Raw genomic sequence first — 113,729 nt, forward strand, 5'->3', positions numbered from 1 at the left:
GGCGCGGTGCTGGTGGCGAGCGCGTCGCGCATGACGCCGTCCGCGACGTGGCTGAGGTCGACCAGCATGCCGACGCGGTTCATCTCGCGGACGACCTCGTGGCCGAAGGCGGAGAGGCCGCCGAGGCGCGGCAGGTCCGTCGCGCTGTCGGCCCAGTCGATGTTGTCGTTGTGGGTGAGCGTCATGTAGCGGACGCCCAGCTCGTACAGGGCGCGCAGGGTGCCCAGCGAGTTGTTGATGGAGTGGCCGCCCTCGGCGCCCATCAGGGAGGCGATGCGTCCCTCGGCGCGGGCCTTCTCCAGGTCGTCGGCGGTGAGCGCCCGCCGCAGGTGCGTCGGATAGCGGGCGATCAGCTCGCCGACGACGTCGATCTGCTCCAGGGTGGCGCTGACGGCCGCGTCGCCGGTCAGGTCGGTGCGGACGTACACCGACCAGAACTGGCCGCCGACCCCGCCGGCCCGCAGCCGGTTCAGGTCGGTGTGGAGCAGGCCGCGCTGGTCGGCGGCGATGTCCCGGGCGTCGAGGTCGTAGCCGACCTGTTCGCGCAGGGCCCAGGGGAGGTCGTTGTGGCCGTCGACGACGGGGTGGGCGGCGAGGAGCTCGCGGGCCCGCTCCAGGTGGTTCATGGGGAGCCCCTACTTTCCGAAGCCGAAGGAGTCCGCGCCCTGGACCTTGGCGCGCAGACGTTTGCCCTTCTCGGTGGCCTGGTCGTTCAGCTCCTGCTGGAACTCCCGCATCCGGTCCTGGAGCGCCGGGTCGTGCGCGGCGAGGATCCGTGCGGCCAGCAGGCCCGCGTTGCGCGCGCCACCGACGGAGACGGTGGCGACGGGGACCCCGGCGGGCATCTGGACGATGGAGAGCAGGCTGTCCATGCCGTCCAGGTACTTCAGCGGCACCGGCACGCCGATGACCGGCAGCGGGGTGACCGAGGCCAGCATGCCGGGCAGGTGGGCAGCCCCGCCCGCGCCCGCGACGATCGCCTTCAGACCGCGGCCCGCCGCCCGCTCGCCGTACGCGATCATCTCGTGCGGCATGCGGTGGGCGGAGACGACGTCGACCTCGTACGGGATCTCGAACTCGTCCAGAGCCTTGGCGGCGGCCTCCATGACGGGCCAGTCGGAGTCCGAGCCCATCACGATGCCGACGAGGGGGGCGGTGCCGGGGGAAGTCATTCGGTGATCGTTCCTCGCAGGTAGTCGGCCGCGTGCCGGGCGCGCTCCCGCACGTCCGCCAGGTCATCGCCGTAGGTGTTGACGTGGCCGACCTTGCGGCCGGGCTTCACGTCCTTGCCGTACATGTGGATCTTGAGCTGCGGGTCGCGGGCCATGCAGTGCAGATACGCCTGGTACATGTCCGGGTAGTCGCCGCCCAGGACGTTGCACATGACCGTCCAGGGGGCGCGGGGGCGCGGGTCGCCGAGGGGCAGGTCGAGGACCGCCCGTACGTGGTTGGCGAACTGGGAGGTGATCGCGCCGTCCATGGTCCAGTGGCCCGAGTTGTGCGGGCGCATGGCCAGCTCGTTGACCAGGATGCCGGGCTTCCCGTCGGGTCCACGGGTCTCGAACAGCTCCACCGCGAGGTGTCCGACGACACCCAGCTCGGAAGCGATGCGCAGCGCGAGCTGCTGGGCCTCGCCGGCCAGTGCCTCGTCCAGGTCGGGGGCGGGGGCGATCACCGTGTCGCAGACGCCGTCGACCTGGATGGACTCGACGACCGGGTAGGCGACGGCCTGGCCGTGCGGCGAGCGGACGATGTTCGCCGCCAGCTCCCGTACGAAGTCGACCTTCTCCTCCGCGAGGACCGGGACCCCGGCGCGGAACGGGTCGGCGGCGTCCGCCTCGGAGCGGACCACCCACACGCCCTTGCCGTCGTACCCGCCGCGCACGGTCTTGAGGATGACGGGGAAGCCCCCGACCTCCTCGGCGAACGCGGCGGCGTCGGCCGGGTCGCTCACGATGCGGTGGCGGGGGCAGGGTGCGCCGATCTCCAGGAGCTTGGCGCGCATCACCCCCTTGTCCTGGGCGTGGACCAGGGCATCGGGGCCGGGGCGCACGGGGATGCCGTCCGCCTCCAGGGCCCGCAGATGCTCGGTCGGCACGTGCTCGTGATCGAAGGTGATCACGTCGCAGCCGCGCGCGAAGGCGCGCAGCGTGTCCAGGTCGCGATAGTCGCCGATGACGACCTCGCTCACCACCTGGGCCGCCGAGTCCTGGGGAGTGTCACTGAGCAGCTTGAATTTCAGGCCGAGGGGGATACCCGCCTCGTGGGTCATGCGGGCGAGCTGACCGCCGCCGACCATGCCGACTACCGGGAACGTCACGTCTTCAGGATATCCGCCATGCCGGTGCTTCCCGGACGGCCGTACGGATGCCGGGCGGCCACGACCCCTGCGGACCCACGGGCGTCACACGAGTGGGCTGGATAGCATGGCGGAGTTGACGTGCTTGCGTCGACACGTCTTACAGACGCCTTCCGACGGACGGGGCCAGCGATCACCATGAGCGAACGGGGCGCACTGCGGACCCGGCTTGAGCTGCTGGCCCGGGAGGTCGCCAAGTTCGGCGCGGTCGGGGCTTTCGGCCTGCTGGTCAATATCGCGGTCTTCAACCTGCTGCGGCACACAACGGACCTCCAGGTGGTCCGGGCGAGCGTGGTGGCGACGTTCGTCGCGATCCTCTTCAACTACGTGGGCTTCCGCTACTGGACCTACCGGGACCGCGACAAGACCGGCCGGACCCGCGAGCTGGCCCTCTTCCTGCTGTTCAGCGCGGCGGGAGCGGTGATCGAGACGGGCGTGCTGTACCTGGCGACGTACGGCTTCGGCTGGAACACCCCGGTCCAGAGCAATGTCTTCAAGATCGTCGGCATCGGTGTCGCCACCCTGTTCCGCTTCTGGTCCTACCGGACCTGGGTCTTCAAGACCCTGCCCGCGAAGGAGGCCGTGCTGAACCCGGAACGGTTTCTGGAGCAGCGCAGGCCGGCGGAGGATCAAGTAGCGCCCGACCCCGTACGGAACTGACCCGCCGCGCCCGTCGTTGTTCAGCGCACCGGGCGCTCAGGGGTCCTGCGGTCTGTCGGGACCTGGCTGAGGAAGAGCGCGAAGACCGCCGGGTGCTGCTGGAGCAGTTCCAGCCGTCCGCCGTCCGCCTCCGCGAGATCGCGGGCCACGGCGAGGCCGATGCCGGTGGAGTTGCGGCCGCTGATGGTCCGCTCGAAGATCCGCGCCCCCAGTTCGGCGGGGACGCCGGGGCCCTCGTCGGTGACCTCGATGACCGCCTGGTTGCCGGTGACGCGGGTGCGCAGGGCGACGGTGCCGCCGCCGTGCATGAGGGAGTTCTCGATCAGCGCCGCCAGGACCTGGGCGACCGCGCCCGGGGTGCCGACGGCCCGCAGCCCATGCTTGCCGGAGCAGACCAGTGCGCGGCCGGCGCTGCGGTAGGCGGGCCGCCACTCCTCGATCTGCTGCTTGACGATCTCGTCGAGGTCGAAGACGACGGCGGAGCCGGTGCGCGGGTCGCGGGAGTTCGTCAGGAGCCGTTCGACGACGTCGGTGAGGCGCTCGACCTGTGTGAGAGCGATGTTCGCCTCCTCCTTCACCGTGTCGGGGTCGTCGGTGACGGAGATCTCCTCGATCCGCATGGAGAGGGCGGTCAGCGGCGTCCGCAGCTGGTGCGAGGCGTCCGCGGCGAGCCGGCGTTCGGCGGTCAGCATCCGGGCGATCCGCTCGGCCGAGGAGTCCAGGACGTCGGCGACCCGGTCCAGCTCGGGCACCCCGTACCGCTTGTGGCGCGGGCGGGGGTCCCCGGAGCCGAGGCGTTCGGCGGTCTCGGCGAGGTCGGTGAGCGGGGAGGCCAGCCGGTTCGCCTGGCGTACGGCGAGCAGCACGGCCGAGACGATCGCCAGGAGCGCCACCGCACCGATGATCAGGAGGGTGCGCCCGACCTCGCGGGTGACGGCCGAGCGGGACTCCTCGACGGTGACGGTCTCGCCCTGCTCCCCGGTCTCGACGGCGCGCAGGACGCTGCCGACGGGGCGTTCGCCGACGGCGATGGGCTCGCGGCCGGGGATCTCGACCAGCGCGTACCGCTTGGGGTCGATCTGCTCGGCCAGCACCCCGGGGTTGATCCGCTCCGCGCCCAGCAGCCGGCTGTCGACCACGCTGATCAGCCGGAGCGCCTCGGACTCGACGCTCTCCTGGGCGCTGGCGCTGATGGTGCGCGTCTCGACGATCACCAGCGAGACGCCGAAGACGGCGATGACGACGAGCACCACGGCCAGCGTGGAGTTGATCAGCCGGCGGCGCATACCGGCCTCAGGGGGCCGCGGGGGCCGTTCTCAGGGTGCATGGGTGCTTCGTACGTCAGCTTTTCTCGAACCGGAAGCCGACGCCCCGGACGGTGGCGATGTAGCGCGGATTGGCCGCGTCGTCGCCGAGCTTCTTGCGCAGCCAGGAGATGTGCATGTCGAGGGTCTTGGTGGAGGACCACCAGGTGGTGTCCCAGACCTCGCGCATCAGCTGGTCGCGGGTGACGACCCGGCCGGCGTCCCGGACCAGGACCCGCAGCAGGTCGAACTCCTTGGCGGTGAGCTGGAGTTCCTCCTCGCCCATCCAGGCCCGGTGCGACTCGACGTCGATCCTGACCCCGTGGGTGGCGGGCTGCGGGACGGGCTCGGAGGCCCCGCGGCGCAGCAGGGCGCGGACCCGGGCGAGCAGCTCGGCGAGCCGGAACGGCTTGGTGACGTAGTCGTCGGCGCCCGCGTCCAGGCCGACGACCGTGTCGACCTCGTCGGCGCGGGCCGTCAGCACCAGGATCGGGATGGTGTGGCCGCCGGCCCGGAGCCTGCGGGCGACTTCGAGACCGTCCATCCCGGGCAGCCCCAGGTCGAGGACGACCAGGTCGATGCCGCCCTGGAGTCCGGCGTCGAGCGCGGTCGGACCGTCCTGGCGGACCTCGACCTCGTAACCCTCCCGACGCAGTGCGCGGGCCAGTGGCTCCGAGATGGATGCGTCGTCCTCGGCGAGCAGTACACGGGTCATGGACTGATGGTAGTCCGGACGGGGGGTCCGAAGTGAGGCCCACGACGTCACCTGCGGGTCAGCTCCACAAAGCGGACGGGGACCTTTGAATATGGGAGTGTGGTTCCACCGGGACCTGTGATCCATGTCTCAAGTCCTTTCATATCCCTCCGTGTCGTGTCGTATGGTGTCCCGACGCCTGTTGCACTACTCAAGGACCTTTGGGCAGCCATGAGCGCCAAGGGTCCCTTTTGTGTGCGGGGCCGGTTCCCGCCGGCCCCTTTGAGTGAATGACCTGTGAGCCGGGCCCGGAGCGCGAGGACGCGCGACGGGCGTGGATCCCGACGCGGTTCTTCCCCGCTCCGCCGCATCTCCGTCAGGAGCCCGGCCGTACGGAGCACGTCCCCCTCAGGCGTGGGGATGGGGTACGCCGCGCCGGTGCCGGCTGCCCCCCACCGGGCGCGTACAGCTCACGAGGCGGCGCGTCCCGACCAGCAAGGATCGACCATGGCGTCCAGCCTGACGAAGGACTCGCCCAGTTCCGGCGAGAAGACCTTCTTCGGCCACCCCCGCGGCCTGGCCACTCTCTTCATGACCGAGATGTGGGAGCGCTTCAGCTACTACGGCATGCGGGCACTGCTCCCGCTCTATCTGATCGCGCCCGGCGGCCTCGACATGAAGCCCGCCACGGCGACCGCGATCTACTCGGTCTACCTGTCGCTGGTGTACCTGCTCGCCATGCCCGGCGGCTGGTTCGGCGACCGGGTCTGGGGTCCGCGCAAGACCGTCGCCATCGCCGGCGGGGTCATCATGCTCGGCCACCTGGTCCTGGCCCTGCCCTCCGAGGGCACGTTCTTCGCCGGCCTCGGCCTCGTGGCCATAGGCTCCGGGCTGCTGAAGTCCAACATCTCGACGATGGTCGGCCACCTCTACGACGGCCCGGACGACCCGCGCCGCGACGGTGGCTTCACGATCTTCTACATGGGCATCAACATGGGCGCCTTCGCGGCTCCCCTGGTGATCGGCACCATCGGCGAGAACGTCAACTGGCACCTCGGCTTCGCCCTCGCCGCCCTCGGCATGGGCATCGGCGTGCTCCAGTTCCTGCTCGGCACCCGCCACCTGAACGAGCGCAGCCTCGTCGTCCCGAAGCCGCTCTCCAAGGACGAGCGCTCCGCCACGCTGCGCAAGTCGATGATCTGGCTCGGCGTCGCGGCCGTCTTCTACATCGGCACGGTCGTCACCGGCGTCTACACGCTGAACTGGCTGCTGGTCCCGATCACCCTGGCGGGTCTCGTCATCCCGGTGATGGTCCTGGTGCGCATCAAGCGCGACAAGGAGCTCAGCGCCACCGAGCAGTCGAAGATGTCCGGCTACATCTGGTTCTTCGTGGCCGCCGCCATCTTCTGGATGATCTACGACCAGGGCGGCTCGACGCTCGCGATCTTCGCCGAGTCCTCGGCCGAGAACAGCGTCTTCGGCTGGGACTTCCCGGTCTCCTGGTACCAGTCGGTCAACCCGGTCCTGATCATGGCGCTCGCCCCGGTCTTCGCCGCCTTCTGGCTGGCGCTGAACCGGCGCGGCAAGGAACCGAGCACGATCGTCAAGTTCAGCTCCGGCCTCGTGCTGGTCGGCGCCTCGTTCTTCGTCTTCCTGATGCCGCTGACCATCGCGGGTGACGGCCACAAGGCCGCCGCGATGTGGCTGGTCGCGATCTACTTCATCCAGACCGTCGCCGAGCTGACGCTCTCGCCGGTCGGCCTCTCCGTCACGACGAAGATGGCTCCGGCGAAGTACGCGAGCCAGATGATGGGTGTCTGGTTCCTCGCCGTCACCGCAGGCGACTGCACCACCGGCCTGCTCTCGCTGGCCGGTGTGGAGCTGAACGGCACCGGGGTGGTCGCCCTGGAGGCGACGCTCGCCGTGGCGGCCGGTATCGCGATCTTCATGTACCGGGGCAAGGTCAAGCAGCTCATGGGCAACGTCCGCTGACGGACGCCCCGTAGCTCAGCACGACGTACGTACGGCCAGGGGCCGCCGCACCGGAGTCCGGTGCGGCGGCCCTTCGTCGTGCCGTGACTGCCGGTGCCTTGCGGGACCCGCTCGGGCCCGGGGTGGTCAGCGTGTGCCGCGCAGCCTCCGCCACGGGGTGAACGTGAACACCGCGCCGCCCAGCAGGATCGCCGTGCCGGCGACCAGGCCGAGCGCCCTCAGCGCACCGTCGTCCTCGGCCCCGGTGGCGGCCAGGCCGCCGCCGGAGTCCGTGCCGCCGCCGGACGCCGAGGCTCCGCCGGAGTCCGCCGCGCCGCCGCTCCCGCTGCCGCCGGACGCGCCGCCCGGCTGGGCGGAGGTGTCCAGCTCCAGGGAGACGGCCACGCCCGCGGGCGGGGTGCAGGTGGTCGTCGTACCGGCGGCCATCACCGTCAGGACACCGGGGCTGAGCGTGGACTTACCGCTCGCGCCGGGCTTGTACGTGCCGGTGAGGTCGGGGATCTCGATCGGTGCGCCGGTCTTGATGACCTCCTTGTTCACCGGCCCCTCGACCTTGACCGTGCCCTTGTCCGCCCCGCCGAGCTTGACGTCCATGGACGGCTTCACCTGGCCGGCCGGGATGTCGATCGGACTGTCCATCACGGACTTGCTGAACTCCACCGTCAGGTCGTAGTCGCCGCCGCTCTTCTTGGCGCTGATCCGGACCGGTGAGGTGGCGTTCTTGTCCCCGATCGGGGTCTTGCACGCGTAGGCGACGGACACCTCCTTGCCGGGGAAGTCGGTCTCCCCGCCACCGCCGCCGGTGCTTCCGCCGGAAGCGGTGCCCCCGGTGTCCGTGCCGCCCGACGCCGTACCGCCGGAATCCGTGCCGCCGGACGTGGTTCCTCCGGTGTCGGCGCCACCGGACGTGGTCCCTCCGGCGTCCGTGCCACCGCTGTCCGTACCGCCGGAAGTCGTGCCTCCCGTGGTGGAGCCGCCGCCCTCGGTGACCTTGATCGTGGCGCCCGCCTCCACCTCTTCCTTCGGCGCGCACTTGGTGTCCGTGGAGATCGGCTTGGACACGTTGATGTTGTACGCGCCCGGCGTCAGGGTGATCTCCCCGGCCTTCTCCAGCTTCAGCGTGCCCTTCATGTCGGGCAGCACCATCGGGCTGTTCTTGGGAATCGGCGGGTTCTGCCGCGGGCCCTCCAGCTTCAGTTCGCCGCTCGCCGCACCGCCCAGGGTGACGGTCCCGGTCGGCTTGACCGTGTCCGCTCCCAGGTCCAGCACGTCCGGGTTCTTGGACGCGGCCGCGACCGTCTTCCAGACGACCTCGATCTCGTCGCCCACCTTCGCCTCGGCCGGGGCGGTCAGCTCCACCTTGGTGGTGCCCTGCACCGCGGGCAGTCCCGAGATCGGCGGCGGAACGCACTCCGTCGCGTAACTGACCTCGGCGGCCTGGGCCGGACTCGCGGCCATCAGGATGCCCGCGCCGCCGAGCATCAGCGCGACTCCGGCCGCGCTCATCCTCCGTTGCGTGCTCACGCTTGTCCCTTCGTCGTGGGTCGGGGTCGGTTCTCTGACGGTGCGGAATCCGGGGTGAACCACGGCAGCACGGCCGTGGTCGCGTTTGTGGTCGTGGCGGCGTTCGCGGTCGCTTCCTTGATCGCGCCCGGGGCCGTGGTCGCGTCCCGGTCCGCGCCCGTGCCGGTGCGCCCGCGCCGCTTCGGCCTCCGCCGCGTGGCCGGCGTACGCGTACGGTGCGAGCCGGCGGGACGCGGCCGGACCTTGTCCACGACCGCCATGCCGATACGGAAGACGGCCGCCGGGACGACCAGGCAGAGCAGGACCCAGAAGAGCGTGACGCCCCAGGGACGGCCGACCCCCCACGGCTGCTCGGCCAGCACCTTCTGCCCGTACCGCAGGGAGACCTGGTAGTCGCCGTGCGCGCCCGCCGACAGTTCGACCGGCAGCTTGATCTGCGCCTTGGCGCCGGGGGCGACCGTGCCCCGCCACTGGCGCTCCTCCCACTGCGGGGCGTAGACGCCGTGCGCGGTGCCGATCTCGAAGACGGGGTCCTTGACGGGCGCGGACCCGAGATTGCCCACGGTGAAGACGAGCCGGCGGGCCGGCGGGGCCCCGAACCAGGTGAGCAGGGAGCTGTCGCCCTCCAGACGGGTGGTGGCCAGCACCGCGAGCTTCCCGTCGCCGGTCTGTTCCGGCAGGTCAGCCGTGGGGTGGCCCGCCACCGTGAACACCGCGTCGGCCAGCGCCTGTTCACCGGTCACCGTGGCGACGTGCACCACACAGGGGCACGGCTTCGGCGGCTCGGTGACCGGCAGCTTCTTGCTGAAGGCGCCCTTCTTGTCGGTCGTGACGGCACGACCGTCGGCGTTGGCGCAGGAGTTGGTGCCGCCGACCACGCCCCGTTCCGGCGTGGACTGACCGCAGATCAGCAGCATCAGCAACGCCTCGGCGCGCCAGCCGCTGCCGCTGACGGTGATCTCTCCGCCCTTGCCCGCCTCCTTCTTGGACAGGCTGACGGTGGGGTCGCCGTCGGCCGCCCGTGCGCCGGGCGCGGACAGGACGGACAGGGCGGGCAGGAGGGCCAGGATGGCGGCCAGGAACAGGAGGACGGGCGACGCGGTGCGCCGGGGGGCTCGGGGGCCGGGGTGCCGCGTCACGATTCCGCTCCCGCCTTCACCAGGGGTCCCGCCTTCACCAAGGGCCTCGTCTCTGTGGTCGGTTGCCTGTCGTCGGCCGATTCCGCGCCCGGCGGTTCCGGGTCGCCCCGCCGGGTGCGCCGCCGCCGGTACGCGCCGGAGCCGAGCAGGGCCAGGCCGCCGAGGACCAGCAGCCCGCCGCCGACGGCCGGGGCCACCGGGAGGTACGTCGCCGAGGCCTCCGCCTCGTCCCGGGCGCCCCCCGGGGCGGTGACCCGCAGCCGTACGGTGACCGCGTCCAGGGCCGGGGCGTCGGGCCAGGGTTCGGTCCGCTCGACTCGCCGGCCGGGGGCCAGCTCCAGCGGCAGGGGGCGTTCCGGGCGGTCCAGAAGCGTGCCGAACATCCCGTCGGCGCGTACCGCGAGCCGGGGCTCCAGCGTCGCGTTGCCCCGGTTGACCAGGGCGTACCGGATGGTGCCGCCGGATATCTCGACGTCCTCGACGGTGAGCGCCGCCAGCGTCGGACCGCCGATCCGGACCCGGACCGGTACGCGGATCTCCTCGTCCCCGTCGTCGGCCACGACCTCCCCGGAGGCGTCTCCGGGCACCGCGTCGGGCGGCACCGTGAGGGCGAGCGGCACCTCGGCCCGGGTCCGGGCCGGGACGGTGACGGTGTCCGCGGCGAACCCGATCCAGGCCCCGGCCCGCCCGTCGCCCCGTAGCCGTACGGTCAGCGGGGCGCGGCCGGAGTTGGTCACCGCGAGACGGTCCTGGAGGGCCGTACCGGGGGTGCCCTCCAGATAGACGTACGGCCTCGCGTCCCGGTCAGCGCCTCCGCCGGCGGGCCGGGCCGTCCAGTCCGCCGGGCCACCGTCACCGGCGGCCCGCGCGGTGTCGGCCCGGGCAGTGCCGGCCGGGCCGTCCGCGGCGGCCGGGAGCGGCGCGAGCGCGCACAGCAGCGCGGCGAGCGCCGTCGTGAGGACGAGCAGCGCCCGGCGGAGGCGCGGGGTGGGTGGCGACATGGGCGGCTCCTCTGCCTTCCGGCGGCGATGCTGCGCTGGGCCGTGCCGGTCTCAGCCCGCGGAGCGCTGTCCGCGCCGGGTCAGCCAGAGCACTCCGGCCGCCCCGGTCAGCAGCACGGTGCCGCCGAGCGTGCCGAGCGCCGCCGCCGAGTCCAGCGGGCCGGTGCGGGGCAGTTCCCCGCCTCCCGAGGCGCCGCCGGTCGAACCGCCGGTGGACGCGCCGCCCGTGGAACCGCCGTCGGCGGAGCCTCCGCCCGATGAACCGCCCGCCCCCTGGACGTCGAGTTCGAGGGAGGGGCCGGGGCTGTTCTTGGGCGTACAGGTGGTGGTCGTACCGAGGGCCTTGATGGTGAGGACCCCGGCGGTGAAGGTGACCTTGCCGCTCTTCTTCGGGGTGTACGTCCCCGACAGGTCACTGATCTTGATGGGGGTGTTGGCCGGAATCGCCTCACTGTTCGCCGGCCCGGTGACCTGGACCTTCCCCTGCTCCGCGCCGCCCAGCTCGATCACGGCGCTCGGGTTCATGGCCCCTTTGCCCAGCTCGACCGGGCTGGAGGAGACGCCCTTCTGGAAGGACATGGTGAGCTTGTAGCCGTCGCCGCTCTTGACGCCCTTGATATCGATGGGCGAGACCGCCCCTTTGGGCCCGATGGGCGTCACGCACTGGTAGTTGACGTCCACGACCTCGGCGTGCGCGGCGGGCGCGCCCGCCACCACGATCGAGCCTGCCAGCGCAGCCGCCAGCGCGAGAGTTGTCCGCTTCTGGTTCGACACCTCGTGTTCCCCTCATGCCGGACGCCGCCGCGCGCCACGACCCGTACGGGCGCACATTACTGACGGCACATCAGATTTGGCGCTCAAGGTACGCCCGGGGCCTGATGGAGGGAAGACAAAGAGCGCGCCGATCCGGCGCGCTCTTGTCGGTGCAGGTGAGAGGTACGGCCGAGGCGTACCGGTGAGGTGTACGGGCGGAGGACGCGGGCGAGGGGGCGGCTAGGCGGGGGCGGCGAGCTCCGCCCAGACGGTCTTGCCGGGGGCGTCCGGAGTGCGCAGGACGCCCCAGTCGAGGCAGAGGCGCTGCACGATGAACATGCCGTGCCCCCCGGGCCGGCCGGCGCGGTGGGGCGTACGGGGCGCGGGCTGACCTGCTCCCCGGTCGACGACCTCCACCCGCAGCACCTTGGACGTGTGGCCGATCCGGAGCTCCTCGGGGCCCTCCGCGTGCAGACAGGCGTTGGTCACCAGCTCGGAGACGACCAGCAGGACGTCCTCGGCGGCGGCCCTGCGGTCCGCGGTGGACGCCGGGAGCCAGCCCCAGTCGTGCAGCGCCTGTCGGGCGAAGTCACGAGCCGTCGGGACAATGCCGCTGGCCTGCGCGAGTGAGAGGGTGCGCCACTGCCGCTCGGCCGGTCCGGGCGAGGCTGCGCCCGCTCCGTCCGGCTCGCGACCGAGGTCGCCCGGCGGATGCTGCCGGGTGGTGCTCATCAGCGCTTCACCTCACCGATTCGCCATGTCGCCATGTCGCCGTTCAACAGATAGTGATCAGTTACCGAGTGTGCCGGAGCCCTTGCGGGGCGCCGCCGGGGTGTCTCCTGCCCTGCCGTGCCGCAACAACACCCACTTGAGGCACACGATCGCGTGACACAGCCGACATCGGGGACGTCCGCGGTCGCACGCTCGTACCGGGTCAGGTGGCCAGGGCCTCTTCGAGCGTGGCATGGACGGTGAAGACCGCCTCCGCGCCGGTGATCTCGAACACCCTCGCCACGACGGGCAGCATTCCGGCCAGGTGAACCCCGCCGCCGGCCGCCTCCGCCTTGAGGCGGGCGCCGAGCAGCACGTTCAGCCCGGTGGAATCGCAGAATTCCAGGCGAGAACAGTCGACCACCAGGCGTGACCGCCCCTGCTCGACCGCACTCTCCAAAGGCTCGCGCAGCAGATCGGCGGTGTGGTGGTCGAGCTCACCCACCGGCGTCACGACCTCGCTGATCCCCTCGGTCCGGGCCTCGACCTGAAGTCGCCCCCGGTTCGCACTGCCGACCGTCCCGCGGTCCATGCCTGTCCCTCTTCGCCGTTCGTCACTGTGCGCGTCACTGCCTGTGCGGCTGTATGCGTAGCTGCCGCCGACGTGCGTAAAACAGTACGCGTTCCGTTCGCCACGCGGTAGTCGGAGACCTCAACAAAGCGGACATATAGCGGTATTTGGCGCTTGTCACTGCTGGCCAGGACCGGGTATGGGTAGAGGGACACCCGAACACGACCGGCTTTGGAGGCGCCGCTTCACCGCAGGAACACGTATGGGCATCGGCAGCCATATGCCGAGAACGATGGAGGAGACCCATGTCACCCCGGCTCGACGAAGCGCGTACCCACAACGCGTCGTCGGCATGTCCTCAGGGACCGACCAATTCCGACTCCCCCGCCGCGAGCGCCGTTCCCGGCCCGCGCGCCAGCACCACCAGCACCACCGACCCCACCTCGGACTTCTCCGGCGCGGCCGGCGAGGGACTCGAAGGACTTCCCGAGATCCCGCCCTACGCCGAAGTCGGCGCTCTGGACGCCAGGGCCCTGTCGAAGACGCTCTTCGAGCGGCTGGAGTCCCTCGAAGAGGGAACCCACGAGTACAGCTACGTCCGCAACACCCTCGTCGAGCTCAACCTCGCGCTGGTCAAGTTCGCCGCCTCCCGGTTCCGCTCCCGCAGCGAGCCGATGGAGGACATCGTCCAGGTCGGCACCATCGGCCTGATCAAGGCGATCGACCGGTTCGAGCTGAGCCGCGGGGTGGAGTTCCCCACCTTCGCGATGCCGACGATCGTCGGCGAGATCAAGCGCTTCTTCCGTGACACCAGCTGGTCCGTGCGCGTACCGCGCCGGCTCCAGGAGCTGCGGCTCGACCTGGCGAAGGCGGGCGACGAACTCTCCCAGCGGCTGGACCGCGCGCCCACCGTGGCGGAGCTGGCCGAGCGCCTGGGCATCACCCCCGACGAGGTCGTCGAAGGCATGTCCGCGAGCAACGCGTACACCGCGAGCTCGCTGGACGCCAAGCCCGAGGAGGACGACAACGAGGGCGCCCTCGCGGACCGCATCGGCTACGAGGACCACGGTCTCGAAGGCATCGAGTACGTCGAGTCGCTGAAGCCGCTGATCGCCGCGCTGCCCTCCAGGGACCGGATGATCCTCTCGCTCCGCTTCGTCAGCAACATGACGCAGTCGGAGATCGGCGAGGAGCTGAACATCTCGCAGATGCATGTGTCCCGGCTGCTCTCCCGGACACTGACCAAGCTCCGCAAGGGTCTGACCCTGGAGGAGTGACCCCGCCGCGGCCCGCTGTCCCGCCACGGGGCTCCACGGGCCGTTCGAGCAGCACCGCGGAAGGACCCGCCCCGGATCGCCGGGAGCGGGTCCTTCCGCGTGTACGGGGCCTCGGTGCGGGTCCGGGCGACAGGCCCTAGGCCACCCGCTGTCCGCTCCGCCAGACCGCGCTGACCAGCGGGACGCCCGGGCGGTAGGCGAGGTGGACGTGGCTCGGGGCGTCGAGGAGGACCAGGTCGGCGCGGGCGCCGGGGGTGATCCGGCCGATGTCGGTACGCCGCAGGGCGGCGGCCCCTCCGGCGGTGGCCGACCAGATCGCCTCGTCCGGGGTCATCCCCATGTCGCGCACGGCCAGCGCGATACAGAACGGCACCGACGAGGTGAACGACGAGCCGGGGTTGCAGTCCGTGGACAGCGCGACGGTGGCCCCCGCGTCGAGGAGGCGGCGGGCGTCGGGCCAGGTGGCGCGGGTGGAGAACTCCGCGCCCGGTAGCAGCGTGGCCACCGTGTTGCCCTGGCCCAGCGCGTCGACGTCCGCGTCGGTGAGGTGGGTGCAGTGGTCGGCCGACGCGGCGTCGAGCTCGACGGCGAGCTGGACGCCGGGGCCGTACGTCAGCTGGTTGGCGTGGATCCGGGGGTGCAGCCCCTTGGAGCGGCCCGCCGTGAGGATGGCGCGGGCCTGGTCGCCGTCGAAGGCGCCCTGCTCGCAGAACACGTCGATCCAGCGGGCGTGCGGGGCGCAGGCCTCCAGCATCGGGCCGGTGACCAGGTCGACGTACCCGGCGGGGTCGTCGGCGTAGTCGGGGGACACGATGTGGGCGCCGAGGTAGGTGACCTCGTCGGTGTGGCGGGACGCGATCCGCAGGGCGCGGGCCTCGTCCTCGACGGTGAGGCCGTAGCCGGACTTGGTCTCGAAGGTGGTGGTGCCCTGGCGCAGGGCCTCGGCGAGGTAGCGGGCGACGTTGGCGGAGAGCTCCTCGTCGGAGGCGGCACGGGTCGCGGCGACGGTGGTGCGGATGCCGCCGGCGCGGTAGGGCTGCCCGGACATGCGGGCGTTGAACTCCTGGGTGCGGTCGCCCGCGAAGACCAGGTGGGAGTGGGAGTCGACGAAGCCCGGGATCACCGCGCGGCCGGCCGCGTCGAGGACGTTGTCAGTGGCGGGTGCTTTGCTGGATTCACCGGTCCAGACGATGCGGTCGCCGTCGATGACGACGGCCGCGTCCTGGATCAGGCCCAGGGGGGTCCCGTTGCCGAGGGAGGGGTCATTGGTGACCAGGCTGGCGATGTGGGTGACGGCGGTGGTCGTCATCTGGAGAGTGTTCTCCTTGCGTTCCGGAGGGTCCGGTTCTGCGGGCGGGGTCCCGGGTGGGTCCGGTTCTGCGGGCGGGGTCCGGACCGGGGTTCCGGGCGGGACCGAGGTGTCCGGCGGGTCTGAGATCTCCGGCGGGTCCGGGGTGTCGGGCGGATCCGGGGTCAGTGGTGCAGGGCGGCCACGGCCTCGGCGAGCGCCCGGGGCACGTCCTCGATCCGCGTGTGACGGCCGTCCCGGACGATGTGCCGGCCCGCCACGACCGTGTGCCGCACATCAGCGGCGGAGGCGGCGAATACGGCGGTCTCCGCTGCCATTCGGGGCACCGGTCCCGCCGTTCTGACGGAGTCCAGGGCGACGGTGGTCAGGTCGGCGGGGGCGCCCGGCTCCAGCACGCCCGCGTCGGGGCGGCCGAGTGCGGCGTGCCCGTCGGCGGAGGCGGCCCGGAGCAGGGCGGCGGCCGTCCAGTGGCCCCGGATGTGCGTGCGCAGCCGCTCGTTGAGCTCCATCGCGCGCGCCTCCTCGAAGAGGTCGATCACAGCGTGGCTGTCGCTGCCCAGCGAGAGCGGCGAGCCCGCCTTCTGCAGGGCGGCGGCGGGGCCGATGCCGTCGGCCAGGTCGCGTTCGGTGGTCGGGCACATGCAGGTGCCGGTGGCCGAGGAGCCGAGCAGCTCGATGTCCGCCTCGGTCAGGTGCGTGTTGTGGATGCCGGTGGTGCGCGGGCCGAGGACTCCGTGGTCGGCCAGCAGCCGGGTGGGGGTGCGGCCGTGGGCGGCGTGGCAGGCGTCGTTCTCCGCGGTCTGCTCGGAGAGGTGGACGTGGAGCGGGGCGTTCCGCTCCTCGGCCCACTGCGCGACGGTGGCCAGCTGGCCGGCCGGGACCGCCCGGACGGAGTGGACGGCCGCGCCGATGAGGGTGTGGTCGTCGCCCTTGAGGAGGGAGGCCCGCTCCGCCCAGGCCTCGGCGGTGGTGTCGGAGAAGCGCAGCTGGTGCCGGTTGGGCTTCTCGCCGAATCCGGCGGCGAGATAGGCGGTGTCCAGCAGGGTGATCCGGATCCCGGCCTCGGCGGCGGCCGCGATCAGCGCTTCGCCCATGGCGTTCGGGTTGGCGTAGGGGGTGCCGCCGGGGGCGTGGTGCAGATAGTGGAATTCGCCGACGGAGGTGATGCCGGCCAGGGCCATCTCTGCGTACGTGGCGCGGGCCAGGTCGAAGTAGGTGTCCGGGGTGAGCCGGGAGGCCGTCCGGTACATCAGCTCGCGCCAGGTCCAGAAGGTGCCCGAGCCGACCTGGACGGTGGCGCGCAGGGCCCGGTGGAAGGCGTGGGAGTGGGTGTTGGCGAGGCCGGGGAGGGTCAGGCCGCGCAGCACGGTCGCGCCGGGCGGCGGTGTCTCGACCCCGGTCCTGATCCCGGCGATGCGGCCGTCCGCGACGTCCAGGGTGACGCCCGGCTCGACGTGGGTGCCGAGCCAGGCGTGGTCCATCCAGTACGTCGCGGTGACGGGTGCGCCCGTCGTCCGGTGTGTCAGCTGCACGCGAGACCTTCCAGTACGTCGGCGAGTGCCCCGACCCCGGCCGTGCAGTCGTCCTCGGTGGCGTGCTCGGCGGGTGAGTGCGAGATGCCGGTGGGGTTCCGTACGAAGAGCATGGCGGTGGGCGCCGAGGCGGACAAAATACCCGCATCGTGGCCCGCGCCGGTGCCGAGGACGGGCACGGGCCGCCCCGTGTCGCCGGCCCCCTCCAGGATCTTGCCGAGCTCGTCGCGCAGGGCGTGCTCGAATGCGACGACGGGCGTGAACGACTCGCGGACGACGTCGACGTCGATCCCGGCCCGCTCGGCGTACTCCCGGGCGGCGCGCTCGATTCCGTTGACGACGGCGTCGAGGGTGGCCTGGTCGGCGGCGCGGGAGTCGAGCCAGCCGCGCACGAGGGAGGGGATGGCGTTGACCCCGTTGGGCTCGACCGCGATCTTGCCGAAGGTGGCGAGAGCGCCGGTCAGTTCGGCTTCGCGGCGGGCGGCGAGCACCGTCTCGGCATACGTGAGCATCGGGTCGCGGCGGTCGGCGAGACGGGTGGTGCCCGCGTGGTTGGCCTCGCCCCGGAAGTCGAACCGCCAGCGGCCGTGCGGCCAGATGGCGGAGGCGATGCCGACGGGGTCGCCGGTCAGGTCGAGGGCGCGGCCCTGCTCGACGTGGAGTTCGACGAACGCGCCGATCCGGGCGAGCCGTTCCGGGTCGGGGCCGATGGTCCCGGGGTCGTATCCGGCTCCCTCCATGGCGGCGGGCAGGGTGATCCCGTCCCCGTCGCGCAGCCGGTGGGCGTCGGCGACGGCGAGCTGTCCGGCGGCGAGCCGGGACCCGACGCAGGCCAGGCCGAAGCGGGCGCCCTCCTCGTCACCGAAGTTGGTGATCGCCAACGGCCGGGTGAACTCCACTCCCCTGCGGTGGAGTTCGTCGAGCGCGGCGAAGGAGGACACCACGCCGAGCGGGCCGTCGAAGGCGCCGCCGTCCGGGACGGAGTCCAGGTGGGATCCGGTGACGACGGCGTCCCCGGCCAGGGGGTCGCCGAGCCAGGCCCACTGGTTGCCGTTGCGGTCGGTCTCGTAGGCGAGACCGCGCGCCTGGGCCTGCGCGCGGAACCAGGCCCGGCAGTCGAGGTCCACCGGCGACCAGGCGTAGCGCCGGTAGCCGCCGCTGTCGGAGTGGCGCCCGACGGTGGCCAGCTCCCGCCACATCGAGAGGAAGGAGTCCCCCGCGCGCCACTGCTCCCGGGTGCCGGACGAGGCGCCGGAAGAGGTGTCGGGCTCGCCCCCGGACAGGCCGGACGGCATCAGTTGCCCTCCGTCATGGGGACGCGTACGCCCTGGTCGGCGGCGACGTTCTCGGCGATGTCGTACCCGGCGTCCACGTGGCGGATGACGCCCATGCCCGGGTCGTTCGTCAGGACGCGGCGGATCTTCTCGCCCGCGAGCTTCGTGCCGTCCGCGACGGAGACCTGGCCCGCGTGGATGGAGCGGCCCATGCCGACGCCGCCGCCGTGGTGGAGGGAGACCCAGGAGGCGCCGGAGGCGACGTTGACCATGGCGTTGAGCAGCGGCCAGTCGGCGATGGCGTCGGAGCCGTCGAGCATGGCCTCGGTCTCGCGGTACGGGGAGGCGACCGAGCCGCAGTCCAGGTGGTCGCGGCCGATGGCCAGCGGGGCGGCCAGCTCGCCGCTCGCGACCATGTCGTTGAAGCGCTCGCCGGCCTTGTCGCGCTCGCCGTAGCCGAGCCAGCAGATGCGGGCGGGCAGGCCCTGGAAGTGGACGCGCTCGCCGGCCATCTTGATCCAGCGGTGCAGCGACTCGTTCTCCGGGAACAGCTCCAGCATCGCCTTGTCGGTCTTGTGGATGTCGGAGGCCTCGCCGGAGAGCGCGGCCCAGCGGAAGGGGCCCTTGCCCTCGCAGAAGAGGGGGCGGATGTAGGCGGGGACGAAGCCGGGGAAGTCGAAGGCGCGGTCGTACCCGGCGAGCTGGGCCTCGCCTCGGATGGAGTTGCCGTAGTCGAAGACCTCGGCGCCGGCGTCCATGAAGCCGACCATGGCCTCGACGTGGCGGGCCATCGACTCGCGGGCGCGCTGGGTGAAGTCGGCGGGCTTGTCGGCCGCGAGGTCGGCCATGTCGTCGAAGTCGACGCCGAGCGGCAGGTAGGCCAGCGGGTCGTGGGCGCTGGTCTGGTCGGTGACGATGTCGATGGGCGCGCTCTCGGCGAGCATCCGGGGCAGCAGTTCGGCGGCGTTGCCGAGGAGGCCGATGGAGAGCGGCCGGCGGGCGTCGCGGGCCTCGACGGCGAGCTGGAGGGCGTGCTCCAGGTTGTCCGCCTTCACGTCCAGGAAGCGGTGCTCGATCCGGCGCTCGATGGCGCGCGGGTCGCAGTCGATGCAGATGGCGACGCCGTCGTTCATGGTGACGGCGAGCGGCTGGGCGCCGCCCATGCCGCCGAGCCCGGCGGTCAGGGTGATCGTCCCGGCCAGCGTCCCGCCGAACTTCTTCGCGGCGACGGCGGCGAAGGTCTCGTAGGTGCCCTGGAGGATGCCCTGGGTGCCGATGTAGATCCAGGACCCGGCGGTCATCTGGCCGTACATGGTGAGTCCGAGCGCTTCCAGGCGGCGGAACTCCTCCCAGTTGGCCCAGTCGCCGACCAGGTTGGAGTTGGCGATGAGCACGCGCGGCGCCCACTCGTGGGTCTGCATGACGCCGACCGGCCGCCCGGACTGGACGAGCATCGTCTCGTCCTGCTTGAGCGTCTCCAGGGTGCGGACCATCGCGTCGAACGAGCGCCAGTCGCGGGCGGCCTTCCCGGTGCCGCCGTAGACGACGAGCTTGTCGGGGTGCTCGGCGACCTCGGGGTCGAGGTTGTTCTGCAGCATCCGCAGGGCGGCCTCCTGCTGCCATCCCAGGGCGGTCAGTGCGCTGCCGCGCGGTGCCCGTACGGGGCGGGGTCCTGACATGGCGGTGCCTCCTCGCGACGGTGAAAATCTATTCACATCCTGATGCTCTGAATAGTCGTAGTCAACAGGTGCGGATCGCGCCTAGGCCGGGAACAGGTTCTGCCTAGCCACGCGGAAGCAGCATCGGAGGCATGGATGAGCACTCCCGCCACACCCGCACCGACGGAACCCGAGGGCCGCGGCGCCCGGGAGAAGCCCGGAGGATCACCGCCGCTCAAGCGCGCGCTCGGCACCAAACTGCTGATCCTCTTCGTCATCGGCGACATCCTGGGCACCGGCATCTACGCGACCACCGGGAACGTGGCGGGCAAGGTCGGCGGCGCGCTGTGGCTGCCGTTCGCGATCGGTTTCGCCGTCGCCCTGCTGACGGCCGCCTCGTACGTGGAACTCGTCGGCAAGTACCCGAAGGCCGCCGGCGCCGCGCTCTACACCCAGAAGGCGTTCAAGGTCCCGTTCCTGACCTTCGTCGTCGCCTTCATGGTGATGTGCTCGGGCCTCTCCTCGGCGAGCGCGGCGGCACGGGCGTTCAGCGGCGACTACCTGGGGGAGTTCACCGACGCGGTGCCGCCGACCCTGATCGCGATCCTGTTCGTCCTCGCCCTCGCCGCGATCAACCTCCGCGGGGTCGCCGAGTCGGTGAAGGCGAACGTCGTCCTGACCCTGGTCGAGGTCAGCGGACTCGCGGTGATCCTCGCGATCGGCGCGTACGCCGTGTTCAGCGGCGAGGGCGAGCCCTCGCGGCTGACCCAGATCGAGACCGGCGGCACCGGGTACGCCCTGCTCACCGGAGTGCTCGGCGCCACCGCGCTGGGCTTCTTCGCGTTCGTCGGCTTCGAGGACTCGGTCAACATGGCCGAGGAGACCAAGAACCCCGCCCGCGCCTTCCCCCGCGCGATCTTCATCGGGGTGGGGATCACCGGCACCGTCTACGTCCTGGTCGCCCTGGTCTCCTCGCTCCTGGTCGACTCCCGCACCCTGGCGGAGTCCAGCGGCCCGCTGCTGGAGGTGGTGAAGGCCGGTGGCGTCGATTTCCCGCCGAAACTCTTCGCGCTGATCGCCCTGTTCGCCGTCACCAACTCGGCGCTGATCAACATCATGATGGCCTCGCGGCTCTGCTACGGCATGGCCAACGAGCGCATCCTGCCGCCCGCGATGGGCAAGGTGCTGGCCGGCCGCCGCACCCCCTGGGTCGGGATCGTCTTCGTCTCCCTCCTGGCCATCGGCCTGGTCTCCACCGGCGAGATCGAGGGGCTCGGCGACACCACCTCGTTCCTGCTGCTCTGCGTCTTCGCCGTCGTCAACATCGCCGTGCTGGTGCTCCGCAAGGACCGGGTGGACCACCACCACTTCCGTACGCCCACGGCACTTCCGGTGCTCGGCGCGCTCACCTCGCTGATCCTGGCGAGCCCGCTCGCCGACCGGGGCTCCGACGTGTACGTCCGGGCCGGGATCCTGCTGCTGATCGGGATCGGGCTGTGGGCGCTCAACAAGGCGGTGATGACGGCGCGCGAGAAGTCGGGCGAGAAGTCGGGCGCCCCGGGCGCCTGACGGGACGACGCCGAGGCCCCGCCACCGCGTTCCGGCCGCTCCTTTACACCGCGAGCCGCATGTACCAAAGGAAAATGCCAGAACCTCCACCCGCCGTGAGCACGTTGCGTAGCCTCTGCGTTACAGCCGTACGCCACGTCGGGAGGGGAAATCCGCGTGCCCGGAATCGACGAGTGCCTGCTCGAAGTCATGAGGCTGCCCGGTGCCCGGGGCGCCTCGGTGGTCGACTGGACGAGCGGTCTCGCCCTCGGCACCATCGGGGAATCCCCCAACGGCGACCACGAGGCGACCGCCGCGGAGACGGCGGAGGTCGCCCGGATGACCGCCGAGCAGCCGGCCTTCGCCCACCTCGCCGCGGACAGCGGCGCACAGCACCCCGGACAAGCGCCGAGCACCCCCGTCGAGGACGTCATCGTCACCACCCACGACGGGTATCACATGCTCCGGTTCGTCGAGACGGCTTTCGACAGCAGCGTCTTCCTGCATCTGTGGCTGGACCGCTCCGAGGGCAATCTCGCGCTCGCCAGAATGCGCCTCGGCGAGCTGGCCGAGCGCCTGGTGCTGGCATGAGCGCGATAGCCGCCGACCCCGACGCCCCCGGCACGGACCGGCTCCCGGTGCTCTCCCCGATGCTCCGGCGTCTCGCCGCCGAGCGCGCCACCGGCGCCCTGATGCGCGACCGGGGCACGCTCTACCTCGCCGACGGCCAGGTGGTGCACGCCGAGAGCCCCGCCACCCCCGGCATCGACGTCCTGCTCACCACCGGCGGAACCCTGCGGCACGAGGGCTGGTGGGACGCCGTGGCGCAGGCCGGGGCACACCGACAGGTCGGCCGCTATCTCGTGGACAGCGGTCATGTACCGGGCGGCGCACTGGAGTTGTGCCATCTCGGCGCGCTGTACGACGCCGCGTTCTTCGCGCTCGCCCCGACCGGGACGCCCGCCCGCTTCCGCTACGGGGTGGCGCACTGGATCGGCCCGGTGCGGCCCGTCCCGGTGGCCGCCGTGGAGCGCGAGACGCTGCGCAGACGGGAGTTCCTGGACCGGATCTGGCCCGACCCCGCCTGCGACGGCGCCCCGCTGCTGCGGACGGCCGCGCACCGGACCGACGCTCCGGTCCCGGCCCGGCAGCGCCGGCTCCTGGAGCTGGCCGACGGGGTCCGCACGGCCTCGGACATCGCGCAGGCGCTGGGCCGTTCGGCCTTCCACATCCTGGTCGACCTGCGGCGCCTCGCGGCGGCCGGCCTGGTGGAGGCGGTCCGCGCCCAGCCCCTGCCGGCCTCGTCCGCATCCGGCCGGATCACGCTCCCCGAGGTGACGGCCGACCCCGATATCGCCCTGCTGCGCCGGCTCCGAGACGCATTGGAGGCCCTGTGATACGCGCGCTCAGACAGCGTGCCGGGAGGAGACAGCTGATGGTGCCCGAGGCCGAAGTGCGTGATGTCCTCGACGAGCTCCAGCGGTTACGCGCCCGGGTCCCGCTGCTCTCCGGGGCGCTGGCCGCCTCCACCGACGGACTGGTCCTGGCCCACGACACCCCGGGCGTCGAGGCGGAGGGCGTCGCCGCCCTCACCGCGGCCGCCCTCGGCGTCTCCATCCGGATGACCGACGCCACCGGCCGGGGCGGCTTCCGCGAACTGCTGGTCCGCGGCGGCAGCGGCTACATCGCCACCTACGCCGCAGGCTCCTCCGCCGTCCTGACCCTGCTGGCCGAGGACCGCATCAACGTCGGCCGGCTCCATCTGGAGGGCCGCCGCGCGGGCGCCCGCATCGGCGAACTCGTCGACGCCGCGCTGGAACGCACCGGGCGCCCCGCCACCGCCGCACCTCCGCGCCCCGCCGCCGCGCCCGGCCGCACCCTGCCGCAACGCCCCACGTAGGCGGCCCGATCCCCCCACCCGCAGCGTCACCACCACCACCACCACCGGGACTCACGCCATCACGCAGAAGCCCGCGCACCGGCCCGCACAGCAGCCACCACAGAAACGGACCCGGTCACCGCGACCGGCCAGGGAAAGGAAACGAGCCTCCATGGCGAACACCGAAGCGACACTGAAGGAAGCGATGAGCTCGATCGAGGGCGCCACGGGTGTCGCCCTCGTCGACTACACGAGCGGGATGGCCCTGGGCACGCTCGGCGGCGGCAAGGACTTCAACCTGGAGGTCGCCGCCGCGGGCAACACCGACGTGGTCCGCGCCAAGCTCCGCACCATGGAGCACCTGGGCATCAAGGACGAGATCGAGGACATCCTGATCACGCTCGGCACCCAGTACCACCTGATCCGGCTGCTCAAGACCCGTGGCAACAACGGCCTGTTCCTCTACCTGGTGCTGGACGCGAGCCGGGCGAACCTGGCGATGGCCCGCCACCAGCTGAAGAAGATCGAGGCGGGCCTGGAGGTCTGACCCCGGCCAGGGCGTGTCCGGCGGATCAGGACCCGGTCGAGATCCGCCGGACACGCCCTTAGCTTCTGGTCTCACCGGCGGCGACGCCGCGCCCCGCCCGGTGCGGCGTCCCCCGCCTCCGGACCCGTCGTCCGGTGCGCCTTCACCCGCTTGCCGACCGGGCCCCCGCGTCCGGTCCAGTCGGTGCGCACCCAGTACAGGACGTCCTCGCGGCGCTCCCGCTGTCCGATGCGTACGGCCTTCAGCCACAGCCCCGCACCCGCGCCGGCGAGCAGCAGCCCGCCGGTCCCCGGCAGCGCGAACGAGGACGCCACCGCGACGACGAACGCCCCCAGCAGCCACCATCTGCGCCCGCGCCGCCATCCCCGTACGGTCACGGCCCGGTCCTGGAGGAAGTCGCCCCGCCCGGCGCGGGAGGCGCTCCGGGCCAGTTCCGCGTACCGCTTGCCACGTGCCAGGGTCACGACGGCCGCGGTGACGATGAAGAGCGCCGCCCCGGCCAGCAGCCCGATCCGACGCCCGGTCAGGCCCGGAACGAACGCCCCCGCCGCCGCGGCCACCAGACCCGCCCACCACAGCGGCGCCGCCCCGGCCCGTACCGTCACGGCCACTCTCGCCAGCGACTGCCCTCCGCGTCCCACGTCCATGCCCCTCTCTCTCCACGACGCCGCGTCGCCGCGGTGCTTCTGGCCGCGGAGGTTAACGGCCGCAGATGAGCGACGCCTGAGAATCCACGAAGGGCCGGACGCGGGGCCCTCACTCCACGAACAGACCGCGCGCCGCCGCCCGGGCGTCGAACTCCTCCAACCGGGCCTGGGCGTCGGGCAGTCCGTCGCACATCGCTTCCAGCAGCACCCGGCCGAGCAGCATCGGCGCACAGACGGTGTCGAAGGAGAGCCCGGAGCCGATCGCCGCCGGGAGCAGCAGATCGCTGTGCTTGGCGACCGGCGCGAAGGCGGAATCGGCGACCGTCACCACGGTCAGTCCCTGGTCACGGGCGTACGCGAGCGCGTCCACGCTCTCCTTGGGGTGGCGCGGCAGCGCGAAGCACATCAGGGCGGTGGCCCCGGCCCGGCGGGCGGAGTCGATCCGGTCGGGCAGCATGCTGCCGCCCTCGTCGAGGACCCGGACGTCGGGGTGCACCTTGGCGGCGAAGTAGCCGAAGCCGCGCGCCTGCGAGGAGGCGGCGCGCAGCCCCAGCACCGGCAACGGCCGGGAGCCGGCGAGCAGCCGGCCGGCCCGCTCGACGGGCGCGGGGTCGGCGAGCACGTCGGAGAGGTGCTGGAGGTTCTCGATCTCGGCGCGGACGGCCTGCTGGTACTCGTTGTACGTCTCCCCCGCGTCCTCCTGCTCCGTGTCGGCGGGCGCGACCTCGCGCAGGTGCCTGCGCAGCGCCGGATAGCCGTCGAAGCCGAGGGCGACGGCGAAGCGGGTGACGGAGGGCTGACTGACCCCGGCCAGCTCGGCCAGCTCGACACTGGAGAGGAACGGAGCGTCGGCGGCCCGCCGGACCATGCAATGCGCGATGCGCCGCTGGGTGGGCGTGAGCCGGTGGCCCTCGAAGAGCCGCTGCAACCGTGCGGCGGGGCTGCTCCCACTCATGCTGTCCCCTTGCTGGATCCGTCGCGCCACGACCGGCGCCGACCGTTCTATTCAGCCAGGAAGGTCGCTGTATGTCCATATGCAGGGGGTGGGCGGGGGGCGGTGCGGGGAGGGGAGGGGAGGGGAGGGGAGGGGAGGGCCGTTCCGGGTTTGCGCGTACAGCGCCGTACGTCTAGCCGCATGCGCCCGTGCCTGGGCAGGCAGGCAGTACCCGGTTGACCGGGTCGCGTTGGCCCGGTCACCCCTGGGAGAGATGAGGCCCCTGCTCCCGGTCAGGAGCAGGGGCCCTTTTCACCTGCGGCGGAGACACCCTTGGAAACCTGGTTCAGCAAGTCCCCGTCCGGCAGGTGGTGCCCCTTGCCTGAGGCGGCGGTGTACTGCTGGGTCCGGCATGCCGATGCGTCCCGTCCTCGACACACCCCGGTCGTCGAGGACAACCGCAGTGAACTTGGTGACCGGTTGCATGCGTCAGTCCGGACGAGCCTGCACCGACGTACGCCCGCCGCCCTTCACTCCAGATTCTCGATCAACGACACAATCGATCAAGAATATGTGTCATCGCGGATGACACCTGACCAGCCACCACTAACGCCATTCCACTGGAATGCGGGACAACTGCTCAAGTATGTCCCAGTCCTGAGGCTTGAAGGAGGGGGAGTGCCATCCCGCACCGTTCCCCGTCCAGTAGCCACGGTAGTTGCGGACCCCCATGAGGCTGGTGTCGGACACATCTGACTCGTTTCCGCAGCACACACAGATCAGCGCTGTGGGCCATCCGTCCTCCCAGAAGAGGTCACCGTCGTCGTGTCCGCACACCCGACAGGCAGATTCCTCCTCCGGACCGGGGGAATCGAGGTCTTCTGGCGGCATGGAGTCACCTTTCATCCCTGTCAGCGTTCTCGCTGGCCTTGCGCCTTAAGGTAGTCCTCCAGCGTAGGCCACCTGCCGGGGTCGAAGCCGCGCGGGTTGTCAGGGCTCTTAGGAGCTGGCCGATTCATCGTCTTAGGCACGCCACCGCTGTCATAGGAGACGAGAGTGTTGGACTTCTTCTCATAGACGACGTAACCGTTGAGGTTGCCGCTCTTGTCGAGACGGTCCCAGACGCGATACCCGGCAGGAGGCTTGGGGCTATTTGCCGCCTGACGGTAAAAGTGGGCCATTTCCACGTACTGCTTAGCGTTCTGCAGCTCGGGAAATTCACCGCGGTGGCTCTTAAAGTGTTCCAGAGCGTTCTTGACGCTAGGAAATTTCTTACTGCTCGCCCAGATGTGGGCCACGGATCCGCTGGCCCGTTCGGCCTTCATGAAAGCTTCCGCGCCGCGGAACATGTTCTTGCCCCACTTGGCGCCGGTGGCCCCCCAGCCGACGAACGGGATCGCTGAGGCCGCGGAGAGGGAAGCGTTGAGCGCGTCGCCTTCGAGTCCGTACCATCCCGCGTTTGCCAGGTCGGCGATCTCTCCGACGCCCGGGACCAGCCCGGCAACGTCCAGCACCGTGTGTCCGACGCCGGACAGCACGTCCCAGACGCTGATGTCATCGTCGGCCGCCGCATCGGCGAGGGCTTCCTCCATCTCCTGCAGCGCCGCGAGGTTGGTGCGGTTCTCTTCCTTCCGTGCGACCTCGGCCTCTTCACGGGTCTTCGTCACCCACGCGGCGAGCGCGTCCTTCGCGGCCTTGTCGGCCGCGTCGGAGTCCTTGCCGGCCGCGATCGCGGACTGCTTGGCCTCATTGGCGTACGACCAGGCCGCGTCGGCCGAACCGCGCGCGGCGGTCGCGGACGACTCTGCAAGGGCAGCGGAGTGGCCGGCCTCGCGAGCGGACTGCCTGGCCTGTGCCTCGGCCTCGGTAGCCTTCTTCGCCGACTCGGCCGCGCGGTCGGCGGACTCGGTGGCCTGCTTGGCCGACTCGGCCGCCTGCTCGGCGTAACCCTGGGCCTTGCTCTTCGATGCCTCGGCCTGCTTGCGGTACTTGTCGGCATCAGCGGCAGCCTTGCGGGCGTCGGCTGCGACAGCTTGGGCCCGGTCGGCGTTTTCCTGCGCCGTCGCGGCGACCTTGGAAGCGTCCTGGATCAGCTTGCGGATCTGCAGGTCATGAGTGGCCGCAAGCAGGTCCTTGCGCTTGGCCTTGAACTGGCCGGAGACGGAGAACTCGTACAGAGCCTGCGCCGGGGCCTTGAGAGCGATGCAGGCGGCAACCGTCACTTCGCTGACGGAGCACTTGTCGGGTGCTGTGGAGCCCCCGTCCGCGAGACCCGCGGCGATGAGGCGGTCGTCGTCGTACTGCGCGGTGAACTGCCCGGTGACGAGGAACTGACGGTACGTGTCCTCCGATCCCGAGTTCAGGGCAGCGCGACCGCTCTCCTGGACGTTGGGTCCGCCGTTGCTGATGATCTGTGCGATCTGCACGCGGAAGTCGTCGGACGCGGCCGCGTACTGGCCCGTCTCCAGGAAGGAGGTGATCTTGGCGGCATCACCGGAGAGCGCGGTCACCGCCTGGGCCCGGACCGGCTCGATCTCCGAGAGGAGGGCGAGGTTCTCGACGCGGGCGCGATCGTCCTGCTGGGCTGCCTGCGTCCATCCGGTACGGATGTAGTCGGTGAGGTCCTTGTCCGTGCCCGCGAGGGCCACTTCGGCTGCCGTACGGCTCCAGGGGCCCCGGACCTTCATCGCGCTGATGGCGATCTTGCGGGCCTTGAGGGCGACGTCCTTGGGGTCGGCGCCGGGCGCGTTCGCCTCCGCGGCCAGCTTTTGGGCCTCGGCCTCCAGGTCCTGTGCCTCCTTGGCCGCGCCCTCACGCGCCTGATCGAAGGCGGCGGTGGAGTCGGCCAGGGCGATGGCCTTCTCCATGCCGATGTTCGCGCGTTCGGTGCGGCCCTCCTTCTCGATCTGCAGCGCCAGCTCATGGGTCTTGACCGCCTTGGCGACCGCGGCGGACGCGCGGGTGGCGGCTTCCTGCGCGGCCTTGGCATGAGCGGTGGACTGTGCGGCAGCTGTGGCGGCCTCACCGGCGTGGTCTGCCGCCTCGTCCGCCGCCTTGGCGGCGTTGCGGGCGTGCGTGGCCGCCGACCGGGCGTCATCACGCGCATCCCGGGCTGCCTGGGCCGACTTGCGGGCCAGGTTCCTGGCCTCCTGGGCAGCCCGGGAGGCCTCCTTGGCCTGGCGCTCGGCGCGAGCAGCGGCGTTCCGGGCCGTCTGAGAGTGCACACCGGCCTGGTCTGCGAAGTCGCTGGCGCTCCTGGCAGAGCTCGCCGCACTCAGTGCGTCGGCACCGGCCTTGCTTGCGGAGTCGGCGGCGTCCGCGGCGCGATCCGCGGCGATGCCGGCCTGGTTGGATGCCTCGGCCGCCTTGTCGGCGCCCTCGGCCGCGGCGCGCGCGTTCTCCGCAGCGGCACGTGCCTTGGAGGCGTCGCCCGCGTTGACCGCGGCAGAGGCCGCCGCACCACGTGCGGCGGAGGCGGCGTTGGCGGCGCCCGCGGCTGCCGAGGCAGCCTGGGCCGAGGCGTTGGCGGCGATGCGGGCGGAGTTGTTGGCTGCCCGTGCGGCGCTGATGGCCTGCTGGGCCGCGGAGGCTGCCTGGTCGGCGGCCTTGGCCGCGCGGCCGGCCGCAGCTGCGGCGCTGAGCGCGTCGTCGCGCGCGAGGTCGGTCTCCCTGGCCGCCTTCTCGGCTGCCGTCTTGGCCAGTGCCGCAGCCGTGATGGCGCGCTTGGAGGTCACCTCGGCGGCCTTGGTCTCCACCAATGCCTGGCGTCCAGCCTCGACGGCCTGCTCGGAAAGTTCAGCGATCGTGGCGTGTTCCCGGTCCCGGTCGCGGGCGATGTGCTGGCCCACTTCCAGGAACTCTCGGATGTCGGCCGGGCTGCCGTTCATGGCGATCTTGCCGGCGGCCCGTATGTTCGGACCGCCCGTGCTCAGAATCTGAGCCAGTTGTAGCCGTTCGTCATCCTCGCGCGCCGTGTGCTGCCCCTTGTTGAGGAACGCCTGGACGTCGGTGGCGGACCCGTTGAGCGCTGCCTTGCCGGCTTCCTGGACTCCGAAGCCTCCGGCGTCCATCACCTGGGCGACTCGGAGCCTCTGGTCCTCCTCGAGCGGATGCTTCCATCCGTCCTTGAGGAACGCCTGCAGATCCGCGTCAGGTGCCGACAGCGCCGTGCGAGCCGCTTCCTGGACATTTACGCCGCCCACCGTGGCGATCTGCGCCACAGAGACGCGGTCGTCGTCGGCTCGGAGGCCGGGGGCCACCTTGTCCAGGAAGTTCTTCACCTCGGCATCGCTGCCGGTGAGGGCGACCTCGGCCGCAGCCTTGACGCCAGGCCCGCCTTCCTTCCAGAGCTCGACAACCTTGCCGCGGTCGGTGGCAGGTATCGCGCTGACCGGGCTCTCATCGTCGTCGAAGCCGTCGTCGGCAAAAGCCGGGGCGGAGCCCAGCAGCCCCACGGCCAGCGCAACCGGCAGCAGGCTCACCAACAGCGCCCGCAGGGTGCGCAACACCCTTCTCGCGTGCCGAGGTGCACGCAGTTTTCGCCTCAAGATCGCTCATCTCATCGTCGGCGACATGCCATCGCCGGAATCCGGATCGAGGGAGCGGCTGAAAAACCCGAAAAGTCCAAATACTCGCGTTCAGAACGTCGAACGCGATCCGCCCCCCGCTCGGCGTGTGCGGCGTGAGGCGCCAGAACCGATCGTCACAGAAGGCGACAGGTTGCACACATTCCGAGTTCGTTCGCATATTACTTCGCCCTGACCAGGGCTCATGATCCGGGATGCGGTGATCCACTTCACTTTATTCCACCTTGACAGGCATTGTGAGCGAGCTGTTTCTTTACAACTGAGGTTCGCTGCTTAGTGCCTGACTCCGCGTGTGGCGCTGCGAGTTTCCTGACCGCTCGATTCGCGGCTGACCGTAGCCGCTTTCCGGAAGGACGCCACCAGGTGTTCACGCATGCCCACAAGCTGATTGCCGGCGCCGCCCTTGCTGGTGCTGCCGCCTTGGCCGTCGCCGTGCCCGCCCTGGCCTCGTCGCCCAGCACCGAATCGTCCGTCGCCGACGCGTCGGTGCCGAACATAGTCGAGACCTACGACTACCCCGGTGCCGCGCGGATCCTCGAAGAGAAGTCGATCAAGTTGGTCCGCGGCGACGGCCACATCGTCCTCGCCGACTGCGACAGCTCCGACAAGTCTCAGATCAAGGTCCAGGTCACCCGCGGCCCCGACGAACAGAACAAGCCCAAGCTCTTCTGTTTCCGGGCCACCGCCAAGTCCGGCTTCCTCGCCCTCGAAGTGCCACGGGTGTTCTACATCGAGACCGCCGACCACCCGGTGTCGGCGAAGCTGACCACGGACGCCGGCGACTCCGAGACGGTCAACGTCGACAAGGGCGACTTCAAGACCGTCGGCCAGGGGCTCGGCAAGCCTATGACGACCTTGGTCGAGCTGCGCGTCACCGGCTGACCTTCGGCCGCCGGGTCGGTGGACCCTTCAGCGGCTCCTTGTGCCAACGCCTTCGTCGTTCCACGCCACGGCCGACGCGACGGTTCCCGGCCGTAGAACTCACCGCGCCTCAGAGGGGGGTTAGCCCCACGAAATCCGGGGGCTAGCCCCACTGTCAGCGCGCCTCGGCCTCCGTACCGTGGTCGGTATGGAAGCCCGTGACCACGAGCTCAAGAAGGAGCTCGCCGCCACCCTCCAGGCCCGGGGCGAGCTGGGCGAGGAGTACGAGACCGCGCTCATCGACTCGTTCCTGGAGAAGGTCGAGCAGCGGCTCGACACGACGCTCGACCGCCGGGTCCGCCGTCAGCTCGCCGAGCAGCAGATGTCCGTCGCCCGGGGGGCGCGTCCGGCGGAGACGTGGAGCTTCGGGGAGCGGCACGGTCTGGGGATCGTCTCGCTGATTCTGGCCGTCCCGCTGTCCGCGATCGGCGTCGTGAACGCCGGGATCGAGGGGCTGGTGGTGGCCTGGCTCGGCATCGTCGGCGTCAACGCGTTCCAGGCGGCGCGGGGCGGCGGGCTGTTCCGCCGCCAGGAGGAACGCGCGCCGTCCGACTGGCGGGACTGAGCCCCGCCCTAAGTATCGGGCCGGCCCCGCCCGAAGTATGTCGCGGGGACCGCCGCACCCCCGGTCGCCCGGGGGGCGGGACGACGGCGGTCCCCGCGAGGGACGCGGTCCGGGTCAGGGCCGGTTGCCCGCGTCCGGGCGACGGTGGAGGTCCGGGAGCCGCTCCGTAGTCCGGTGTCGCCGTTCTGGGTGCCGGCGGGTTTCCCTGCCGACACCCACCAATGTGCCGGAGCCGTGTTAAGCGGGTGCTGCGCGGACGTGACGCGCTCGTACCGTTTTCGCGAAGGCCCGCCGCCGGACCGTCAGGCCCAGGCCCGAGCCCCGCCGCCGGGCCGTCAGGCCGCGGCCAGAACCCGGCGACCGGACCGTCAGGCCTTCGCCGTGCCCGCGTCCTTGGCGAGGAACGCCAACAGGTCCTGCCTGCTCACGACGCCCTTGGGCTTCCCCTCGACGAGCACGATCGCCGCGTCGGCGCCGTCCGTGCCGCTGAGCACGGCCATCAGGTCCTCGACCGGTTCGCCGGAGCCGACCTGCGGCAGCGGAGCCGACATGTGCTTCTCCAGCGGGTCGGTCAGCGAGGCGCGCTGGGTGAACAGCGCGTCCAGCAGCTGCCGTTCCACGACGGATCCGATGACCTCGGCGGCCATCACGTCCGGGTGGCCGGCGCCCGGCTTCACGATCGGCATCTGGGAGACGCCGTACTCGCGGAGCACCTCGATGGCCTCGCCGACCGTCTCCTCCGGGTGCATGTGGACGAGGGAGGGCATCGGGCCCTCCTTGAAGTCCAGGACCGCACCGACGTTGGCGGAGGTGCCGGTGTTCTCCAGGAAGCCGTAGTCGGCCATCCACTCGTCGTTGAAGATCTTGCTGAGGTAGCCGCGCCCGCTGTCGGGAAGCAGCACCACGACGACGTCCTCGGGGCCCAGCCGCTTGGCGACCTCCAGGGCCCCGACGACCGCCATGCCGCAGGAGCCGCCGACGAGCAGCCCCTCCTCCTTGGCGAGCCGGCGCGTCATCTGGAAGGAGTCCTTGTCCGACACGGCGACGATCTCGTCGGTGACGGTGCGGTCGTACGCGCTCGGCCAGAAGTCCTCGCCGACGCCCTCGACCAGATACGGCCGCCCGGAGCCGCCGGAGTAGACCGAGCCCTCCGGGTCCGCGCCGATGACCTGGACCGCGCCCTCGCTGATCTCCTTGAGGTAGCGCCCGGTGCCGCTGATCGTGCCGCCGGTGCCGACGCCCGCGACGAAGTGGGTGATCTTCCCCTCCGTCTGCTCCCACAGCTCGGGACCGGTGGTCTCGTAGTGCGAGCGCGGGTTGTTCGGGTTCGAGTACTGGTCGGGCTTCCAGGCGCCCGGCGTCTCGGTGACCAGCCGGTCGGAGACGTTGTAGTACGAGTCCGGGTGCTCGGGGTCAACGGCGGTGGGGCAGACGACGACCTCCGCGCCGTACGCGCGCAGCACGTTGATCTTGTCCGTGGACACCTTGTCCGGGCATACGAAGATGCACTTGTAGCCCTTCTGCTGGGCGACGATGGCGAGGCCGACGCCCGTGTTGCCGCTGGTCGGCTCGACGATCGTGCCGCCGGGCTTCAGCTCCCCGCTCTGCTCGGCCGCCTCGATCATGCGCAGCGCGATGCGGTCCTTCACCGACCCGCCGGGGTTGAAGTACTCGACCTTCGCCAGGACCGTCGCCTGGATACCTGCCGTGACGTTGCGCAGCCTCACCAGCGGGGTGTTGCCGACAAGACTGATCATCGAATCGTGGAATTGCACCGTGTACTCCGGGATCTCCGAGATGGTCCGGCCCAGAGTATGCGTACGGGACGCACTCTGCGTACGGGAAGGAGTACTCCGGGCCCCGAGCGGGGCAAGTAGGTACGTGTACGGCTGTACGGCGAGGAGGAGGTGGACCGGACTGTGTCGAGAGCAAGGGTGGCACGGCGGATCGCGGCGGGCGCGGCCTACGGCGGTGGCAGCATCGGGTTGATCGGTGCGGCGGCCGTGGGCGTGTTCCTGGCGGAGGTCCAGCTCGCGAAGAGGCAGGTGGGCGGCGGGACGGCTCCGGTCCCGCCGAGCGCGGACGGGCGGTACGGAGTGGCGTTCGCCGGGCCGAACGACGCGATGCGGCTCGGCATGCTCGGGGACTCGACAGCCGCGGGCCAGGGAGTGCGGCGGGCCGGGCACACCCCGGGGGCGCTGCTGGCCTCGGGGCTCGCGGCGGTGGCCGAGCGGCCGGTGGACCTGCGGAACGTGGCCCTGCCGGGGGCCCGGTCGGACGACCTGGAGCGGCAGGTGTCGCTGCTGCTGGCTGATCCGGCCCGTGTTCCGGACGTCTGCGTGATCATGATCGGGGCGAACGACGTCACCCATCGGATGCCCGCGACCCAGTCGGTGCGCTGTCTGACGACGGCGGTGCGCAGGCTGCGGACGGCGGGTGCGGAGGTGGTCGTCGGGACCTGCCCGGACCTGGGCACGATCGAGCCGGTCTACCAGCCGTTGCGCTGGCTGGCCCGGCGGGTGAGCCGGCAGTTGGCGGCCGCGCAGACCATCGGCGCGGTGGAGCAGGGCGGTCGCACGGTGTCGCTGGGCGATCTGCTGGGCCCCGAGTTCGCGGAGAACCCGCGCGAGCTGTTCGGCCCGGACAACTACCACCCCTCCGCCGAGGGCTATGCCACGGCGGCCATGGCGGTGCTGCCCACCCTGTGCGCGGTGCTGGGCCTGTGGCCGGAGAGCGACCGACTGGACGGTGCGCGGCGCGAGGACATCCTCCCGGTGGCGAAGGCCGCGTCCCAGGCGGCCCGGGAGGCCGGTACGGAGGTCACGGGGGCGCGCGCTCCCTGGGCTCTCCTCAAGCACCGCCGGCGGCGGCGTCTGCCCGCCTCCACGGAACCCACCCCGCACCCGCACCCGGACGCCGCCCACGGGCACGCGTAGGGGACGCCGGGCCCCGCGGGACGCCCGGCGGGACGCGGGGCCCGGCGGCAACCCCACCTCACCTGAGCAAGCGCTTAGAAAAGAGTCCCGCATCACACGGCCTGCCGGGTGACCCCGGCGATACGTCCGGGTAACTTCCAGAGGAGTTCCGCCCGTCCACACAGCCTTCCAGCCCCTTTGGAGCCGCGTGATGCCCGAAGCCGTGATCGTCTCTGCCGCCCGTTCACCGATCGGCCGCGCCTTCAAGGGGTCCCTGAAGGACCTGCGCGCGGACGACCTGACCGCCACGATCATCCGGACCGCGCTGGCCAAGGTCCCCGAGCTGGACCCGAAGGACATCGCCGACCTGATGCTGGGCTGCGGTCTGCCCGGCGGCGAGCAGGGCAACAACCTGGGGCGCATCATCGCCGTACAGATGGGGATGGACCACCTTCCCGGCTGTACGGTCACCCGCTACTGCTCCTCCTCGCTGCAGACCAGCCGGATGGCGCTGCACGCGATCAAGGCGGGCGAGGGCGACGTCTTCATCTCGGCCGGTGTCGAGATGGTGTCCCGCTTCACCAAGGGCAACTCCGACAGCCTCCCGGACACGCACAACCCGCTGTTCGCCGAGGCCGAGGCCCGCACCGCCGCCCGCTCCGAGGAGTCCGGCGCGAGCTGGCACGACCCGCGCGAGGACGGCCTCGTGCCGGACGCGTACATCTCGATGGGGCAGACGGCGGAGAACCTGGCCCGGACCAAGGGCGTCACCCGCCAGGAGATGGACGAGTTCGGCGTACGGTCGCAGAACCTCGCCGAGGAAGCCCTGAAGAACGGCTTCTGGGAGCGGGAGATCACCCCGGTCACCACCCCCGACGGCACCGTGGTCTCCAAGGACGACGGGCCGCGCGCGGGCGTCACCCTGGAGGGCGTGCAGGGCCTGAAGCCGGTCTTCCGCCCCGACGGCCTGGTCACCGCGGGCAACTGCTGCCCGCTCAACGACGGCGCCGCGGCCCTGGTGATCATGTCCGACACCAAGGCGCGCGAGCTGGGCCTGACCCCGCTGGCCCGGATCGTCTCCACCGGCGTCTCCGGCCTCTCCCCCGAGATCATGGGGTACGGACCGGTCGAGGCGAGCAAGCAGGCGCTGAAGCGGGCCGGGCTGACCATCGACGACATCGACCTCGCCGAGATCAACGAGGCGTTCGCCGCCCAGGTCATCCCCTCCTACCGGGACCTCGGCCTGCCGCTGGACAAGGTCAACGTCAACGGCGGCGCGATCGCCGTCGGCCACCCCTTCGGCATGACCGGCGCCCGCATCACCGGCACGCTGATCAACAGCCTCCAGTTCCACGACAAGCAGTGGGGCCTGGAGACGATGTGCGTGGGCGGCGGCCAGGGCATGGCGATGGTGATCGAGCGGCTGAGCTGAGCCGCAGCGGAGGGTAGGGGGCGCCTGAGGAGCGAAGGCGGCACCTGCCCGCAGCGGAGGCGAAGGTCAGCGCGACCGCACGCACGAGCGGCTGAGCTAGCCACTCGGGGCCTGCGGCACTCCCGCGCCGCGGGGGTTTCGAACCCCACCGAGCTCCGACCGTGACCGAATCTCCCCCAGGATGTGATCTGCGTCCCGGGGGAGAGTCGTTTCTGCAGGTCACCCCCGATATGGGGCTAAACATCGGACCGAAAGACCTGTCCATTTCGTGACGTAATGCACTGACAGCACGTACCGGTACAGGCCAAGCTGATGTAGGAAGTCGGGGGTATCGATAGAAACCGGGAGTATGTCAGTGAGCGCCATGTCATTTGCCCTGTTGCTGACCACCGCCGCTGCCACGGCCGTCGGCGCCGCCGCACTGCACGCCGCTCACGGGCTGCGCAAGCAGGTCGCGGCGCTGCGCACGGAGCTGGCCGCAGGCAACGCTCTCAGTGCTTCCGTGCCACCACAGAGCCGCAGCACGGCCACCCCCGCCGAGGAGATACGCACGGCCGTCGCCGAAGCGCTCGCCGAGGAGCGCGAGCGCGAGCTGGCCGAGGCGCGCGCCTTCTGGGCCGCCCAGGAAGCCCGTGACGCCGCCGACGCCCCGTCCCTGCTGGGCGGTCTGTCCGGCCTGGGCGACGACGCCCCGTACTACCTGCCCCGGCAGGCCGACTTCGCCGGTCTGGAGTCGATGGACCTCGAAGCGGCCGAGGCGATGGAGGAGCTCGCGGAGCTGAGCGAGCGGACTCTCGCGGAGCACGAGATCGGCGAGCTGACCGACCTTCCGGAGATCGCGGAGTTCCCCGAGGACTCCCCCGAGCTGGCCGCCGCCCGCCGCCGCCACCCTTCGCACCCGGACTTCATCCCCGTACAGACACCGGTGGTCACCGACCACGAGCGCACCGTGAACCGGCTCGAAGAGCTGGCCGACACCGCGACCGAGCTGACCGACGTGCGGCCCGGCCCGCTGGGCACGCTCGACGTGTACGTCTTCGCCGACGGCACCACGCTCTGCATGACCCCGGGTCACCGTGAGACCGCCGAGCGCCTCGCCGACGCCCTGCGGGCCGGCCGGCAGCCGGTACTGCTGGGCGGCTCGGGCGTCTCGGGCGCCTATGCGCTGACCTTCTCCTGCGGTGAGGACAACGTGTACATCCTCGCCGACCGCGTCATCGCCTCGTTCTGACCGGGATCCGCACCGCCCCGGTCCGCCGGGCGCGGGCCGCTCACGCGAAAGCCCGCGCCGCCGCTTCCCCGACATATCGCACGGCCTCGTCCAGCTCCTGGGACGGGGCCGTTTCCAGTGCCACGGCCAGGTCCCGCCCGGCGACGGCGAGTTGGTCGCCCACGGCGAACATCCCGGCGTCCGGCAGCTCACGCGGTTCGGCAGCCGGGTTCTCCAGGCGCTGGGCGCGGGCGGCGAGTTCGCGGGCCGCGGCCAGCGCCTCGGCGGCCGTGCCGCGCTGGAGGCGGCTCTGCGGGGCCGAGCGCAGCCGGTCGGCGAAACGGTCCACGGCCAGGATGAGGGGCGTCGTATCGAGCACGCGGCCGACCCTACGCGGCCCTGCCGCACGGTTGCCAACGCCCGGGGGACGGAACGCGGAACGGCCCGCAGGCGCGATGCCTGCGGGCCGTTCCGGTGTCACGGGTGTTGCGCGTGCGGCGGATGCCGTGCGATCGGTCAGTCGTCGCCGCTGAGGATCGCGACCAGACGCAGCATCTCGATGTAGATCCACACCAGGGTCACGGTGAGGCCGAAGGCCGCCAGCCAGGACTCCTCGCGCGGGGCGCCGTACGCGATGCCGTCCTCGACCTGCTTGAAGTTCAGGGCGAGGATGCACGCGCCGATGACGATGGCCACGATGCCGAAGATGATGCCGAGCGCACCGCTGCGGAAGCCGAGGCCGTCACCGCCGCCGAACACGGCGAACAGGAGGTTGACCATCATCAGCAGCGAGAAGCCGATGGCGGCCGCCATCACGAAGCCGTAGAAGCGGCGCGTGACCCGGATCAGTCCGGTGCGGTAGGCGATCAGCACACCGGCGAAGACCGCCATGGTGCCGATCACCGCCTGCATCGCGGCGCCGGGAGCCCAGTAGACGCTGACGATGTTGCTGATGACGCCGAGGAAGACACCCTCGAACGCCGCGTACGTCAGGATCAGCGGCGGCGAGGGCCGGCGCTTGAACGAGTTCACGAGCGACAGCACGAAGCCGACGATCGCGGCGCCGATGGCGATACCGATCGCCGTGCCGACGTTCTCCTTGTCGACCGGCAGCGTCCACCATGCGGCGGTCGCGGCGACGATCACGGTGCCGAGCGTCATCGCCGTACGCGTCACCACGTCGTCGATGGTCATCACGTCGGGACGGGCGGGCGCCTGCGGGGCGCCCTGGATGTCCGTCTGCGCGTAGGGGTTGGTGGCGTACGGGTTGGCGGCGGTGCCCTGCGCGTACGGGTTGCCCGTAGCGGGGGCCCCGGCCTGCGGCGTCGCGTTGAAGCCCGCGTGGCCGTTGTCGCGGCTGAACCCCCGTCGCGAGAAGACCGGGTTGCTGCTCCTCATCTCACTCCTCCATGGCCACACTGCGTGGCCTTGCCACAAGAGTAATGGGTAGGCAAAAGAATCACCCTAGTGCCAGGGGAGGATCTTTGCGGCAGCCTGCGACGAGGCCACCGGAGGGCCCGGGACGCCTGCCGTACGAGGCCGGGATCACAGGTGTCGGGCGAGGCCGGGACCACAGCACCGGGGCGTCGGTCACGGTCTGGGCCGTCCGGGTCACGCAGAGTGCGGCGCGTGGTGCCCGGAGCCGGACTCGAACCGGCACGCCCCCGAGGGGCAGCGAGGTTTAAGCTCGCCGTGTCTACGTTCCACCATCCGGGCGTGCCGCGCGGCTCCGCGTTTGGCTACCGACCCTATCCGGGGACGTCCCTCGATCAGCGGAACAGTGGCGCGATGTTGTCTTATTTTATTGACCGCTTGAGGGTCCGTCAGGACATTCGGCCGGGCTGACCACACGCCCGCGGCCGATCATGGGCGGTCCGCGCGCCGCACGGGAATGACGGAAAGTCGCCGCACTCGTACGGCCCAACGCGCCAGGTCCGCGCCAGGCTTCGCCAGGGCATCCGCCACCCTCGGGTCCGGCACCGCTCCGGCCCCGGGTCCGGAGGCGCCCCGGGAGGGCCCCGCCCGCCGTCGGGGCCGCCCCCGCCCGCGTTCCCAAGCGATCACGCTGGGTGATCACGAAGCAGTGCCCGTGGAGCGGTGCCCACGACACCGGTCAGGGTCGGTGTCATACCCGAGGAGGACGGAATCACGCCCTCGATGCGACTCAAGACGGCCATGGGAACGGGCATCGGGGGTGACGACCGGGCGCGATCGGGACGTAAGGATGGAGTAAGTCCCCGAGGCATGGCGTCAGCGCCCCGCCTCAGCACCGTCCCCGTATCCGCATCACCCGAACAGGAGCGTCCCTGTGACCATCACCCCCACCGTTCAGCGCGCCACCGCGGTGGCCGCCCGCGCCACGGAGCTGTCGAAGGTCTACGGCGAGGGAGAGACGCAGGTCGTCGCCCTGAACCAGGTGACCGTGGACTTCCCGCAGGGCGAGTTCACCGCGATCATGGGCCCCTCGGGCTCCGGCAAGTCGACGCTGATGCACTGCGTCGCCGGGCTCGACAGCTTCAGCAGCGGTTCGGTGCGCATCGGCGAGACCGAACTGTCCACGCTGAAGGACAAGCAGCTCACGCAGTTGCGCCGGGACAAGATCGGCTTCATCTTCCAGGCGTTCAACCTGCTGCCGACGCTCACCGCGCTGGAGAACATCACCCTGCCGATGGACATCGCGGGCCGTAAGCCGGACGCCGAGTGGCTCCAGAAGGTGATCGACATGGTGGGGCTCTCGGAGCGGCTCAAGCACCGCCCGACCGAGCTCTCCGGCGGTCAGCAGCAGCGCGTCGCCGTGGCCCGCGCCCTGGCCTCGCAGCCCGAGATCATCTTCGGCGACGAGCCGACCGGAAACCTGGACTCCCGCTCCGGCGCCGAGGTCCTCGGCTTCCTCCGCAACTCGGTGCGCGAGCTGGGCCAGACCGTGGTGATGGTGACGCACGACCCGGTGGCCGCCTCCTACGCGGACCGGGTCATCTTCCTCGCCGACGGCGCGGTCGTCGACCAGATGATGCACCCGACCGCCGACGGCGTCCTCGACCGGATGAAGGCGTTCGACGCGAAGGGCCGCACGAGCTGACGCCGCAGGCGGCCGGCCGACCCGGCTGCCGCACCGGCTGACGCAGGCGCCCGCCGTACTCCGGCCGCCGCCCCCGCGCGCCCCCGTCCCCCTTCCGGAACCCATCCCAGGACACACAGACATGTTCCGTACCGCCCTGCGCAATGTGCTCGCGCACAAGGCCAGGCTGCTGATGACCGTCCTCGCCGTCATGCTCGGCGTGGCCTTCGTCTCCGGCACCCTGGTCTTCACCGACACCCTCGGCAACGCCTTCCGCAAGCAGTCCGCCAAGAGCTACGACAACGTCGCCGTCTCCCTGGAGACGTTCGCCGGCGACGACGAGAAGACCCCCGGCATCGACGAGGCCACCCTGGAGAAGATCCGGGGCCTGGACGGCGTGGCCTCCGCCACCGGGCGGGTCTCCGGCTTCGCCGGGGTCGCCGACCCGGACGGCAAGCTGATCGGCAACGGCTGGTCCAACACCGGCGCGAACTTCGCCCCCGGCAAGGACGGCAAGGACGCGAGTTACGTCTTCACCGACGGCTCGGGCCCGGCGAAGAACGACTCGGTCGCGCTCGACAAGGACACCGCGAGCAAGGGCAAGTACCGCGTCGGCGACCCGGTGCGGGTCGCGACCAACGGCCCGGTGAAGGAGTACACCCTCTCGGGGATCTTCACCACCGAGGACGGCGCGGTCAACGCGGGCGGCAGCCTCGTGCTGTTCGACACCGCGACCGCCCAGCAGCTCTACCTGAAGCCCGGCGTCTTCCAGAGCGCCACCGTCTCCGCCGCGGGCGGCGTCTCCGACCAGAAGCTGCTGGGTGCGATCAAGCCCCTGCTGCCGAAGGACGCCTCCGCGCAGACCGGCAAGGCGCTGGCGGACCAGCAGGCGAAGGACATCGAGAGCGGGATGGCCGGCCTCAACGGCATGCTGCTGGCCTTCGCGGGCATCGCGCTGTTCGTCGGCATCTTCCTCATCGCCAACACCTTCTCCATGCTGATCGCCCAGCGGACCCGTGAGCTGGCCCTGATGCGGGCCATCGGAGCCACCCGCCGCCAGGTCAAGCGCTCGGTGCTGCTGGAAGCGGCGGTCGTCGGCACGCTCGCCTCCGTCATCGGCTTCGCCCTCGGCCTCGGCCTCGCCACCGGCCTGCGCTCCGCGATGGGCCTCCTGGGCGGCAAGATCCCCGCCGGGCCGCTGGTCGTCTCGCCGACGGCCGTCGGATCCGCCTTCGCGGTCGGCATCCTGATCACCGTGCTGGCCGCCTGGCTGCCCGCCCGCCGGGCCGCGAAGATCGCCCCGGTGGCCGCGATGAGCAGCGTGCACGCCACCGCCTCCACCAAGTCCCTGGTTCTGCGGAACTCCATCGGCGGCGTGATCGCGCTGATCGGCGCCGCGGGGATCGTCGGCGGCGCGGGAGCCGGCGGCACGTCCGGCCGGCAGCTGGTCGCGGGCGGCGCGTTCTTCGCCCTGATCGGCGTCATCATCCTGATCCCGCTGCTGTCCCGCCCGGTCATCGCGCTGGTCCGGCCGCTGCTGAAGAAGCTGTTCGGCGTCTCCGGGAAGCTGGCCTCGCAGAACGCGGTCCGCAACCCGCGGCGTACCGGAGCCACCGCCTCCGCGCTGGCCATCGGACTGACCCTGGTCACCGGCATCTCGGTGCTCGGCGTCACGCTCGGCCAGGCCATCGACAAGATGACCACGGACAACATCAAGGCCGACTACCTGATCTCGATGGCCAACGGCGGCCCGCTCGACCAGTCGGCGCTCACCGCACTGGAGAAGGCCGACGGCATCTCCGCGCTCTCCCCGCAGGTGCCGTCCTGGTTCGAGGTCGACGGTGGGGGCTACTCGGCCTCCGGCGTCACCCCGGGCGACGTGGAGCAGGTCTTCGCGCTGAAGACCGTCTCCGGTTCGCTCGGTTCGCTCAAGGACGGGCAGGTCGCGGTCGGTTCCAAGACCGCCAAGACCCACGGCTGGAAGACCGGCGACACCATCCCGGTGACGTTCGAGGACGACAAGAAGGGCAAGATCACCGTCGGGGCGCTCTACGAGGAGAACGACTTCCTCTCGCCCTTCGTGATCCCGAAGGCGCTGGCGGACGAGCACAGCACCTCCACCCGTCCCGAGATCCGGGAGATCTGGATCAAGGCCGACGGCGGCGCGACCGACGCCAACGAGAAGTCGATCGTGAACGCGCTCGGCGACAACCCGGCGATGAGCGTCATGGACCGGCAGGACATCCGTGACAGCTTCGGCGGCTTCATCAACACCGCCCTGAACATCATGTACGGGCTGCTCGCCATGGCCCTGCTGATCGCGGTCCTCGGCGTCGTCAACACCCTCGCGATGTCGGTGTTCGAGCGGCAGCAGGAGATCGGCATGCTCCGTGCGATCGGCCTCGACCGGGGCCGCGTCAAGCGGATGATCCGTCTGGAGGCCGTCGTCATCTCGCTCTTCGGCGCGGTGATCGGGGTCGGCCTCGGGGTCTTCCTCGGCTGGGCGATCGGTCAGACCCTGTCCGCCAACATCCCCGGCTACGCGCTGGTCATCCCGTGGGACCGGCTCGGCGTCTTCCTGCTCCTCGCCTGCCTGGTGGGCGTCCTCGCCTCGCTGTGGCCCGCCCGCAGCGCCGCGAAGCTCAACATGCTGACGGCGATCAAGACCGAGTAACCCGGGCCCGGAACAGGGGACGACGAGGGGCCGGCGCCCCGCTGCGAAGCGGGGCGCCGGCCCCTCGCCCGTTGCCGTACGCGTACGGGTCAGGCGCCCGTGCCCCCGGCGGACTCCGTCCAGGTGCGGGCGCGCAGCGGCATCCGGGAGCCGCCGCCGTCCAGCGGGCGCACCGCGAGGATCTGGTTGACGCCGATCTTGTTGTGCTCGAAGGAGAGCGCCGAGGCGGCCATGTACAGCCGCCAGACCCTGGCCCGGCCCGGGGAGGTGGCGCGTACCGCCCGCTCCCAGTGCTGCTCCAGGTTGGCCACCCACCGGCGCAGGGTCAGCGCGTAGTGCTCGCGCAGCGCCTCGACGTCCCGGGCCTCGAAGCCGGCCTCCTCCAGGGTGGCCAGGGTGCGGCCGAGCGGGGCCAGTTCGCCGTCGGGGAAGACGTAGGCGTCGATGAACGGGTCGATGCGGTAGGCGTCCTCGTCCTTCTCCGGGCGGCGGGCGATCTGGTGGTTCAGGAGCCGCCCGCCGGGCTTCAGCAGGGCGTAGAGGTCATCGGCGTACTCCCGGTAGCGGACCGAGCCGACGTGCTCGGCCATGCCGATCGAGGAGATCGCGTCGTACGGGCCGTCGCGGACGTCCCGGTAGTCCTGGACCCGGATCTCGATCCGGTCGGTCAGGCCCTCCTCGGCGATGCGTTTGCGGGCGTGGGCGGCCTGTTCCTGGGAGAGGGTGATGCCGGTGACCTGCGCCCCGTACGCACGGGCGGCGTGGATGGCCATGGAGCCCCAGCCGCAGCCGACGTCCAGGAGCCGGTCGCCCTCCTTCAGGCCGAGCTTGCGGCAGACCAGGTCGAGCTTGTCGCGCTGGGCGTCCTCCAGGGTCCCCCCGTCCTGCCAGTAGGCGCAGGAGTAGACCATGGAGGGGCCGAGCACCAGGGCGTAGAAGTCGTTGCCGACGTCGTAGTGGTGGCTGATGGCCTCCTTGTCGCGGCGTCTGGTGTGCAGCGGGCCGGTGCGGCGGCGCACTTCCTCGGCGGGCGGGGCCGGCGGCGGCCAGGGGCCCGCGAGGTCGAGGAGGCCTCGGGCGAAGGCGCGGACCTTGGGGTCGCGGACCGGGTGGACGGAATCCTTGGCGTCGGCGCCTCGGTCCCAGAGCAGCCCGGCCAGATGGCCGAGCGCTTCGTACAGGTCGCCCTCGACATCGATCTCGCCGGCCACCCAGGCGCGGGCCAGGCCCAGTTCGCCGGGCTTCCACAGGAGCCGCCGCAGGGCGCGGCGGTGGCGGATCACGAGGACCGGGGCGCCCGGCGGCCCCGATTCGCTGCCGTCCCAGGCCCGGATACGGACCGGCAGGGGTTCCGAGAGCAACTCTTCGGCAAGAGTGGTCAGCCGCGACGCGGCGTCTGCCATGGCGCACACCTCCGTGGTGTTTCCCCGACAAGCACAACAATCACCAAGCGAACAGACATGCTCGTAACCCCGCCGCGACACCCCGGGCGCCCCAGCGAGGTACACCTGCGTCAACTCTCCTCGCACACTCCGTCATCCCGCTACCGGGCAACGAATCGGCAAAACGCATGTATGCGCCATCCATATGGGCGGGAACAGGCCACCGCCCGTCGCCGGCCCCCGGTCCGGGGCCGCGCCCGGATACGCCGAAGGGGCCGTCCGCACCACGGATGGCGGACGGCCCCTTCGGGCGTCGTACGGTGCGCTCCCCGCGGAGCGCTTCACCGGGGGGTCAGGAGGCCTTGGCCTTCTCGCCCTCGGGCTTGGCGGCGGCCGGAGCCGGGGCCGGCTTGGCGGCCTCGTAGAACTCCTCGCGCGGCGTCTCCATGGCGCCGAGCGAGACGACCTCGCGCTTGAGGAACATCGCCAGCGTCCAGTCGGCGAAGACCCGGATCTTGCGGTTCCAGGTCGGCATGGCCATGCCGTGGTAGCCGCGGTGCATGTACCAGGCGAGACGGCCCTTGAGCTTGATCTTCACCTTGCCCATGACGATCATCGCGACGCCCTTGTGCAGGCCGAGACCGGCGACCGCACCCTTGTTGGCGTGGCTGTACTCCTTCTGCGGGAAGCCCCGCATGCCGGAGATCACGTTGTCGCCGAGGACCTTCGCCTGACGCAGCGCGTGCTGGGCGTTGGGCGGGCACCAGGCATTCGGGTTGCCGGCGCGGCGGCCGACCATGTCCGGCACCTGGGCGTTGTCGCCCGCGGCCCAGATGTAGTCGGTGCCCTGCACCTGGAGCTTCTCCGAGGTGTCCACGTGGCCGCGGGGACCGAGCGGCAGGCCGAAGCGGGCCAGCGCCGGGTTCGGCTTCACACCGGCGGTCCACACGATGGTGCTGGAGTCGACCTCCAGGCCGTTCTTCAGCACCACGTGGCCGTCGACGCAGGAGTCCATCGAGGTGGAGAGGTAGATCTCCACGCCGCGGCTCTCCAGGTGCTCCTTGCCGTAGGCGCCCAGCTTCGGGCCGACCTCGGGAAGGATCTTGTCGGCGGCGTCGACGAGGATGAAGCGCATGTCCTCGCGCTTCACGTTGGTGTAGTACTTCGCCGCGTCGCGGGCCATGTCCTCGACCTCGCCGATGGTCTCCGCGCCGGCGAAGCCGCCGCCCACGAAGACGAACGTCAGCGCCTTGCGGCGGACGTCCTCGTCGGTCGTGGAGTCAGCCTTGTCCAGCTGCTCCAGGACGTGGTTGCGCAGGCCGATGGCCTCCTCGACGCCCTTCATGCCGATGCCCTGCTCGGCGAGGCCGGGGATCGGGAAGGTACGGGAGACCGCGCCCATCGCGATGACCAGGTAGTCGAAGGGCAGCTCGTAGGCCTCGCCGACGAGCGGCGCGACCGTGGCGACCTTGCGGTCCTGATCGATGGTCGTGACACGACCGGTGAGAACCTCAGCCTTGGGCAGCACGCGTCGCAGCGGGACGACGACATGCCGAGGCGAGATGCTGCCTGCAGCAGCTTCGGGGAGGAAGGGCTGGTACGTCATGTACGACCGCGGGTCGACGACCGTGACGGTCGCCTCTCCGTATCGCATCTTCTTCAGAATGCGACGAGCTGCGTACAGGCCTACGTACCCACCGCCTACAACGAGGATCCTGGGACGCTCCGTGGTGCTCATGCCATCGAGTATCCACCCCGCCCCAGGGGGGTGCTCGTGAGCCCCTTCACAAGGATTGACCGACCCTCTGCTACACTTCGCCGCCCACGTGACCCAGGTCATGGGTACGAAAGGGAACCACAGCACCGCGGGAAACGTTGTTCACCGCTTGTGAGCTGGCCCTTGACCCTTCGGGAGGGGTGGACCACCCCTCCCCTTCATGCGGACGCAACGCTCCCGGAACGCGTGCGCAGCACCCCCGCACGCCCTCCGGGGCGACCAGTTCCGGCCCGACGGGCCCCAACCGCGACCAACAGGGCCCAATTCCTTGTGAAGAAGTTCACGAAGTTTCTCGCGGCGTGTCCCCGGAGGGGTCCCCGAAGCGGCCCCGAGGGGCCGGATCGGGGCTCAACGGTGCAGGTGACGACGCGATTGAGCGGGCGGCGGAGGGGCTGCCCGCAGGGCTACGCGGCGCTCCAGGCGATGCCGTCGAGGATGTCGCCCGAAGCGCTACTGAGGGTCCTCTGCCGCATTCCAGGCAATCCCGTCGAGGATGTCGTGCTCGCTGACGACGACCTCGTGGGCTCCTGTCCGCTCCATCACGGCGAGCAGGACGAGCGCCCCCGCACCGATCACGTCGACCCGGCCGGGGTGCATCACGGGGATCGCGGCGCGCTCCTCGTGGGTGGAGCGGAGCAGGTGCTCGGTGATCGCGCGGACCTGGCCGCGGGTGACCCGGGAGTGGTGGATGGCCGCGGAGTCGTACTCGGACAGCTCCAGCGCGATTCCGGCGACCGTGGTGACGGTGCCCGCCAGGCCGACGAGGGTGCCGGCCCCCTTGAGCGGCACGGTCCTCCCGGCGAGGTCGAGGGCGGCGTCTACGTCCGCGCGGATCGCCGCGGCCCTCTCGTGGCTGGGCGGGTCCACGACGGCCCCGTCCACGACCAGGTGACGTTCCGTCATCCGTACGCAGCCGATGTCCACGGACCGGGCCGCCTCCACCCGGTCCGAGCCGAGGACGAACTCGGTGGAGCCGCCGCCGATGTCGACGACCAGATACGGCTTCGCCAGGTGGTCGCTGCCCGCCAGCTCCTTGGTGGCCCCGTCGAAGGAGAGCTGCGCCTCCTGGTCGCCGGTGATCACCTCGGGCTCGACGCCGAGGATGTCCCGGACCCCGGCCACGAAGTCGGCGCTGTTCTCGGCGTCGCGGGAGGCGGAGGTGGCGACGAAGCGGATCCGTGTCGCCCCCAGCTCCTCGATGACCGCCGCGTACGCGCGGCAGGCGGCGAACGTCCGCTCCAGCGCCTCGGGGGCGAGCCGGCCGGTCCTGTCCACGCCCTGGCCGAGGCGGACGATCGTCATGCGCCGGTCCAGCTCGGTGAAGGAGCCGGTGGCGGGGTCCACGTCGGCGACCAGGAGCCGGATGGAGTTCGTGCCGCAGTCGACGGCGGCGACCCGGGTCATGCGCCCTGTCCCTCGGAGCCCTCGCCGCACGGCGTGACGCAGGGGCCCTTGGCCCACCACTCGGGCAGCATCGCGATGGCCTCGTCGCCCAGCGGGTTCACCCCGGGGCCGGCGGCCAGCGAGTGGCCGACCAGGACGTGCAGGCACTTCACCCGGTCCGGCATGCCGCCCGCGCTCGGGAAGCCCTCCAGGACCTCGATGGCGTCGCGGCGGGTGATGTAGTCCTCGTGCGCGGCCCGGTAGGCGGCGGCCAGCTCCGGGTCGGTCTCCAGACGGGCCGTCATCTCCCTCATGACCCCGTTGGCCTCCAGCGTGCCGATCGCCGAGGCCGCCCGGGGGCAGGTGAGGTAGTACGTCGTCGGGAACGGCGTGCCGTCCTCCAGACGGGGCTGGGTCTCCACCACGTCCGGGTTGCCGCACGGGCAGCGGTGCGCGATGGCGCGCAGACCGCGCGGCGGGCGGCCGAGCTGCTGCTCGAACGCGGCGATGTCCGCGTCGGTGGGCTTGGTGGACTCGGTCTGCGGAGGGGGCGTTTCCATGCCTGCCTTGGTTCTGCTCGGAAGCTCGTAGAGGTGGATGTGCGGGTCGGTCAGTCGCGGTCGGCCCGGTCGGCGCTGTCCACGCCGTCCCAGAGGTTCGAGTGCCACGGGCGGCCACTCGCGCCCGGCTCGCCGCGGCGGTCCTGAGCCGCGTCGGGGTCGGCCACGGTGTAACCGGTCTCCCCGGGAAGGACGTAGTGGAGGTGCTGGCGGGCCAGCCGCATGATGTACGCGTCGTCCTGGAGCCGGGCCTTCTCGTCCCGCAGCTCCTCGGTGCGCCGCTCCGCCTGCTGCGAGAGCCGTTCCTGCTCGGCGATCTCGTCGCGCTGGGAGACGTACTGCCGCATCGGGTAGGCGAGCGCCACCACCAGGGAGCAGAGCACCAGCGCCAGGAACGCGGCCCGGCCGGTGAGCCGGGAGCGGCGGGCCTGCCGGCGGTTCTGGGACCGGTACACGCGGGCCGCGGTCTGCTCGCCGAGCAGGCGCAGCCTGGTCGCGGTGGAGAACCGGTCGCGATCCTTGCCCGCCATGTCTCCCCGCCTCCCCATCACACACGTCCGTCCCCGCACACGGTACGGGACCGGGTGCGGGGACGGGCGGAGGCTACCGTCCTACGGCTACGGGTCAGCCCTTGAAGCGGGGGAAGGCGGAGCGGCCCGCGTACACCGCGGCGTCGTCGAGGATCTCCTCGATGCGCAGCAGCTGGTTGTACTTGGCGACGCGGTCCGAACGGGCCGGGGCGCCGGTCTTGATCTGGCCGCAGTTCACGGCGACGGCGAGGTCGGCGATGGTGACGTCCTCGGTCTCGCCGGAGCGGTGCGACATCATGCACTTGAAGCCGTTGCGCTGGGCCAGCTCGACGGCGTCCAGGGTCTCGGTCAGCGAACCGATCTGGTTGACCTTCACGAGCAGGGCGTTGGCGGAGCCCTCCTCGATGCCGCGGGCCAGACGCTCGGGGTTGGTGACGAAGAGGTCGTCGCCGACGATCTGGACCTTGGCGCCGATGCGGTCGGTGATGACCTTCCAGCCGGCCCAGTCATCCTCGTACAGCGGGTCCTCGATGGAGACCAGCGGGTACGCGGAGACGAGCTCCTCGTAGTACTCGGTCATCTCGGCGGCCGAGCGGGACTTGCCCTCGAACTCGTAGACGCCGTCCTTGTAGAACTCGGACGCGGCGACGTCGAGCGCGAGCGCGATGTCGCGGCCCGGGACGTAACCGGCCTCCTTGATGGCCTCGACGATGAGGTCCAGGGCGGCGCGGTTGGACTCCAGGTTCGGGGCGAAGCCGCCCTCGTCGCCGAGTCCGGTGGACAGGCCCTTGGTCTTGAGGACCTTCTTCAGCGTGTGGTAGACCTCCGCGCCCCAGCGCAGGGCCTCGGAGAAGGACTCCGCGCCGATCGGGGCGATCATGAACTCCTGGACGTCCACGTTGGAGTCGGCGTGCGAGCCGCCGTTCAGGATGTTCATCATCGGAACGGGCAGCAGGTGCGCGTTCGGGCCGCCGAGGTAGCGGAAGAGCGGCAGGTCGGACGCCTCGGAGGCGGCGTGCGCGACGGCCAGCGAGACGCCGAGGATGGCGTTCGCGCCGAGCGAGGCCTTGTTCTCGGTGGCGTCCAGGTCGAACATCGCCTGGTCGATGAGGCGCTGCTCGGTGGCGTCGTACCCGACGAGCTCCGGGCCGATCTGCTCGATGACGGCGAGGACGGCCTTCTCGACGCCCTTGCCCTGGTAGCGGTTGGGGTCACCGTCGCGAAGCTCAATGGCCTCGAACGCACCGGTGGAGGCGCCGGACGGAACAGCAGCACGGCCCGTGCTGCCGTCGTCGAGGCCAACCTCGACCTCGACCGTGGGGTTGCCGCGGGAGTCGAGGATTTCCCTGGCTACGACGACGTCGATGGACGGCACGAGGCATCTCCTTCTGGGATCTGACACTGGTTGTGCAGGGTCACTGTGGCCTTGCGGCACGAGCCTATCGGGCCCGGCCGCGTCGGCCAGCCGACCGCCCGCCTCCTGGGACGAAAAAGGACCCAAGGACCTGCACAACGGGACAAAACTCTAGAAATCTACTGAGCGGTAACAACAAGAGGTGAACGCATGCGGGCCCACCGGCACCCGCCGCTCACGAAGAACCCGGCCCGGCGCGCTGGGGGGAAGCGCGCGCCGGGCCGGGAAGCCGTGCGAGGAGAAGTGCCGCCGGACGCTTCTCCTCCGGGGAGGAGAGACGGCGATTACTTCAGGTGGAGCTGCTGACCCGGGAAGATCAGGTCCGCGTCCTTGACGATGTCGTCGTTGAGCTCGAAGAGCTTGCTCCAGCCGCCCTTGACGCCTTCCGCCTGGGCGATGCTGCTCAGGGTGTCGCCGGCCTCGACCTTGTACTCGCCGTCGCCCTTCTGGACCTTCTCGCCGGTCGGGGTGGTGACGGTCCTCTTGCTCTCGGCCTTCTTCTCGGCCTGCGGAGCGGTGCGCTGCTCGGAGCGCGTGGTGGGCTGCTCGGCCTGACGCTCGGGCTGCGCCTGCTCGGGCTTGCTCTCGCCGGAGCCGGAGCCGGTGTTCACGCCCGGGTCCACACCGTCGTTGGTGAGGCCGCCGGCGCCGGCGCAGGCCCAGGCGCCCGGGCCCTGCAGGTCGAGGAGCTTCTCGGCGGTGGCGATCTGCTGGTCCTTGGAGGCCAGGTCGGCACGGGAGGCGTACTGCGTACCGCCGGCGGCGGCCCAGCTGGACTGCGAGAACTGCAGTCCGCCGTAGTAGCCGTTGCCGGTGTTGATGGACCAGTTGCCGCCGGACTCGCACTGGGCGACGGCGTCCCAGGTCTCGACGGAGGCGGCGGACGCGCTGGTCGCACCCATCAGCGGGACGGCGACGGCGGCACCGGCGACACCCGCGAGGGTGGCGATACGGGTGACCTTGGACGGGCGGCGGTGCTTGCCCTTGCTGTTCAGCAGCATGGAACGAATCTCCTCACCGACGCCTACGAGGTGAGCTGTCGGGTTCGGGCTGATGAGTTGCCCGGTCGCGCGGTGCTGCTCACGACTTCACCCCTAGCCGGTCCCGTACGTCCCCGTCGGTTCGACGAGGCGTCCGGACCCGGCGGCTTACCTGGGTCCCCCGCTCCTGCCTACGGCGCTTACGCGTCTGTTCCCTTCGACCGACGGCAGGATTCGGCGTGACGGTCGACGGGGCCCGCGGTGCGAGCGGCTCCGACCGTAAACACAGGCAACCCCGACATTCAAAGATGGACATAGGGGGCAATCGACCCGAACTCACCATGACCGGTGGGCCGTTTCCGCAGGTCGGGGGCGATACGCCCGGACCGGCCGGGCGAGACGCGTGAGTTGAAGCAAAGAGACCCATGTCTCACTTACGCAAAAGTGGACATAGGTCTCTTAACTGCCCCGGTTTTCGGGGTGTTTTCCCGAATTCGATCAGTTGGCGGCGGGTGTCTCGGCGCCCTCCGGCGCGGCCCGGTCCGCACCCTTGTCCGCGGCCTTGTCCGCGCCCTTGTCCGCGGCCTTGTCCGCGCCCTTGTCCGCACTCGGGTCCAGGCCCAGGTCCAGGTTCTGGCCGGGCAGGATCAGGTCCGGGTCGGAACCCAGGAGGCCCTTGTTCGTCTCGTACAGGCCGGTCCAGCCGCCGGGGATCTCCTGCGCGTCGGCGATCGCCCAGAGGCTGTCCCCGGGCTGCACCGTGTACGCGCCGGCGGTCGCCGCGCCGCCGTCCCGCGCGTCGCCGTCGCCGCGCGAGGCGTGCCGGCCCGACTCGCGGGGACCGTCCTCCTGGCCCGCGTCGGCCTCCTCGGGCGCGGGGGCGCCCCGGTGCTTGCCCCCCTTGCCGTCCTCGCCCTTCGAGGCGTCGGGGGCGGTGGAGGGGTCCGAGGCGTCGGGCGCGTCGGAGGCCGGCGGGGCGGTGGGCGTCACCGAGGAGTCGGGAGCCTCGCTCCCCTTCTCCCCGTCACCCTTACCACCCTTGTCCGCCTCATCACCCTTGTCACCCTTGCCGGATTCACCCGCTTCGCCGGTTGCGTCCGCTTCGTCGGTCGGGGTGGAGGTCGGGTCGGCCGAGGGGTCCGCCGACGGATCGGCGGACGGGTCGGCGGACGGCGAGGTGCCCGGGTCGACGCCCGGCAGACTGCCGTCCACCGCGAGGCCGGAGATCACCGCACAGCTGGGCCACGCCTTCGGGCCCTGGTCGTCCAGGACCTTCTCGGCGACGGAGATCTGCTGCGAGCGGCTGGCGAGGTCGGCGCGGGGCGCGAACGCCGTACCGCCGTACGCCGACCAGGTCTCCTGCGAGAACTGGAGCCCGCCGTAATAGCCGTTGCCGAGATCGGCGCTCCACATGCCGCCGCTCTCACACTCCGCGACCCGGTCCCAGGTGGTGGCCTCGGCGGCCTGCGCGCCGCCTGCGCCGAGCAGCGGGATGGCGATGGCCGATCCCGTCACGCCTGCGGCGACGATGATGGCGGGTGCCTGGCGAGGGCGGCGGTGTCTGCCGTTCGCGGAGCCCATGGGTATGCCTTCCGTGCGACTGACAAGCGAGTGACCTGAGCGCCGCGCAGCGGATTCCGTGCCTGCTTCGGCGCACAAGTGACGCGTGAGTAACGTGCGACCGACGCGTCGAACCGTGAACCTAGCGGGACTCGAACGTGTGTCACAAGTCGATGCAGCGCAGATCACGTGAAAGTCACAGAGTTGACACTGTGTCACTTTTTTCGGATCGGCTCCCCGGTTCGAACTCGACCGGAAGGGTGCGCAGTCCACGCATGATGAGCCCGCCACGCCAGCGCAAATCGTCAGGTTCTCCCGCAAGTCGCAGGTCAGGAAGGCGTCTCAACAGTGTGGCCAGCGCGGTCTGCCCCTCCAGCCGGGCCAGCGGCGCCCCCAGGCAGTAGTGGATGCCGTGCCCGTATCCGAGGTGCTGATTGTCACGCCGTGCAAGGTCCAGGGTGTCCGGATCCGTGAACCGCTCCGGGTCGCGGTCGGCCGCCGCCAGCACCACGAGTACGGGGTCCCCGGCGGCGACCTCCTCGCCGCCCAGGGTCAGCGCCTCGGTGGCGTACCGCCAGGTCGCCATCTCGACCGGCCCGTCGAACCGGAGCAGCTCCTCGATGCCGGTGGCCAGCAGCGCGTCCTCCCCCGCCGCCAGGGAGGCCTCCAGCCGGGCGCGCTGCTCGGGGTGGCGCAGCAGCGCGTAGGTCCCGTTGCCGATGAGGTTGACCGTCGTCTCGAACCCGGCGAACAACAGGATGAACGCCATGGCCGCCGCCTCGTTCTCCGTGAGGTGTTCGCCGTGGTCGCTGGCCCGGATCAGCCCGGAGATCAGGTCGTCGCCGGGGTTCTCCCTTTTACGGTGGATGAGTTCGGCGAGGTAGCCGCGCATCTTCTTCACCGACCGGGCGACCCCGCCGCGCGGCCCGCCGCCGTGCCGGATCATCATGCCCGCCCAGTCCCGGAAGTCGTCCTGGTCCTCCTCGGGGACGCCGAGCAGGTCGCAGATGGCGTAGATGGGGAGCGGGAAGGCGAAGTCGTGGATGAGGTCGGCGTTCCCCTTCTCCACGAAGTCGTCGATGAGCCGGTCCGTCAGCTCCTGCACGCGGGGCGCGAACTCCGCGACCCGGCGCGGGGTGAACGCCTTGGACACGAGCCGGCGCAGCCGGGTGTGGTCCGGCGGGTCGATATTGAGCAGATGCGTCATCAGCTCCGCCTTGCGCTCCCCCGGGATCCCCGTCTTCCCCTTGGCGTGCGGCGACTCGGCGTGGTTGGCCGGATTCTTGGAGAGCCGAGCGTCGGCGAGCGCCTCCTTGGCATCCCCGTACCGGGTCACGAGCCAGGCCTCGACCCCGCTGGGCAGCGCGGTGCGGTGCACGGGGCGGTGCTCGCGGAGCCAGGCGTAGGCGGGGTAGGGGTCGGTGGCGAACTCCCAGGTGAAGAGTTCGGGGGAGGCCGGGGTCGGTGCGGGGTCGCGGTGGGGGCAGGCGGGGGGCTCGGGAGTGCTCGGGGCGGGGCTGTCGTTCACGCCTTGACGTTATCGGGAGCGCCGGGGGCGGGGCTGCCGGGCAGGTCGCCGCTGCGGGCCGCCTTCAGGTCGGCCAGCGCGCGTTCGGCCTTGTGATGGCCCTGGTCCTTGGCCTTGAGGAGCCATTCCTCGGCTTCGCTGTAGCGCTTCTCCTCCAACAGAGACTCCCCGAGGAGAAAGGCCCCGTCGTGGTCACCCAGCTCGTGGGCGCGGGCGAACCACTTCCTGGCCTCCTGCAACGCGCCGCGGTTCTCCATGATGACTCCGAGGTTGTGGGCCCCGGTCGAGTCACCGCTCTCGGCCGCCTGCTGATAGAACCGAGCCGCTGCTTCCAGGGACCCACGTTCTTCGAACACGAGGCCGATGCCGTTCAACCCGTCCAGGTCTCCCTCTTCCACGGCGATCCGGAACCATTTCTCCGCTTCGTCGTAGTCCCGCAGATCGTGCAGCATGTTGCCGATACGCGTCGCGACCTCGCCCCGCCGGCCGGCCTCGGCGGCCTTCCGGTACCAGCGCAGTGCGTCCGCCTCGGCCCCACCGCCGCAGAGCAGATCGCCCAGCCAGAACGCGGCGAGCCCGTCACCACGCTCCGCCGCCGCCCGCAGCCAGTGCTCCGACCGCTCCATCAGGGCGATGCCGAGCATGCGCTGTGCCTCGGTGTCCCCGCTCTCGGCGCCCTTCTCCAGGTACGGGATCGCGGCGGCGCTGTCCTCCCGGTTGAACAGCAGACCCCCCAGCAGGCCCGCGGCCTCCATGCTGCCCGCGTCCGCCGCCCGGCGGAACCATCCCTCGGCGGCCTCCCCGTCCCCGTACTTCTCCTCGATACGGCCGAGGGTCAGCAGCGCCTCCAGGTCGTCGTCCTCCTCCGGCCCCAGCGCGGCGCGGGCCCGTTCGAGGACCGCGCCCATCGCCTCCAGGTCGTCCTCGCGCCGCACGGCCTCGACGGCGAGCGGCCACAGCTTGCAGGGGACCGGCCCGAACCCCGGCAGCCCGTCCCGGGCATCCTCGACCAGGGAGCCGTACGCCCGCCAGGTGCCGTCCTCCGCACCGGGCACCAGCATGCCCGTGGAGCCGTGCCGGATGCCGGACGCCCATTCCAGAGCCTGGTCGAACTCCTCGGAGGACGCCGGAGCCACGTCGCCGTAGAGGTCGCTCGCCCCGCGCAGCACATCAGCCGGGACCTCGTCGACCCCGCAGCGCGCCAGGTCGATCGCGGCCAGCACGAGGCGGTGGCCGAGCGGGTGCGCGTTCGGGCGGCGGGCCCTGCGCCACTCGCCCAGGAGTTCCGGTCCGACGGAGAGGTACGCGGGGGTGCTGTGCCGGGCGCGGTGCGCGTACGCACCCGCCAGGCGGAGGTCGTCGGGTGCCGCGGCGGCCAGCCGTTCCACCTCGGCCGGGGACCATTCCGCGCCCAGTTCGACGGGGTCCACGCCGCTCAGGAGACGGGTGTGCGCGGGGCTGCCGAAGCGGTGGGCGTCGTACGCCTCGTCGCTCATGGTGGCGAGCACCGGGACGCGCAGGCGGGCGAGCTCGGCAAGGAGCGCCGCGGTCAGCCCGTACTCGCCGAGGTGGCCGTCCAGATCATCGAGCCAGAGCACGCACTCCGCGTCTCCCCGGGCCCGCAGCACGTCGGTCAGCCCGCGCAGATCCGTGCCGGGAGCCGGGTGGAGGATCCTCGTCGTGCCGGAGAGGTTGGTGAACAGGGCGGCCCAGAGCGTCCTGGTCTTGCCGGACAGCGGTTCGCCGGTCACCAGTACCAGCCCGCCCTCCCGGGCCGCCACCCGGACCTGGGCGTCCAGGACGTCGGCACAGTCCCGCACCACGTATCGCGGCAGGGGCCGTTCGTCCGCGATACGGCGCGGGCGCCGCACACCGAGGGCGATCGCGTTGGCCCGGTCCAGCTGCGGCCAGTCGGCGACCCGGGGGAGACCGGAGTGCGAGGTCTGCCCGTAATAGGTGTGTACGCCGCCGGGGATGCTCCCGGCCTGGACGACCGGTTCGTTGAAGGTGCCGCCCGAGACGGTGTTGGCGTTCGTGGCGGTGTCGGCGTTCGTGGCGGTGTCGGGCGCGCGCTGCGGCACCGGAGCTGTGCGCGCCCGCTCGTCCTCGGCGAAGGCTTCAGCGATCACCTTCAGCTCCTCGTACACGACGGCGTCGCGGCTCCGGACCAGGCGCAGAATCTCGAACATGTCCTGGGCGGCGACCAGCGACCACTCGCCGGATTTCCCCTGGAATCTTGTGAGCACCTGTTTCAGCCGTGGCACCAACGAGGGAACGACACTTCGGCTCGCGGTGTCGCTCAGCAGCGCGTTCAGGTCGGGAGATCCCTCGGCAATGCCCCGGCCTAAAGCCTCGGCCAGCGAACCCAGTTCAGCGTCCACGCCTGTCCCCCACCCCTCGTACGACCTCTGGTGTCACCGTACTAACCCGCGTGGCCCTCCGCCGCCAGGATCGCGTCCCTGTACGCCCGGGCCGCCGCGCGCAGGGCCGCCTCCGGGTCGGCGCCGTTCGCCTCGGCGGAGACGGCGAGGGCGAGCAGCTCGTAGCCGATGGGGTCGCCGGTGGGGTCTCCCGTCGGGAGGGGGACGTCCAGGCCCGCCGTACGGACGCGGCTCGCGAGCTTCGCGGCGAGGGCCAGGCCGGGCTGGCCGAGGGGGACGCCTTCGGTGACCGAGGTGCGCTGCTTCTCGATCGCCTTGGTGCGCAGCCAGTGCGCGTGGACGTCCTCCGGGGTCTCGGCGGTCGCGTCGCCGAAGACGTGCGGGTGGCGGTGGATCAGCTTCTCGACGAGGCCGCCCGCGACGTCGTCGATGGCGAAGGGCTCCTCGGCATCCTCCTCGGCGATCCGCGCGTGGAAGACGACCTGGAGCAGGACGTCGCCGAGCTCCTCGCGCAGTTCGTCCCGGTCGCCGTCCTCGATCGCCTCGACCAGCTCGTACGCCTCCTCGATGGCGTACTTGGCGAGGCCCCGGTGTGTCTTCTGCGAGGTCCAGGGGCACGCGCGGCGGATCCGGTCCATGACCTGGACCAGGTCCAGCAGGCGGGCCCCGGGCAGGTCGTAGGAGCCGGGGAGCAGTTCCAGGTCCGGCATGGCCACCCGGCCCGAGCCGCCGAGCCGGGCCAGGCCGTCCGTCAGGCGGCTGTCGCCCTCGCCGCCGACCAGGACGACGACCGTCCGGCCGCCCGCGCAGTCGGCGACCAGTTCGTCGGCGGAGGGCGCGGTGTGCTCGACGCGTACCCCCGCCTCGCGGAGGTAGGGGAGCTGCGGGTGGTCCGGGTCGGTGACGAGGACCCGGTCGGCCGCGTGCAGCGTCTGCCAGGCCGGCCAGGACAGCAGGCCGGGCGCGACCCGGTGGCTGGCGGTGAGCAGGACGATGCGGCCGGGGTCGGCGGGGGTCTCGACGGAGGCGTCGGGGGCTTCGGCGTTCACCCTGCGAACCTACCTCCGGCCCCGGCGCCTCCGGCCCGCCGGATCAGGCGTCCGTCGGGGAGTCCTGCGGCCCGAACTCGGTGACCTGGGTGATCCAGGGCGCGCTGTAGTTGCCGAGCTGCATCTTCTGGTCGTCCCAGGTGCCGAAGCGCGGGTTCACGTCGATGTCGAGGGCCTTCGACGCCTTGGTGAGGGCCTCGCCGACGACCTGCTGGCCGGCCGGTGTGCCCAGGTCCGCGCCGAGCGCCGCGGCCAGCTTCGGGAGCTGGACCTCCTGGCGCATGTCGGCGTCGATCTGGTCCGGGGCGACCCAGCGCTGCTGGAGCATCATCGCCTCGAACTGCGCCTCGCCGCCCTGCTGGGCGCGGTTGGCCTTCCGCATCTCCTGGACCTCCTTGCGGGTGACCGTGACGCCCGCGTCCGCCGCGGCGCGGTCGAGGACCCGGCCGAAGATCAGCCCGTGCAGCTTGGCGCGGTTGAGCTGGCCCGACTTGTTCACCAGCTGGGCGGCCTCCGGGGAGCTGTCCTGCGCGCTGCGGACGTCCGCGGCGCGGGCCTGGACCACCGAGACCTCGATCCGCTCGCCGCCCACGACGGCCGCGGCGCCGGGGTGGGTCTGGTTGCCGCAGGCCGAAAGGAGCGGCGCCGCGACGAGTGTTGCGGCGAGGACGGCGAGCGCGGTGCGACGACGGCGGTGCAAAGGAGCCTCCCGGGGAGAGTTTGTGCATCAGTGCACAAAGCCTTGCGGTGATCGATGTTAGGCAGTGGAGGTGGCCGGTGCCACCGATTCGACCAACGATTCGGGAGGAGTTGGGGATGTGGTCCGGTATGGGGGGCGCTGTCAGCCCCCGCGGACGTCCCGCTGGTGGCTGAGCAGGCGCCGCAGGTCCATCGGCAGCGGGTGGTGCGGCCCGTAGGTGCGCTCGGCGTCGTACAGCAGGGCCTGGAGTTGCGCCCGGCCCGCGGTGTGGTCGCCGACCGCCAGGAGCAGTTGCCCGATGCGGTGCCGGATGTCGAGTGCGCGGCCGGGGTCGGAGGCGATCGGCCCGTAGGCGTTCTCGTAGTACGGGAGGACCGCGCGGTACTCGACCAGCGCGGCCCCGGCCTCGCCGAGCTGTTCGAGGCACTGGGCGGCGTCGTAGCGGAACTGGAGTGCCTGGGCGTCGGACGGGCCCGCTTCGGCGGCGCGGTCCTCGGCGAGGCGGCGCAGCTCGGGCAGGGCACGGCGGTACTGCCCGTCGTCCATCAGCGTCGCGGCGTACTGCTTGCGCAGGATGCGGACGACCGGTGAGTGCTCGCCGTGCTCGGCCGCGGCGGCGGGAAGGGTGGCGCCGAGGACGTCCACGGCCTGGGTGATCCGGCCCTCGCCGAGCAGCTTCTTCACCTCGTCCACGGCCCGTGCGACATCCGGCCGGGCGGGCGGCGGGGTGCTCGGCGGCAGGTGGGCGGGGCGCGCGGGGGACGGCGCGACGGCCGGGGGCGCGGTGAAGGACGGCGGGGCGCCGAGGGAGGGCGGCGGCGCGGCGAAGGTGGCGGGTGCGGGCACGGGGGCCGGGGTCGCGGCCCGGTCCGGCCAGGGGGCGTGCGGCCGCAGGAACGGGCGCGTCGGGTCGAGCGGCCCGGCGGGGGTGCCGTGCTTCGGCAGCAGCGGGGCGAGGTCCTCGTACACCTCCTGGGCGGAGGCCGGCCGGTCCTGGGGGTCCTTGGCGAGGAGCCGCAGCACGAGGGCCTCCAGCGCGGCGGGGACCTCGGGGCGGGTCTTGCGGACCGGGAGCGGGGGCTCGTAGAGGTGGCGGTGCAGGACGCCGAGCGCGGTGGACCCGGCGAACGGCACGTCACCGCTGAGGAGTTCGTGCAGGAGCACCCCGAGGGCGTACAGGTCGGTGTACGGGCCGACCGCGCCGCCCATCGCCTGCTCGGGGGCCATGTAGGCCGGGGAGCCGATGGGTGACCCGGTGTGCGTGAGGCGGGTGGTGTCCGTGTCGAGGACGGAGGCGACGCCGAGGTCGAGAACGGTGACGGTGCCGTCGGAACGGACCATCACGTTCCGGGGCTTGAGGTCGCGGTGGACGATCGGCACCGCGTGCACCGCGCAGAGGACCGCGCAGAGCTGAGCGGCGACCGCGACGGCCCACGGCCAGGGGTACGGGTTCCGCTCGGCCAGGTGGTCGGCGAGGTCGGCGCCCTCGACGTACTGCATGACGAGGTAGAGGTCGTCGTCGTCGCTGCCCGCGTCGTGGACGGTGACCAGGCCGGGGTGATCGACCTGCGCGGTGACCCGGCACTCGCGGACGAACCGGCGGCGCAGTTCGTCGGCCGCGTCGCTGCCGGTGGGCCCGGCGACCCGGTCGGGGCGCAGCAGCTTCACGGCCACGCGGCGGTCCAGGCGCCGGTCGTAGGCGGTCCACACCTGGCCCATGCCGCCCTGGCCGAGGATGGTCGCCAGTTCGTACCGGTCGGCGATGATCCGCCCGCTCACCGGCCCTCGCCCTCCCTGTTCTCCTTGCGGAGGTAGTCGCTCAGCTCGTCCAGCTCGGCGCGGACCTGGTCGAGGCGCTGGGGCGCGGGCGTGGGCGTGGGCGGCGGGGTCTGCACGGTGTACGGGTTGGGCTGCGGCTGCTGGTGGTGCTGTTGCGGCTGCTGGTGCTGTTGCGCGGGGTGCTGCTGGTACGGGAGTGGCGTGGGGTGTGCGGGAGCGGTAGCGGTGTACGGGGCCGGGGAGCCGAGGGAACGGAGAGAGCTGTAGTGGCGAATCTCCACGTACAGGTAATAGGTGATCACCCCGGCCAGCAGGGCGACGATCCAGAGCAGCATCAACAGCACCGACGCGTCCGACATGTCGTCGGGGTCGTCCGGTGTGGACACGATGAAGGCGAACAGCGCGGCGTTGAGGACCATCACGACCACGAGCAGGACCCAGTCGCGCGGCCTGCGGGTGACGATCGCCAGCCGTAGCATCGCCACCCAGCCCAACAGGCCGCAGCTCAGCACCGTCACCGTCACGAGGATCACGCGCACCGTCGTGAGCGTCGCCGGGGACGGCCGGGATGTCGTCTGCTGCTGCGGCGTCGGGCCGTAGCCGTGCATGTGCTGCTCCTGGGACGCGTATGTCGGACGTGTGGGGTGAGCGTATACACCTCCACCGACCGGCCGACCCCGGGTTGTACCCAACCGTTGTGGTTCACCTCACGCGGGTGTGACCGTGCCGTCCGTCAGGCCGTCGTACATTCCCTGGACCAGTACCCCGCCGAGCCGCTCCGCCGTCCGCAGCGCTTCCTCGAACGCGGCCAGTTCGCGGAACCGCTCCCCGTACCGCCGCTGTTCGGCGAGCGGCATCCGGGGCAGGTGGAGGCGTCGGGCGTCCAGCCGGGCCGCCGTGGAGGCGTAGCTGCTGGCCTGCCGGTTGTTGGCGGTGCCGCGCAGGAACCCGGCGAGGAACCACGGATCCAGGGCGGCCGGATCGGGGCGCAGCAGTTGGAGGTTGCGGCCGAGCGCGGCGCCCGCCTCCCTCTCGCCGACGACCCGGACGACGGTCCCGCCGCCGAGCACGGGCACCACGACGTCGCCGGGTTCGAGCACGACCGGGTCGTCGGGGGTCGCGCCCGGGACCTCCGGGCCGGTGAGCGGAGTTCCGGCTGCGTCGGTGAGCGGGGTTCCGGCCTGGTCCGTGAGCGGGGTTCCGACAGGGCCCGTGAGCGGGGTTCCGGCCGGGTCGGCTCCGGTGAGGACGTCGTGCTCGGTGAGAACGGGGCCCTGGCCGCCCGGGGCCGCGTTGCCGGTGTGCAGCGAGAGCGCCCCGCCGCGGGCGAGTTCGCCGACGGTGGTCCGGGGGCGGTGCGCGGGGACGGCGGGGGTGGCGGGGGGCGGGGTGAGGCGGGCGGTCAGCCGGAGGGTCTCGGCAAGCCGCTCCCGCACCTCGCCGAGTCCGCGGGCGTCTCCCCCGGGCGTGGGGCGCGGCAGATACCGGGCCGGGGCCAGGTCCACGTCGTCGTCGAGGAGTTCGACCACGGGCACGACGCGGCTGACGCCGGGGAGGTCGGCCCGGTCGCGCCAGGCGTCGAGCACGGCGGCGCGCACGACGGGCCAGTCGAGCCGGTCGCGTCCGCCGCCCGCCGCCTTGCCGCCCGCCTCCCCGGCGGACGCCGCGAGCCCGGCGGTGTCGGCCAGGAGGAGGTCCGGTCCGGGGCGGACTCCGGGCGTCGGCCTGCGCAGGACCCAGAGGTGGAGCGGAATGCCGTACGGGGGTGCGGCGCCGGCCGGGAGGGCGATGACGGCGCGGAGGGCTCCCCTGCGCAGGAGGTCGGCGCGGATACGGCGGCCGGAGCGCCGGGAGGCGGCGGCCGGAGGCATCAGCAGGACGGCGGTGCCGCCGTCGCGCAGCCGGGCCAGGGCGTGCTGGACCCAGGCCAGTTCGGACTCGACGCGGGCGGGGAAGCCGTACTCCCAGCGCGGGTCGTAAGCCAGCTCGTCGTGGCCCCAGTTGCGGTCGTTGAAGGGCGGGTGGCAGAGCACGGTGTCGGTCGCGAGCCGGGCGAAGGCGTCGGCCCGCAGGGTGTCCCCGGTCCGCACGGCCAGGGAGGGAGGGGAGCCGTGCGTTCCGTCGGCGCCCAGGGCGAGGCGCAGTGCGGTGAGGGCGGCGAGCCCGGCGTCGGCCTCCTGGGCGTACAGCGCCGCCGGTCCCGCGACGGCGCGGAGCAGGGCGCCGGTCCCGGCGGCCGGGTCGAGGACGCTGCGGACCGGACGGTCGGGGGCCGGGCGGCCGGCGTCCTTCGGGGGTTCGGCGAGGTCCGCCATCAGCTCGGCGAGGTGCGGCGGGGTCAGCGTGAACTGGCGGGGGTTGGCGTCCAGGTGCCGGCCGAGCAGGAACTCGAAGGTCTGACCCGCCCCGATCCCGGCGGCGAGCTGCGCGGCGGCGCGCAGGAGCGGCACGGAGGGCAGCAGGGCCTGCGCGGTGGGGGTGTGAACGGCTCGCGCCCTGTGAACTCCCGGAGCCACGGGCGGGTTCGCCGGGTGAACCACCGCGGGCCCGGGTGCGGCGGATCCCGACGCGGTCGAGCCGGGCGCAACCGATTCGAACGTGGTCGGGCCGGGCGCGGTCGAGCCGGCGGTTCGCGGCGTGCGGGCGGTCCCTGGGGGTGTGGCCCGGCCGGGGCTCGGGGTGCCTGAGGGGCTGTCGGGGCCGAGCCGGGCGGTGAGCACGTGGTCCATGGCGTGCGGCAGCGCGTCGGCCATCCGTTCGTCGGACGCGGCGGTCAACTCCAGCCAGGCGGTGGGCCGGTCACGGACGAGCAGCAGGGCGCAGCCGGTGTGGACCAGGGCCTGCGCGGCCCCTGCGGGGTGGCCGGCCACCTCCTGCCAGACCCGCTCACGGAGCGGCACCTCGGCGAGTTTCCCCTGGTCGCGCAGCCACTGCTCCACATCGGCCAGCGCGAAGGACGGGCTGGCAGCGGTGCCGCCGACGGGCTGGGGGAAGTCGGCGTGACGGCGGCGCCAGTTGCTGACGGCCGCACGGCCCACTCCTGCCAGCCGCGCGATCCCGGCCGCGGTGACCTCCGTCGCGTTCTCCGGCACTGGCTCTCCCTCGGTCCGTCCGCGCTACCTGCCCGCGAGCATAGCGAATCACCCGCACCACACCGGAAAGCACCGTTGCCCGACCCGTCACAGATCTTTCGTGTTGACTCGGTTCACAAGCTCTGCTGTTATGGGTCCGCCCCCGCCGGGGCCGCTTTCCTCTCTCTGCTGACCGGCGCGCCGCGCGCCTCTCCTTCCGGAGCCTGACCCATGCGTCTCATCACCCGTATATCCGTCAACACCGTCTGCGCGATGACCCTGTTCGGTCTCGCCGCCTGCGGCACGGACTCCCCGAAGGAGACCGGGCCGTTCGCCGGAGTGTCCGGCCCGGAGGTCGTGAACAAGGCCCTCACGAAGACGACCGGGGTCAAGTCCCTGCGGATCGGGCTCGACATGACCACCTCCGACGGCCGGGTCGAGGCCGACTTCGCCACGAGCCTGGGGGGCGACTGCACCGGAACGATGACCATGGGCGGCACGGGCACGATGGAGGTCCGCAAGACCGGCGACACGGTCTACACAAAGCTCGACGAGACCCTGCTGCGCGAACAGTCGAAGGGCGAGCCGAAGGCGGACGTGGACGCGGCGGTCAAGCTGATCGCGGGCCGCTGGATGGAGTCGAAGGCCTCCGACCCGGACACCGAGGACACCATCGAGTTCTGCGACCTGAAGGGGCTGCTGAAGGAGTTCGAGGCGGGTGACAACGCCGCCCGCAAGAAGGGCCCCACGACGGTCGCCGGCAAGCCCGCCCTGCGCCTCACGGAGAAGGAGGGCAAGGAGACGTTCACCATCGACGTCTCCGCCGAGGGAGCCCCGTACATCCTCCGCGTCACGTCCCGGGGCGGCGAGGAGCCGATGACGATGAACCTGTCCGAGTTCGACGTGCCCGTCGTGGCGGAGAAGCCCGCCGCGAAGGACATCGTCGACCTGGAGCAGTAGGACTCAGCCCGCCCGCGCGGGCCCGCCGTCCCCGGTCACCCGGCCGCCGACGCCGGGGCTCCGCCTCCGAAGTCCACCTCGGCCGCCGGCAGTACGCGTACCCGGCGGCCCGGGTAACGGAGGTTGCGGTAGATCTCGTTGTGGTGCGCGACGGACGCCTCGGGTGCGGCGTACGGGCCGGGGCCGGGCCGGACGGACGTGGTGTGCCCGTCCGCGACGAGCACCAGGTCGTACCCCCGGCTCAGCGCCTGCCGGGCCGTGGACTCGACGCAGATCTCGGTGGCGAACCCGGTGACGACGACCTCGGTGACCCCCCGGGCGCGCAGGACAGCGTCCAGTTCCGTGTCCAGGAAGCTGTCCGGGGCGGCCTTGGGCACGACCGTCTCACCGGGGGCGGGGGCCAGCTCGGGCACGATCCGCCAGCCCTCGGTCCCGGGTTCCAGCTCCTCGTCCCCCTGCTGCACCAGCACCACCGGCGCACCGGCCGCCCTGGCCCGCTGCTGGAGGCGGGCGATGGCCGCGACGGTGCCGGCCGCCCGGTACGCCATCGCCACCAGGGTGTTCTGCATGTCGATGACGAGGAGAGCGGGGATGTGCGCGGGCACCTCAGGGGACGCCGCACCCGGACCTTCGGGCATCGGCGTCACAGTTGGCACCGCACCCGGGACTTCGGGCATCGGCGTCACAGCTGGTGCCGTACCCAGACGTTGGGCTCGACGTAGACCGCGTATCCGTGCGCGAGCGCGCAGTGCACCGGTACCAGCGCCCCCGGCACCTCCACCGGACCGTCCGTGTCGAACGGCAGCCCGGTCCACTCCCGCCACTGGGCGAGCGAGCCGCGCACGGTCATCGACAGAGTGGCGACCGAGTCGATCTTCCCGCCCGCGCGGGCGTGCACCCGCAGCCAGGGGTCCTCGGGCAGCCCGTCCTCGGGGCGGGTCAGCCGGGCGTACTCCTCCATCGGCTGACCGGACCGCAGGTGCTTGCCGTTCGGCCGCACCGGGGCGACGACCTGCCCGAAGCCGAGCCGTTGCGCGTTGTCGCGCATCGCGGCGAGCATCCGGCCCGATATCCCCTGGCCCAGATGGCCGGTGGCCACCGTGATGTCGATCGCGCTGACCGTGTCGGGAGTGCGTCCGCGCCGCAGATCCGAGAACGCCCACAGCAGCACCTGGTCCCAGCCGCCGACGGGCAGTTCGCCGCGCCCGGGGGCGTCCAGCACGAAGGGCACGCTGAACGCGCGCGCGACGACGGCGCCCTCGGGGTCGGTGGCGACCAGCACGTACTGGGGGAACTCGACCGCGATCCGCGGGAAGTTCGCCCAGCCGACGAGGTCCTCCAGGATGAACTCCGGCCAGGTGTCCGGCATCCGGTCCAGGGCGCCGGCCAGCTCCGGGCGCTCGGCGAGGGTGGTGATCTTCAGCTCCATACGCGCGACCCTAAACAGCCGGATCCTCTCCGACCAGCGAATATCGGTCCGGGTCACCGCGCACTCCGGGGCCGCCCGCCCGCGCCGCCGCCGCCCGGCTACCGTCACGCCGCATGACGACGACACCTCCGTCCGCCTCCGCCGGCCCCGTACTCATCCGGCCCTGCCGGGCGACGGACCTCGAACTGCTGGAGCGGCACATGCCCTCGCCCGGCCGGACCCGGCGGCACGCAGCCCGGTTCGACCGGCAGGAGCGGGGGCTCAGCACCTTCCTCACCGCCTGGGCCGACGACGTACCCGTCGGGTCGGCGCAGATCCTGTGGCAGGGCTGCGCCGCCCCGGAGGTCCGGGCCCGCTTCCCCGACTGCCCCGAGCTGAACGGGCTCGCGATCTGGCCACCGGACCTGCGCTCCCGGGGCATCGGCACGGCGCTGATCCGTGCGGCGGAACAGCGAGTCCATGGCGCCGGGCACGCCCTGATCGGCCTGGGCGTGGACGACGACAACCACCGGGCGGCCGCGCTCTACCTGCGGATCGGCTACCGGGAGACCGGCTGCCGCTACCTGGACCGGTACGCGTTCCTCGACGCCGACGGCGTCCGGCAGGAGGTCGCGGACCCGGCCCGCTTCCTGGTCAGGGACCTCGGCGAGGGCACTCCCGGACCGGCGTGATCCGGCCGGAACCATGAGGTGTGCATGCCGCGTCCCCACCCGTGACTTCGCACCCGGTGCGCCATTCGTCGAGGAGCAGAACCATGACCCAGCCCGGCAGTACACCGCCCCGCCCCCGGAGAGCCGCCGGGTGTCTGCAGAGCCTGGTGGTGATCGCGGTGCTCCTCGGCCTGGGCTACGGCGCGTCCAAGATCTTCGGTGACGAATCCTCGAATAAGTACTCGAAGTCGCCCTCGTCCTCGTCCGCGTCGGACGGCCAGGGCGGCTCGTGGGAGATCGGCGACTGCGGCGGGCCCGACCCGGAGAACAAGCCGGACGGCTACCGCGCCTTCGACTGCGACGAGTCGGGAGCGACCTTCAAGGCCCTGAAGATCGAGGACGCGAGCTTCCTGCCCAACGCGATCCAGTGCCCGGCCGGAACGGACCTGATCATCCAGGTCTCCCGGGTCTTCGGATCCGGCGACGACAAGAAGGGCGGCGGCATCCCGACCAACACGGTCTGCGGCCGCAACCTGACGGGTGACCACCCCGGCGACGCGGGCGCCGGCGGGGGCCAGCTCGTCGAGGGCGACTGCATCTCGGCGACGGCGAAGGAGATCGCCTGCGCCTCGGCCGGGGCGACCGACTTCAAGGTCCTCGGCCTCGTCAAGGAGAAGACCGAGTGCCCGGCGGCGACCACGGAGCCGATGCAGCTGATGATGGCGATGGGCCGCCCGTACGACGTGATCTGCGGCGGCAAGGTCTAGAGACCCCGCCCCCTCCCCGGTGCGGCGGTGGCGGCCCCTCAGCCGCCGCTCAGCCGCCGCACTGGGTGAGCATGGTCCGCTTGTCGGCGGCCGTGACCGGGAGTTCGTACTTCAGCGAGACCTGGGCGAACCGTACGGCGTAGGAGCAACGGACCGGCTTGTACGGGGGCAGCCAGGAGGCCGGGCCGGAGTCCCGCTTGGCGTTGTTGGCCGGACCGTCCACCGGGATGAGGTTGAGCGGGTCGTTCGCGATCTGCTCGCGCTTGGCCTCGTTCCAGCGGGCGGCGCCCATCTGCCAGTCGTAGGACAGCGGCATCACATGGTCGATCTGCACCTTGGTCGCCTGCTGCTTGCGCCAGTCGATGCTCTCGCCGGTGTAGGGGTCCTGGAGCGTCATCGACATGACGATGCAGTCGGATCCCGCCTTGTGCTCGATGTCCTTGCCGTCCCGGGCGAGAAGGTCGTTGCGGGTGTCGCAGCCGTTGCGGGCGAGCGGGATGCCGTCGATCCCGTCCTTCCACGCGTAGCCGAACTTCTTCCGCTCGTAGCCGGTCTTCGGGCCGCGCCCCTTGGTGGCCACCTTCTCGATGATCTTCCGGGCGGCGGCCCGGTCCGCGTCCGTGGTGAGGGGGGCCAGGCCCGGCTTCGTACCGTCGGGGTTGTCCAGCGGGCTGGCGCCGAACCCCTCGGCGGACCGCGCGCCGCCGTTGGTCCCGCCGCTCGCGCTGCCTCCGCCGTCGGCCGCGAGGTCGTCGGGGGTGCAGCCGCCCGCCAGGGCGATCGCGACGAGAGCGCCGATGGCGGGCAGAGCCGCTCGGTACGTTCCGTACGTACGGGGAACTATCACGTGAAGCCGTCCTGACGGGGAGAAAGCCGAACGCCGAGAATCCTAAGGGCGTCTTCCCCGCCGGGGGCGCTTCCATGACGGCGCTTCAGGGCTTCAGCGCTTCGGCACCTCAACACCTCACCCCTTCAACACCTGGGCGCATCTACACCTAGCCGCATCAACGCCTCGACGCATCAGCGCACCGCGCATCGCGCATCAGCGGGTCCGGCGCTCCAGCCCGCTCCGGCCTCCCGGGTCACACCTTCCCGATGCCGAGGGTGTTCTCGGCCGGCAGCAGCCCCGATCCGAGGACCGCCAGCCAGGGCTCCCCCAGCAGTTCCACCAGCCGCTCGCGCCCCGGCTCCCCCAGCGCCCGCCACGGCGCGGCGGCCTCCTCGTCGGTACGCAGCTCCACCTTCGCGCGCAGTTCGCGCCCCGCGTCCGTGGCCGTGCCGTCCGCCGCCACCAGCCCGCGCTCCTGGAGCCGCCACCGGGCCGCGCCCCACTCCTCCGCACCCCATCCCCGGCTCGCGAACACCTCGGAGGGCGCCGCGCCGACCGCCGCGAAGGAGACCAGCGACTCGACCGGGTCGAGACCGGCCCCAGCCAGGGCGGCGATGTGCCCGTCGCCCCGGTGCTCGCGCAGAACGGTCGCCGCCTGCCAGAGCACCAGGTGCGGGGCGTCCGGCCAGGGCAGTCCGGAGTTGGCGGGCCCGAGGCCGCCGACCGTCCCCGGGGTCACCGCCTCCGCCGCACGGCGGGCCAGTGCGGCGGCCTCCGCGAACTCCGGCCCCTCCGCCCGCTCCCCGAAAAGGGCCCGGTAGGACCGGTCGACCGCCCGCAGCCGGGCCGCGAGGACCGCGTCCGGGGCGGCGGTCGCCCAGATGCCGGGAACATGGCGCTCCACCATCGCCGGAGCGAAGCTGTGGAACGTCCGCACCGCCTCCTCCGCCCCCACCGCCCCCAACGGGGCCGCCCGCCAGGCGAAGTAGCTCGCCCAGCGCTCCTCGATGTCGTACCCCAGCGCGGCGGCCTCGTCGAAGGCCTCGGGGGCGTAGTACAGAACGGCGTGCAGGGGCTCCAGGAGGTGCCACATCTGCCGCACACGGGCCGGTTCTCCGGTCATGATCTCCACCTTCCCGAACGGGAATCGCGAATCTTGCCAGTGACTAGATCAGATCTCCAGCATGCGCGCGCCACCAGAACTTGTCAATGACTAGATGCCGGGTAGGGTGCTGTCATGAACAGCGAGCGCGCCTACCACCACGGCGACCTGCGGCGCGTGATTCTGGACGCCGCCCTCGACGTCATCGCGACGAACGGCCCCGGAGCCCTGAGCCTGCGCGACCTGGCCCGGCGGGCCGGCGTCTCGCACGCCGCGCCGGCGCACCACTTCAAGGACCGCACGGGCCTGCTGACCGCCGTGGCCGCCGAGGGGTACGCCCTGTTCGCCGACGCGCTGGCCGGGGCGCCGGACCTCCGGGAGCGGGGCGTCGCGTACGTACGGTTCGCGGCGACGCACCCCGCGCACTTCCAGGTGATGTTCCAGCCGGACCTGCACCGCACCGACGACCCGGACCTGCTGGCCGCCCGCGCCCGGGCGACCGAGGCCCTGCGCGCGGGCGTGGCGGACCTCCCGCCGGCCGGCCGGGGCGAGGACGACCGCCTCGCGGGCGTGGCCGCCTGGTCACTGGCCCACGGCTTCGCGACGCTGCTGCTCAGCGGCAACCTCTCGGACGCGATGGAGGGCCGGGACCCGGAGGCCGTCTTCCGGTCCCTGGCCGGCCTGATCTTCACGCCGGAGAACCGCCGCGACGGTGACGGGGCCGTCCCCTAGGCTGCCCCTCATGGGCGTTTCCTGAGCAACGAACGAGGTCCCGCAGCGGGACCGCAAGCCGCCCGGCGCCGGCCGCCGGGCCCCGTTCGTATGCCCACGCACCCTCTCAGGAGCCCCGGCCATGCCGCACGTTCGCCCCGCCCACGCCCGTACCGCCCCTGCTCCCCTGCCCGCCGACGCCCTGGCCCTGGACGGCCGCATCGAGTTGCTGCGCGCGACGGCCGAGGCCGACCCCCGCGTGGAAGGCGTCCTCCTCTACGGCTCCTGGACGCTCGGCGAGGCCGACGCCCACTCGGACCTGGACGCCTGCCTGTACGTACGGGAGGCGGACGTCGACGCTTTCGACGGGCGGGAGTTCGTGGAGCGGCTGGCCCCGCTGAAGCTGGCGTACACCAACATGCACGGCATCCTCGCCGTGGTCTTCGACGACCTGATGCGCGGAGAGTTCCACGTCGAGCCCACCGGCACCGGCATCGCGGAGATCGCCACGTGGCGCGGCCGGGTCCACCTCCCCCGCCCCGAGGCGGCCGTGCTCCTGGACCGCACCGGCCGCCTGACCGCCGCCGCCCGTGAACTGGCCGCCTTCAACCCGCCGGAGCCGGTGGCCACCGCCCAGCAGCTCACCGACGAACTGGCCAACTGGACCCTGATGCTGGCCCACGTACAGGCCCGGGGCGAGCACGCCCGCGCCCACAACCTGCTGCACGCCGTCATTGCCCCGCTCCAGCTCAAGCTCTGCCGCCTGCTGCGCGGCTCGACCGCCCACTGGCTCACCCCGAGCCGCGCCCTGGAGGCGGACCTGCCGGTGGTGGACGTCGAGCGGTACGCCACGACCACCGGGCCCCTGACCCCGGAGGCCCTCCGCACGGCGGCGGCGAACAGCTGGCGGTGGAGCCGGGAACTGGCGGCCGAGGCGGCGGACCGGTGGGGGACGCGACTGCCACTGGGGCTGCACGAGGAGATCGCGGAGGCCCTGGCCCCGGCCGAGTGACTCGGCCGGTCGAGCACGGGGTCGTTGGCAAGACCGTCCGGGCGACGTGCCATCGGCCGCCGCCGCCCCGGTCGGCCGCGTCCGCAGGGCCGATGCCCCATCGTGATGCGCGGGTGCACAACCCTGGGTGGGTGTCGGCCGTCTGTAAGGCGCTGGAGGGACGCTCCTTCAGCGCTATTCCGTACGGAGATCGGGGATCAGGTGGGGAAGCAGGTCTGGAGAGCCGTCGTGGCCGGCGGTGCGGCGGCGGTGTTCACGGCGGTGGCCGCGGTGCCGGCCGGGGCGGCCGAGGGCGGGGCCTCGTTCAGCCGTGTCCAGGTGAACGGCGGCAAGCCGATCGTCATCGGGACGACGAAGGAGGTCGCGGTGCCCGCCTCCTTCCGGATGACGACCACGAAGCCGTGGAAGGCGCCGGGGTTGGTGTTCCTCCACCGCAACAGTGGGGAGGAACAGCTGTGGCACTCGATCGAGACGAACGACTGCCCCAACAAGGTCGGCGCCTGCGACATCAACGAGACGATGTACTTCGACCCGAGCGTGTGGGACATGCGTAACAGCGAGGCCGGGGCCTGGAGGGTCGGGGCCGAGGTCCGTTTCAAGGACGGCAGCGGTGACGTCGACGACAAGGGCATGACGGTCTACGTCCAGCGCAACTCCCGTCTGACCGTCAACGCCTCACCGGAACCGGTGGCCAAGGGCAGGACCATCACCGTGACCGGAAAGGTGACGCGGGCCAACTGGGAGACCAGGAAGTACGCCTATTACGGCGGCCGCCACGTGAGCTTGCAGTTCAAGCCTTCCGGCTCGGCCTCCTACAGCACGGTCAAGAAGGTGTACGCGGATGGCTCGGGCAACCTCAAGACGACCGTGAAGGCCTCCACGTCGGGTACGTGGCGCTGGGCGTACTACGGCAACACCACCACCGGGGCGTCGACGTCGTCCGGGGACAACGTCGTGGTGAAGTGACGTCTGCCGTGTCGGCGGACCGGTGGAGGCCGAGGACTTCGGACCGCTGAGCCGGGAGACCGCCGCCGGGGGATGACAACGGCCTCCCCCAGCCCGGGCGTCGATACGTCCCCATTGACGCCCGGGCCCCCGGTTCCCCGCGACGGCCTGGCCGTCCGCGAACCAGGAGCGGCCCGGCTACCCTTCCTTCTCCGGAAAGCGCGAAGGGAAGCCCCTTGCGGGGGCGGATGGCCAGGTCGTCCACGACCAGCCCGTCCAGCGTTCCATTCGGAACCAGGGGCCTCGTTGCGCTCCTCCCGCGCGGAGAAGGTCGGAAGGTGAACGAGACGCGCCCAGGAACTTGGTCGCCGCCGGGCACGGGCGTCACTCGGGCGTGAACTCGTACTGAACCTCGTACAGGTGACCCGCCTTGACCATCACCGTGGCCTCGATGGGCCGGTCGTCGTCGCTGAACACCACCCGCAGTGTACGCAGGACCGGCAGGTCCCCGGGGAGCCGGAGCAGCCGGTACTGCTCCTGCGTCGCTACACGCGCCGAGACCCGGTCGACGCTGAGCCGGGGCGGGTAGCCGAGCGAGGCCAGGAGGGTAGGCGTGCCTCCGGGGATGCGGCGTGTTCCGGTGATGGCGGTGCCATCGGCAATGTCCGGCGGGTAGTACGAGGAGACAAGTTCCGCAGGTTCGTCGTCGATCGACAGGAGTTGGTGGCGGAGGATCGCCGTGCCGCCCGGCTGGAGCGCCAGCGCGTCCGCGACGTCCGCCGGCGGTTCGGTCTGCGTAACGTCCAGGAGCGTGCTGCGGGCGCGCGTGCCCCCGTTTGCCGCTTCGGTCAGCCAGCGGTAGGGCTCTCCAGTCGGAGACGGCGCCATGTACGCGGCAGGCCGTATCGTGCGCTGCCGATGTTCGCGTACGGTCACCGACGCGCCTGCCCTGCCGACCACGAGATGCTCGCCCTTGAGGAGCTGCAAGGCCTTCTGAACCGTGGCGTTCGCCGCGCCGAACCGCTCCTTCAACTGTGCGGTGGAGGGGAGGCTGTCACCGGGAGCCAGGTCCCCGGACATGATGTCGTCCCGCAGATCGGCCGCGATCCGCTCGTGCAGCGGACGGCCGTCCGCCTCTTCCGTCTCCGGTCCGTGCACCGTCATCCGATCCTGATCTCGTACTGCAGCTTCTGGCCTCGGGGAGGCATGACCATCACATCGACCTGGACAGGCCGGTCATCCGCGTCCAGGGTGAGCCGTGTCAGTTCGAGGACCGGCTCGTCGGCCATCAGGGCCAGCTCCGCCCGCTCGCGCTCGGACGGCATACGGGCGGCCACGTCTTCCCTGGCACGGACTCCTACGTGGCCGAGTTCGGCAAGCAGCCGGGCGGCTCCTCCTCGGATCTTCGCCGTGCCGGCCAGCCCTGTGCCCCGCGCGATCTCCACGGGGTAGTAGGTGTCGGTCAACTCGCACGGTTCGCCGTCGAGATACATGACCCGTCGCCGTCCGACGACCTGTCCGCCCTGTTCCACCGCAAGCAGGCCGGCCACCCGCTCCGGGGCGGCGACTTCACCGGCGCTCACGATCTTCTGCGTGCCGCGACGCCCCGCCGACGCCGCCTCGGCGCTCCAGACGTCGCCTCCGCCCTCCGTCGGCGTCAGGTAGTGAGCGGACGCGCTGATCACTTCACCCTCGCCCATGGCCTCCTCCTTCGCCGACGACGGACCTTGCCGGTGCACACGGTAGGCGACTCCGTCGAACACCCCAAAGAGTACCTTGCCACCTTTCGCGAATAGCAGTACGGTCATCCCGTTACGGCCCACGAGCAAGGCGGTGAACCACCGTGTCCTCTTCGCAGTTACGGCGCTTTCCCCGACGGCGCACTTCCGTCGGTGCCTCACGCGCTTTCGTCGCCCAGATCCTCAGGGAGTGGCAGCTCACGGACCTGATCGACGACATAGAACTCTGTGCCTCGGAGCTGGCGACCAACGCCCTGCTCCACGGCGTCCCACCGGAGCTCGCCGCGGACTTCGGCGTCGATGAACACGTCGTGGGCAAGACAGTGTGGGCCGCGTTCAAGCGGCCCGCGACGCCGTAGCGGCCCCGGCCCAGACGCATCGGGCCCCGCCGGTCAGCCCGGCGGGGCCCGTCGTTCACTCGGTACGCGGGTCTACGACCCCAGGATCGTCGTCAGGAACTCCCCCGTCCACGCCAGCAGTTCGCGGCCGATGACCGGCTTGCCACCGATCTTCCCGGTCGTCGGGCGCGGGACCAGGATCTGGTGGGCGGCCGGCTTGATGACCGTCTTGGGGTGCAGGCGCTTCAGGCGCAGTTCCTGGGACTCGCGCAGCTCCACCGGGGCGAAGCGGATGTTGGAGCCCTGGAGGACGATCTCGCCGACGCCGCAGGCGCGGGCCAGCATGCGCAGGCCGGCGACCAGGAGGAGGTTCTCTACCGGTTCGGGCAACGGGCCGTAGCGGTCGGTCAGTTCCTCGCGGACCGCGCGGATGTCGTCCTCCGAGGAGGCCGAGGCGATCGAGCGGTACGCCTGGAGGCGCAGCCGCTCGCCGGGGGCGTAGTCGTGCGGGACGTGCGCGTCGACCGGGAGCTCGATCTTGACCTCCAGCGGGGGCTCCTCCTGCTCGCCGCCCTCCATCTGGGCCCGGTAGTCGGCGACCGCCTCGCCGACCATGCGGACGTACAGGTCGAAGCCGACGCCCGCGATATGACCGGACTGCTCGCCGCCCAGGAGGTTGCCCGCGCCGCGGATCTCCAGGTCCTTCATCGCCACGTACATGCCCGCGCCCATCTCGGTGTGCTGGGCGATCGTGGCCAGCCGCTCGTGGGCGGTCTCGGTGAGGGGCTTCTCGGGGGGGTACAGGAAGTAGGCGTAGCCCCGGTCGCGGCCTCGGCCCACCCGGCCGCGCAGCTGGTGCAGTTGGGAGAGGCCGAAGTTGTCGCCGCGCTCCACGATCAGGGTGTTGGCGTTGGAGATGTCGATGCCGGACTCGACGATCGTCGTGGAGACCAGGACGTCGAACTTCTTCTCCCAGAAGTCCACCACCACCTGTTCCAGGGCCGTTTCCGACATCTGGCCGTGGGCCGTGGCGATCCTGGCCTCCGGGATGATCTCGCGGAGGCGGGCGGCGGCCCGGTCGATGGACTCGACCCGGTTGTGGATGTAGAAGACCTGGCCCTCGCGCAGCAGTTCACGCCGTACGGCGGCGCCGATCTGCTTCTCCTCGTACGGGCCGACGAACGTGAGGACCGGGTGGCGCTCCTCCGGCGGGGTGGTGATCGTGGACATCTCGCGGATGCCGGTGACCGCCATTTCGAGCGTACGGGGGATGGGCGTCGCGGACATCGTGAGCACGTCGACGTTGGCGCGGAGCTTCTTCAGCTGCTCCTTGTGCTCGACGCCGAACCGCTGCTCCTCGTCCACGATGACCAGGCCGAGGTCCTTGAACTTCGTCTCGGAGGAGAAGAGGCGGTGGGTGCCGATGACCAGGTCGACGGCCCCGTCCTTCAGGCCTTCGAGGGTGGCCTTGGACTCCGTGTCCGACTGGAAGCGGCTCAGGGCGCGGACATTGACCGGGAATTGGGAGTAGCGCTCGGTGAACGTCCCGTAGTGCTGCTGGACCAGGAGAGTGGTGGGGACGAGGACCGCCACCTGCTTGCCGTCCTGGACCGCCTTGAAGGCGGCCCGGACCGCGATCTCCGTCTTGCCGTAGCCGACGTCGCCGCAGATCAGCCGGTCCATCGGGACCGTCTTCTCCATGTCCTCCTTGACCTCGGCGATCGTGGACAGCTGGTCGGGCGTCTCCGCGTACGGGAAGGCGTCCTCCAGCTCGCGCTGCCAGGGCGTGTCCGCGCCGAAGGCGTGGCCGGGGGCCGCCATCCGGGCGCTGTAGAGCTTGATCAGGTCGGCGGCGATCTCCTTGACCGCCTTCTTCGCCCGCTGCTTCGTCTTCGTCCAGTCCGCGCCGCCGAGCCGGTGCAGCGTCGGGGCCTCGCCGCCGACGTACTTGGTGACCTGCTCCAGCTGGTCGGTCGGGATGTAGAGGCGGTCGCCCGGCTGGCCGCGCTTGGCGGGGGCGTACTCGACGAGGAGATACTCGCGGGTCGCGCCCTGGACCGTGCGCTGCACCATCTCCACGTACCGGCCGACACCGTGCTGCTCGTGGACGATGTAGTCGCCGACCTCCAGCGTCAGCGGGTCGATCGTCTTGCGGCGGCGGGCCGGCATCCGGCCCAGGTCCTTGGTGGCCGTGCGCTGGCCGGTCAGGTCCGTCTCGGTGAGCACGGCGAGCTTCAGCGCCGGGTCGACGAACCCCTGGTCGATGGCCCCGCAGGAGACGTGCACCAGGGACGGGGTGATCCCGGTCAGGTCCGCGTCGAGGCGGGCCGCGATGCCCTCGCCGCTCAGCACCTCGACCGTACGGGCGGCGAGGCCCTGGCCCTCCGTCACGTACACCGTGCGCCAGCCGTCGGCCAGCCAGCCCTTGGTGTCGGCGAGCGCGCGGGCGGTGTCGCCCCGGTACGCCTCGGGGGCGTGCATGGAGAGCTGGAGGGTGTCGTCGTCGTGGTCGGCGGCGTCGGCCGCGAACGGCGAGATCGACCACCACATCATGTTCAGCTCACGGGCCCGGTCCCGGACGTCCGCGATGCCCCACAGCGAGGCCGCGCCCACGTCGATGGGGGCCTCTCCGCCGCCCGCGCTCGCCGCCCACGACGCCTGGAGGAACTCCTGGCTCGTGGCGACCAGATCGGCCGCCCGGGTGCGGACCCGCTCCGGGTCGCAGACGATCGCCATCGCGTCCTTCGGCAGGACGTCGAGCAGCAGCTCCATCTCGTCGACCAGGACCGGGGCCAGGGACTCCATGCCCTCGACCGCGATGCCCTCCGCGATCTTGCCGAGCAGTTCGCCCAGCTCCGGGTGAGCCTCGGCGAGCACCGCCGCCCGCTCCCGCACCTCGTCGGTCAGCAGCAGCTCGCGGCAGGGCGGGGCCCACAGCCCGTGCGCCGCGACCTCCAGGGACCGCTGGTCGGCGATCTTGAAGTAGCGGATCTCCTCGACCTCGTCACCCCAGAACTCCACCCGAAGGGGGTGCTCCTCGGTCGGCGGGAAGACGTCCAGGATCCCACCGCGTACGGCGAACTCGCCACGCTTCTCGACCAGTTCGACCCGGGAGTACGCGGCGGCCGCCAGCGCGTCCACCACCTCCCCCAGATCCGCGCTCTGCCCGCCGGTCAGTGCCACGGGCTCCAGCTCGCCGAGCCCCTTGACCTGCGGCTGGAGCACGGAACGGATCGGCGCGACGACGACGGAGACCGGACCGGTCTCCGGGTCGTCCCGGCGCGGGTGGGTGAGCCGCCGCAGCACGGCGAGGCGGCGGCCCACGGTGTCCGAGCGGGGCGAGAGCCGCTCGTGCGGCAGGGTCTCCCAGGACGGGTACTCCGCCACGGTGTCCGGTGGCAGCAGCGTGCGCAGCGCGGCGGCCAGATCCTCGGCCTCCCTGCCCGTCGCGGTGACCGCCAGCACGGTCCGGCCGGTCTGCCGGGCCAGCGCGGCCACGGCGAACGGCCGCGCGCCGGGCGGGCCCACCAGGTCGACGTGCGCCCGGTGCCCGTCTCCGGCGGCCTTCACCGCCTCGGCGAGCGCCGGGTCCGTAACGACGACATCCAGCAGACCGTGCAGACTCATGAAGTTTCCGTCCGGGATCAGATCAGGTGCAGCTCAGGGTTTACCGGCAGCCGGCTGCTACCGGGGGCAACGCGAAGGGCCCGACACGTGGGACGGGCCGGGGTGGTTCCAGGGTACGACCCGGGGGTGACAGCCGCGCTCGCAACGGGTGACCGGGCCGGATCCGGCAGTCGTGCCGGGCCGGGCCCACGGGCAGGGCGGGCGCCCGTACGCCCGCGCCGCCGCCCGTCGTGCCGGTACCGCCGCTCGTCGACGGTCGCGCACCGTTCATCTCCGTCCCGCACACCAGTTGTGCCGGGGCCCCTCACAGGAGTGACCCCAGCGTCTAGTCTTTGCCCGACCATGGCCCGGACGCGCGGACGAGCGCATCGGCCGGCGCGTCACCACCCCTGCGGGTCGGGGCACGGTCAACGGCACGGGCGGACGAGCAGCGGCCTGGGAGGGCGGCGCGGGGCGATCCCCCTCGGTGCGCGCTCCCCACGGCATCAGGCATCGGGGGCGTACGTGGGCGAGAACGAGATGTCTGTCTTCGGGGTCCCGGAGGCCGAGGAAGAGGTCTACCGGCACTTCCTGCGCAACCCCGGCACCCGCGCCGACGACCTGGACGTCCTGCTGCGCTCCCGGCCCGGGGAGGCGCGCGCCCGGATCGCCCGGCTCCGGGAACTCGGGCTGCTCCTCGCCGAGGACGCCGAGCGACGGATCTTCCCGGCGGATCCCGAGGTGGCACTCGCCCGACTGGTGGACGTCCGGCTGCACGCGCTCCATCAGGAGCTGCAGCGTGTCACCCGGTCGTGGCACGTCATTGATGGTCTACGCGCGGAGAGGGAGGCCCGTACGCCCCCTCCGCAGGGCGTCGAGCAGTTGGAGGGGCTCGCCCAGATCCGCGGCCGGATCGACGACCTCGCGTTCTTCGCCCGGGACGAGATCCTGTCCGTGGAGCCGTACACCCGGCTGTCGGAGGAGAACATCGCCCTCTCCCGCCCGCTGGACCTGCGCTGTCTGCGGCGCGGGGTGCGGATCCGCAGCGTCGTCTCCAGCCTCGCGCTCCGGGACCCGACGACCGCCGCCTATCTGCGGGAGCTGGCCGAGCACGGTGCGGCGATCCGGGTGACGGCGGACACCACGGAGCGGCTCCTCGTCTACGACCGCCGGGCGGCGCTCGTACCGCTGGACCCGCGCGACACCTCGCGGGGCGCGCTCCTCGCCCACCGCAGCGGCCTGGTCTCCAACGTCATCTCGCTGTTCGAACGGATCTGGGACCAGGCCGACGAGCTGTCCCGGGCGGGCGACGGCACGGAGAGCGGCGAGGACGCCACCGCCGTCCGCCCCTCCGGGATCGAGCGGCGGGTGCTGGTGTCGATGTGCACGGTGGGCAAGGACGAGGCGGGCGCGCGGAAGCTGGGAGTGTCGGTGCGGACCTACCGGCGGCACGTCGCCGACCTGATGCAGACACTCGGCGCGGCCAGCCGGGCGCAGGCCGCACTGCTGGCCCGGGAGCGCGGCTGGATCTAGCCGGGCTGGACCTGGGCTCGGTGTGAGCGGGACGGCTGAGTAAGCACGAGGTGGCGCTCGGTTTGAGTAGTCCGCCTCATGCTCGGGCGACAGGGAACTGGCGAGGATCTGGGCATGCACCCCCGCACGTACGACACTCTCTACCGACCGGCCCGCATCACTCCTCCGTCCCGGCGCACCCCTGTGATGCTCCTTGCCGCGGCACTGTGGGTGCTCACGCTGTCATCCCTCGCCTTCCTGGGCTTCGTGGTCGGGATAACCGCGTTGTGGAGCGCGGCGGAGGGCGTGCCGGTGGGGGGCTTCCTCCTGCGCTGCTTCGCCGGCCTGTTCGGTGGCGCGGCCGTGCTCGTCGCGGTCCGCCAGGCGCCGGGAGTGAAGCGGATGTCCGCCGACACACGCAGCCTCCTGCTGGCAGTCCTGGCCTGCCCGATCCCCCTGGTCCTGGCGATGACCATGTGGTTCTCCGCCTCGTGACCGATTTTCGGTGGCGTGGACCTCCCGCTCGGCGACCAGCCGGCTGCCGTCGCGGGTTGTCGACCTCCGGCTTTCGACAGGGCCCCTGGCAGGCGTCACGTGCCAGGGGGTAGCTGCGGACGGTGTCAGCAGATGACGTGGACGGCGTCGGTCCTGTTGTCCGCCGAGGCCGGGAGGGTGAAGCCCTGGCCGGGATCGGCATGGACGAGGTGCTCCCAGGCGCTGCCGTTCCAGTTCGCGAGGTTCACACGGTGGCGGGTGCGGTTGAAGACGGACGTGGCCCGGTCACCGCCGCCCGCGAGACCGATGTTGTCGAACCAGCAGCCGTCCGTCGCGGTGTAGAAGCGCCCCACACCGCCTGCCTCGTCGTACAGACAGATGTTGCCCGCCGGGCAGTCCCAGGCGGCCTGGACGCCCGGTGCTGTCGGTGTCGCCGCGGCCGGCACAGCCGTCATGGTCAGTCCGGCGGTGAGAGCCGCAGCCATCGCGGCAGCCTTGAACTTCATTACGCACTCCCAAGGTTTCGGACTCCCCGGAACGGGTGCCCGCCTCCAGCGACCGGAACAGTTCCGGTCTGGTCACCTTCCTCATGCGCCGGCCAGGAGGCCGCCAAGCCTTCCTCCACCCGCACGGCAGTCAGAACCACCCCCACAGCCGAGCGCTCGGCACTCCAGGCCGGGCCGGCACGTACCGGCACGCGCACCGGCGCACACCCACACCCTCGTAAGAGCCGCGCAACAGGCCCAAGGCACTTCGCGCGGCCCGCACCGAACGGCGGCAGTCGCGGACCGGTCCGGCTCGACACCTGGATCAGCAACACCCGCGGCAGGCGCGAGAAGTTGAGCGACCAGCAGCGCGAGCAGCCCGCAGCGCTCGGGGCGGCACCGCGCACCATCGCACGTGGAACGGCACCGGAACGGGCTCGGCCCCGGGACGTTTGGAGGAACGTCCCGGGGCCTGCCGGTCATCCTACGGTGACGCCCTGAGGGTCACTGTGGCCGGGAGGGCACTCGCTCACCCGTCCGCGGCGATGGCGTTCAGAACGTTCATCCGGCCCGCCCGGAAGGCCGGGACGAGAGCGGCGAACAGTCCGACGAGGGCGGAGCAGGCGAAGACCGTGAGGATCGTCGGCCACGGGATCTCCAGGACCTCCAGCCCCTCCAGCGCCAGCAGCTTCTGGGCCGCGGTGCCCCAGCCCATCCCGAGTCCGAGTCCGAGCAGCGCCCCGAAGAGGGCGATGACCACGGACTCCAGCCGGATCATGCGGCGCAGCTGCCGACGGGAGAGCCCGATGGCGCGCATCAGGCCGATCTCGCGGGTCCGTTCGACCACGGACAGGGCGAGGGTGTTCACCACACCGAGCACCGCGACGATGATCGCCAGGGCGAGCAGGCCGTACACGATGTTCAGCAACTGGCCGACCTGGTCCTTCAGGTCTTCCTTGAAGTCGGCCTGGTTCTGCACCTTGTAGACGGGGTACTCGGCCATCGCGCTCTTCAGGGCCGCGTACGCCTCCTTCTCCTTGCCCTCCTCCGCCTTGCCGAACATGGCCACGTTCTGCGGCATCCGGTCGGCCGGGACGTAGGACGCCGCCGTCGTGAGGTTGGTGTACATCGCGCCGCGGTCGATGTTGGTGTCGTCGGAGGTGATGGCCGCGACCTTGAGCTTCGCAGTCTCCCCCGCCTTGAAGGCGACGGTGAGGGTGTCACCGATCTTGATGCCGTGGCGCTCGGCGTAGGTGTCGCCGACGGACATGGCGTTCTTGCCGTACGCCTTCGAGAGGTCACCGGAGAGCGCGGTGCGCCGGACGTCCTGCTGGTACGTCGGGTCGGCGGCGGTGATCCCCTCGTCCTCGGTCTTTCCGTTCGGGGCGGTGATCTTCGCCTCGACGAAGGTGTAGTCGGTCATGTGCTCCAGGCCGGGGACGTCGCGCACGGCTTCGGCGGCCTGGGGCACGATCGGGCGGCCGGTGCTGCTGTCCTGGACGATGAAGTCCGCTCCGACCGACTTGTCGAGCTCCTCGGTGGCCGAGGCCACCATGGAGGACCCGACGACGGACAGGCAGGCCACCAGGGCGAGCCCGATCATCAGGGCGGCTCCGGTCGCTCCCGTACGCCGGGGGTTGCGCAGGGCGTTGCGCTCGGCCAGCCGGCCGACCGGGCCGAAGAGCCGCAGGACGACGACGCTCAGGGCCCGCACCACCACACCGGCCAGGAGCGGGCCGATCACGATGAACCCGATCAGCGTCAGCAGCACGCCGACGGCGAGGAACATCGAGCCTTCGGTGGCCTTGTCCGCCTGGGTCGTGGCCCACAGGGCCGCACCGCCCGCAGCCGTCAGCAACAGGCCGATTCCGGCCCTGATCCAGCCGGACTTGCCGTCGGCGGGGGTCCCGGCGTCGCGCAGCGCGGCCATCGGGGAGACCTTGCCGGCCCGGCGGGCCGGGATGTACGCGGCGAGGACGGTGACGACGACGCCGAGCACGAGGCCGATCGCCGGGGTCGTCCAGGCGACGGTGAGGTCGCCGGTGGACAGCTCCATGCCCACGGCGCCCATGGCCTTCATCAGCCCGACGGCGAGGCCGACGCCGGCCGCGACGCCGAGCACGGAGCCGACGATGCCGAGGAGGACCGCCTCCACCAGCACGGACCGGTTGACCTGCTTGCGGCTGGATCCGATGGCCCGCATCAGGCCGATCTCACGGGTCCGCTGGGCGACCAGCATCGAGAAGGTGTTGACGATGAGGAAGATGCCGACGAGGAAGGCGATTCCGGCGAAGCCGAGCATCGCGTACTTCATGACGTCCAGGAAGGAGCCCATGGAGTCCTTGTTGGCCTCCGTCGCCTCCTGCTGGGTCTGGAGCTTGTACGCGGCCGAGCCGTCGAGGACGGTGGCCACGTTCTTCTTCAGCTGGGTGTCGCTGACGCCGCTCTCCGCGCTCACCAGGATCTGGGTGAAGACGTCGGGGGCGCCGAGCAGCTGCTTCTGGGCGGTGGCGGTGTCGAGGTAGACGACGGCCGCGCCCGGGTTGGTGACGGTGAAGGACGCGATGCCGCTGATCTTCGCCGTGATGTCGCCGGCGGCGGCGATGGTGCGCAGCTCGTCACCGATCTTCAGCTTGTGCTTCTTCGCGGTGTCGGCGTCGACCATCACCTCGGTGGGGCCGCGGGGTGCGTGTCCGGAGGTGATCTCCATCGAACGCAGGTCGTTCTCGGTCCAGTTGCCCGCGATGGTCGGGGCTCCGGTCTCGGAGCCCATGTTCTTGTTCTCGCTGTTGACGACGGTGACCGCCATGGAGAAGACGGCGCCCTCCGCCTTCTTCACCCCGTCGGCCTTCGCGACCTCCTGGACGACGGAGGCGGGGAGCGAGGCGGGCTTGCCGTTGTCGGGCTGCTCGTCGTTCCCGTCGGCCGTCTTCGGGCTGACGGTGACGTCGGGCGAGGTCACCGCGAAGAGCTTGTCGAAGGTGGTGTTCATCGTGTCGGTGAAGACGAGCGTGCCGCAGACGAACGCCACGGACAGCAGCACCGCCACCGCGGAGAGGGCCATCCGGCCCTTGTGCGCGAGGAAGTTGCGCACCGAGGTCTTCCAGACAGTCATGACGTCCGCCCACGTGCGTCGAAGTGCTTCATGCGGTCGAGGACCTGGTCCGCGGTCGGGTTGTACATCTCGTCGACGATGGAACCGTCGGCGAGATACAGCACCCGGTCCGCGTAGGAGGCGGCGACGGGGTCGTGGGTGACCATGACGATGGTCTGGCCCAGCTCGTCGACCGACTTGCGGAGGAAGGACAGGACTTCGGCGCCGGCGCGGGAGTCCAGGTTCCCGGTGGGCTCGTCGCCGAAGATGATCTCCGGCCGGGCGGCGAGCGCCCTGGCGACGGCGACGCGCTGCTGCTGACCGCCCGAGAGCTGGGTGGGGCGGTGCTTGAGGCGCTCGGCGAGCCCGACGGTCTCCACGACCTGCTGGAGCCAGGCGGCGTCGGGCCTGCGGCCCGCGATGTCCATCGGCAGCGTGATGTTCTCGATCGCGTTGAGCGTCGGGAGCAGGTTGAACGCCTGGAAGATGAACCCGATCCGGTCGCGCCGGAGCTGGGTGAGCTTCTTGTCCTTGAGCTTGGTGATCTCGGTCTCGTCGAGGAAGATCTCGCCCGACGTCACCGTGTCGAGCCCGGCCAGGCAGTGCATCAGCGTCGACTTGCCGGAGCCGGACGGGCCCATGATCGCCGTGAACTGCCCGCGGGCGATGTCCACGTCGACATGGTCGAGCGCGACGACCCGGGTCTCCCCGGTGCCGTACGCCTTCAGGACCTGACGCGCTCGCGCCGCGACGGCCGTACGCCCTCCAGTGCCCCCGTGCCTGGGAATGGTCACAGCCGTTGTCACGGTATTTCTCCTATGTCGGTCGATGACTGGACGTCATTGGGTACGGTCCGAGTCTGGTTTCTGGACGGTGCCCGGCGCGATGGTGCCCAGCGCAGTCTTCAGGTGGGGTTTTCCCCACCTGCCCCCCTGCGGCGGGCCGTAGCGGCGACGTAGGAACAGGTTAAGGAAACGCCTCCTGCCGCCACCTCCTCCGCCGGGAGGAACGGGCCCTGGCCACGATGAGGGGGCGCCCCCTAGGGGACTCGTCCCCCAGAGGGAGGCGAGGTCAGGGGCACCGTTCGGCCCGGCGGGACCGAGGGCGGGACGGGCGCCCAACCGGAGCGGAGGGGTCCGCCGGGGGCTCCCTCTCCACTCAGCGGCTTCCCCCGCCGATCCCTGCGTCGTTCTTCCGGACCCGCCCCGTTCGACGCTCCCGGATGAGACAGTGCCCCGGGAGATAGGTGCATAGGGAAGGAACCCCGGTGAGCGGCACGGACGACAAGAGCGACGTGGGCGCGGACGGCACGAGGGCGGGCGACACGGGCGCGGACACCGACGCCGACCCCGACGCCGGCTCCGCCCCGGGCGCGGGCGGGGACGGCACGGCCGCGCCGCCCGCCCTCACCACCCCCCGGGGCCGTCGCCCCGTCGTGGCGGCGCTCATGCTCGGCATGGCGCTGGCGGCCATCGACGGCACCATCGTGTCCACCGCCGTCCCCCAGATCGTCGGGGACCTGGGCGGCTTCACCGTCTTCTCCTGGCTCTTCTCGGGCTATCTGCTGGCCGTCACCGTCACGCTCCCCCTGTACGGGAAGCTCTCCGACACCTTCGGCCGCAAGCCGGTCCTGATAGCCGGGATCATCCTGTTCCTGATCGGCTCCGTCCTCTGCGCGGCCGCCTGGAACATGGCCGCGCTCATCGCCTTCCGTATCGTCCAGGGCCTCGGCGGCGGCGCGCTCCAGGGCACGGTCCAGACCATCGCGGCCGACCTCTACCCGCTGAAGGAACGCCCTCGCATCCAGGCGAAGTTGTCCACGGTGTGGGCCACCTCCGCGGTCGCGGGGCCGGTGGTCGGCGGGCTGCTCGCCGGGTACGCGGACTGGCGGTGGATCTTCCTGATCAACCTCCCGGTCGGCGCGGTCGCCCTCTGGCTGGTCGTCCGCCACCTCCACGAGCCCTCCCGCCCCCGCCCCGCCGCCCGGCCCCGCGTCGACTGGGCGGGCGCGCTCGCCGTCTTCGCGACCGGCACCCTGCTGCTCACCGCACTCGTGCAGGGCGGCGTCGCCTGGCCGTGGCTCTCGACGCCCTCGCTCGGCCTGTTCGGGGCGAGCGCGGTGCTGGCCGCGCTCACCGTCGTGATCGAACGGCGGGCGGCGGAGCCGATCATCCCGGGCTGGGTGTGGCGGCGGCGCACCATCGCCTCGGTCAACCTGGCGCTCGGCGCGTTGGGCCTGCTGATGGTCGCGCCGACCGTCTTCCTCCCCACGTACGCCCAGTCGGTGCTGGGCCTCGGCCCGATAGCGGCCGGGTTCGTGCTCTCCGTGATGACGCTGAGCTGGCCCGTCACGGCGGCTCTGTCCGACCGGGTCTACAACCGCATCGGCTTCCGGCTCACCGCGATCATCGGCATCGGCGCGGCCCTGCTGATCCTGCTGGCCTTCCCTCTCCTCCCCTACCCCGGCGAGCCCTGGCACCCGGCTCTCCTCATGCTCCTGCTCGGCGCGGCCCTCGGCCTCTTCCAACTCCCCCTGATCGTGGGCGTCCAGTCGACGGTCGGCTGGGCGGAGCGCGGTACGACGACGGCGTCCGTCCTCTTCTGCCGCCAGGTCGGCCAGAGCATCGGCGCGGCGCTCTTCGGGGCCGTCGCCAACGGCGTCCTGGCCGCCCGCCTCCTCGACGCCCCGGTGACCGGCCTCCCCGACGACCTGGACGCGGTGGCCCGCGCCCTGGAGGACCCGGGCACCCTCTCCGCGGCGGCGACGGACTACCTGCGCCGGGCGGTCGACTCCGCGGTGGACCACGTCTACATCGGAGCCGCCGGAGCCGCGGCCCTGGCCCTGCTCGCCCTGATCACCCTGGCCCCGCGCCGCTTCCCGGTCATCACCGAGACCACCGGGGCCCCGAGGAACACCGGGGCGGCCGACCGGCAGGACACGTCCTCCTGACCCGGTTCCGCCACGTGCCGTCAGATCGGGTGGTGGCGGCCCCAGAGCCTGTTCGCCAAGGGTGCCGCGACTCCTACGAGCGCCATGGCCGAGGCGGCGGCCCAGTACCTCGGCCCCTGCCCCAGCGCCAGCACCGACACCACGCCCACGACGGCTCCGGCAGTCAGGCTCAGAGCCGGCCACCACTCGCTGCGGCGCAGCAGGCCGGGGGCGGAGTACAGCGTCACGAGGGCTCCGACGATGACGGCGAACTCGTACCAACCGCCTCCGTCCGCAAGACCCCACCCGCTGCGCCGTACTCCGTTCGTCCGAACGAACCCCAGATGAACCGCACCCGCCACACCCCAGCACAGCCCGCCGGCCCCCACCACGCCTATCGACGCTCTCAACTCCCTGTTCCCCATGGGGGAAGAGTAGGCACCGTGCGCACGCGCCCCCGGTGACGCGGATCCCGGGGCGCGTACGACGGGCGGGCCGCCCTTCTCGATCACGTGTGTCCGGCGGGTACAACCCTTGGCCGGATCCGGCTGTCTGTACGGGAGCAGATCAACTGCATTCGAACGCGCAGTGACCATCGGGGGAACACGCCCGGGACGTTCCGCGCACTCTCCCTCAGGAGCCCCGCGTGGCAGCCCGCACCCTCGGTACACGTCTGGTCCTCGCCATCACCGTGGCATCCGCCCTCGTCGGCCTGCCGCAGGTCGCCCATGCGGCGGTGCCGTCCGGCCCCGTACAGGCGAGAACCGCCACCGCCGGGCCGCAGGACGACTTCAACGGGGACGGGTACGGCGATCTGGCGTTCTCGGCGCCCGGGGCGACGGTCAACGGTTTCGCCGGTGCCGGATTCGCCGGAGTGGTCTACGGGTCGAGCAGTGGCCTGAAGACCACCACCAAGCAGGTCCTCACCCAGGACTCGGCGGGCATCCCCGATGTCGCGGAGACCGGGGACAGGTTCAGCAGCACGCTCGTCTCCGCCGACCTCGACAAGGACGGATACACCGACCTGGTGGTCGGCTCGGCGGGTGAGGACGGTGCCGGCGTGGACGCCGGGACGCTGACCGTCGTTTGGGGTGGTGCGGCCGGGCTTTCAGGTGGCACCACACTCCTGGCGGGCACCCCGTACAGCGAGGTCGGCAGCGAACTGACCGCGGGCGACTTCAACGGGGACGGGTCCAAGGACCTCGCCACGTTCGTGCACGACGACCTCCAGGTCCTGACGGGGCCGTTCACCCGCGCCGGAGCCGCGGCCTCCGCCACCCTGACGCCGTATGCCACCCACCGGTGGTTCGAGCTCAGGGCGGGCGATGTCAACGGCGACGGGCGGGACGATGTCGTGGGTGTCTCCCACCACGACAGCGAGGACGACCTGCGGATGGTGTCCGTCGCCGCGGGCGGCCCCACCGGTCCGGGGCTCTTCAGCGTGGTGACCGGAGCCGGCGGGCACCGGCTGGAGGCCGGGGAGAAGCTCGCCGTCGGCAACGTGAACGGCGACGCGTACGCCGACATCGTGGTGGGCCGCCTCGAAGGCTACGACAGCGACGTCGACCACCCCCTCTCGCTCGGCGGCCTGATCACCTATGTGCCGGGCAGCGCCGCGGGGGCCCAGGGCGCCAAGGCGAAGGTCTTCAACCAGGACTCCGCGGGCGTGCTCGGTGTCGCCGAGCGCGGCGACCTGTTCGGCCAGTCCCTCGCCATCGCCGACACCAACGGGGACGGCTACGGGGAGGTCGCGGTCGGGGTGCCGGGCGAGGCGCTCGGCACGGTCGCGCGGGCGGGCGGGATCGTGATCCTGCCGGGCACGGCGGCCGGTCCGACGGGCACGGGTTCGACGGGCTTCAACCAGACCACCGAAGGCATCACCGGGACGGCGGAAGCGGGCGACCTGTTCGGCGGTGCGGCCGCGTTCGTGGACGGCGACAAGGACGGCCGCGCCGAACTGGCCGTGGGCGCACCCGGCGAGAACGCCGGTGAGGGTTCCCTCTGGGTCGTTCCGTCGATGAAGACCGGAACCGGCTCCTTCACGTTCGGCCACGGCACGCTGGGCACGGTGGCGGTCAAGGCGGCGCTGGGGTCGTCCTTCAGCCGCTGAGTCGCGCGACGCCGCCCCGGCCTCCTGCCGCGGGCGGCGTCTGCCGATGACCGGACTCGGTACGCCGCGAGTCGCCGACGGATCCCGGCGACAGACCCACCGCCACCCCCGCAGAGCCCGAACCCGTACCTTGATAGGCAAGTCATTACTTGCCTATTGTGGGGTCATGGCGGACGATGTCTTCAAGGCCCTGGCCGACCCCACCCGGCGGCGCATCCTCGACGAGCTGGTGGAACGGAACAGCCAGACCCTGTTCGAGATATGTGCGCGGCTGACGACCAGGCACGGCCTGGGCCTGTCCCGCCAGGCGGTCAGCCAGCACCTGGCCGTCCTGGAGGCGGCGGGCCTGGTCGTCACGCGCCGCGAGGGCCGCTACAAGTTCCACGACCTGAACACCGACCCCCTTGAGCACATCGTCGGCCGATGGCTCGGGCCGAAGACACCGGAGAGCACCCCATGAGGATCAACCTGACCAGCGTCTTCGTCGAGGACCAGGAGAAGGCGCTGCGCTTCTACACCGACGTCCTGGGCTTCGAGAAGAAGCACAACGTTCCGCTCGGCGGCGAGGACCGCTGGCTGACCGTGGTCTCGCCGGAGGACCCCGACGGCACCGAACTCCTCCTGGAGCCGAACAAGCACCCCGCCGTGCGGCCGTACACGACGGCCCTGGTCGAGGACGGCATCCCGGCCACCGCCTTCGCCGTGGACGACGTGCAGGCGGAGTTCGACCGGCTGAGCAAGCTCGGCGTGCGGTTCACCCAGGAGCCGACGGAGATGGGCGCCGTCACCACGGCGGTCCTGGACGACACCGTCGGCAACCTGATCCAGATCATGCACAGCGCCTGACACCGCGCCCAGGGGCGGCGAGTGCCGCGCTCAGATGTTCGGATAGGTGAAGCAGACCAGGATCGTGCGGCCGGTGACCACCAGGGACCAGTACGTGCGCGGGTCCGAAGCGCCCTCCCGGCAGTGCGCGGAGTTGGCGTCCGCCGGAGCGCGGTAGACGCCGGAGACGGCCAGGACCTGGTTGTACGGTCGAGGAACGCTCGTGGCTCCGCAGTCGACGGCGGTGGTGGACCCCAGTGACATGCTGCCGCCGTCGAACTCACGTACAGACAACGCCTGTTGACGTGTTCGACGAGCCTCCTGAGCCCCGTCCCGGTGCTGACCCGCGCCGCCTGGACCGCGTTCGCCACCGGAGCCGTCGCCCGGGACCGGTACCGTTCCGTTTACTGGTGTCATTGAGCACTTACCGGTGCCATCCCGGATGTACCGATGCCGCCGGGCCGATCCAACGGTCCGGCGAGGTTTTCGAGATTGACCGAAAAGAATTCCTCCGCAAGGGGGCATCTCCGCTTCGCGGCTTATTCCGAGGCCGACCGGTGGGGCGCACCGCATACACCTGGACCGTTTTCCGGTGGCCAGCTCCGCCCCGGCGGCCGCCATCGCGGGCGTCGCCTCGCGAATACCACAACACCCAAAGGCCACTGGCCACTTCTCGACAAAATCACTCTGCCTACGGACTATGCCGCCGACCGGATCATCCGCCGCACAAGCATGTCTACGATGTGGTCAACCCCTGACAGGAAAGGCTGCTTCCGCTTTCCTCCGATGCACCAAGGTGATCTGCACCTTCTCGGAGCGGCCGCACACCTTCTGCCCGGTAGAACTGAGGGACCGCATCCATGCCGAAACCCGCACCAGCCAGTCAGCACCGGCCGACGAAAACACCGAGGGCCGCGACAGCCCCGCTCGTGGCCGTGTTGTCGGCGAGTGCCGTCGCGGGAGCCGTGACAGCGACTCTGGCGCCTTCGGAGGCGCGCGGCTGGGTGGTGGCGGTGGTGCTCGCCGCCTGGGTGGTCCTGGCCGTCGCGCTCACCGTCGCTCACGGCGTCGTCCGGCGGGCACGGCGCTCGGCCTCGGACCGGGGCGCGGAGACCGAACGGCTCACGTCCTCGCTGGCCGCTCTCGAAACGGACACGGCGCACACCGCCGACGTGGCGCTGCCCGCGTTGATCCAGCTGGTACGCGGCGGGGTGAAGGCCACCGACGCCCTCGACCGGATCCCGCTGCCGCGCAGCCCGCGTCAGCGCAAGCTGCTGCACATCCTCGCCACCACGGTCGAAGGGCAGGAGCGGCAGACCGTCTCCCTGCGGACGGAGAGCACCCGGGTCCACGACGAGCTGGGGACGGAGAACGCACGGCTCCGTGAGGAGCTGCACGCGCTGACCTCCGAGGTGGAACGGTTCACCCGCGAGACGCTGCCGGGCGTGGTCGCCAGGCTCCGTGACGGCGAGTCCGGCGCCACGGTGCAGTCCGAGGTGTATCTGCCGGAACAGCCGCTCCTGCGCGCGTCGGTCGAGGCGGTGCTCCGGGAGCTCTCGCTCAGCGAGCGCCGTGCTCTCGCGGCGACGACCGCGTCGGCCAAGGCGCTCAGCCGGGTCCAGGCGAAGTCCGTCAGCATGCTCGCCGATCTGCGGAGCATGCAGGAACGTCACGGCGAAGAGGTGTTCGGGGATCTGCTGAAGCTGGACCACAGCACCTCGCAGCTCGGTCTGATGACGGACCGGCTGGCACTGCTGATGGGCGGCAGGCCGAGCCGCGCCTGGAACAGGCCGATCGTCATGGAGAGCATCCTGCGCGGCGCGGTCGGCCGCATCGCCGCCTATCAGCGCGTACGGCTGCACTGCTCGTCCAGCGTCTCCGTCTCCGGCTTCGCCGCCGAAGGCGTCATGCACCTGCTCGCCGAACTGATGGACAACGCCGCCAACTTCTCGCCGCCCATCGACGAGGTGCACGTCTACGTCGAGGAACGCGGCACCGGCATCGTCGTCACCATCGAGGACAGCGGTCTGAAGATGGCCGACGCGGCGATGCGACGGGCGGCGGACTCCGTCGCCGGCCGGATGACCGACCTCGCGACCCTGCAGGGCACCCGGCTCGGCCTCGCCGTGGTGGGACGGCTCGCTCTCAAGCACCGGATCAGCGTCAACTACCGCCCGTCCTCGCGCGGCGGCACCGGCGTGGTCGTCCTGCTGCCCCGGCATCTGATCGCGCAGGAGCCCCGCGAGAACCACCCGGCACCGGCCCACCGGGCAGCCGCCGCGCCCGCGACGCCGCCGCCCACGCCCGCCTCCCCGGCACCGGCCGCACCGGCTTCCCCGGCGCCGCCGCTCGCACCCGAGCCCACGCCCGTACAGCCGTCACCCGCACCCGCACCGCCGTCCCCGGTCTCCGCGCCGCCGCCCGTCACGCCCGCGCCCCCGACGCCCTCCGTGCCGGAAGCGGTCGCGCCCGTCGCCGGGACACCGCAGGACCCGTTCGCACCGCCGCCGCCCGCGACGGCGGGCGACCACCTCGTGGTCCGTCCGCGCGAGCCCGGGCGGAAGGCCGTCCGCCCGGCGGCCAACTCCACCCCCGGCGGCCTGCCCGTACGCACGCCCGGCCGCACCATGGCGGAGTCGGACCGGGAGCGCGGCCGCCACCGCGGCTCGCCCGCGCCCGCCTCTCCGGGGGACCCGCGCGGCGACACGCCGCGAACCTCGCCGCCGCGCAGCGCGGGACAGCAGTTCGGCGCCTTCCGGCGCGGCACCAAGCCCGGAGCCGGGGCGGGACATCCCGAAGGCAGCACCGGAGAACCCGAAGGCAGGGCCGAAGGACCCGACGGCGGGAGCGTACCGCCGACCACCGCTCCGTAACCCGGAACGCCCATCCGTACGGTGTCCGGTCCACCGGACGCGCTCGCTCGAACACCCGAGATTGGAGGTACGGGCCCTCGCCGCTCCCCCGGCGCCGCGGTCCCGTCACTCGTCATGCAGACCACAGACAACAGCCTCACCTGGCTCCTGCAGAGGCTGCTCGAGCAGACCCCCGGTACGCGGCACGCCCTGGCCCTGTCACGCGACGGGCTGAAGCTCTGCTGGACCGAGCACCTCACCCTCGACCAGGCCGATCAACTGGCGGCCATCTGCTCGGGCATGCAGGCGCTCGCGCAGGGCGCTTCCATCGAGTTCGGCGACAGCACCGGAGGCGTCCGGCACTCGATGACCGAGTTCCACGGCGGTCTGCTCTTCATCGTCGAGGCCGGTGAGGGCGCGCATCTGGCCGTCGTCGCCACGGAGGAGGCCGACCCCAGCGTGGTGGGCCACCAGATGACGGAGATGGTCGAGCAGATCGGCGAGCACCTGCGCGCCGCACCACGCGGCGAGGTGCCGAGGAGCGCGTCATGACCCTGCGCCCCGTCGACACCGGAGCCCCCGACCGGCTCTACACGGTCACCGGCGGACGCAGCCGCTCCGCGGACTCCTTCGATCTGGTGACCCTCGTGGTCAGCGAGTGCCGGCCCACCGCCGGAATGCAGTCGGAGCACGCGCAGATCCTCGATCTGTGCCGCCACCCGACCGCCGTCGTCGAGATCGCCGCCGAACTCTCGCTTCCCGTCACCGTGGTGCGCATCCTCCTCGACGACCTCCGCGCCATGGGCCGTATCACCGCCCGCCATCCCCGTACGGCCGCGTCGCACGCCGCGCTCCCCGACTCCGAACTGCTGAAGGAGGTGCTCCATGGACTCCGGAAGCTATGAGCTGCCGGACCGGCGCACACCGCTGGCCGACGCCGCGGAAACCGGCCTGAAGATAGTGGTCGTCGGAGGATTCGGCGTCGGCAAGACCACGCTCGTCCGCTCGGTGAGCGAGATCCGGCCGCTGAACACCGAAGAGGTCATGACCCAGGCGGGCGTCGGCGTCGACGAGACGGACGGCGTCGACGCCAAGACGACCACCACGGTCGCCTTCGACTTCGGACGCATCAGCCTCAACGAGCGCATCGTGCTCTACCTGTTCGGCGCACCGGGCCAGGAACGCTTCTGGTTCCTGTGGGACCGGCTGTTCTCCGGGACGCTCGGCGCCGTGGTCCTCGTGGACACCCGCCGGATGGACGACTCCTGGTACGCGATCGACCGGCTGGAACACCACGGCACACCGTTCGTGGTGGCGGTCAACCGCTTCGACGACGACCTCGCCCACTCCCTCGACGAGATCCGTCAGGCCCTGGCGCTGCCCGAGCACATCCCGATGATCGACTGCGACGCCCGGGTCCGGCGCTCCAGCAAGAACGTCCTGATCACGCTCGTCGACCATCTGCGCACGATGGCCATCGCCCGGGAGACGACACCATGAGCACCTCCAGCCCCTCCTTCGGTTCCCCGGCGCCCTCCGGCTGCCCGGTGGGCTCCGGCGCGGTGCGCCTGTCCGGAGCCTCCTACCAGCAGACGCCCACGGAGCTCTACCGTTCGCTGCGGCGGGAGCACGGGGCGGTGGCGCCGGTCCTGCTGGACGGTGACGTTCCGGCCTGGCTGGTCCTCGGCTACGCCGAACTGTCCTACGTCACCACGCACGACGAACTGTTCGCGAGGGACTCGCGCCGCTGGAACCAGTGGGAGACCATCCCCCCGGACTGGCCGCTGATGCCGTTCGTCGGCTACCAGCCTTCGGTGCTCTTCACCGAGGGCGACGAGCACCGGCGCAGGGCCGGCGTCATCACCGAAGCCCTCGAAGGCATCGACCAGTTCGAGCTGGCACGCGACTGCCGGCGCATCGCCGACCGGCTCATCGCGGACTTCGCCGGCAGCGGCCGGACGGAACTGATGAGCAGCTATGTCCACGCGCTGCCGATGCGGGCCGTGGTCCAGATGTGCGGCATGCCCGTATCGGGCTCCGACACCCAGCAGTTGGTGGACGACCTGCGCATCTCGCTCGACGCCGGCGAGGGGGACGATCCGGTGGCGGCCTACGGCCGCGTCGGCGACCGGCTGCGCCGACTGGTCAAGGACAAGCGGGCGGCCCCCGGCCCCGACGTCACCTCCCGCATGGTGACGCACGGGGCGGGCCTCACGGACGAGGAGATCGTCCAGGACCTGATCTCGGTGATCGCCGCGGCCCAGCAGCCCACCGCGAACTGGATCTGCAACACCCTGCGGCTGCTCCTGACGGACGAACGCTTCGCGGTGAACGTCTCCGGCGGCAGGCTCAGCGTCGGCGAGGCGCTCAACGAGGTGCTGTGGCTGGACACCCCGACGCAGAACTTCATCGGCCGCTGGGCCGTACGGGACACCCAGCTCGGCGGCCGGCACATCCGGGCGGGCGACTGCCTGGTCCTCGGACTCGCCGCGGCCAACACCGACCCGGAGATCTGGCCGGAGAGTTACGTCGGCGCCGAGAACTCCGCGCACCTGTCGTTCAGCGGCGGCGAACACCGCTGCCCCTACCCCGCACCGCTGCTGGCCGACGTGATGGCCCGTACGGCGGTGGAGACGCTGCTGGAACAGCTGCCGGACCTGATGCTGGCGGTCGAGCCGACGGAGCTCTCCTGGCGTCCTTCGATCTGGATGCGCGGACTGTCGACGCTGCCGGTCCGGTTCAGCCCGATGGCGCAGTAGCGGCCCCGCGGCGGTGCGCGCCGGCCGGTCCGACGGCGTGAGCGGCCGGTCCCACGGTACGAGCGGCCGGAGTCCGCGGATCCGGCCGCTCGGGTACGGCGTTCCCGTCAGCCCGACACCGGCGTGAAACGGACCGGCAGGCTCTGCGGTCCCCGGGTGAAGACGCCGCGCTCGACCGGGTCGAAGCCGTCGGCCAGCCGCAGGTCCGGCATCGCGTCCAGCAACTGGCCCACACCGATCTCGACTTCGGCCTTGGCCAGCAGAGCACCGACGCAGAAGTGCCGGCCGAGTGCGAAGGCGAGATGATCGGCCGCCGCCGAGAAGGCGTTCGTGGCGGTCAGGTCCTCGCGGAAGATGTCGAAGGCATCGGGGTTCCGGTAGCGGTCCTCGTCACGGTTGGCGGCGCCGATCAGGCAGGTGACGGTGGAGCCCGCCGGAACGGTGCCGCCGCCGAGCGCCACCTCCGTCGCCGACTTGCGCATGATCATGTGCACCGGCGGTGTGTAGCGCAGCGTCTCGGCGAAGGCCCGGGGTATCAGCGTGCGATCGGCGCGGACCGCCTCCAACTGCTCGGGGTGGCGCAGCAGATTGGTAAAGATGCCGGCGATGGCCTTGTCGGTGGTCTCGCCCCCGGCGGCCAGCAGCAGACTGCAGAACGCCTTGATGTCCTCGTCGCCCATCCGGACGCCGTCGACCTCCGCCGTGCACAGCGTCGACAGCAGATCGTCGCCCGGCGCTTCCCGCCGCTCGCGGATGATCGGCAGCATGTACTCGGCGAACTCGACGCGCGTACGCTCACCGGCCCGCGTGACCTCCGGATCACCGGAGAGATTGCCGAGAAATGCGATGACGGCCGTGTACCAGCCGTGAAATCGATCGTAGTCGGACTTGTCCAGGCCGAGCATGTCGGCAATGACGTTGACGGGAAAACGGGTGGCGTAGTCGGCGACCAGATCGACGGAACCCGCATCGCGGAACGTGTCGATCAATTCGCGCGAATTGCGCTCGATGACCGGTAAAAACTTCTCGCGCAGGTCGCTGCCCCGGAAGGCCGGTGCGACCAGGGCCCGACGTACGGCGTGCTCGCGCCCGCTGAGCTGGAGGATCGTCCGCCCGTGCACGGGTTCGATCTGCCAGTCGTAGTTCTCCGTGGTGAATTCGCCTTCTTTGTCCTTGAAGACGCGCTCGACGTCCTCGTAACGCGAGACGATGTAACTTCCGGTGGCCTCGTGCCACAGGAGAGGCGCGTCCTGACGCATCAGGCGATATGCCCGGTACGGATCCCTCTCGAACTCGGGTGACAGAATGTCCGGTGCTGGGACCGACATGAACACTCCCTGCTGAACGGGGAACGGAAACGTGTGGACTGAACGCTTCCATCACCTCCCGAGAACACGCGTTCGTCAAGAGTTGCCACCCGTTGCGACCTGCCGGGACCCGCTCAGTCCTCCGAAGCCACCCGGCCCGTCAGCGCCGCCAGCGAGCTGCGCACATGCGCCATGTGCGCCTGGACCTCCTCGCGGCCCTCCTCGTGCTCCCGCAGGATCCGCTCCGTCTCCCGCACCACCCGCTCCTCCCGGACCCGGGCCTCGGCCAGCACCTCCGCGGCCCGCGCCTCCGCGTCCTCCTGACCGTGCCGGGCCGCCTCCTGCGTGGCGGCGAGGTCCCGGCCCGCCTCCGCGAGCAACGCCTCGGCCCGCTCGGTCAGCGCCGCGAACCGGGCCTCCGACGCCGCCTCCTCGGCGGCCAGTCCGGCCTCGGCCGCCTTGAGGCGCTCCGCGTGTTCCTGCTCCTGGTGGGCCAGCACGCTCGCCGTACGGTCACGGGTCGCCGCCATCGCGGAAGCGGCCGCCGCCCGCACCTCCTCGGCGTCCTGCCGGGCCGCGGCGAGCAGCCCCTCCGCCTCCCCGGCAGCCCCGGCCACCCGATCGTCGGCCGCCCGGTCCGCCGCCGCACGCACCTCGCCGGCCGCCTCGCGCGCCGCTTCCCCGGCCGCCCGGCCCGCCGCCCCGGCCGCGTCCCGCAGCGCCTGGCCCGCCGCCACCGCATCGGCGTCCAGCGCCTCCGCCTCGCCCTCGGCCAGCGCCAGGATCCGCTGCGCCCGCTCCCCCAGCTCCGCGTAGTCCTGCACGGGCAGCGTCGCGACGGTCTCCGCCAGCCGGGCGGACTCGGCGAGAAGCTCCTCCACCCGGCCCGTCAGCCGTGCGAGCTCGTCGAGCGCCCCGTCCCGCTCGGCGATCAGGGCGGCCGTCGCCCGGTCCACCTGCTCCGGACGGTAACCACGCCCCCGCACCCCGACGACGTCGTACGCGGACACCGGTCCAGCACTCATCCCTGAAACCTCTCTCCGACCCGCCGACACGCTCTGCCACGCTCCGACACCCGTAATACGTCAAGGATGCGGCAATTGGTGCCGGAAGTCGGAATCGATCAGCACCATTCAGGCCGGAAGCGACCGGCATCACAGACCCGGGCGAACCGGCGGTCATCGGCCCGGGGCACCGGAACACGGCGAGGCGCCCGGACCCGAGAAGGGTCCGGGCGCCTCGTACGCGCTCGTGCTCAGCCCTGCGTACGGCTCAGATCAGGCCGTCCCACATCTGCTCCAGCAGCACCGACCACCAGCTCTCCGGCGACGCCAGCGCCGCCGGGTCCAACGCCACCAGCTGGGCCTGGAAGTCGACGGTCCAGCGGCCCGCCTGCTCCGGGTTCAGCCCGAACCGCAGGCGCCACATCCGGCCCAGCAACGCCATCGACCGCACGAACTCCGGCAGCCCGGTGTTCACGAACTGCGGGGGCACCGACTGCCCGCCGGGACCCGCCTCCACCGGCACGGCCACGATGTTCGCCGTCCCGTACTGGACACAGATCGCCCGGCCGAAGTCCGTGCCCATCACCAGATACGACCCCGCGTCCGGCGCGGGCTGCACCTGCCGCTGGGCCGCCAGCTCGGCCAGCGTCGGCACCACCGGCTGACCCGGCTGCGCCCAGAAGAACGGCCCGAAATCGGCGGGCAGCCCCGCCCACACCAGGGTGTGCGCGACGACCTCCGGCACCCCCTGACGGGACACCGCACGCTGGTCGAACCGCAGGATGCCCTGCGGACCGAACGCCTGCGCCAGCTCCTCGGCCACCGCCTCCGGCGGCAGTGCGGGAGCGGGCGGCATCTGCGGCAGCGGCGCCCGCACCGGCGCGGGCCGCGCCGGGCCGTCCGCGACCTGGTGCAGCTCGCCCTGGTGCGTCAGCAGATGCTGCATGCCCTGCTGCCGGCTGGCGTGATCCGTGCCGTACGGGGCGACGCTGGTGATCCGCACCTGCGGCCAGGTCTCCCGGATCATCCGGGCGCAGTACCCGCCCGGCAGCTCGCAGGACTCCAGCTCGGTGTGCAGCTCGATGACCTGCTGCGGCGGCACGTTCATCGCCCGCAGCTCGTGCAGCATCTGCCACTCGGGGTGCGGGGTGCCCGGCGCCGAGCGGCGGATCAGCTGCTGCTCGCTGCCGTCCGGGGCCCGGAACCGCAGCACGGCCTGGTAGCCGGGGCCCACGGTCGGCTGACCGGTGGGCTGCTGCGGATAGCCGTACGCCGCCGGCGGCGGGGTGTGCCCACCGGGCGGCGGTCCGGGCGGACCGGGAGGCTGCGGTACGGGACCGGGGGCTCCGCCGAGCGAAGCGCCCGGGGCACCGGGCGGGCCGGGCGGACCGACCTGCCCCGGACTCGCGAACATCGTCTCCGCGTGGTGCACCCCACCGCCGGGAGGCGGCGTGGAACCGGGCGGCGGACCCGGCGGACCGGGAGGCTGCGGCGCACCCGGGACACCGGGCGGACCCGGAGGCTGCGGCGCACCCGGGACACCGGGCGGACCGGGAGGCTGCGGAGCTCCCGGGGCGCCGGGCGGGCCCGGCGGCCTGGGCGCACCCGCGACGCCCGCACCGATGCTGCTCCCGTCGGCGAACATCGTCGCGGCATGGTGCATCCCACCGCCGGGGGGCGGCGTGGAACCGGGCGGCGGACCCGGCGGGCCGGGAGGCCCGGGGGGCGGGGTGGAACCCGGCGGCGGACCCGGTGGCGGGGTGGCGCCGGGCGGGCCGAGCTGGGAGACGAGCTGCGTCGGGACGTACCCGCCCGCCGGAGCACCGGGCGCGCCCGGACCCGAGGGCGGCGGCGTCGCACCGGGCGGCATCCCGGGAACCCCCGGGGCGCCGGGCGGCGGCGGCGTCGAAGAGCCGCCCCCGCGAGCACCGCGCGGCGGCGCGACGGCCTTGCTGGTGGCCGCGTCCGCGATGTCGCCGGCCCCGCCCGGGGGGCCCTGGTCCGGCCGGAGCGCGTGCGCCACCTGCGTACGCGGCAGCTGACTGCCCCCGGACATCAGCGCGGTGGGCGCCTCCGCCGGGACGACCAGCGGCGGGGCCCCCTCGTCGTCCGTGCCCGACAGCGGCGGCGCGAACACCGTCGCGGGCAGCGGAACGGCCCCGTCGTCGGAGTCGGAGTTGGTGTCCGTACCCGCCCAGGGGGTCGCCCCGGCGGGGACGCCGTCGGAGGCCGTGGGCTCGTGGGCGTCGCCACCGCCGGCGGCGGGCCACGACGCGGCGGAGCCCCCGGCGGAAGCGGGAGAGGGAGGCGGCGGCGTCGCGTCCGCGGGTGCGGAGGACGCGGGGCCGGGCTCCTGAACGGGAGCGGCATCGGCAGCGGCGGCGGGCGCACCGGAGGCGGCCGCCTCCGCCGACTCCCGGCGCTCCGCACGATGGTCCGGAATTCCGAGCTTGTCCGCCGCTTCCTGGAGCCACTCCGGCGGGGTCAACAGGAACGACGTCTGGTTCAGGTCCACCCGCTGCGGCGGCTCGGGAGCGGCGGCCGGCGCACCGGCCGGAGTCCCGTACTCCTCCTCGTACCGCCGGATCACCTCGCCCACCGGCAGCCCCGGCCACAGCGTCGCCTCACCGCTGTCGCGCGCGATCACCAGCCGCTGACGGCCCCCGTCCGACACGGGGCCCTCCGGTCGGTCCTCGGCCCACACCACGAAACCCAGTTCGAACTCGCGGACCCGCACCTCACGGTGCTGGTACGCGGGCACGTCACCGTTGACCCACTCGTCCGCCCGCTCCTGCGCCTGCGCGAAAGTCACCACCGCGCTCACCCCTCCACCGGGACGGCGCGCGCGAAGCCGCCGTCCACCATCAGGTTCGCCACGGTCTCCAGCTCCGGCGGATTGCCCGCCAGTCGCTGGAGGAAGGCGTCGAAGTCCGCGCCGCAGGGCAGCAGCAGCCGCTCCACACGCTCCTGGACACTCCAGCCGTCCTGGTCCCGGGCATCGTCGTACGGGCAGAACCACACCGAACCGAGGTCCTGGCCGCGCACCTTCACGGCGAGAATCCCGCCCTGGACGAACGCGACGCCCAGGTAGTCCTTGGTGAAGTGGTCCCGCAGACACTTGTTCACGTACACCAGATCGTTCACCGCGGCCTCGTCACGCACCGTGAAGAACGGCTGGTCCACCAGCAGCCCCAGCTCGGCGTCGAGCGCCGTGCCCACCGGGGCCGAACCGCCCGCCGCCTTCAGGAACGAGCGGTACGCGCCGGGCAGCCGGTAGCCGAGGTCCTCCTCGACTCCCTGGACCTGCTGTTCGCTCACCGCGGCCGCGCCCTTGGGCAGCCGGAAGTGCGCCGGGCGGGTCTCCTGCAACGGGCGGGTGCCGCGCCGGTTCTGGTCCACGTCCGTGCCCGCCAGACCGCCGTGATGACGCAGCAGCGCCTTCACCTCGACCGGCACCAGCTCCATCCGCCGGCCTCCCGGCACGTGGTGCCAGGTCCAGCCGTGCGGGGTCGCCACCGCGGGAATCGTGTCCCACAGGTCGTGACCGCTCGCCGCCATCGCCGCGTTCGCCGACACGTAGTCGGTGAGGCGCAGCTCATCGATGCCGAAGCCCGGGGGCGGATCGGCGATCTCGGCGGCGGCACGCGCGTACGGCGAAAAAACCGGGTGGCCGCTCCCGTCCATCCTCACCCCTCTGGGGTGGCGGGACGCCCGGACCGGGTCCGGGAAGTTCACGACCTGCCCGGCGTAGGCGGCGTTCGGTGGCGCGGCTTGCTGCCCGAGCCGACCTGTCGTCATGGCTGTTGCCCCCTGCTGCGTCCGGTGTTCCGCACAGCCTAAGCGGTGGGGCAACAGGGGATCCCGTCCCGCCGGATCCATCACGAACGGTCACATTCGCGTGACAGTGAGGCGGCAGTCTCGCACCTTCGGGCGACACGCAGACACGTTTCCCCGACCCAGCTTCCCCACCAGCTGGCACATTTGGCAGGCTGTCCCCGCAACTCGGGGGATTGCAGGGAGGGACGTCAGCACGATGCATTCCACACAAACCGTCACATCCGGGGATCCGCGACTCAGCTGGAGCAGCACCGAGACCAGCCGTACGCCCCGACTGATCCACCGCCGCGACGGGATTCTCCCCGCCGTGGCCGCCGCGCTGTCCGTACGCGGTGAGACGCTGACCTGCACCGCGGGCAAGGGGGACCAGCCACCGGTGCTGCACCCGCTCGTCCAGGACTTCCTCGACACCCTCACCAGCGGCCAGCGCGAACGCTTCACCGGCCGCTGCCCCGAGGCCATACTGCTCTCCCGCCAGCTCACCGCCGCCGAGGGCGGGCGCTCCAAACGCGCCCAGCGAAAGCCCCTGACCAACGGGGAGGCGCGCCGCGCGCTCAAGCACTCCCGGCTCACCGCCCGCCGCATCCGCGAGGACGGCGACCCCCTCCACGGCAGCTACGCACCGCCCTGCCGGTCCTGCTCCGCGCTCCTGTCCCACTTCGGCGTACGCCCCGTCGACCTGACCTCCACCGGCTCCGCGACCACCGCCGAGAAGGGCTGACCGCCCACCCATGCACGACCGCCAGCAGCACTCCTCCACCCGTTTCCCCGTCGCCGTCGACGCCGCCCTGCGCGAAGCGGGCTGGCAGCCCGGGCGCTGGGACATCCGCCAGGCGGAGGAATGGGCCGACGCACTGCGCTCCCACGCCTCCCCGGCCGGCCATCAGCACGCGGTCTTCCCGGCCGCGGTCGAGGCCTGGGCGGAGTTCGGCGGCCTCCGCATCACGGCGTCCGCGCCCGGCCGCCACATCGCGCCCGCCTCGGTGCGCATCGACCCGCTCAGCGGCCTCCACCTGGCCCGGACGCTCGGGGACCTCGGCCGCGCCCTGGAGACGGAGGTCAGCCCGCTCGGGGCGGAGGGCGAGGAGCAGGCGGTCCTGGCGATCGACACGGAGGGCCGGGTGTACAGCATCGACCACACGGGTGACTGGTTCCTGGGCCAGGACATCGACGAGGCCCTGGCCACGCTGGTGACGGGCACGCAACCGTCGCGTCTGACGTCAGCCTGAGCCACGTCCGGCACTCGACGACGAAACCGGCCCACCACCAGCCCGTCCGGCGCTCGACGACGAAACCGGCCCACCACCAGCCCGACTACCAGCCCGTCCGGCGTTTGAGGACGGAACCGTCGCTCGGGACGAACGGGCACCATCGCTTCCCGGACACGGAAGGGTCGCCGCTCCCCACAGCCAGGGTTCCGTCCTCAAACGCCGGACGGGCTGGAATGGCCGGCCCCCGCACGCCGGGCAGCAGGAAGGGCCGGCGCCCGCCCGCAGAACGTGCTGAAGGGCCGGCCCTCGCACGCCGGGCGGGCTGAAGTGGCCGGTCGGGTTCAGGGGTTGGTCGGGGTTGTGGGGAGGACCGCCGAGACACGGAAGCCTCCCGCGTCCGTCGGGCCGGACACGAACACGCCCCCCAGCCCCAGCACCCGCTCCCGCATCCCCACAAGCCCGTTCCCCCCGCTCGGCAGCCCCGCGTCCGCCGCCGCCGCGTCCGAAGGGCCGTTCTCCACCTGCATCGCGACCTCGGCCTCCCGATGCGCCAGCCGCACCCATGTCTTCGCGCCCGCCGCGTGCTTGTGCACGTTCGTCAGCGCCTCCTGCACCACCCGGAACGCCGTCTGCTCGACCTCCGGCGGATACGGCCGCAGCTCACCGTCGACCGACAGTTCGACGGTCATCCCCGCCTGCCGCGACTGCGCCACCAACGCCTCCAGCTCGTGCAGCCGGGGCCCGTCCTCGGACGCGGCGGTGGCGGCGGCCGCGACGGCCGCCTGTCTCACCGACGCCAGCGGAACCGCTCCCGCGGCGGCCGGCGCGGTCAGCGCGTCCCCGGTGCGCAGCACGCCGAGCATCTCGCGCAACTCCGTCAGCGCCTGCCGTCCCATGTCCCCGACCAGCGCCGCGTTGCGCACGGCCTTCGCCGGATCCTTCGGCGCGACGGCCTGGAGGGCCGCGGCGTGGACCACCATCAGGCTCACCCGGTGCGCGACCACGTCGTGCATCTCCCGGGCGATCCGGGTCCGCTCCTCCGTACGCGCCCACTCGGCCCGCTCCTCGGCCCGGTCCGCGAGCAGCGACAGCTCCCGCTCCAGCGAATCGGCCCGCTCCCGCAGGCTCTCCATCAGCCGCCGTCTGGCCCCTATGTAGAGGCCGAACAGCACGGACGGGGCCGTGAGCCCCACCGCCATGAAGACGGACATCAGCGGGACGTACCAGTCCCCCGGCCCGAAGTCGGCCTGCTCGGCCACGCTCTGCCGCAGCCGTACGTAGGTGACGATGAACGTCCCCACCAGCGCCATCCCCGCCAGGACGACGGTGATCCGGCGCGGCACCTCGGACGCGGCCAGCGTGTAGAGGCCCACGAGGGCCATCAGGAAGCCCATCTCGGCGGGCGTCATCGCGATCGTCACGAGCACCACGACGATCGGCCACCGCCGGCGTACCAGCAGCACCGAACCCGCCAGCAGTCCGAACACCACGCCCACCGGCACCGGTATCCCGGTGTTCCGGGCGAACTCCACCCCCTCCAGGCCACACTCCAGCGCCGATACCAGCGCCAGTCCCACGTCCAGGGCGACACTGCGTCGCCGCTCCCACCACCAGTAGCCGCGGGTGGTCGATCCCGCCGCTTCCCGGTCTGCCCCCGTTGCGGTCATGGCATCCAGCCTACGGGCGGACGCATCCCAATTTCCGGTGACCGGCAACGGCGCGCACCGGGCCGGGAGTGCGGAGCTTCGTCGTCGCGTAGAAGGTGCTCCGTACGGCATAGTGTTGGGTGCCGATCCGACGGGCCGGGACAATGTCCGGTTCAGTCGGAATTATTCCCCCATGGTGTAATCAGGCAGCACTGCGGTTTTTGGTACCGTATGTTCAGGTTCGAATCCTGATGGGGGAGCCTCGGCACACGGGCCCCGACCACACCGGTCGGGGCCCGCCCCCGTTTCGTGCGGAAACACCCCCGGTATCCTGCGGATGACCACCACCCGAAGCCGAAGGGCACATCCGTGAGCGCAACCAGCCCGGCAGCCGTCGTCGTCCTCGCAGCGGGTGAGGGCACCCGCATGAAGTCGAAGACCCCCAAGGTTCTGCACGAGATCTCCGGGCGCTCGCTCGTCGGACATGTCGTCGCCGCCGCCCGCGAGCTGGACCCCCAGCACCTCGTCGTGGTCGTCGGCCATGCCAGCGAGCAGGTCACCGCACACCTGAACGCCGGCGACGCCGTGCGCACCGCGTTCCAGGCCGAGCAGAACGGGACCGGGCACGCCGTCCGCATGGGTCTTGAGGAGCTGGGCGGGAACGTCGAGGGCACCGTGATCGTCGTCTGCGGCGACACCCCCCTGCTGTCGGGCGAGACGCTCGGCGCGCTCGCCGCCACCCACGCCGCCGACGCCAACGCGGTCACCGTCCTGAGCGCCGAGGTCCCCGACTCCACCGGCTACGGACGCATCGTGCGCGACTCCGCCACCGGCGCGGTCACCGAGATCGTCGAGCACAAGGACGCCACCGACGAGCAGCGGGCGATCCGGGAGATCAACTCCGGGGTGTTCGCGTTCGACGGGCGGCTGTTGGGCGACGCGCTGGGCAAGGTGCGCACCGACAACAGCCAGGGCGAGGAGTACCTCACCGACGTGCTGTCCATCCTGCGCGAGGCCGGGCACCGGGTCGGGGCGTCCGTGGCGGGCGACCACCGCGAGATCCTCGGCATCAACAACCGGCTCCAGCTGGCCGAGGCGCGCCGGCTGCTGAACGAGCGGCTGCTGGAGCGGGCGATGCTCGCGGGCGTGACCGTGGTGGACCCGGCGTCCACGCTGATCGACGCGACGGTGACGTACGAGCGGGACGCGGTCGTGCACCCGGGGACCCAGCTGCTGGGGACCACGCACCTCGCGGAGGACAGCGAGGTGGGACCGAACTCGCGGATCGAGAGCACCGTCGTCGGGGCCGGCGCCCGGGTGGACAACTCGGTGACGCTCTCGGCGGAGATCGGGGCGGGGGCGCTCGTCGGCCCGTACGCGTATCTGCGGCCGGGGACCCGGCTGGGGACGAAGGCCAAGGCCGGTACGTACGTGGAGATGAAGAACGCCACGATCGGGGAAGGGACGAAGGTCCCGCACCTGAGCTACGTCGGTGACGCGACGATCGGCGACCACACCAACATCGGTGCGGCGAGCGTCTTCGTGAACTACGACGGCGTCGCCAAGCACCACACGACGATCGGCTCCCACTGCCGTACCGGTTCGGACAATATGTTTGTGGCGCCCGTCACGGTCGGGGACGGGGTCTACACCGCCGCCGGGTCGGTCATCACCAAGGACGTGCCCGCCGGTTCGCTGGCCGTGGCGCGGGGCCAGCAGCGGAATATCGAGGGTTGGGTGGCCCGGAAGCGTCCGGGCAGCGCGGCCGCGCAGGCCGCTCAGGCGTCGTCGCAGGAGACCGACGGGCAAAGCTGACCGGAAACAGGTGCGCCGGTGACGGCGTACCGTGATAGATGCTCACCCATTTCGGCTGGCTCGTTGCACATCGGGACCTATGCGTGCAGCGCCAGATACACGTCTGAGGAGACTGTGCTGTGACCGGGATCAAGACGACCGGCGAGAAGAAACTGATGCTCTTCTCCGGCCGCGCCCACCCCGAGCTGGCCGAGGAGGTCGCCCATCAGCTGGGAGTCGGTCTCGTGCCGACGAAGGCGTTCGATTTCGCCAACGGTGAGATCTATGTGCGGTTCCAGGAGTCGGCACGTGGCGCGGACTGCTTCCTGATCCAGAGCCACACGGCTCCGATCAACAAGTGGATCATGGAGCAGCTGATCATGCTGGACGCGCTGAAGCGCGCTTCGGCCCGCTCCATCACGGTGATCGTGCCGTTCTACGGGTACGCCCGCCAGGACAAGAAGCACCGTGGCCGCGAGCCGATCTCGGCCCGTCTGGTGGCGGACCTGATGAAGACGGCGGGTGCGGACCGGATCCTCACCGTCGATCTGCACACGGACCAGATCCAGGGCTTCTTCGACGGCCCGGTGGACCACCTGTTCGCGCTGCCGATCCTGGCGGACTACGTGGGCGCGAAGGTCGACCGTTCCAAGCTGACGATCGTGTCGCCGGACGCGGGCCGTGTGCGGGTCGCCGACCGCTGGTGCGACCGGCTGGACGCGCCGCTGGCGATCGTGCACAAGCGCCGCGACAAGGACGTGCCGAACCAGGTCTCCGTCCACGAGGTCGTGGGCAACGTCGAGGGCCGGGTCTGTGTGCTGGTCGACGACATGATCGACACCGGTGGCACGATCTGCGCCGCCGCGGACGCGCTGTTCGCGCACGGTGCGGAGGACGTCATCGTGACGGCGACGCACGGGGTGCTGTCGGGTCCGGCGGCGGACCGGCTGAAGAACTCGAAGGTGAGCGAGTTCGTGTTCACGGACACGCTGCCGACGCCGGGCGAGCTGGAGCTGGACAAGATCACGGTGCTCTCGATCGCGCCGACGATCGCGCGTGCGGTGCGTGAGGTGTTCGAGGACGGTTCGGTGACGAGCCTCTTCGAGGAGCAGGGCTGACAGCAGTGACGATCACCCTCCGGTGATCCACTTTGGGGTGCGGCCTCCCCGCCGGGTAGACTCAGCGAGTTGCTCGGCGAGGGAGGCCGTACCTGTGTGTACGGCGGTCCGTTATCGACGCGCTCTTCGTAGCAGGCCTGTCGTGGGCCGGGTGACCGTTCGTGTTCCGTCTCCCGACGGCTCACCCACCTGACGAGGAGTGCAACCATGGCTGAGATCAAGCTCGCCACCGAGGTCCGTACCGAGTTCGGCAAGGGCGCCGCCCGCCGCGTGCGTCGCGCCAACCGCGTTCCCGCGGTCGTCTACGGCCACGGCGCCGAGCCGGTCCACGTCACGCTGCCGGGCCACGAGCTGCAGCTCGCGCTCCGTACGGCCAACGTCCTGATCGGTCTGGAGATCGACGGCAAGGACACGCTGGTCATCCCCAAGGCCGTGCAGCGTCACCCCCTCCGCAGCAGCATCGAGCACGTCGACCTGCTGACCGTGAAGCGCGGCGAGAAGGTCCAGGTCGAGATCGCGGTGCACGCCGAGGGCGACCTGGCGCCGGGCGCCAACCTGCTGGAGTTCGTGCAGAACACGCTGCTCGTCGAGGCCGAGGCCACCCACATCCCCGAGTCCGTGACGGTCTCCGTCGCGGGTCTGGACGCCGGTGACTCGATCCAGGCCAAGGACATCGCGCTGCCCAAGGGCTCCGTGCTGGCCGGCGACGAGGACGCCATCGTGATCCAGGTCGTCGCCGCGCAGGCCGAGGAGCCGGCCGCGGGCGAGGGCGACGAGGCCGCCGCCGAGGCCTGAGCCCCACGGCTCACCGTTCCACCTGCTTGACTGACGGGGTGGTGGCTCCCTTCCGGGAGCCGCCGCCCCGTTTGCCTGCCATCCCCCTGCGTGCGAGGAGACCGAGCGCTGATGTCCGACGCCACCGACCCCTGGCTCATCGTGGGCCTGGGCAATCCCGGTCCCGACTACGCGGCGAACCGGCACAACGTCGGGTTCATGGTCGCCGATCTGCTGGCGACGCGGATCGGCGGGAAGTTCAAGCGGGCGCAGAAGGCCCAGGCGCAGGTCGTGGAGGGGCGGATGGGCCCGCCGGGTCCGGCGAGCCGCCGGGTGATCCTGGTGAAGCCGATGTCGTACATGAATCTGTCGGGCGGGCCGGTGACGGCGCTGCGGGACTTCTACAAGGTGCCGACGGATCACGTCGTGGCGGTCCATGACGAGCTGGACGTCGACTACGGGATGCTGCGGCTGAAGCTGGGCGGCGGCGACAACGGGCACAACGGGCTGAAGTCGATGACGAAGGCGATGGGTCCGGACTATCACCGGGTGCGGTTCGGGATCGGGCGGCCGCCGGGTCGGATGCAGGTCGCGGACTTCGTGCTGAAGGACTTCTCGTCGACCGAGCGCAAGGAGCTGGAGTTCCTGGTGGACCGGTCGGCGGACTCGGTGGAGTGTCTGCTCGCGGAGGGTCTGGAGCGGGCGCAGAGCGCGTACAACTCCTGACATTCCTGGTGCTGGTGGGACGTTCTTCGGCCACGGGTTGACCCGGGGTGCGGGTCTGGCCAAGGATCGGCCCCCATGAAACGGAGCTCTTCCCAGCGTGCGGCGCTCGCGGGCCGTCGGGCGGCCATGGGACTGGTCGTCCTGGTGCTGCTGGTCGCGGGTGCGTGGTCGTCGTGGAACACCGCGCACCACATCATTCTGGCCAAGGGCCGTGACCACGGCACCGTGACGGTGACGGGGTGCGGCGAGGAGACGTGCACCGGTTCGTACGAACCGGACGCGGCGTCGCGGGAGCGCCCGGAGGTGAGCGTGGACCGGTCCGTCGCGGCGCGGAAGGGGGATCGTTTCCCCGTGGTGGTGAAGCCCGGCACCGATGCGGTGGTCCGCACGGGGGTGCCGGGCTTTCTGCATGCGTGGGTGCCGCTGGGCGGGGCGATGGTGCTGGCCGCGTTCGTGATCGGCGGCGGGCTGCGCATGTCGCGGACGGCGTGGGGTGCCGGTACGGCGGGGGCGGCCCTGCTGGTGGCGACGTTCGTCGCGCTGTAACAGGACCGCCCCGGGGTCTTCCCTGCGGTCAGCCGGTGTTGCGCAGGCCTGCCGCGACGCCGTTGACGGTGAGCAGCAGGGCGCGGGCGAGCAGCGGGTCGGCTTCCTCGCCGCGCTCGGCCGCCTGGCGCTGGCGGGCCAGCAGCGATACCTGGAGGTAGGAGATCGGGTCCAGGTAGGCGTCACGGATGGCGAAGGTCTGCTGGAGCACCGGGCTGGTGCCGAGCAGTTCGGTGGATCCGGTGACCTTGAGGACTTCCCTGACGGTCAGCGCGTGCTCGGCCTCGATGGCGTCGAAGACGTGCTTCAGCTCGTCGGGGACGAGCGTGTCGACGTAGTGCCGGGCGATCCGCAGGTCGGTCTTGGCGAGCGTCATCTCCACGTTGGAGAGGAAGTTCCGGAAGAAGTGCCAGTGCTCGTGCATCTCGTCGAGGACGGTGTCGAGACCGGCTTCGCGCAGGGCCTTGAGGCCGGAGCCGACGCCGTACCAGCCGGGCACGATCTGCCGGGACTGGGTCCAGCCGAAGACCCACGGGATGGCCCGCAGGCCGTCGAGCGAGACGCCCGAGCCGGGGCGGCGGGAGGGCCGCGAGCCCAGGTGCAGGTCGGCGAGCTGGTCCACCGGGGTGGAGGCGAGGAAGTACGCGGGCAGGTCGGGGTCCTCGACGAGCTTGCGGTAGGCGCCGTGGGCCGCGTCGGAGACGGTGTCCATCGCCGCGTCCCAGCGGGCGAGGGCCTCGTCGGACTGGCGGGGCGCGGTGTGCAGGGCGGAGGCCTGGAGGGTGGCCGCGACGGTCAGTTCCAGGTTCTCGCGGGCGAGGGCGGGGATGAGGTACTTGTCGGAGATGACCTCGCCCTGCTCGGTCACCTTGATCTCGCCCTCCAGGGTGCCCCAGGGCTGGGCGAGGATCGCGTCGTGGGAGGGGCCGCCGCCCCGGCCGACGGTGCCGCCGCGGCCGTGGAAGAGGCGCAGGCGTACGCCGTAGCGGTGGGCGACGTCGCGCAGTCGGCGCTGGGCGCGGTGGATCTCCCACTGCGAGGTGGTGATGCCGCCGAACTTGGACGAGTCGCTGTAGCCGAGCATGACCTCCTGGACGTCGCCGCGCAGGGAGACGAGGCGTCGGTAGGAGGGGTCGGCGAGCATCTCGTCGAGGATGACGTCGGCGGCCTTGAGCTCGTCGGTGGTCTCCAGGAGCGGGACGATGCCGATCTTGGCCCAGCCGGCGTGGAGGTCGACGAGTCCGGCCTCGCGGGCGAGGACGGCGGCGGCGAAGACGTCGTCGGCTCCCTGGCACATCGAGATGATGTAGGACTCGATGACTTCGGGGCCGAAGCGCTCGAAGGCCTGCTTGATGGTGTGGAAGACGCCGAGGGTCTTCTCGCCGGCCGCGTCGAGCGGGGCCGGGGTGGGGGCCAGCGGCCGGCGGGAGCGCAGCTCCTTGGCGAGGAGCTTCTGCCGGTAGTCGCGGGGCATGTCGGCGTAGCGCCAGGATTCCTCGCCGAGCCGGTCGAAGAGCTGGCCGAGGGCGTGGTGGTGGGCGTCGGCGTGCTCGCGTACGTCCATGGTGGCGAGCTGGAGGCCGAACGCGCCGAGGGTGCGGATGGTGCGGTCCATCCGGCCGTCGGCGAAGAGGCCGCCCTTGTGCGCGCGCAGGGAGGTCTGGATGAGCTCCAGGTCGGCGATGAGCTCGGCGGTGCCGAGGTAGTCGCAGCCGGGGCGGTGGGGGGTGCCCTCGGCGAGGCGCTCGCGGGTGTTGACGAGCTTCTGCCGGATGCAGGTGGCCTTGAGGCGGTAGGGCTCCTCGGCGTTCAGCCGCTTGTAGCGGGGGCTGATGCCGGGGAGGCGCTCCAGGTCGGCCTGGAGGGAGCTGAGGAGTTCCTCGGTGGCTCCGGCGTAGCGGATGGAGTTGGAGAGGAGGCCGCGGAGGTGGTCGATCATCTCCAGGGCGTCGGTGATGCCGTGCTCGTGCTGGAGGATCAGGACGTCCCAGGTGACGGCGGGCGTCACGTTGGGGTTGCCGTCGCGGTCGCCGCCGATCCAGGTGCCGAAGGTGAGGGGGCGGGTTCCGGCGGGCAGTTCGACGCCGACGCGCTCCAGCTCGGCGGCGAGGTCCTCCAGGACGTCCCCGACGGCGTTGGCGTGGAGTTCGTCGAGGTAGTAGATGGCGTTGCGGGCCTCGTCGGCGGGCTCCGGGCGGACTACACGGAGTTCGTCGGTCTGCCAGATCAGGTCGATGTTCTCGGCGAGACGGAGGTCCAGGCGACGGCGGTCGGCCTCGATGGCCGGGGTCTCCAGGAGGGCCGCGATGCGGCGGAGCTTGTTGAGGACCGAGCGGCGGGCGGCCTCGGTGGGGTGTGCGGTGAAGACGGGCCGGACGTTGAGGTTCTTGACCGTCTCGCGCAGGTGCTCGGGGTCGGCATCCTTGAGCCGGTCGGCGGTGCGGGCCAGCAGGCCGCCCTCGGCCGCGCGGCGGTCGCGCATCTCGTGGGCGCGGTGCACCTGCTCGGTGACGTTGGCGAGGTGGAAGTAGGTGGAGAAGGCGCGCACGAGCTGTGCCGCCGTCTCCAGGTCCGTGTCACCGAGGAGCTCGGCGGCGGCTTCACCGTCGGTGCGGGTCAGGGCGCGGACCCGCTCGACGAGGTCGAGGAGCTCCTGGCCCTCCTGGCGTACGAGGGTCTCGCCGAGGAGGTCGCCGAGGCGGCGGATGTCGGCGCGCAGCGCGGGGCTGGCGGCAGGGGTCTGGTCGGCACTGCTCACAGTGTGCGGCTCCTTGCAGTGAATGAGGAGGTGCGTTCGCTTCGCCGTCCCACGTGCGTGGTGGTGGGGACGGGTGGCGGGGTCCGGGGCCCTGCGGCTGGCAGCGGTGCTGTCGCCACGCCCCGACGAGCGGGTGCGGACCGCGCTGTCCGACCCTCTCAGGATAGGTGTCGTCGCAGGCGGCGTGTCCGCTGCCCCGGCGGGGGCGCGGTCGTCGCGCGACACCCCCTACCCCTTACCCCGGGGGCGGGCGGGCTACCGCGCGGGACGGGTTGGAGCGGCCTCTCGTGTTGTGGGCCCCGTCACTGCCATACTTACCAAGCCGTAGGTTACGGAACCGTAGCCATGGCCGTCCGCGTCTCCTCCCTCACCCTCAGAGGTATCCCCCCATGCCGAGCACTCCCCATGTGATCGACGAGACCGAGCCGCCCGGGGCCGCCGAGGCCTCGCTGCCCCCCGCCACCCTGGGCGGGGAGAAGAAGCGGTCGATCGAGCAGTTCGCGCTGCTGGCGTTCATCGTGGTGCCGTTCGTGGCCCTGGTCGCGGCGGTGCCGCTGGCGTGGGGCCGGGGGGTGAGCTGGCTGGACCTGGGGCTGTTGGTGGCGATGTACTTCATCGGCTGCCACGGGATCACGATCGGCTTCCACCGGTATTTCACGCACGGTTCGTTCAAGGCGAAGCGTCCGCTGCGGATCGCGCTGGCCGTGATGGGCTCGCTGGCGGTGGAGGGACCCCTGGTGCGGTGGGTGGCCGATCACCGCAAGCACCACCGGTTCTCGGACGCGGAGGGTGATCCGCATTCGCCGTGGCGGTTCGGGGAGAGCCTGCCGGCCCTGATGAAGGGGCTGTGGTGGGCGCACATCGCGTGGATGTTCGACGAGGAGCAGACGCCGCAGCAGAAGTACGCCCCCGATCTGATCAAGGACCCGGCGATCCGGGGCGTCTCGCGCCACTTCCTCTCCTTCACGATCGTCTCGCTGGCGATTCCGCCGCTGGTCGGCGGCCTGGTGACGATGTCGTGGTGGGGTGCGGCGACGGCGTTCTTCTGGGGTTCGCTGGTGCGGGTGGCGCTGCTGCACCATGTGACCTGGTCGATCAACTCGATCTGTCACGCGGTGGGCAAGCGGCCCTTCAAGTCCCGTGACCGGTCGGGGAACGTGTGGTGGCTGGCGGTGCTGTCGTGCGGCGAGTCCTGGCACAACCTGCACCACGCGGATCCGACGAGCGCCCGGCACGGTGTGATGAAGGGGCAGATCGACTCCAGCGCCCGGCTGATCCGCTGGTTCGAGAAGCTGGGCTGGGCCACGGATGTGCGGTGGCCGGATGCCGGGCGTATCGAGTCCCGGCGCACGTCCGTTCCGGCCGACGCGGCATGATTGACGACGTGGCGACCGACGGCAGCACGAGCAGCGAGAAGAGCAGGACCTCCCCCTCCCGCCGGGCCCGGCGGGTCCGGATGACGGGCAAGGAGCGCCGCGAGCAGCTGCTGGACATCGGGCGCGCCCTGTTCGCCGACAAGGGTTTCGAGGGCACTTCGGTGGAGGAGATCGCGGCGCGTGCCGGGGTGTCCAAGCCGGTGGTGTACGAGCACTTCGGCGGCAAGGAGGGCCTGTACGCGGTGGTGGTCGACCGCGAGATGCGTCAGCTGCTGGACATGGTGACGGGGGCGCTCACGGCGGGCCATCCGCGCGAGCTGCTGGAGCAGGCGGCGTTCGCACTGCTGGACTACATCGAGTCGTACACGGACGGCTTCCGGATCCTGGTGCGGGATTCGCCGGTGGCGCAGTCGACGGGGACGTTCGCTTCGCTGATCAGTGACATCGCCACGCAGGTGGAGGACATCCTGGGCCTGGAGTTCAAGGCCCGGGGCTTCGATCCGAAGCTGGCCCCGCTGTACGCGCAGGCGCTGGTGGGCATGGTGGCGCTGACGGGCCAGTGGTGGCTGGACGTGCGCAAGCCTAAGAAGGCCGAGGTCGCCGCCCATCTGGTGAATCTGTGCTGGCACGGCCTGGAGAACCTGGAGGCGAAGCCTCGGCTGATAGGGCACCGGAAGAGCTAGGGCCTGTCGTCAAACTGCCGTCGTCGCCCGGCAGACGGCAGTTTGACGACAGGCCCTAGGGGAGCGGGTCGATCACACCTCCGGCTCCAGGAACTCCAGCCGGTTGCCCACCGGGTCGTGGGCGTAGAAGCGGCGGTGGCCGGGAAGGGCACCGTCCCACTCGACGCGGACGCCATGGGTCTCCAGGCGGGCGGCGTACGCCTCGATGCCGGTGACGCGCAGACCGGGATGGGCCTTCTTCGCGGGGCGGAAGTCCTCCTCGACGCCCAGGTGGAGCTGGACCGGGCCGGAGGCGAACCAGCAGCCGCCCCGGGCGGCGAGCACCGGGGGTTTCGGGATCTCGGCCATGCCCAGGGCGTCGGCGTAGAAGGCGCGCAGGGCGTCCTCGGAGCCGGGCGGGGCGGCGAGCTGTACGTGGTCGACGGCGGCGAGGCCCACCGGAGCGGTCACGGCTTCTCCTTGCGGGCGACCGCGAAGATGCGGCGGAACGGGAAGACCGTGCCGTAGCGGCCGGGCGGGTAGGCCTCGCGGAGCAGGTCGCGGTATTCGGTGAGGAACGCGTCGCGGGCCGCCGGATCGTCGGCCAGGGCGGTGAGGACGGGGCGCAGGGCGGTGCCCTTGACCCAGTCGAGGACCGCGTCGTCGCCGCCCAGGGTCTGGAGGTAGGTGGTCTCCCAGACGTCCGCCGTGCAGCCCAGGTCCCGCAGCCGGGTGAGGTAGTCGGTGGGGTCCAGGACCGAGGCGGTGCGGTCGCCGACGCCGTGCAGCAGGGGACGCCAGCGGTCGGATTCACGGAGGCCGGCCAGGAGGGTGTGGCTGGGGGCGGTGAAGTTGCCGGGTACCTGGAAGGCGAGGGTGCCGCCGGGGGCGAGGGCGTCGAGCCAGCGGGGGAAGTGTTCGGCGTGGCCGGGCATCCACTGGAGTGCGGAGGTGGAGACGATCAGGCCGTACGTCTCGGTGGGCTCCCAGGTCGCGGCGTCGGCCTCGGCGAAGTCGAGCAGGGGCGGACGGGCGTGGGCAGCGGCTTCGGCG

Annotated in this window: 98 protein-coding genes, 2 tRNA genes and 1 riboswitch (2 of these 101 only partly in view); of the genes, 43 read left to right on the forward strand and 57 right to left on the reverse strand. The window is 71.6% G+C overall.

Going from position 1 to position 113,729, the window contains the following annotated elements; all coding sequences use genetic code 11:
* The 3 genes in view from IE272_RS28465 to IE272_RS28475 are tightly spaced (at most 9 nt apart) and all read right to left on the reverse strand, a layout consistent with a single transcriptional unit that may run on beyond the window.
* Positions 1 to 626: the 5' portion of a dipeptidase gene (locus IE272_RS28465; protein ID WP_007450125.1), read on the reverse strand. 568 nt of this gene lie to the left of the window's left edge; 626 of the gene's 1,194 nt are visible here — the first part of the coding sequence; it begins with the start codon at positions 624 to 626; its stop codon lies off the left edge, out of view.
* 9 nt (positions 627 to 635) lie between these two features.
* Complete coding sequence (gene purE / locus IE272_RS28470) at positions 636 to 1,172, reverse strand: 5-(carboxyamino)imidazole ribonucleotide mutase (protein ID WP_073745744.1); 537 nt, start codon at positions 1,170 to 1,172, stop codon at positions 636 to 638.
* Entirely contained in the window at positions 1,169 to 2,320 is a 1,152-nt protein-coding gene (locus IE272_RS28475) for a 5-(carboxyamino)imidazole ribonucleotide synthase (protein WP_073745746.1), read from the reverse strand. The genes purE and IE272_RS28475 overlap by 4 nt, the downstream gene beginning before the upstream one ends.
* Positions 2,321 to 2,497: 177 nt before the next feature.
* Here IE272_RS28475 and IE272_RS28480 point away from each other — a divergent pair, with 177 nt between their 5' ends.
* Positions 2,498 to 3,019 carry a GtrA family protein gene (locus tag IE272_RS28480; protein ID WP_050358972.1) on the forward strand — a complete coding sequence of 174 codons (522 nt, stop codon included), beginning with the start codon at positions 2,498 to 2,500 and terminating at the stop codon, positions 3,017 to 3,019.
* A gap of 20 nt (positions 3,020 to 3,039) precedes the next feature.
* Here the strand turns inward: IE272_RS28480 and IE272_RS28485 are convergent, their stop codons facing one another.
* Complete coding sequence (locus IE272_RS28485) at positions 3,040 to 4,305, reverse strand: sensor histidine kinase (RefSeq protein WP_007450118.1); 1,266 nt, start codon at positions 4,303 to 4,305, stop codon at positions 3,040 to 3,042.
* Between the two features lie 55 nt (positions 4,306 to 4,360).
* Positions 4,361 to 5,038: a response regulator transcription factor gene (locus IE272_RS28490; protein WP_007450117.1), complete on the reverse strand. Its 678-nt coding sequence runs from the start codon at positions 5,036 to 5,038 to the stop codon at positions 4,361 to 4,363.
* A 486-nt stretch (positions 5,039 to 5,524) separates the two neighbouring features.
* On the opposite strand from IE272_RS28490, the gene IE272_RS28495 reads away from it, so the two are divergent.
* Positions 5,525 to 7,009, forward strand: coding sequence for an oligopeptide:H+ symporter (locus IE272_RS28495; RefSeq protein WP_056703753.1), 1,485 nt, complete (start codon positions 5,525 to 5,527; stop codon positions 7,007 to 7,009).
* Between the two features lie 126 nt (positions 7,010 to 7,135).
* On the opposite strand, the gene IE272_RS28500 is transcribed toward IE272_RS28495, so the two are convergent.
* The 6 genes from IE272_RS28500 to IE272_RS28525 all read right to left on the reverse strand — a co-directional run bounded on the left by IE272_RS28500 (position 7,136) and on the right by IE272_RS28525 (position 12,729).
* Positions 7,136 to 8,515, reverse strand: coding sequence for a hypothetical protein (locus tag IE272_RS28500; protein WP_190008812.1), 1,380 nt, complete (start codon positions 8,513 to 8,515; stop codon positions 7,136 to 7,138).
* Positions 8,516 to 8,529: 14 nt separating this feature from the next.
* Positions 8,530 to 9,672, reverse strand: a complete 1,143-nt coding sequence (locus IE272_RS28505; protein WP_190008719.1) for a hypothetical protein — start codon at positions 9,670 to 9,672, stop codon at positions 8,530 to 8,532.
* Positions 9,669 to 10,673: a COG1470 family protein gene (locus IE272_RS28510; RefSeq protein WP_190008721.1), complete on the reverse strand. Its 1,005-nt coding sequence runs from the start codon at positions 10,671 to 10,673 to the stop codon at positions 9,669 to 9,671. Before IE272_RS28510 ends, IE272_RS28505 begins: the two co-directional genes overlap by 4 nt.
* Positions 10,674 to 10,724: 51 nt before the next feature.
* Positions 10,725 to 11,447, reverse strand: a complete 723-nt coding sequence (locus tag IE272_RS28515; protein WP_098891913.1) for a peptidase — start codon at positions 11,445 to 11,447, stop codon at positions 10,725 to 10,727.
* A gap of 219 nt (positions 11,448 to 11,666) precedes the next feature.
* Positions 11,667 to 12,158 (reverse strand): ATP-binding protein, encoded by a 492-nt coding sequence (locus tag IE272_RS28520; protein ID WP_050358966.1) that lies wholly within the window; start codon positions 12,156 to 12,158, stop codon positions 11,667 to 11,669.
* 202 nt (positions 12,159 to 12,360) lie between these two features.
* Positions 12,361 to 12,729 carry an STAS domain-containing protein gene (locus IE272_RS28525; protein WP_007449153.1) on the reverse strand — a complete coding sequence of 123 codons (369 nt, stop codon included), beginning with the start codon at positions 12,727 to 12,729 and terminating at the stop codon, positions 12,361 to 12,363.
* A gap of 284 nt (positions 12,730 to 13,013) precedes the next feature.
* Here IE272_RS28525 and IE272_RS28530 point away from each other — a divergent pair, with 284 nt between their 5' ends.
* Positions 13,014 to 13,985, forward strand: coding sequence for an RNA polymerase sigma factor SigF (locus IE272_RS28530; RefSeq protein ID WP_190008723.1), 972 nt, complete (start codon positions 13,014 to 13,016; stop codon positions 13,983 to 13,985).
* A gap of 136 nt (positions 13,986 to 14,121) precedes the next feature.
* On the opposite strand, the gene hutI is transcribed toward IE272_RS28530, so the two are convergent.
* From hutI to hutU, 4 genes are all read right to left on the reverse strand, one after another.
* Positions 14,122 to 15,294: an imidazolonepropionase gene (hutI, locus tag IE272_RS28535; RefSeq protein ID WP_190008725.1), complete on the reverse strand. Its 1,173-nt coding sequence runs from the start codon at positions 15,292 to 15,294 to the stop codon at positions 14,122 to 14,124.
* Between the two features lie 164 nt (positions 15,295 to 15,458).
* Positions 15,459 to 16,826 carry a formimidoylglutamate deiminase gene (locus IE272_RS28540; protein WP_056703734.1) on the reverse strand — a complete coding sequence of 456 codons (1,368 nt, stop codon included), beginning with the start codon at positions 16,824 to 16,826 and terminating at the stop codon, positions 15,459 to 15,461.
* Positions 16,817 to 18,121, reverse strand: a complete 1,305-nt coding sequence (locus IE272_RS28545) for an allantoate amidohydrolase (RefSeq protein WP_190008727.1) — start codon at positions 18,119 to 18,121, stop codon at positions 16,817 to 16,819. Before IE272_RS28545 ends, IE272_RS28540 begins: the two co-directional genes overlap by 10 nt.
* Entirely contained in the window at positions 18,121 to 19,779 is a 1,659-nt protein-coding gene (gene hutU, locus IE272_RS28550) for a urocanate hydratase (protein WP_050358961.1), read from the reverse strand. Before hutU ends, IE272_RS28545 begins: the two co-directional genes overlap by 1 nt.
* Before the next feature lie 135 nt (positions 19,780 to 19,914).
* Here hutU and IE272_RS28555 point away from each other — a divergent pair, with 135 nt between their 5' ends.
* The 5 genes from IE272_RS28555 (at position 19,915) to IE272_RS28575 (ending at position 23,732) form a co-directional block, all read left to right on the forward strand.
* Positions 19,915 to 21,327 carry an APC family permease gene (locus IE272_RS28555; RefSeq protein ID WP_190008729.1) on the forward strand — a complete coding sequence of 471 codons (1,413 nt, stop codon included), beginning with the start codon at positions 19,915 to 19,917 and terminating at the stop codon, positions 21,325 to 21,327.
* A gap of 156 nt (positions 21,328 to 21,483) precedes the next feature.
* Positions 21,484 to 21,897, forward strand: coding sequence for a hypothetical protein (locus tag IE272_RS28560; protein ID WP_047176989.1), 414 nt, complete (start codon positions 21,484 to 21,486; stop codon positions 21,895 to 21,897).
* Positions 21,894 to 22,703 carry a helix-turn-helix domain-containing protein gene (locus IE272_RS28565; RefSeq protein WP_050358959.1) on the forward strand — a complete coding sequence of 270 codons (810 nt, stop codon included), beginning with the start codon at positions 21,894 to 21,896 and terminating at the stop codon, positions 22,701 to 22,703. The genes IE272_RS28560 and IE272_RS28565 overlap by 4 nt, the downstream gene beginning before the upstream one ends.
* A gap of 38 nt (positions 22,704 to 22,741) precedes the next feature.
* On the forward strand, positions 22,742 to 23,206 hold the full coding sequence (locus IE272_RS28570) for a roadblock/LC7 domain-containing protein (RefSeq protein WP_050358958.1): 465 nt from the start codon (positions 22,742 to 22,744) through the stop codon (positions 23,204 to 23,206).
* Positions 23,207 to 23,357: 151 nt separating this feature from the next.
* Positions 23,358 to 23,732 (forward strand): hypothetical protein, encoded by a 375-nt coding sequence (locus IE272_RS28575; protein WP_018961313.1) that lies wholly within the window; start codon positions 23,358 to 23,360, stop codon positions 23,730 to 23,732.
* Positions 23,733 to 23,803: 71 nt separating this feature from the next.
* On the opposite strand, the gene IE272_RS28580 is transcribed toward IE272_RS28575, so the two are convergent.
* From IE272_RS28580 to IE272_RS28590, 3 genes are all read right to left on the reverse strand, one after another.
* Positions 23,804 to 24,379, reverse strand: a complete 576-nt coding sequence (locus IE272_RS28580; protein WP_373304204.1) for a hypothetical protein — start codon at positions 24,377 to 24,379, stop codon at positions 23,804 to 23,806.
* A 109-nt stretch (positions 24,380 to 24,488) separates the two neighbouring features.
* Positions 24,489 to 25,334: a MurR/RpiR family transcriptional regulator gene (locus tag IE272_RS28585; RefSeq protein WP_032793476.1), complete on the reverse strand. Its 846-nt coding sequence runs from the start codon at positions 25,332 to 25,334 to the stop codon at positions 24,489 to 24,491.
* Between the two features lie 890 nt (positions 25,335 to 26,224).
* Entirely contained in the window at positions 26,225 to 29,821 is a 3,597-nt protein-coding gene (locus tag IE272_RS28590; RefSeq protein ID WP_229897785.1) for a hypothetical protein, read from the reverse strand.
* Between the two features lie 441 nt (positions 29,822 to 30,262).
* On the opposite strand from IE272_RS28590, the gene IE272_RS28595 reads away from it, so the two are divergent.
* Together IE272_RS28595 and IE272_RS28600 are read left to right on the forward strand one after the other, a co-directional pair.
* A complete protein-coding gene (locus tag IE272_RS28595) occupies positions 30,263 to 30,781 on the forward strand; it encodes a hypothetical protein (RefSeq protein WP_063886138.1) in 519 nt (172 codons plus the stop codon).
* A gap of 187 nt (positions 30,782 to 30,968) precedes the next feature.
* Entirely contained in the window at positions 30,969 to 31,385 is a 417-nt protein-coding gene (locus IE272_RS28600; protein WP_050358957.1) for a hypothetical protein, read from the forward strand.
* A gap of 368 nt (positions 31,386 to 31,753) precedes the next feature.
* Here IE272_RS28600 and IE272_RS28605 read toward each other — a convergent pair whose 3' ends face one another.
* Positions 31,754 to 33,160 carry a cystathionine beta-synthase gene (locus tag IE272_RS28605; RefSeq protein WP_007456006.1) on the reverse strand — a complete coding sequence of 469 codons (1,407 nt, stop codon included), beginning with the start codon at positions 33,158 to 33,160 and terminating at the stop codon, positions 31,754 to 31,756.
* 159 nt (positions 33,161 to 33,319) lie between these two features.
* Here IE272_RS28605 and IE272_RS28610 point away from each other — a divergent pair, with 159 nt between their 5' ends.
* From IE272_RS28610 to IE272_RS28620, 3 genes are all read left to right on the forward strand, one after another.
* A complete protein-coding gene (locus tag IE272_RS28610) occupies positions 33,320 to 34,321 on the forward strand; it encodes an SGNH/GDSL hydrolase family protein (RefSeq protein WP_050358956.1) in 1,002 nt (333 codons plus the stop codon).
* Positions 34,322 to 34,511: 190 nt separating this feature from the next.
* Positions 34,512 to 35,732 carry an acetyl-CoA C-acetyltransferase gene (locus IE272_RS28615; protein ID WP_190008731.1) on the forward strand — a complete coding sequence of 407 codons (1,221 nt, stop codon included), beginning with the start codon at positions 34,512 to 34,514 and terminating at the stop codon, positions 35,730 to 35,732.
* A 379-nt stretch (positions 35,733 to 36,111) separates the two neighbouring features.
* Positions 36,112 to 36,963 (forward strand): hypothetical protein, encoded by an 852-nt coding sequence (locus tag IE272_RS28620; protein ID WP_190008816.1) that lies wholly within the window; start codon positions 36,112 to 36,114, stop codon positions 36,961 to 36,963.
* Positions 36,964 to 37,003: 40 nt separating this feature from the next.
* Here IE272_RS28620 and IE272_RS28625 read toward each other — a convergent pair whose 3' ends face one another.
* From IE272_RS28625 to IE272_RS28635, 3 genes are all read right to left on the reverse strand, one after another.
* Entirely contained in the window at positions 37,004 to 37,321 is a 318-nt protein-coding gene (locus tag IE272_RS28625; RefSeq protein WP_050358953.1) for a hypothetical protein, read from the reverse strand.
* Positions 37,322 to 37,458: 137 nt separating this feature from the next.
* Positions 37,459 to 38,340, reverse strand: coding sequence for a Bax inhibitor-1/YccA family protein (locus tag IE272_RS28630; RefSeq protein WP_050358952.1), 882 nt, complete (start codon positions 38,338 to 38,340; stop codon positions 37,459 to 37,461).
* 232 nt (positions 38,341 to 38,572) lie between these two features.
* Positions 38,573 to 38,658, reverse strand: a tRNA-Leu gene (locus IE272_RS28635).
* A 592-nt stretch (positions 38,659 to 39,250) separates the two neighbouring features.
* Between IE272_RS28635 and IE272_RS28640 the strand changes: the two genes are divergently transcribed.
* Both IE272_RS28640 and IE272_RS28645 read left to right on the forward strand, forming a co-directional pair.
* Positions 39,251 to 40,021: an ABC transporter ATP-binding protein gene (locus IE272_RS28640; RefSeq protein ID WP_050358951.1), complete on the forward strand. Its 771-nt coding sequence runs from the start codon at positions 39,251 to 39,253 to the stop codon at positions 40,019 to 40,021.
* A 121-nt stretch (positions 40,022 to 40,142) separates the two neighbouring features.
* Positions 40,143 to 42,674, forward strand: coding sequence for an ABC transporter permease (locus IE272_RS28645; protein WP_190008733.1), 2,532 nt, complete (start codon positions 40,143 to 40,145; stop codon positions 42,672 to 42,674).
* A gap of 89 nt (positions 42,675 to 42,763) precedes the next feature.
* Here IE272_RS28645 and IE272_RS28650 read toward each other — a convergent pair whose 3' ends face one another.
* The 15 genes from IE272_RS28650 to IE272_RS28720 form a co-directional block, all read right to left on the reverse strand.
* Positions 42,764 to 44,077 carry a class I SAM-dependent methyltransferase gene (locus IE272_RS28650; RefSeq protein ID WP_190008735.1) on the reverse strand — a complete coding sequence of 438 codons (1,314 nt, stop codon included), beginning with the start codon at positions 44,075 to 44,077 and terminating at the stop codon, positions 42,764 to 42,766.
* 331 nt (positions 44,078 to 44,408) lie between these two features.
* Positions 44,409 to 45,794 carry an NAD(P)/FAD-dependent oxidoreductase gene (locus IE272_RS28655; protein WP_073745789.1) on the reverse strand — a complete coding sequence of 462 codons (1,386 nt, stop codon included), beginning with the start codon at positions 45,792 to 45,794 and terminating at the stop codon, positions 44,409 to 44,411.
* Positions 45,795 to 46,283: 489 nt separating this feature from the next.
* Positions 46,284 to 47,237, reverse strand: coding sequence for a Ppx/GppA phosphatase family protein (locus tag IE272_RS28660; RefSeq protein ID WP_190008737.1), 954 nt, complete (start codon positions 47,235 to 47,237; stop codon positions 46,284 to 46,286).
* The gene (locus IE272_RS28665) at positions 47,234 to 47,776 is read right to left on the reverse strand and encodes a DUF501 domain-containing protein (protein ID WP_050358947.1); all 543 of its coding nucleotides are present in this window, start codon (positions 47,774 to 47,776) and stop codon (positions 47,234 to 47,236) included. The genes IE272_RS28660 and IE272_RS28665 overlap by 4 nt, the downstream gene beginning before the upstream one ends.
* A gap of 50 nt (positions 47,777 to 47,826) precedes the next feature.
* Positions 47,827 to 48,306 carry an FtsB family cell division protein gene (locus tag IE272_RS28670; protein ID WP_050358946.1) on the reverse strand — a complete coding sequence of 160 codons (480 nt, stop codon included), beginning with the start codon at positions 48,304 to 48,306 and terminating at the stop codon, positions 47,827 to 47,829.
* 94 nt (positions 48,307 to 48,400) lie between these two features.
* Positions 48,401 to 49,681 (reverse strand): phosphopyruvate hydratase, encoded by a 1,281-nt coding sequence (gene eno, locus IE272_RS28675; RefSeq protein WP_050358945.1) that lies wholly within the window; start codon positions 49,679 to 49,681, stop codon positions 48,401 to 48,403.
* Between the two features lie 323 nt (positions 49,682 to 50,004).
* Positions 50,005 to 50,721 (reverse strand): transglycosylase family protein, encoded by a 717-nt coding sequence (locus tag IE272_RS28680; RefSeq protein ID WP_190008739.1) that lies wholly within the window; start codon positions 50,719 to 50,721, stop codon positions 50,005 to 50,007.
* A 5-nt stretch (positions 50,722 to 50,726) separates the two neighbouring features.
* Positions 50,727 to 50,909: riboswitch (cyclic di-AMP (ydaO/yuaA leader) on the reverse strand.
* Between the two features lie 289 nt (positions 50,910 to 51,198).
* The gene (locus IE272_RS28685; protein WP_190008741.1) at positions 51,199 to 52,281 is read right to left on the reverse strand and encodes a LysM peptidoglycan-binding domain-containing protein; all 1,083 of its coding nucleotides are present in this window, start codon (positions 52,279 to 52,281) and stop codon (positions 51,199 to 51,201) included.
* A 175-nt stretch (positions 52,282 to 52,456) separates the two neighbouring features.
* Positions 52,457 to 53,788, reverse strand: coding sequence for a cytochrome P450 family protein (locus IE272_RS28690; RefSeq protein WP_190008743.1), 1,332 nt, complete (start codon positions 53,786 to 53,788; stop codon positions 52,457 to 52,459).
* Entirely contained in the window at positions 53,785 to 56,169 is a 2,385-nt protein-coding gene (locus tag IE272_RS28695; protein ID WP_190008745.1) for a tetratricopeptide repeat protein, read from the reverse strand. Before IE272_RS28695 ends, IE272_RS28690 begins: the two co-directional genes overlap by 4 nt.
* A 41-nt stretch (positions 56,170 to 56,210) precedes the next feature.
* A complete protein-coding gene (locus IE272_RS28700) occupies positions 56,211 to 57,218 on the reverse strand; it encodes a nucleoside triphosphate pyrophosphohydrolase (protein WP_190008747.1) in 1,008 nt (335 codons plus the stop codon).
* Between the two features lie 43 nt (positions 57,219 to 57,261).
* On the reverse strand, positions 57,262 to 57,918 hold the full coding sequence (locus IE272_RS28705) for a SurA N-terminal domain-containing protein (RefSeq protein WP_056703699.1): 657 nt from the start codon (positions 57,916 to 57,918) through the stop codon (positions 57,262 to 57,264).
* Between the two features lie 141 nt (positions 57,919 to 58,059).
* The gene (locus tag IE272_RS28710; RefSeq protein ID WP_050358938.1) at positions 58,060 to 59,697 is read right to left on the reverse strand and encodes a serine/threonine-protein kinase; all 1,638 of its coding nucleotides are present in this window, start codon (positions 59,695 to 59,697) and stop codon (positions 58,060 to 58,062) included.
* On the reverse strand, positions 59,694 to 60,305 hold the full coding sequence (locus tag IE272_RS28715) for a hypothetical protein (RefSeq protein WP_073960667.1): 612 nt from the start codon (positions 60,303 to 60,305) through the stop codon (positions 59,694 to 59,696). The genes IE272_RS28710 and IE272_RS28715 overlap by 4 nt, the downstream gene beginning before the upstream one ends.
* 99 nt (positions 60,306 to 60,404) lie before the next feature.
* Positions 60,405 to 62,789 carry an N-6 DNA methylase gene (locus tag IE272_RS28720; RefSeq protein ID WP_190008749.1) on the reverse strand — a complete coding sequence of 795 codons (2,385 nt, stop codon included), beginning with the start codon at positions 62,787 to 62,789 and terminating at the stop codon, positions 60,405 to 60,407.
* A 210-nt stretch (positions 62,790 to 62,999) separates the two neighbouring features.
* Between IE272_RS28720 and IE272_RS28725 the strand changes: the two genes are divergently transcribed.
* On the forward strand, positions 63,000 to 63,728 hold the full coding sequence (locus tag IE272_RS28725; RefSeq protein WP_190008751.1) for a hypothetical protein: 729 nt from the start codon (positions 63,000 to 63,002) through the stop codon (positions 63,726 to 63,728).
* A 35-nt stretch (positions 63,729 to 63,763) separates the two neighbouring features.
* On the opposite strand, the gene IE272_RS28730 is transcribed toward IE272_RS28725, so the two are convergent.
* Positions 63,764 to 64,366 (reverse strand): cysteine hydrolase family protein, encoded by a 603-nt coding sequence (locus IE272_RS28730; protein WP_190008754.1) that lies wholly within the window; start codon positions 64,364 to 64,366, stop codon positions 63,764 to 63,766.
* Positions 64,367 to 64,410: 44 nt separating this feature from the next.
* Positions 64,411 to 65,157 (reverse strand): N-acetyltransferase, encoded by a 747-nt coding sequence (locus tag IE272_RS28735; protein WP_073745845.1) that lies wholly within the window; start codon positions 65,155 to 65,157, stop codon positions 64,411 to 64,413.
* Positions 65,158 to 65,270: 113 nt separating this feature from the next.
* Between IE272_RS28735 and IE272_RS28740 the strand changes: the two genes are divergently transcribed.
* Positions 65,271 to 65,828 (forward strand): GNAT family N-acetyltransferase, encoded by a 558-nt coding sequence (locus IE272_RS28740; protein WP_056703686.1) that lies wholly within the window; start codon positions 65,271 to 65,273, stop codon positions 65,826 to 65,828.
* A gap of 83 nt (positions 65,829 to 65,911) precedes the next feature.
* Positions 65,912 to 66,574: a hypothetical protein gene (locus IE272_RS28745; protein ID WP_050358932.1), complete on the forward strand. Its 663-nt coding sequence runs from the start codon at positions 65,912 to 65,914 to the stop codon at positions 66,572 to 66,574.
* Between the two features lie 49 nt (positions 66,575 to 66,623).
* Here the strand turns inward: IE272_RS28745 and IE272_RS28750 are convergent, their stop codons facing one another.
* Positions 66,624 to 67,421, reverse strand: coding sequence for an HNH endonuclease family protein (locus tag IE272_RS28750; RefSeq protein WP_056703683.1), 798 nt, complete (start codon positions 67,419 to 67,421; stop codon positions 66,624 to 66,626).
* Positions 67,422 to 67,656: 235 nt separating this feature from the next.
* Entirely contained in the window at positions 67,657 to 68,526 is an 870-nt protein-coding gene (locus IE272_RS28755) for an SCO6745 family protein (protein ID WP_190008756.1), read from the reverse strand.
* A gap of 114 nt (positions 68,527 to 68,640) precedes the next feature.
* Between IE272_RS28755 and IE272_RS28760 the strand changes: the two genes are divergently transcribed.
* The 3 genes from IE272_RS28760 (at position 68,641) to IE272_RS28770 (ending at position 71,194) form a co-directional block, all read left to right on the forward strand.
* Positions 68,641 to 69,237, forward strand: coding sequence for a TetR/AcrR family transcriptional regulator (locus IE272_RS28760; RefSeq protein WP_190008758.1), 597 nt, complete (start codon positions 68,641 to 68,643; stop codon positions 69,235 to 69,237).
* 121 nt (positions 69,238 to 69,358) lie between these two features.
* Positions 69,359 to 70,228, forward strand: coding sequence for a nucleotidyltransferase domain-containing protein (locus IE272_RS28765; protein ID WP_190008760.1), 870 nt, complete (start codon positions 69,359 to 69,361; stop codon positions 70,226 to 70,228).
* A 201-nt stretch (positions 70,229 to 70,429) separates the two neighbouring features.
* Positions 70,430 to 71,194, forward strand: coding sequence for a hypothetical protein (locus IE272_RS28770; protein WP_190008762.1), 765 nt, complete (start codon positions 70,430 to 70,432; stop codon positions 71,192 to 71,194).
* A gap of 363 nt (positions 71,195 to 71,557) precedes the next feature.
* Here the strand turns inward: IE272_RS28770 and IE272_RS28775 are convergent, their stop codons facing one another.
* A complete protein-coding gene (locus IE272_RS28775; protein ID WP_190008765.1) occupies positions 71,558 to 72,337 on the reverse strand; it encodes a GntR family transcriptional regulator in 780 nt (259 codons plus the stop codon).
* Positions 72,334 to 72,873, reverse strand: coding sequence for a GntR family transcriptional regulator (locus tag IE272_RS28780; RefSeq protein WP_190008766.1), 540 nt, complete (start codon positions 72,871 to 72,873; stop codon positions 72,334 to 72,336). The genes IE272_RS28775 and IE272_RS28780 overlap by 4 nt, the downstream gene beginning before the upstream one ends.
* Positions 72,874 to 73,016: 143 nt before the next feature.
* On the opposite strand from IE272_RS28780, the gene IE272_RS28785 reads away from it, so the two are divergent.
* Entirely contained in the window at positions 73,017 to 73,271 is a 255-nt protein-coding gene (locus IE272_RS28785) for an ATP-binding protein (RefSeq protein WP_190008768.1), read from the forward strand.
* 72 nt (positions 73,272 to 73,343) lie between these two features.
* Here IE272_RS28785 and mfd read toward each other — a convergent pair whose 3' ends face one another.
* Positions 73,344 to 76,877, reverse strand: a complete 3,534-nt coding sequence (gene mfd, locus IE272_RS28790; RefSeq protein ID WP_098892331.1) for a transcription-repair coupling factor — start codon at positions 76,875 to 76,877, stop codon at positions 73,344 to 73,346.
* 504 nt (positions 76,878 to 77,381) lie between these two features.
* On the opposite strand from mfd, the gene IE272_RS28795 reads away from it, so the two are divergent.
* The gene (locus tag IE272_RS28795; protein ID WP_190008770.1) at positions 77,382 to 78,389 is read left to right on the forward strand and encodes a helix-turn-helix transcriptional regulator; all 1,008 of its coding nucleotides are present in this window, start codon (positions 77,382 to 77,384) and stop codon (positions 78,387 to 78,389) included.
* Between the two features lie 114 nt (positions 78,390 to 78,503).
* Entirely contained in the window at positions 78,504 to 78,863 is a 360-nt protein-coding gene (locus IE272_RS28800; RefSeq protein ID WP_190008772.1) for a hypothetical protein, read from the forward strand.
* Between the two features lie 125 nt (positions 78,864 to 78,988).
* Here IE272_RS28800 and IE272_RS28805 read toward each other — a convergent pair whose 3' ends face one another.
* The 3 genes from IE272_RS28805 to IE272_RS28815 all read right to left on the reverse strand — a co-directional run bounded on the left by IE272_RS28805 (position 78,989) and on the right by IE272_RS28815 (position 83,248).
* Positions 78,989 to 79,369, reverse strand: coding sequence for a peptidase inhibitor family I36 protein (locus IE272_RS28805; protein WP_190008774.1), 381 nt, complete (start codon positions 79,367 to 79,369; stop codon positions 78,989 to 78,991).
* Positions 79,370 to 79,877: 508 nt separating this feature from the next.
* Positions 79,878 to 82,463, reverse strand: coding sequence for an ABC transporter permease (locus tag IE272_RS28810; RefSeq protein ID WP_190008776.1), 2,586 nt, complete (start codon positions 82,461 to 82,463; stop codon positions 79,878 to 79,880).
* Positions 82,460 to 83,248: an ABC transporter ATP-binding protein gene (locus tag IE272_RS28815; protein ID WP_050358925.1), complete on the reverse strand. Its 789-nt coding sequence runs from the start codon at positions 83,246 to 83,248 to the stop codon at positions 82,460 to 82,462. The genes IE272_RS28810 and IE272_RS28815 overlap by 4 nt, the downstream gene beginning before the upstream one ends.
* 461 nt (positions 83,249 to 83,709) lie before the next feature.
* On the opposite strand from IE272_RS28815, the gene IE272_RS28820 reads away from it, so the two are divergent.
* On the forward strand, positions 83,710 to 85,392 hold the full coding sequence (locus IE272_RS28820) for an MFS transporter (protein WP_190008778.1): 1,683 nt from the start codon (positions 83,710 to 83,712) through the stop codon (positions 85,390 to 85,392).
* Positions 85,393 to 85,412: 20 nt separating this feature from the next.
* Here IE272_RS28820 and IE272_RS28825 read toward each other — a convergent pair whose 3' ends face one another.
* Positions 85,413 to 85,619 carry a hypothetical protein gene (locus tag IE272_RS28825; RefSeq protein ID WP_159103665.1) on the reverse strand — a complete coding sequence of 69 codons (207 nt, stop codon included), beginning with the start codon at positions 85,617 to 85,619 and terminating at the stop codon, positions 85,413 to 85,415.
* 398 nt (positions 85,620 to 86,017) lie between these two features.
* Here IE272_RS28825 and IE272_RS28830 point away from each other — a divergent pair, with 398 nt between their 5' ends.
* The 3 genes from IE272_RS28830 to IE272_RS28840 all read left to right on the forward strand — a co-directional run bounded on the left by IE272_RS28830 (position 86,018) and on the right by IE272_RS28840 (position 88,327).
* The gene (locus tag IE272_RS28830; protein ID WP_190008781.1) at positions 86,018 to 87,481 is read left to right on the forward strand and encodes a VCBS repeat-containing protein; all 1,464 of its coding nucleotides are present in this window, start codon (positions 86,018 to 86,020) and stop codon (positions 87,479 to 87,481) included.
* 166 nt (positions 87,482 to 87,647) lie between these two features.
* Complete coding sequence (locus tag IE272_RS28835) at positions 87,648 to 87,941, forward strand: ArsR/SmtB family transcription factor (protein ID WP_050358921.1); 294 nt, start codon at positions 87,648 to 87,650, stop codon at positions 87,939 to 87,941.
* The gene (locus tag IE272_RS28840) at positions 87,938 to 88,327 is read left to right on the forward strand and encodes a VOC family protein (protein ID WP_190008783.1); all 390 of its coding nucleotides are present in this window, start codon (positions 87,938 to 87,940) and stop codon (positions 88,325 to 88,327) included. Before IE272_RS28835 ends, IE272_RS28840 begins: the two co-directional genes overlap by 4 nt.
* A gap of 30 nt (positions 88,328 to 88,357) precedes the next feature.
* Here IE272_RS28840 and IE272_RS28845 read toward each other — a convergent pair whose 3' ends face one another.
* Positions 88,358 to 88,570, reverse strand: coding sequence for a hypothetical protein (locus tag IE272_RS28845; RefSeq protein WP_229897788.1), 213 nt, complete (start codon positions 88,568 to 88,570; stop codon positions 88,358 to 88,360).
* Between the two features lie 596 nt (positions 88,571 to 89,166).
* On the opposite strand from IE272_RS28845, the gene IE272_RS28850 reads away from it, so the two are divergent.
* The 5 genes from IE272_RS28850 (at position 89,167) to IE272_RS28870 (ending at position 93,917) form a co-directional block, all read left to right on the forward strand.
* Entirely contained in the window at positions 89,167 to 91,179 is a 2,013-nt protein-coding gene (locus IE272_RS28850; RefSeq protein ID WP_190008785.1) for an ATP-binding protein, read from the forward strand.
* 114 nt (positions 91,180 to 91,293) lie between these two features.
* Positions 91,294 to 91,710: a roadblock/LC7 domain-containing protein gene (locus IE272_RS28855; protein WP_007447032.1), complete on the forward strand. Its 417-nt coding sequence runs from the start codon at positions 91,294 to 91,296 to the stop codon at positions 91,708 to 91,710.
* Positions 91,707 to 92,063 (forward strand): DUF742 domain-containing protein, encoded by a 357-nt coding sequence (locus IE272_RS28860; RefSeq protein ID WP_007447033.1) that lies wholly within the window; start codon positions 91,707 to 91,709, stop codon positions 92,061 to 92,063. Before IE272_RS28855 ends, IE272_RS28860 begins: the two co-directional genes overlap by 4 nt.
* On the forward strand, positions 92,044 to 92,658 hold the full coding sequence (locus IE272_RS28865) for a GTP-binding protein (RefSeq protein WP_050358918.1): 615 nt from the start codon (positions 92,044 to 92,046) through the stop codon (positions 92,656 to 92,658). Before IE272_RS28860 ends, IE272_RS28865 begins: the two co-directional genes overlap by 20 nt.
* Complete coding sequence (locus IE272_RS28870) at positions 92,655 to 93,917, forward strand: cytochrome P450 (protein WP_050358917.1); 1,263 nt, start codon at positions 92,655 to 92,657, stop codon at positions 93,915 to 93,917. The genes IE272_RS28865 and IE272_RS28870 overlap by 4 nt, the downstream gene beginning before the upstream one ends.
* A 107-nt stretch (positions 93,918 to 94,024) precedes the next feature.
* Here IE272_RS28870 and IE272_RS28875 read toward each other — a convergent pair whose 3' ends face one another.
* From IE272_RS28875 to IE272_RS28890, 4 genes are all read right to left on the reverse strand, one after another.
* A complete protein-coding gene (locus tag IE272_RS28875; protein ID WP_050358916.1) occupies positions 94,025 to 95,176 on the reverse strand; it encodes a cytochrome P450 in 1,152 nt (383 codons plus the stop codon).
* 182 nt (positions 95,177 to 95,358) lie between these two features.
* Positions 95,359 to 96,249, reverse strand: coding sequence for a coiled-coil domain-containing protein (locus tag IE272_RS28880; protein ID WP_057663420.1), 891 nt, complete (start codon positions 96,247 to 96,249; stop codon positions 95,359 to 95,361).
* 247 nt (positions 96,250 to 96,496) lie between these two features.
* Positions 96,497 to 99,043, reverse strand: a complete 2,547-nt coding sequence (locus IE272_RS28885) for an SUKH-4 family immunity protein (RefSeq protein ID WP_257140496.1) — start codon at positions 99,041 to 99,043, stop codon at positions 96,497 to 96,499.
* Positions 99,044 to 99,048: 5 nt separating this feature from the next.
* On the reverse strand, positions 99,049 to 100,026 hold the full coding sequence (locus IE272_RS28890; protein WP_073960684.1) for an SMI1/KNR4 family protein: 978 nt from the start codon (positions 100,024 to 100,026) through the stop codon (positions 99,049 to 99,051).
* Between the two features lie 235 nt (positions 100,027 to 100,261).
* Between IE272_RS28890 and IE272_RS28895 the strand changes: the two genes are divergently transcribed.
* Positions 100,262 to 100,786: a YwqJ-related putative deaminase gene (locus IE272_RS28895; RefSeq protein WP_050358913.1), complete on the forward strand. Its 525-nt coding sequence runs from the start codon at positions 100,262 to 100,264 to the stop codon at positions 100,784 to 100,786.
* A 10-nt stretch (positions 100,787 to 100,796) separates the two neighbouring features.
* The gene (locus IE272_RS28900; RefSeq protein ID WP_050358912.1) at positions 100,797 to 101,294 is read left to right on the forward strand and encodes an SUKH-3 domain-containing protein; all 498 of its coding nucleotides are present in this window, start codon (positions 100,797 to 100,799) and stop codon (positions 101,292 to 101,294) included.
* A 323-nt stretch (positions 101,295 to 101,617) separates the two neighbouring features.
* Here the strand turns inward: IE272_RS28900 and IE272_RS28905 are convergent, their stop codons facing one another.
* Entirely contained in the window at positions 101,618 to 102,943 is a 1,326-nt protein-coding gene (locus IE272_RS28905; protein WP_050358911.1) for a sensor histidine kinase, read from the reverse strand.
* 166 nt (positions 102,944 to 103,109) lie between these two features.
* Here IE272_RS28905 and IE272_RS28910 point away from each other — a divergent pair.
* The 6 genes from IE272_RS28910 to IE272_RS28935 all read left to right on the forward strand — a co-directional run bounded on the left by IE272_RS28910 (position 103,110) and on the right by IE272_RS28935 (position 107,880).
* Positions 103,110 to 103,182 (forward strand) — tRNA-Gln (locus IE272_RS28910).
* A gap of 109 nt (positions 103,183 to 103,291) precedes the next feature.
* A complete protein-coding gene (gene glmU, locus IE272_RS28915; protein WP_073960685.1) occupies positions 103,292 to 104,737 on the forward strand; it encodes a bifunctional UDP-N-acetylglucosamine diphosphorylase/glucosamine-1-phosphate N-acetyltransferase GlmU in 1,446 nt (481 codons plus the stop codon).
* Positions 104,738 to 104,856: 119 nt separating this feature from the next.
* On the forward strand, positions 104,857 to 105,834 hold the full coding sequence (locus IE272_RS28920; protein WP_007455203.1) for a ribose-phosphate diphosphokinase: 978 nt from the start codon (positions 104,857 to 104,859) through the stop codon (positions 105,832 to 105,834).
* A gap of 207 nt (positions 105,835 to 106,041) precedes the next feature.
* Positions 106,042 to 106,629, forward strand: a complete 588-nt coding sequence (locus IE272_RS28925; RefSeq protein ID WP_050358909.1) for a 50S ribosomal protein L25/general stress protein Ctc — start codon at positions 106,042 to 106,044, stop codon at positions 106,627 to 106,629.
* A gap of 111 nt (positions 106,630 to 106,740) precedes the next feature.
* The gene (gene pth, locus IE272_RS28930; protein ID WP_050358908.1) at positions 106,741 to 107,334 is read left to right on the forward strand and encodes an aminoacyl-tRNA hydrolase; all 594 of its coding nucleotides are present in this window, start codon (positions 106,741 to 106,743) and stop codon (positions 107,332 to 107,334) included.
* Between the two features lie 75 nt (positions 107,335 to 107,409).
* Positions 107,410 to 107,880: a hypothetical protein gene (locus tag IE272_RS28935; RefSeq protein WP_056703656.1), complete on the forward strand. Its 471-nt coding sequence runs from the start codon at positions 107,410 to 107,412 to the stop codon at positions 107,878 to 107,880.
* 28 nt (positions 107,881 to 107,908) lie between these two features.
* Here IE272_RS28935 and ppc read toward each other — a convergent pair whose 3' ends face one another.
* Positions 107,909 to 110,638, reverse strand: coding sequence for a phosphoenolpyruvate carboxylase (ppc, locus tag IE272_RS28940; protein ID WP_050358906.1), 2,730 nt, complete (start codon positions 110,636 to 110,638; stop codon positions 107,909 to 107,911).
* Between the two features lie 389 nt (positions 110,639 to 111,027).
* Here ppc and IE272_RS28945 point away from each other — a divergent pair, with 389 nt between their 5' ends.
* Together IE272_RS28945 and IE272_RS28950 are read left to right on the forward strand one after the other, a co-directional pair.
* Positions 111,028 to 112,014, forward strand: coding sequence for an acyl-CoA desaturase (locus tag IE272_RS28945; RefSeq protein ID WP_050358905.1), 987 nt, complete (start codon positions 111,028 to 111,030; stop codon positions 112,012 to 112,014).
* Positions 112,011 to 112,697 (forward strand): TetR/AcrR family transcriptional regulator, encoded by a 687-nt coding sequence (locus tag IE272_RS28950; protein WP_050358904.1) that lies wholly within the window; start codon positions 112,011 to 112,013, stop codon positions 112,695 to 112,697. Before IE272_RS28945 ends, IE272_RS28950 begins: the two co-directional genes overlap by 4 nt.
* Positions 112,698 to 112,769: 72 nt before the next feature.
* Here the strand turns inward: IE272_RS28950 and IE272_RS28955 are convergent, their stop codons facing one another.
* Positions 112,770 to 113,147: a VOC family protein gene (locus tag IE272_RS28955; protein WP_050358903.1), complete on the reverse strand. Its 378-nt coding sequence runs from the start codon at positions 113,145 to 113,147 to the stop codon at positions 112,770 to 112,772.
* A protein-coding gene (locus IE272_RS28960) for a trans-aconitate 2-methyltransferase (RefSeq protein ID WP_073960688.1) crosses the window boundary here: on the reverse strand, positions 113,144 to 113,729 show its 3' portion. The gene runs 227 nt beyond the window's last position; only the last 586 of its 813 coding nucleotides appear in the window; its start codon lies off the right edge, out of view; its stop codon occupies positions 113,144 to 113,146. The genes IE272_RS28955 and IE272_RS28960 overlap by 4 nt, the downstream gene beginning before the upstream one ends.

Source organism: Streptomyces anulatus, assembly GCF_014650675.1.
GTDB lineage: Bacteria > Actinomycetota > Actinomycetes > Streptomycetales > Streptomycetaceae > Streptomyces > Streptomyces anulatus.

Bases quoted from the DNA above. Each gene is read 5' to 3' on its own strand.
- IE272_RS28510 (WP_190008721.1), bottom strand. From the start codon at position 10,673: ATGTCGCCACCCACCCCGCGCCTCCGCCGGGCGCTGCTCGTCCTCACG.
- IE272_RS28570 (WP_050358958.1), top strand. From the start codon at position 22,742: ATGGTGCCCGAGGCCGAAGTGCGTGATGTCCTCGACGAGCTCCAGCGG.
- IE272_RS28890 (WP_073960684.1), bottom strand. From the start codon at position 100,026: ATGACGACAGGTCGGCTCGGGCAGCAAGCCGCGCCACCGAACGCCGCC.
- IE272_RS28755 (WP_190008756.1), bottom strand. From the start codon at position 68,526: ATGACCGGAGAACCGGCCCGTGTGCGGCAGATGTGGCACCTCCTGGAG.
- IE272_RS28670 (WP_050358946.1), bottom strand. From the start codon at position 48,306: ATGGCGGGCAAGGATCGCGACCGGTTCTCCACCGCGACCAGGCTGCGC.
- IE272_RS28520 (WP_050358966.1), bottom strand. From the start codon at position 12,158: ATGAGCACCACCCGGCAGCATCCGCCGGGCGACCTCGGTCGCGAGCCG.
- IE272_RS28650 (WP_190008735.1), bottom strand. From the start codon at position 44,077: ATGGCAGACGCCGCGTCGCGGCTGACCACTCTTGCCGAAGAGTTGCTC.
- IE272_RS28780 (WP_190008766.1), bottom strand. From the start codon at position 72,873: ATGGGCGAGGGTGAAGTGATCAGCGCGTCCGCTCACTACCTGACGCCG.
- IE272_RS28860 (WP_007447033.1), top strand. From the start codon at position 91,707: ATGACCCTGCGCCCCGTCGACACCGGAGCCCCCGACCGGCTCTACACG.
- hutI (WP_190008725.1), bottom strand. From the start codon at position 15,294: ATGACGACCACCGCCGTCACCCACATCGCCAGCCTGGTCACCAATGAC.
- IE272_RS28645 (WP_190008733.1), top strand. From the start codon at position 40,143: ATGTTCCGTACCGCCCTGCGCAATGTGCTCGCGCACAAGGCCAGGCTG.
- IE272_RS28585 (WP_032793476.1), bottom strand. From the start codon at position 25,334: ATGAGTGGGAGCAGCCCCGCCGCACGGTTGCAGCGGCTCTTCGAGGGC.
- IE272_RS28950 (WP_050358904.1), top strand. From the start codon at position 112,011: ATGATTGACGACGTGGCGACCGACGGCAGCACGAGCAGCGAGAAGAGC.
- IE272_RS28730 (WP_190008754.1), bottom strand. From the start codon at position 64,366: ATGCCCGAAGGTCCGGGTGCGGCGTCCCCTGAGGTGCCCGCGCACATC.
- IE272_RS28850 (WP_190008785.1), top strand. From the start codon at position 89,167: ATGCCGAAACCCGCACCAGCCAGTCAGCACCGGCCGACGAAAACACCG.
- IE272_RS28735 (WP_073745845.1), bottom strand. From the start codon at position 65,157: ATGGAGCTGAAGATCACCACCCTCGCCGAGCGCCCGGAGCTGGCCGGC.
- IE272_RS28810 (WP_190008776.1), bottom strand. From the start codon at position 82,463: ATGACTGTCTGGAAGACCTCGGTGCGCAACTTCCTCGCGCACAAGGGC.
- IE272_RS28840 (WP_190008783.1), top strand. From the start codon at position 87,938: ATGAGGATCAACCTGACCAGCGTCTTCGTCGAGGACCAGGAGAAGGCG.
- IE272_RS28865 (WP_050358918.1), top strand. From the start codon at position 92,044: ATGGACTCCGGAAGCTATGAGCTGCCGGACCGGCGCACACCGCTGGCC.
- mfd (WP_098892331.1), bottom strand. From the start codon at position 76,877: ATGAGTCTGCACGGTCTGCTGGATGTCGTCGTTACGGACCCGGCGCTC.
- IE272_RS28500 (WP_190008812.1), bottom strand. From the start codon at position 8,515: ATGAGCGCGGCCGGAGTCGCGCTGATGCTCGGCGGCGCGGGCATCCTG.
- IE272_RS28525 (WP_007449153.1), bottom strand. From the start codon at position 12,729: ATGGACCGCGGGACGGTCGGCAGTGCGAACCGGGGGCGACTTCAGGTC.
- purE (WP_073745744.1), bottom strand. From the start codon at position 1,172: ATGACTTCCCCCGGCACCGCCCCCCTCGTCGGCATCGTGATGGGCTCG.
- IE272_RS28565 (WP_050358959.1), top strand. From the start codon at position 21,894: ATGAGCGCGATAGCCGCCGACCCCGACGCCCCCGGCACGGACCGGCTC.
- IE272_RS28880 (WP_057663420.1), bottom strand. From the start codon at position 96,249: ATGAGTGCTGGACCGGTGTCCGCGTACGACGTCGTCGGGGTGCGGGGG.
- IE272_RS28575 (WP_018961313.1), top strand. From the start codon at position 23,358: ATGGCGAACACCGAAGCGACACTGAAGGAAGCGATGAGCTCGATCGAG.
- IE272_RS28630 (WP_050358952.1), bottom strand. From the start codon at position 38,340: ATGAGGAGCAGCAACCCGGTCTTCTCGCGACGGGGGTTCAGCCGCGAC.
- IE272_RS28600 (WP_050358957.1), top strand. From the start codon at position 30,969: ATGGAAGCCCGTGACCACGAGCTCAAGAAGGAGCTCGCCGCCACCCTC.
- IE272_RS28660 (WP_190008737.1), bottom strand. From the start codon at position 47,237: ATGACCCGGGTCGCCGCCGTCGACTGCGGCACGAACTCCATCCGGCTC.
- IE272_RS28765 (WP_190008760.1), top strand. From the start codon at position 69,359: ATGCCGCACGTTCGCCCCGCCCACGCCCGTACCGCCCCTGCTCCCCTG.
- IE272_RS28740 (WP_056703686.1), top strand. From the start codon at position 65,271: ATGACGACGACACCTCCGTCCGCCTCCGCCGGCCCCGTACTCATCCGG.
- IE272_RS28760 (WP_190008758.1), top strand. From the start codon at position 68,641: ATGAACAGCGAGCGCGCCTACCACCACGGCGACCTGCGGCGCGTGATT.
- IE272_RS28905 (WP_050358911.1), bottom strand. From the start codon at position 102,943: ATGACCGCAACGGGGGCAGACCGGGAAGCGGCGGGATCGACCACCCGC.
- IE272_RS28875 (WP_050358916.1), bottom strand. From the start codon at position 95,176: ATGCGTCAGGACGCGCCTCTCCTGTGGCACGAGGCCACCGGAAGTTAC.
- IE272_RS28655 (WP_073745789.1), bottom strand. From the start codon at position 45,794: ATGAGCACCACGGAGCGTCCCAGGATCCTCGTTGTAGGCGGTGGGTAC.
- IE272_RS28745 (WP_050358932.1), top strand. From the start codon at position 65,912: ATGACCCAGCCCGGCAGTACACCGCCCCGCCCCCGGAGAGCCGCCGGG.
- IE272_RS28935 (WP_056703656.1), top strand. From the start codon at position 107,410: ATGAAACGGAGCTCTTCCCAGCGTGCGGCGCTCGCGGGCCGTCGGGCG.
- pth (WP_050358908.1), top strand. From the start codon at position 106,741: ATGTCCGACGCCACCGACCCCTGGCTCATCGTGGGCCTGGGCAATCCC.
- IE272_RS28895 (WP_050358913.1), top strand. From the start codon at position 100,262: ATGCATTCCACACAAACCGTCACATCCGGGGATCCGCGACTCAGCTGG.
- IE272_RS28665 (WP_050358947.1), bottom strand. From the start codon at position 47,776: ATGGAAACGCCCCCTCCGCAGACCGAGTCCACCAAGCCCACCGACGCG.
- IE272_RS28485 (WP_007450118.1), bottom strand. From the start codon at position 4,305: ATGCGCCGCCGGCTGATCAACTCCACGCTGGCCGTGGTGCTCGTCGTC.
- IE272_RS28725 (WP_190008751.1), top strand. From the start codon at position 63,000: ATGCGTCTCATCACCCGTATATCCGTCAACACCGTCTGCGCGATGACC.
- IE272_RS28775 (WP_190008765.1), bottom strand. From the start codon at position 72,337: ATGACGGTGCACGGACCGGAGACGGAAGAGGCGGACGGCCGTCCGCTG.
- IE272_RS28490 (WP_007450117.1), bottom strand. From the start codon at position 5,038: ATGACCCGTGTACTGCTCGCCGAGGACGACGCATCCATCTCGGAGCCA.
- IE272_RS28545 (WP_190008727.1), bottom strand. From the start codon at position 18,121: ATGCCGTCCGGCCTGTCCGGGGGCGAGCCCGACACCTCTTCCGGCGCC.
- IE272_RS28495 (WP_056703753.1), top strand. From the start codon at position 5,525: ATGGCGTCCAGCCTGACGAAGGACTCGCCCAGTTCCGGCGAGAAGACC.
- IE272_RS28685 (WP_190008741.1), bottom strand. From the start codon at position 52,281: ATGGGCTCCGCGAACGGCAGACACCGCCGCCCTCGCCAGGCACCCGCC.
- IE272_RS28615 (WP_190008731.1), top strand. From the start codon at position 34,512: ATGCCCGAAGCCGTGATCGTCTCTGCCGCCCGTTCACCGATCGGCCGC.
- IE272_RS28680 (WP_190008739.1), bottom strand. From the start codon at position 50,721: ATGCTGCTGAACAGCAAGGGCAAGCACCGCCGCCCGTCCAAGGTCACC.
- IE272_RS28870 (WP_050358917.1), top strand. From the start codon at position 92,655: ATGAGCACCTCCAGCCCCTCCTTCGGTTCCCCGGCGCCCTCCGGCTGC.
- IE272_RS28800 (WP_190008772.1), top strand. From the start codon at position 78,504: ATGCACCCCCGCACGTACGACACTCTCTACCGACCGGCCCGCATCACT.
- IE272_RS28845 (WP_229897788.1), bottom strand. From the start codon at position 88,570: ATGTCACTGGGGTCCACCACCGCCGTCGACTGCGGAGCCACGAGCGTT.
- IE272_RS28480 (WP_050358972.1), top strand. From the start codon at position 2,498: ATGAGCGAACGGGGCGCACTGCGGACCCGGCTTGAGCTGCTGGCCCGG.
- IE272_RS28580 (WP_373304204.1), bottom strand. From the start codon at position 24,379: ATGGACGTGGGACGCGGAGGGCAGTCGCTGGCGAGAGTGGCCGTGACG.
- IE272_RS28805 (WP_190008774.1), bottom strand. From the start codon at position 79,369: ATGAAGTTCAAGGCTGCCGCGATGGCTGCGGCTCTCACCGCCGGACTG.
- IE272_RS28835 (WP_050358921.1), top strand. From the start codon at position 87,648: ATGGCGGACGATGTCTTCAAGGCCCTGGCCGACCCCACCCGGCGGCGC.
- IE272_RS28925 (WP_050358909.1), top strand. From the start codon at position 106,042: ATGGCTGAGATCAAGCTCGCCACCGAGGTCCGTACCGAGTTCGGCAAG.
- IE272_RS28715 (WP_073960667.1), bottom strand. From the start codon at position 60,305: ATGCACGGCTACGGCCCGACGCCGCAGCAGCAGACGACATCCCGGCCG.
- IE272_RS28945 (WP_050358905.1), top strand. From the start codon at position 111,028: ATGCCGAGCACTCCCCATGTGATCGACGAGACCGAGCCGCCCGGGGCC.
- hutU (WP_050358961.1), bottom strand. From the start codon at position 19,779: ATGTCAGGACCCCGCCCCGTACGGGCACCGCGCGGCAGCGCACTGACC.
- IE272_RS28855 (WP_007447032.1), top strand. From the start codon at position 91,294: ATGCAGACCACAGACAACAGCCTCACCTGGCTCCTGCAGAGGCTGCTC.
- IE272_RS28530 (WP_190008723.1), top strand. From the start codon at position 13,014: ATGTCACCCCGGCTCGACGAAGCGCGTACCCACAACGCGTCGTCGGCA.
- IE272_RS28900 (WP_050358912.1), top strand. From the start codon at position 100,797: ATGCACGACCGCCAGCAGCACTCCTCCACCCGTTTCCCCGTCGCCGTC.
- IE272_RS28555 (WP_190008729.1), top strand. From the start codon at position 19,915: ATGAGCACTCCCGCCACACCCGCACCGACGGAACCCGAGGGCCGCGGC.